The sequence below is a fragment of the Pseudoflavonifractor sp. HCP28S3_F10 genome (genome assembly GCF_052065415.1).
Classification (GTDB): Bacteria; Bacillota; Clostridia; order Oscillospirales; family Oscillospiraceae; genus Pseudoflavonifractor_A.
In genome coordinates this window covers 1-113,111 of record NZ_JBQHUB010000005.1, presented here as the reverse complement: position 1 = coordinate 113,111, position 113,111 = coordinate 1, and the positions used below count along the sequence as shown (strand labels likewise).

The 113,111-nt window shown below is 62.2% G+C and carries 102 protein-coding genes, 6 tRNA genes, 1 pseudogene and 2 riboswitches (1 of these 111 running past the window's edge); of the genes and pseudogenes, 56 read left to right on the top strand and 53 right to left on the bottom strand.

Annotated features, from left to right (window positions below; all coding sequences use genetic code 11):
- From ACTNBZ_RS04155 to ACTNBZ_RS04140, 4 genes are all read left to right on the top strand, one after another.
- Positions 1–3,255, top strand: the 3' portion of a protein-coding gene (locus ACTNBZ_RS04155; RefSeq protein WP_441208433.1) for a PD-(D/E)XK nuclease family protein. It extends 111 nt beyond the left edge of the window; the window shows 3,255 of its 3,366 coding nt (coding positions 112–3,366); its start codon lies off the left edge, out of view; its stop codon occupies positions 3,253–3,255.
- A gap of 90 nt (positions 3,256–3,345) precedes the next feature.
- Complete coding sequence (locus tag ACTNBZ_RS04150) at positions 3,346–4,044, top strand: ClpP family protease (protein WP_441208432.1); 699 nt, start codon at positions 3,346–3,348, stop codon at positions 4,042–4,044.
- 180 nt (positions 4,045–4,224) lie between these two features.
- The gene (locus ACTNBZ_RS04145) at positions 4,225–5,079 is read left to right on the top strand and encodes an undecaprenyl-diphosphate phosphatase (RefSeq protein ID WP_441208431.1); all 855 of its coding nucleotides are present in this window, start codon (positions 4,225–4,227) and stop codon (positions 5,077–5,079) included.
- Between the two features lie 80 nt (positions 5,080–5,159).
- On the top strand, positions 5,160–8,003 hold the full coding sequence (locus ACTNBZ_RS04140) for a DNA translocase FtsK 4TM domain-containing protein (protein ID WP_441208430.1): 2,844 nt from the start codon (positions 5,160–5,162) through the stop codon (positions 8,001–8,003).
- A gap of 105 nt (positions 8,004–8,108) precedes the next feature.
- Here the strand turns inward: ACTNBZ_RS04140 and ACTNBZ_RS04135 are convergent, their stop codons facing one another.
- From ACTNBZ_RS04135 to gcvT, 10 genes are all read right to left on the bottom strand, one after another.
- Positions 8,109–9,818: a recombinase family protein gene (locus ACTNBZ_RS04135; protein WP_441208429.1), complete on the bottom strand. Its 1,710-nt coding sequence runs from the start codon at positions 9,816–9,818 to the stop codon at positions 8,109–8,111.
- Between the two features lie 2 nt (positions 9,819–9,820).
- On the bottom strand, positions 9,821–10,021 hold the full coding sequence (locus ACTNBZ_RS04130) for a hypothetical protein (protein ID WP_441167262.1): 201 nt from the start codon (positions 10,019–10,021) through the stop codon (positions 9,821–9,823).
- Positions 10,022–10,582: 561 nt separating this feature from the next.
- Positions 10,583–11,371, bottom strand: coding sequence for a hypothetical protein (locus ACTNBZ_RS04125; protein WP_441167263.1), 789 nt, complete (start codon positions 11,369–11,371; stop codon positions 10,583–10,585).
- Positions 11,368–12,522, bottom strand: coding sequence for a hypothetical protein (locus tag ACTNBZ_RS04120; RefSeq protein WP_441208428.1), 1,155 nt, complete (start codon positions 12,520–12,522; stop codon positions 11,368–11,370). Before ACTNBZ_RS04120 ends, ACTNBZ_RS04125 begins: the two co-directional genes overlap by 4 nt.
- A 709-nt stretch (positions 12,523–13,231) precedes the next feature.
- The gene (locus ACTNBZ_RS04115; RefSeq protein ID WP_441208427.1) at positions 13,232–13,792 is read right to left on the bottom strand and encodes a nitroreductase family protein; all 561 of its coding nucleotides are present in this window, start codon (positions 13,790–13,792) and stop codon (positions 13,232–13,234) included.
- Between the two features lie 136 nt (positions 13,793–13,928).
- A complete protein-coding gene (gene lpdA, locus ACTNBZ_RS04110; protein WP_441208426.1) occupies positions 13,929–15,311 on the bottom strand; it encodes a dihydrolipoyl dehydrogenase in 1,383 nt (460 codons plus the stop codon).
- Between the two features lie 99 nt (positions 15,312–15,410).
- Positions 15,411–16,856, bottom strand: a complete 1,446-nt coding sequence (gene gcvPB, locus ACTNBZ_RS04105) for an aminomethyl-transferring glycine dehydrogenase subunit GcvPB (RefSeq protein ID WP_441208425.1) — start codon at positions 16,854–16,856, stop codon at positions 15,411–15,413.
- Positions 16,853–18,169: an aminomethyl-transferring glycine dehydrogenase subunit GcvPA gene (gene gcvPA / locus ACTNBZ_RS04100; protein WP_441208424.1), complete on the bottom strand. Its 1,317-nt coding sequence runs from the start codon at positions 18,167–18,169 to the stop codon at positions 16,853–16,855. Before gcvPA ends, gcvPB begins: the two co-directional genes overlap by 4 nt.
- 5 nt (positions 18,170–18,174) lie before the next feature.
- Positions 18,175–18,555 (bottom strand): glycine cleavage system protein GcvH, encoded by a 381-nt coding sequence (gene gcvH, locus ACTNBZ_RS04095; RefSeq protein WP_441208423.1) that lies wholly within the window; start codon positions 18,553–18,555, stop codon positions 18,175–18,177.
- A 117-nt stretch (positions 18,556–18,672) separates the two neighbouring features.
- Entirely contained in the window at positions 18,673–19,752 is a 1,080-nt protein-coding gene (gcvT, locus tag ACTNBZ_RS04090; RefSeq protein ID WP_441208422.1) for a glycine cleavage system aminomethyltransferase GcvT, read from the bottom strand.
- Positions 19,753–19,936: 184 nt separating this feature from the next.
- A riboswitch (glycine riboswitch) is annotated at positions 19,937–20,020 on the bottom strand.
- A 277-nt stretch (positions 20,021–20,297) separates the two neighbouring features.
- On the opposite strand from gcvT, the gene ACTNBZ_RS04085 reads away from it, so the two are divergent.
- Together ACTNBZ_RS04085 and ACTNBZ_RS04080 are read left to right on the top strand one after the other, a co-directional pair.
- Complete coding sequence (locus ACTNBZ_RS04085; RefSeq protein ID WP_441208421.1) at positions 20,298–22,124, top strand: FtsW/RodA/SpoVE family cell cycle protein; 1,827 nt, start codon at positions 20,298–20,300, stop codon at positions 22,122–22,124.
- Positions 22,121–23,494: a penicillin-binding transpeptidase domain-containing protein gene (locus ACTNBZ_RS04080; protein WP_441208420.1), complete on the top strand. Its 1,374-nt coding sequence runs from the start codon at positions 22,121–22,123 to the stop codon at positions 23,492–23,494. The genes ACTNBZ_RS04085 and ACTNBZ_RS04080 overlap by 4 nt, the downstream gene beginning before the upstream one ends.
- A 73-nt stretch (positions 23,495–23,567) precedes the next feature.
- Here ACTNBZ_RS04080 and ACTNBZ_RS04075 read toward each other — a convergent pair whose 3' ends face one another.
- Positions 23,568–25,310 carry a CvpA family protein gene (locus ACTNBZ_RS04075; protein ID WP_441208419.1) on the bottom strand — a complete coding sequence of 581 codons (1,743 nt, stop codon included), beginning with the start codon at positions 25,308–25,310 and terminating at the stop codon, positions 23,568–23,570.
- A gap of 195 nt (positions 25,311–25,505) precedes the next feature.
- Positions 25,506–26,087, bottom strand: coding sequence for a hydrolase (locus ACTNBZ_RS04070; protein WP_441208418.1), 582 nt, complete (start codon positions 26,085–26,087; stop codon positions 25,506–25,508).
- Between the two features lie 220 nt (positions 26,088–26,307).
- On the opposite strand from ACTNBZ_RS04070, the gene ACTNBZ_RS04065 reads away from it, so the two are divergent.
- From ACTNBZ_RS04065 to ACTNBZ_RS04030, 8 genes are all read left to right on the top strand, one after another.
- Positions 26,308–27,423 (top strand): SLC13 family permease, encoded by a 1,116-nt coding sequence (locus ACTNBZ_RS04065; RefSeq protein WP_441208417.1) that lies wholly within the window; start codon positions 26,308–26,310, stop codon positions 27,421–27,423.
- Positions 27,424–27,525: 102 nt separating this feature from the next.
- Positions 27,526–29,367, top strand: coding sequence for a TIGR03960 family B12-binding radical SAM protein (locus ACTNBZ_RS04060; protein WP_441208416.1), 1,842 nt, complete (start codon positions 27,526–27,528; stop codon positions 29,365–29,367).
- 44 nt (positions 29,368–29,411) lie between these two features.
- Positions 29,412–30,083: a TIGR03936 family radical SAM-associated protein gene (locus ACTNBZ_RS04055; RefSeq protein ID WP_441208415.1), complete on the top strand. Its 672-nt coding sequence runs from the start codon at positions 29,412–29,414 to the stop codon at positions 30,081–30,083.
- Positions 30,084–30,274: 191 nt separating this feature from the next.
- Positions 30,275–32,353 (top strand): bifunctional diguanylate cyclase/phosphohydrolase, encoded by a 2,079-nt coding sequence (locus ACTNBZ_RS04050; protein WP_441208414.1) that lies wholly within the window; start codon positions 30,275–30,277, stop codon positions 32,351–32,353.
- 119 nt (positions 32,354–32,472) lie between these two features.
- Positions 32,473–32,549 (top strand) — tRNA-Pro (locus ACTNBZ_RS04045).
- A 327-nt stretch (positions 32,550–32,876) separates the two neighbouring features.
- Positions 32,877–34,229: a DUF4417 domain-containing protein gene (locus ACTNBZ_RS04040; protein ID WP_441208413.1), complete on the top strand. Its 1,353-nt coding sequence runs from the start codon at positions 32,877–32,879 to the stop codon at positions 34,227–34,229.
- A 376-nt stretch (positions 34,230–34,605) separates the two neighbouring features.
- A complete protein-coding gene (locus tag ACTNBZ_RS04035) occupies positions 34,606–34,914 on the top strand; it encodes a hypothetical protein (RefSeq protein WP_441208412.1) in 309 nt (102 codons plus the stop codon).
- A gap of 200 nt (positions 34,915–35,114) precedes the next feature.
- Positions 35,115–36,020, top strand: a complete 906-nt coding sequence (locus ACTNBZ_RS04030) for a DUF2935 domain-containing protein (RefSeq protein WP_441208411.1) — start codon at positions 35,115–35,117, stop codon at positions 36,018–36,020.
- 91 nt (positions 36,021–36,111) lie between these two features.
- On the opposite strand, the gene ACTNBZ_RS04025 is transcribed toward ACTNBZ_RS04030, so the two are convergent.
- Positions 36,112–36,507, bottom strand: coding sequence for a hypothetical protein (locus tag ACTNBZ_RS04025; protein WP_441208410.1), 396 nt, complete (start codon positions 36,505–36,507; stop codon positions 36,112–36,114).
- 95 nt (positions 36,508–36,602) lie between these two features.
- On the bottom strand, positions 36,603–37,223 hold the full coding sequence (locus ACTNBZ_RS04020) for a LexA family protein (protein WP_441208409.1): 621 nt from the start codon (positions 37,221–37,223) through the stop codon (positions 36,603–36,605).
- Positions 37,224–37,439: 216 nt separating this feature from the next.
- On the opposite strand from ACTNBZ_RS04020, the gene ACTNBZ_RS04015 reads away from it, so the two are divergent.
- Together ACTNBZ_RS04015 and ACTNBZ_RS04010 are read left to right on the top strand one after the other, a co-directional pair.
- Positions 37,440–37,673: a hypothetical protein gene (locus tag ACTNBZ_RS04015; RefSeq protein WP_441208408.1), complete on the top strand. Its 234-nt coding sequence runs from the start codon at positions 37,440–37,442 to the stop codon at positions 37,671–37,673.
- A 226-nt stretch (positions 37,674–37,899) separates the two neighbouring features.
- Entirely contained in the window at positions 37,900–38,805 is a 906-nt protein-coding gene (locus tag ACTNBZ_RS04010; protein WP_441208458.1) for a sigma factor-like helix-turn-helix DNA-binding protein, read from the top strand.
- A gap of 70 nt (positions 38,806–38,875) precedes the next feature.
- Here ACTNBZ_RS04010 and ACTNBZ_RS04005 read toward each other — a convergent pair whose 3' ends face one another.
- From ACTNBZ_RS04005 to ACTNBZ_RS03980, 6 genes are all read right to left on the bottom strand, one after another.
- Positions 38,876–40,939, bottom strand: coding sequence for an S-layer homology domain-containing protein (locus tag ACTNBZ_RS04005; RefSeq protein WP_441208407.1), 2,064 nt, complete (start codon positions 40,937–40,939; stop codon positions 38,876–38,878).
- A gap of 167 nt (positions 40,940–41,106) precedes the next feature.
- Positions 41,107–42,288 carry an ABC transporter permease gene (locus tag ACTNBZ_RS04000; RefSeq protein ID WP_441208406.1) on the bottom strand — a complete coding sequence of 394 codons (1,182 nt, stop codon included), beginning with the start codon at positions 42,286–42,288 and terminating at the stop codon, positions 41,107–41,109.
- A 3-nt stretch (positions 42,289–42,291) separates the two neighbouring features.
- Positions 42,292–43,008, bottom strand: a complete 717-nt coding sequence (locus ACTNBZ_RS03995; protein WP_441208405.1) for an ABC transporter ATP-binding protein — start codon at positions 43,006–43,008, stop codon at positions 42,292–42,294.
- A 10-nt stretch (positions 43,009–43,018) separates the two neighbouring features.
- A complete protein-coding gene (locus tag ACTNBZ_RS03990) occupies positions 43,019–44,836 on the bottom strand; it encodes an HlyD family efflux transporter periplasmic adaptor subunit (RefSeq protein WP_441208404.1) in 1,818 nt (605 codons plus the stop codon).
- Positions 44,837–44,999: 163 nt separating this feature from the next.
- Positions 45,000–45,275, bottom strand: coding sequence for a zinc-ribbon domain containing protein (locus tag ACTNBZ_RS03985; protein WP_441208403.1), 276 nt, complete (start codon positions 45,273–45,275; stop codon positions 45,000–45,002).
- A gap of 120 nt (positions 45,276–45,395) precedes the next feature.
- Positions 45,396–45,572: a hypothetical protein gene (locus ACTNBZ_RS03980; RefSeq protein WP_441208402.1), complete on the bottom strand. Its 177-nt coding sequence runs from the start codon at positions 45,570–45,572 to the stop codon at positions 45,396–45,398.
- A 379-nt stretch (positions 45,573–45,951) separates the two neighbouring features.
- Between ACTNBZ_RS03980 and ACTNBZ_RS03975 the strand changes: the two genes are divergently transcribed.
- The 11 genes from ACTNBZ_RS03975 (at position 45,952) to ACTNBZ_RS03925 (ending at position 58,338) form a co-directional block, all read left to right on the top strand.
- Positions 45,952–46,812, top strand: coding sequence for a sulfide/dihydroorotate dehydrogenase-like FAD/NAD-binding protein (locus ACTNBZ_RS03975; RefSeq protein WP_441208401.1), 861 nt, complete (start codon positions 45,952–45,954; stop codon positions 46,810–46,812).
- 15 nt (positions 46,813–46,827) lie between these two features.
- Positions 46,828–48,222 (top strand): NADPH-dependent glutamate synthase, encoded by a 1,395-nt coding sequence (gene gltA, locus ACTNBZ_RS03970; RefSeq protein WP_441208400.1) that lies wholly within the window; start codon positions 46,828–46,830, stop codon positions 48,220–48,222.
- Positions 48,223–48,430: 208 nt separating this feature from the next.
- On the top strand, positions 48,431–49,486 hold the full coding sequence (locus ACTNBZ_RS03965; RefSeq protein WP_441208399.1) for a D-alanine--D-alanine ligase family protein: 1,056 nt from the start codon (positions 48,431–48,433) through the stop codon (positions 49,484–49,486).
- A 30-nt stretch (positions 49,487–49,516) separates the two neighbouring features.
- A complete protein-coding gene (locus ACTNBZ_RS03960; protein WP_441208398.1) occupies positions 49,517–50,908 on the top strand; it encodes a UDP-N-acetylmuramoyl-tripeptide--D-alanyl-D-alanine ligase in 1,392 nt (463 codons plus the stop codon).
- Between the two features lie 108 nt (positions 50,909–51,016).
- Positions 51,017–51,286: a hypothetical protein gene (locus ACTNBZ_RS03955; protein WP_441208397.1), complete on the top strand. Its 270-nt coding sequence runs from the start codon at positions 51,017–51,019 to the stop codon at positions 51,284–51,286.
- Between the two features lie 34 nt (positions 51,287–51,320).
- Complete coding sequence (locus ACTNBZ_RS03950; RefSeq protein WP_441208396.1) at positions 51,321–52,358, top strand: L-threonylcarbamoyladenylate synthase; 1,038 nt, start codon at positions 51,321–51,323, stop codon at positions 52,356–52,358.
- Positions 52,359–52,371: 13 nt separating this feature from the next.
- Entirely contained in the window at positions 52,372–54,297 is a 1,926-nt protein-coding gene (locus tag ACTNBZ_RS03945; protein ID WP_441208395.1) for an ABC-F family ATP-binding cassette domain-containing protein, read from the top strand.
- Positions 54,294–55,073 carry a YdcF family protein gene (locus tag ACTNBZ_RS03940; RefSeq protein ID WP_441208394.1) on the top strand — a complete coding sequence of 260 codons (780 nt, stop codon included), beginning with the start codon at positions 54,294–54,296 and terminating at the stop codon, positions 55,071–55,073. Before ACTNBZ_RS03945 ends, ACTNBZ_RS03940 begins: the two co-directional genes overlap by 4 nt.
- Before the next feature lie 30 nt (positions 55,074–55,103).
- Positions 55,104–56,168: a peptide chain release factor 1 gene (gene prfA, locus ACTNBZ_RS03935; protein ID WP_441208393.1), complete on the top strand. Its 1,065-nt coding sequence runs from the start codon at positions 55,104–55,106 to the stop codon at positions 56,166–56,168.
- Between the two features lie 28 nt (positions 56,169–56,196).
- Complete coding sequence (gene coaE, locus ACTNBZ_RS03930; RefSeq protein ID WP_441208392.1) at positions 56,197–56,802, top strand: dephospho-CoA kinase; 606 nt, start codon at positions 56,197–56,199, stop codon at positions 56,800–56,802.
- Positions 56,803–56,928: 126 nt separating this feature from the next.
- On the top strand, positions 56,929–58,338 hold the full coding sequence (locus ACTNBZ_RS03925; RefSeq protein WP_441208391.1) for an aminopeptidase: 1,410 nt from the start codon (positions 56,929–56,931) through the stop codon (positions 58,336–58,338).
- Between the two features lie 59 nt (positions 58,339–58,397).
- Here the strand turns inward: ACTNBZ_RS03925 and dinB are convergent, their stop codons facing one another.
- The 6 genes and pseudogenes from dinB to ACTNBZ_RS03895 all read right to left on the bottom strand — a co-directional run bounded on the left by dinB (position 58,398) and on the right by ACTNBZ_RS03895 (position 65,813).
- The gene (dinB, locus tag ACTNBZ_RS03920; protein ID WP_441208390.1) at positions 58,398–59,633 is read right to left on the bottom strand and encodes a DNA polymerase IV; all 1,236 of its coding nucleotides are present in this window, start codon (positions 59,631–59,633) and stop codon (positions 58,398–58,400) included.
- 140 nt (positions 59,634–59,773) lie between these two features.
- Positions 59,774–60,253: pseudogene (locus ACTNBZ_RS03915) on the bottom strand (nitroreductase family protein); the annotation flags it as partial.
- Between the two features lie 161 nt (positions 60,254–60,414).
- Complete coding sequence (locus ACTNBZ_RS03910; protein ID WP_441208389.1) at positions 60,415–60,663, bottom strand: IreB family regulatory phosphoprotein; 249 nt, start codon at positions 60,661–60,663, stop codon at positions 60,415–60,417.
- 327 nt (positions 60,664–60,990) lie between these two features.
- Positions 60,991–63,678 carry a phenylalanine--tRNA ligase subunit beta gene (pheT, locus tag ACTNBZ_RS03905; protein WP_441208388.1) on the bottom strand — a complete coding sequence of 896 codons (2,688 nt, stop codon included), beginning with the start codon at positions 63,676–63,678 and terminating at the stop codon, positions 60,991–60,993.
- 105 nt (positions 63,679–63,783) lie between these two features.
- Positions 63,784–64,809 (bottom strand): phenylalanine--tRNA ligase subunit alpha, encoded by a 1,026-nt coding sequence (gene pheS, locus ACTNBZ_RS03900; RefSeq protein WP_441208387.1) that lies wholly within the window; start codon positions 64,807–64,809, stop codon positions 63,784–63,786.
- Positions 64,810–65,189: 380 nt separating this feature from the next.
- Positions 65,190–65,813, bottom strand: a complete 624-nt coding sequence (locus ACTNBZ_RS03895) for a superoxide dismutase (RefSeq protein WP_441208386.1) — start codon at positions 65,811–65,813, stop codon at positions 65,190–65,192.
- A 122-nt stretch (positions 65,814–65,935) separates the two neighbouring features.
- On the opposite strand from ACTNBZ_RS03895, the gene ACTNBZ_RS03890 reads away from it, so the two are divergent.
- The 3 genes from ACTNBZ_RS03890 to ACTNBZ_RS03880 are packed head-to-tail and all read left to right on the top strand — an operon-like array spanning position 65,936 to position 69,318.
- The gene (locus tag ACTNBZ_RS03890) at positions 65,936–67,165 is read left to right on the top strand and encodes a class I SAM-dependent rRNA methyltransferase (RefSeq protein WP_441208385.1); all 1,230 of its coding nucleotides are present in this window, start codon (positions 65,936–65,938) and stop codon (positions 67,163–67,165) included.
- Positions 67,166–67,191: 26 nt separating this feature from the next.
- Positions 67,192–67,590 (top strand): Mini-ribonuclease 3, encoded by a 399-nt coding sequence (locus tag ACTNBZ_RS03885; RefSeq protein ID WP_441208384.1) that lies wholly within the window; start codon positions 67,192–67,194, stop codon positions 67,588–67,590.
- A gap of 3 nt (positions 67,591–67,593) precedes the next feature.
- The gene (locus tag ACTNBZ_RS03880; RefSeq protein ID WP_441208383.1) at positions 67,594–69,318 is read left to right on the top strand and encodes an Rqc2 family fibronectin-binding protein; all 1,725 of its coding nucleotides are present in this window, start codon (positions 67,594–67,596) and stop codon (positions 69,316–69,318) included.
- Positions 69,319–69,410: 92 nt separating this feature from the next.
- Here ACTNBZ_RS03880 and ACTNBZ_RS03875 read toward each other — a convergent pair whose 3' ends face one another.
- Entirely contained in the window at positions 69,411–70,748 is a 1,338-nt protein-coding gene (locus ACTNBZ_RS03875; protein ID WP_441208382.1) for an Ig-like domain-containing protein, read from the bottom strand.
- 78 nt (positions 70,749–70,826) lie between these two features.
- Positions 70,827–71,990 (bottom strand): FtsW/RodA/SpoVE family cell cycle protein, encoded by a 1,164-nt coding sequence (locus tag ACTNBZ_RS03870; RefSeq protein WP_441208381.1) that lies wholly within the window; start codon positions 71,988–71,990, stop codon positions 70,827–70,829.
- Positions 71,991–72,257: 267 nt separating this feature from the next.
- On the opposite strand from ACTNBZ_RS03870, the gene tsaE reads away from it, so the two are divergent.
- From tsaE to ACTNBZ_RS03850, 4 genes are all read left to right on the top strand, one after another.
- Positions 72,258–72,692: a tRNA (adenosine(37)-N6)-threonylcarbamoyltransferase complex ATPase subunit type 1 TsaE gene (gene tsaE / locus ACTNBZ_RS03865; protein ID WP_441208380.1), complete on the top strand. Its 435-nt coding sequence runs from the start codon at positions 72,258–72,260 to the stop codon at positions 72,690–72,692.
- A 1-nt stretch (position 72,693) separates the two neighbouring features.
- The gene (tsaB, locus tag ACTNBZ_RS03860) at positions 72,694–73,425 is read left to right on the top strand and encodes a tRNA (adenosine(37)-N6)-threonylcarbamoyltransferase complex dimerization subunit type 1 TsaB (RefSeq protein ID WP_441208379.1); all 732 of its coding nucleotides are present in this window, start codon (positions 72,694–72,696) and stop codon (positions 73,423–73,425) included.
- Positions 73,426–73,444: 19 nt separating this feature from the next.
- Positions 73,445–74,074 (top strand): uracil phosphoribosyltransferase, encoded by a 630-nt coding sequence (gene upp / locus ACTNBZ_RS03855; protein WP_441208457.1) that lies wholly within the window; start codon positions 73,445–73,447, stop codon positions 74,072–74,074.
- 213 nt (positions 74,075–74,287) lie between these two features.
- On the top strand, positions 74,288–75,952 hold the full coding sequence (locus ACTNBZ_RS03850) for a formate--tetrahydrofolate ligase (RefSeq protein WP_441208378.1): 1,665 nt from the start codon (positions 74,288–74,290) through the stop codon (positions 75,950–75,952).
- A gap of 116 nt (positions 75,953–76,068) precedes the next feature.
- Here the strand turns inward: ACTNBZ_RS03850 and ACTNBZ_RS03845 are convergent, their stop codons facing one another.
- Entirely contained in the window at positions 76,069–76,692 is a 624-nt protein-coding gene (locus ACTNBZ_RS03845) for an ECF transporter S component (RefSeq protein ID WP_441208377.1), read from the bottom strand.
- A 103-nt stretch (positions 76,693–76,795) separates the two neighbouring features.
- A riboswitch (FMN riboswitch) is annotated at positions 76,796–76,935 on the bottom strand.
- 176 nt (positions 76,936–77,111) lie between these two features.
- Here ACTNBZ_RS03845 and ACTNBZ_RS03840 point away from each other — a divergent pair.
- The 3 genes from ACTNBZ_RS03840 (at position 77,112) to ACTNBZ_RS03830 (ending at position 79,852) form a co-directional block, all read left to right on the top strand.
- Positions 77,112–77,621: an SLOG family protein gene (locus ACTNBZ_RS03840; protein ID WP_441208376.1), complete on the top strand. Its 510-nt coding sequence runs from the start codon at positions 77,112–77,114 to the stop codon at positions 77,619–77,621.
- Between the two features lie 139 nt (positions 77,622–77,760).
- On the top strand, positions 77,761–78,144 hold the full coding sequence (locus tag ACTNBZ_RS03835) for a BlaI/MecI/CopY family transcriptional regulator (RefSeq protein WP_441208375.1): 384 nt from the start codon (positions 77,761–77,763) through the stop codon (positions 78,142–78,144).
- A 1-nt stretch (position 78,145) separates the two neighbouring features.
- On the top strand, positions 78,146–79,852 hold the full coding sequence (locus tag ACTNBZ_RS03830; protein ID WP_441208374.1) for a M56 family metallopeptidase: 1,707 nt from the start codon (positions 78,146–78,148) through the stop codon (positions 79,850–79,852).
- 155 nt (positions 79,853–80,007) lie between these two features.
- On the opposite strand, the gene ACTNBZ_RS03825 is transcribed toward ACTNBZ_RS03830, so the two are convergent.
- From ACTNBZ_RS03825 to ACTNBZ_RS03790, 8 genes are all read right to left on the bottom strand, one after another.
- Positions 80,008–80,541 carry a hypothetical protein gene (locus tag ACTNBZ_RS03825; protein ID WP_441208373.1) on the bottom strand — a complete coding sequence of 178 codons (534 nt, stop codon included), beginning with the start codon at positions 80,539–80,541 and terminating at the stop codon, positions 80,008–80,010.
- A gap of 24 nt (positions 80,542–80,565) precedes the next feature.
- Positions 80,566–81,150 carry an HdeD family acid-resistance protein gene (locus tag ACTNBZ_RS03820; protein ID WP_441208372.1) on the bottom strand — a complete coding sequence of 195 codons (585 nt, stop codon included), beginning with the start codon at positions 81,148–81,150 and terminating at the stop codon, positions 80,566–80,568.
- A 73-nt stretch (positions 81,151–81,223) separates the two neighbouring features.
- The gene (locus ACTNBZ_RS03815; RefSeq protein WP_441208456.1) at positions 81,224–81,700 is read right to left on the bottom strand and encodes a YbaK/EbsC family protein; all 477 of its coding nucleotides are present in this window, start codon (positions 81,698–81,700) and stop codon (positions 81,224–81,226) included.
- 3 nt (positions 81,701–81,703) lie between these two features.
- Positions 81,704–82,096: a thioesterase family protein gene (locus ACTNBZ_RS03810; RefSeq protein WP_441208371.1), complete on the bottom strand. Its 393-nt coding sequence runs from the start codon at positions 82,094–82,096 to the stop codon at positions 81,704–81,706.
- 131 nt (positions 82,097–82,227) lie between these two features.
- Entirely contained in the window at positions 82,228–83,328 is a 1,101-nt protein-coding gene (locus ACTNBZ_RS03805) for an ABC transporter substrate-binding protein (protein WP_441208370.1), read from the bottom strand.
- 55 nt (positions 83,329–83,383) lie between these two features.
- On the bottom strand, positions 83,384–84,247 hold the full coding sequence (locus ACTNBZ_RS03800) for an ABC transporter permease (RefSeq protein ID WP_441208369.1): 864 nt from the start codon (positions 84,245–84,247) through the stop codon (positions 83,384–83,386).
- Positions 84,244–85,101 (bottom strand): ABC transporter permease, encoded by an 858-nt coding sequence (locus ACTNBZ_RS03795; RefSeq protein ID WP_441208368.1) that lies wholly within the window; start codon positions 85,099–85,101, stop codon positions 84,244–84,246. Before ACTNBZ_RS03795 ends, ACTNBZ_RS03800 begins: the two co-directional genes overlap by 4 nt.
- Entirely contained in the window at positions 85,088–86,275 is a 1,188-nt protein-coding gene (locus tag ACTNBZ_RS03790; protein WP_441208367.1) for an ABC transporter ATP-binding protein, read from the bottom strand. The genes ACTNBZ_RS03795 and ACTNBZ_RS03790 overlap by 14 nt, the downstream gene beginning before the upstream one ends.
- 256 nt (positions 86,276–86,531) lie before the next feature.
- On the opposite strand from ACTNBZ_RS03790, the gene ACTNBZ_RS03785 reads away from it, so the two are divergent.
- Positions 86,532–87,227, top strand: a complete 696-nt coding sequence (locus tag ACTNBZ_RS03785; protein ID WP_441208366.1) for an alpha/beta hydrolase — start codon at positions 86,532–86,534, stop codon at positions 87,225–87,227.
- A gap of 16 nt (positions 87,228–87,243) precedes the next feature.
- On the opposite strand, the gene ACTNBZ_RS03780 is transcribed toward ACTNBZ_RS03785, so the two are convergent.
- Positions 87,244–88,209 (bottom strand): RluA family pseudouridine synthase, encoded by a 966-nt coding sequence (locus ACTNBZ_RS03780; RefSeq protein ID WP_441208365.1) that lies wholly within the window; start codon positions 88,207–88,209, stop codon positions 87,244–87,246.
- Between the two features lie 199 nt (positions 88,210–88,408).
- On the opposite strand from ACTNBZ_RS03780, the gene ACTNBZ_RS03775 reads away from it, so the two are divergent.
- The 6 genes from ACTNBZ_RS03775 to ACTNBZ_RS03750 all read left to right on the top strand — a co-directional run bounded on the left by ACTNBZ_RS03775 (position 88,409) and on the right by ACTNBZ_RS03750 (position 93,869).
- Complete coding sequence (locus ACTNBZ_RS03775; protein WP_441208364.1) at positions 88,409–88,912, top strand: YceD family protein; 504 nt, start codon at positions 88,409–88,411, stop codon at positions 88,910–88,912.
- A 51-nt stretch (positions 88,913–88,963) separates the two neighbouring features.
- A complete protein-coding gene (gene rpmF, locus ACTNBZ_RS03770; RefSeq protein ID WP_441208363.1) occupies positions 88,964–89,155 on the top strand; it encodes a 50S ribosomal protein L32 in 192 nt (63 codons plus the stop codon).
- A 194-nt stretch (positions 89,156–89,349) separates the two neighbouring features.
- The gene (locus tag ACTNBZ_RS03765) at positions 89,350–90,801 is read left to right on the top strand and encodes a DUF512 domain-containing protein (RefSeq protein ID WP_441208362.1); all 1,452 of its coding nucleotides are present in this window, start codon (positions 89,350–89,352) and stop codon (positions 90,799–90,801) included.
- Between the two features lie 14 nt (positions 90,802–90,815).
- On the top strand, positions 90,816–92,135 hold the full coding sequence (gene der, locus ACTNBZ_RS03760; protein ID WP_441208361.1) for a ribosome biogenesis GTPase Der: 1,320 nt from the start codon (positions 90,816–90,818) through the stop codon (positions 92,133–92,135).
- Between the two features lie 13 nt (positions 92,136–92,148).
- A complete protein-coding gene (locus tag ACTNBZ_RS03755; protein ID WP_441208360.1) occupies positions 92,149–92,850 on the top strand; it encodes a glycerol-3-phosphate acyltransferase in 702 nt (233 codons plus the stop codon).
- A 17-nt stretch (positions 92,851–92,867) separates the two neighbouring features.
- Positions 92,868–93,869, top strand: a complete 1,002-nt coding sequence (locus tag ACTNBZ_RS03750) for an NAD(P)H-dependent glycerol-3-phosphate dehydrogenase (RefSeq protein WP_441208359.1) — start codon at positions 92,868–92,870, stop codon at positions 93,867–93,869.
- A 118-nt stretch (positions 93,870–93,987) separates the two neighbouring features.
- On the opposite strand, the gene ACTNBZ_RS03745 is transcribed toward ACTNBZ_RS03750, so the two are convergent.
- A complete protein-coding gene (locus ACTNBZ_RS03745; protein ID WP_441208358.1) occupies positions 93,988–95,265 on the bottom strand; it encodes an adenylosuccinate synthase in 1,278 nt (425 codons plus the stop codon).
- 90 nt (positions 95,266–95,355) lie between these two features.
- On the bottom strand, positions 95,356–96,075 hold the full coding sequence (locus ACTNBZ_RS03740) for an RsiV family protein (RefSeq protein ID WP_441208357.1): 720 nt from the start codon (positions 96,073–96,075) through the stop codon (positions 95,356–95,358).
- 188 nt (positions 96,076–96,263) lie between these two features.
- Here ACTNBZ_RS03740 and ACTNBZ_RS03735 point away from each other — a divergent pair, with 188 nt between their 5' ends.
- The 10 genes from ACTNBZ_RS03735 to ACTNBZ_RS03690 all read left to right on the top strand — a co-directional run bounded on the left by ACTNBZ_RS03735 (position 96,264) and on the right by ACTNBZ_RS03690 (position 100,029).
- On the top strand, positions 96,264–96,575 hold the full coding sequence (locus tag ACTNBZ_RS03735) for a YerC/YecD family TrpR-related protein (RefSeq protein WP_441208356.1): 312 nt from the start codon (positions 96,264–96,266) through the stop codon (positions 96,573–96,575).
- Positions 96,562–97,311: a class I SAM-dependent DNA methyltransferase gene (locus tag ACTNBZ_RS03730; RefSeq protein ID WP_441208355.1), complete on the top strand. Its 750-nt coding sequence runs from the start codon at positions 96,562–96,564 to the stop codon at positions 97,309–97,311. The genes ACTNBZ_RS03735 and ACTNBZ_RS03730 overlap by 14 nt, the downstream gene beginning before the upstream one ends.
- A 3-nt stretch (positions 97,312–97,314) precedes the next feature.
- Positions 97,315–98,193 (top strand): Hsp33 family molecular chaperone HslO, encoded by an 879-nt coding sequence (hslO, locus tag ACTNBZ_RS03725; RefSeq protein WP_441208354.1) that lies wholly within the window; start codon positions 97,315–97,317, stop codon positions 98,191–98,193.
- A gap of 146 nt (positions 98,194–98,339) precedes the next feature.
- A tRNA-Val gene (locus ACTNBZ_RS03720) sits at positions 98,340–98,415 on the top strand.
- Positions 98,416–98,438: 23 nt separating this feature from the next.
- A tRNA-Asp gene (locus ACTNBZ_RS03715) sits at positions 98,439–98,515 on the top strand.
- Positions 98,516–98,518: 3 nt separating this feature from the next.
- A tRNA-Phe gene (locus ACTNBZ_RS03710) sits at positions 98,519–98,594 on the top strand.
- 58 nt (positions 98,595–98,652) lie between these two features.
- Positions 98,653–98,728, top strand: a tRNA-Gly gene (locus ACTNBZ_RS03705).
- Between the two features lie 30 nt (positions 98,729–98,758).
- Positions 98,759–98,832, top strand: a tRNA-Cys gene (locus tag ACTNBZ_RS03700).
- A gap of 67 nt (positions 98,833–98,899) precedes the next feature.
- On the top strand, positions 98,900–99,310 hold the full coding sequence (locus tag ACTNBZ_RS03695; RefSeq protein ID WP_441208353.1) for a peptide deformylase: 411 nt from the start codon (positions 98,900–98,902) through the stop codon (positions 99,308–99,310).
- Positions 99,307–100,029 carry a DNA alkylation repair protein gene (locus tag ACTNBZ_RS03690; protein WP_441208352.1) on the top strand — a complete coding sequence of 241 codons (723 nt, stop codon included), beginning with the start codon at positions 99,307–99,309 and terminating at the stop codon, positions 100,027–100,029. Before ACTNBZ_RS03695 ends, ACTNBZ_RS03690 begins: the two co-directional genes overlap by 4 nt.
- Before the next feature lie 54 nt (positions 100,030–100,083).
- Here ACTNBZ_RS03690 and ACTNBZ_RS03685 read toward each other — a convergent pair whose 3' ends face one another.
- From ACTNBZ_RS03685 to ACTNBZ_RS03635, 11 genes are all read right to left on the bottom strand, one after another.
- Positions 100,084–100,719, bottom strand: a complete 636-nt coding sequence (locus ACTNBZ_RS03685) for an RluA family pseudouridine synthase (RefSeq protein ID WP_441208351.1) — start codon at positions 100,717–100,719, stop codon at positions 100,084–100,086.
- A 60-nt stretch (positions 100,720–100,779) separates the two neighbouring features.
- Positions 100,780–103,317 carry an AAA family ATPase gene (locus tag ACTNBZ_RS03680; RefSeq protein ID WP_441208350.1) on the bottom strand — a complete coding sequence of 846 codons (2,538 nt, stop codon included), beginning with the start codon at positions 103,315–103,317 and terminating at the stop codon, positions 100,780–100,782.
- Between the two features lie 115 nt (positions 103,318–103,432).
- Positions 103,433–103,969, bottom strand: coding sequence for a CDP-alcohol phosphatidyltransferase family protein (locus ACTNBZ_RS03675; RefSeq protein WP_441208349.1), 537 nt, complete (start codon positions 103,967–103,969; stop codon positions 103,433–103,435).
- A 30-nt stretch (positions 103,970–103,999) separates the two neighbouring features.
- Positions 104,000–104,710 (bottom strand): CvpA family protein, encoded by a 711-nt coding sequence (locus ACTNBZ_RS03670; protein ID WP_441208348.1) that lies wholly within the window; start codon positions 104,708–104,710, stop codon positions 104,000–104,002.
- 37 nt (positions 104,711–104,747) lie between these two features.
- Complete coding sequence (locus ACTNBZ_RS03665) at positions 104,748–105,935, bottom strand: DUF5711 family protein (protein WP_441208347.1); 1,188 nt, start codon at positions 105,933–105,935, stop codon at positions 104,748–104,750.
- A 26-nt stretch (positions 105,936–105,961) separates the two neighbouring features.
- Positions 105,962–106,732 carry a tRNA pseudouridine(38-40) synthase TruA gene (gene truA / locus ACTNBZ_RS03660; protein ID WP_441208346.1) on the bottom strand — a complete coding sequence of 257 codons (771 nt, stop codon included), beginning with the start codon at positions 106,730–106,732 and terminating at the stop codon, positions 105,962–105,964.
- A gap of 42 nt (positions 106,733–106,774) precedes the next feature.
- The gene (locus ACTNBZ_RS03655) at positions 106,775–107,581 is read right to left on the bottom strand and encodes an energy-coupling factor transporter transmembrane component T family protein (protein ID WP_441208345.1); all 807 of its coding nucleotides are present in this window, start codon (positions 107,579–107,581) and stop codon (positions 106,775–106,777) included.
- A gap of 1 nt (position 107,582) precedes the next feature.
- Positions 107,583–108,449, bottom strand: coding sequence for an energy-coupling factor transporter ATPase (locus tag ACTNBZ_RS03650; protein WP_441208344.1), 867 nt, complete (start codon positions 108,447–108,449; stop codon positions 107,583–107,585).
- 108 nt (positions 108,450–108,557) lie between these two features.
- Positions 108,558–109,409 carry an energy-coupling factor transporter ATPase gene (locus tag ACTNBZ_RS03645; RefSeq protein ID WP_441208343.1) on the bottom strand — a complete coding sequence of 284 codons (852 nt, stop codon included), beginning with the start codon at positions 109,407–109,409 and terminating at the stop codon, positions 108,558–108,560.
- Between the two features lie 54 nt (positions 109,410–109,463).
- Positions 109,464–109,748, bottom strand: coding sequence for a hypothetical protein (locus tag ACTNBZ_RS03640; protein WP_441208342.1), 285 nt, complete (start codon positions 109,746–109,748; stop codon positions 109,464–109,466).
- Positions 109,749–109,778: 30 nt separating this feature from the next.
- Entirely contained in the window at positions 109,779–110,642 is an 864-nt protein-coding gene (locus ACTNBZ_RS03635) for a class I SAM-dependent methyltransferase (protein WP_441208341.1), read from the bottom strand.
- 231 nt (positions 110,643–110,873) lie between these two features.
- On the opposite strand from ACTNBZ_RS03635, the gene ACTNBZ_RS03630 reads away from it, so the two are divergent.
- Together ACTNBZ_RS03630 and ACTNBZ_RS03625 are read left to right on the top strand one after the other, a co-directional pair.
- The gene (locus ACTNBZ_RS03630; RefSeq protein ID WP_441208340.1) at positions 110,874–111,575 is read left to right on the top strand and encodes a hypothetical protein; all 702 of its coding nucleotides are present in this window, start codon (positions 110,874–110,876) and stop codon (positions 111,573–111,575) included.
- Between the two features lie 3 nt (positions 111,576–111,578).
- Complete coding sequence (locus tag ACTNBZ_RS03625) at positions 111,579–112,133, top strand: Fe-S-containing hydro-lyase (RefSeq protein WP_441208339.1); 555 nt, start codon at positions 111,579–111,581, stop codon at positions 112,131–112,133.
- 68 nt (positions 112,134–112,201) lie between these two features.
- On the opposite strand, the gene ACTNBZ_RS03620 is transcribed toward ACTNBZ_RS03625, so the two are convergent.
- Both ACTNBZ_RS03620 and ACTNBZ_RS03615 read right to left on the bottom strand, forming a co-directional pair.
- On the bottom strand, positions 112,202–112,864 hold the full coding sequence (locus tag ACTNBZ_RS03620; protein WP_441208338.1) for a helix-turn-helix domain-containing protein: 663 nt from the start codon (positions 112,862–112,864) through the stop codon (positions 112,202–112,204).
- Between the two features lie 49 nt (positions 112,865–112,913).
- The coding region (locus ACTNBZ_RS03615; RefSeq protein WP_441208337.1) for a DUF4368 domain-containing protein at positions 112,914–113,111 on the bottom strand (198 nt) is incomplete at its 5' end.

Sequence of the window (113,111 nt, the reverse complement as noted above, 5' to 3'; positions counted from 1 at the left end):
CACTCTCATGACAGCGAGCGGCGGCTGTGCGCCCTGGCGGGGAATCAGGTCTCCCGATATGCCGAGGTGCTCTCCTTCACCCGGCTGGCGGGGCGGGTGTTCTCCGTGTTCGGCGGGGTGGCCGCCCCCACGCTGGATGCCGGCGGCCGCCTGCTGCTGATGTACACCGCTCTCAGGCAGGTGTCCGACCAGCTCACTGTCTACCGCCGCCCCTCCCGGCGGCCGGCCTTTCTCTCCGGACTGCTGTCCACCGTGGACGAGCTGAAGAGCTGCCGGGTCACGCCGGCGCAGCTCTGGGACGCGGGGGAGGAGACCGGCGGGGGAGAAGGGGACAAGCTGCGGGACATCTCCCTGATCTTCGGCGCTTACGAGGCCCTGACCGCCCGGCAGGGGGCCGACCCCCGGGACCGGCTCACCCGGCTGGTCACCGCCCTGGAGGGCAGCGGCTGGGCCCGGGGCATGGACTTCTATCTGGACGGCTTTACTGATTTCACCCCCCAGGAGCGCTCGGTGATCCGGGCTCTGCTGAAGCAGGCCCGCTCGGTGACGGTGGCCCTGACCTGCGACCACCTGGAGGAGACCGAGGGAGGGAGCGGGATTTTTTCTCCCGCCCGCCGCACGGCCCGGCAGCTGCTGCGCCTGGCCGGGGAGGTGGGGATACCGGCGGAGACCGAGATCCGCACTGTCACCAGCCGGCACCGGCGGCCCGCCCTGGCGGCGGTGGAGCGGGAGCTGTTCGCGGCCGCGCCCCAAAGTGCGCAGGCTGATGGAGAGGGGATCTCCCTCTTCCGGGCGTCGTCCCCCTATTCCGAGGTGGAGTGGGCGGCGGCGGAGATCCTGCGTCTGGTGCGGGAGGAGGGACTGAGGTTCCGGGACATCGCCGTCTCGGCCCGGTCCATGGAGACCTACGGCCCCCTGATCGAGACTGTTTTCCCCCGGTACGGCGTGCCGGTCTTTCTGGGACAGATGAGCGATATCCTGCAAAAGCCGGTGCTCGCCCTCATCACCGCCGCCCTGGACACCGTGGCGGGAGGATACCGGTATGAGGATGTGTTCCGCTATCTCAAGACCGGCCTGACCGGCCTGACCGACGGGGAGCGGGACAAGCTGGAAAACTACGTCCTGAAATGGGACATCAAGGGGAGCAAGTGGACGGGCAAAGCGGACTGGACCATGCATCCCCAGGGCTATGGCCTTGCCTGGACCGAAGCGGACGAGGCTCTTCTGGAGGAGCTCAACACCCTGCGGCGCAAAGTGACCGGGCCGCTGGAGCGCCTGCGCGCCTGCGGGGACAGGACCGGCCGGGGCTATACGGCCGCCCTGTGGCAGTTCCTGGAGGATATCGGTCTGCCCCAGCGCCTGCGGGAGCGGGAGGAAGCCCTGCGGCAGCGGGGGGAGGATGTGCTGGCCGAGGAGTACCGCCAGCTCTGGGATATCCTGTGCGACGCCATGGAGCAGTGCGCCCGCACCCTGGACGGCATGCCCATGGAGGGGGAGGAGTTCGCCCGGCTGTTCACGCTGATGCTCTCCCAGTACAGCGTGGGGAGCATCCCGGTGTCCCTGGACCGGGTGAGCGCCGGGGAGATGCCCCGCCTGGCCCACAAGTCCTGCCGGGCGCTGTTTTTGCTGGGGGCGGACGACAGCGCCATCCCCCGGGCCGCCCCCGCCCCGGGCCTTCTGAACGATGACGACCGGAGCCTGCTGGCCTCCTATGGCCTGGAGCTGGCCCCCAGCCTGTCGGACAAGCTGTACCGGGAGATGACCATCGTCTACGAGACCCTGGCCCTGCCGTCGGAGCACCTGTCGGTGAGCTGGGCCGCCGCCGGGCCGGAAGGAGAGGAGCGCCGCCCCGCCTTTCTGGTGGGGAAGCTGCGCGCCCTCTTCCCGGCGCTGGGGGTGACGGGGGAGGAGGAGACCGGCGGGACTTTCCGCCTGGCCGCCCCACGTCCGGCCCTGGAGCGGGCGGGCCGCTTCCCTGAGGTGTGTTCCGCCCTGCGGGAGCTTCCGGAGTACGCACCACTGGTGGAACGGATGGAGCGCTCGGCCGCCCTGGAGCGGGGCAGCCTGTCCCCGGCTGCGGTGGAGGCCCTGTACGGCCGCCGGGTGCCCATGTCGGCCTCCCGGATGGACAAGTACAAGTCCTGCCACTTCTCCTACTTCATGCAGTACGGCCTGAAGGCCAAAGCCCGGGAGGCCGCGGGGTTCCACGCCCCCGAGTACGGCACCTTTGTCCACTATGTGCTGGAGCACGTGCTGCGGACGCTGACGGAGGAGGGGACTGTCCCCGTGCCCAGGGAGCTGGAGCGGGACAAGCTCCGCCGCCTGACCCGGGAAACGGTGGACCGCTACGTGAAGGAGGAGCTGGGAGGGCTGGAGCATGAGACGCCCCGGTTCCGCTATCTCTTCTCCCGGCTGCTCAGGTCGGTATACGCGGTGGTGGACAACGTGGTGAAGGAGCTGCAGAGCTCCGACTTCCAGCCCATCGCCTTTGAGCTGGGCTTCGGCAGCAACAAGGACCTGCCGCCGGTACAGCTTACCGTGGACGGCGTCACGGTGAGCATCTCGGGCTTCGTGGACCGGGTGGACGGCTGGGTGGAGGACGGAAAGCTCTACCTGCGGGTCATCGACTACAAGACCGGGCGGAAATCCTTTGACCTGACCGACGTGTGGAACGGCATGGGCTTGCAGATGCTGCTCTACCTTTTCACGTTGAAGGAGGAGGGGAAGGAGCGCTTCGGCGGGAAGGAGATCGTCCCCTCCGGCGTGCTCTACCTGCCGGCCCGGGACGCCATCGTGGTGGGCAGCCGGGGCATGACCGAGGCGGAGCGCCGCCGCTCGGTGGACAGCGAGCTCAAGCGGAAGGGGCTGGTGCTGGACGATCCCCAGGTGCTCGCCGCCATGGAGCATCCGGGGGAAGCGGGCATCCGCTTTTTGCCGGTGCGGGTGTCCAGCCGGACGGGGGCCGTCACCGGGGACGCCCTGGTCACGGCGGAGCGGCTGGGCAGGCTGGAGCGGCACATCGGCGCCGTCCTCCGGGAGATCGGCCAGGAGCTGGCCGCCGGCAACATCGCCGCCGACCCCTTCTGGCGGGGGCCGGACCACAACGCCTGCCAGTGGTGCGATTATGCCGCCGCCTGCCACTTTGAGGAGGGCCGCCCCGGCGACCGGCGGCGCTACCTCTCCACCGTGAAGGGGGAGGACTTCTGGCGGGGTTTGGAGAAACACGGCGGGCCGGAAGCGGAAGAGACCGTATAAGCCGGGCCGTTCCTTAGGATCCCGGCCCGGGGTATAAAACCCGGGAAAAGGGAAAAACTGCCCTCAATGCCGTTTGAGGGAGGAAAAGCCATGGAAAAAGACCGACAGGAGCTGCCCGAGGAGCAGCGCAGCGACATTCAGGAGCTGGGCTCAGCCCTGATCCGTACCCGGTGGGGCACCATCCACACCCTGACCATCGTGGGCCAGATCGAGGGCCATCAGGCGCTGGACGCCGCCGTCAAGACCACCAAGTACGAGCACGTCATCCCGCTGCTGGCGGCGGTGGAGGAGAGCGACGATGTGGACGGCCTGCTGGTGCTGCTCAACACCGTGGGGGGCGACATCGAGGCGGGCCTTGCCATCTCGGAGCTGATCTCGGGCATGAAGAAGCCCACCGTCTCCCTGGTGCTGGGGGGCGGGCACTCCATCGGTGTGCCCCTGGCGGTGTCGGCCAAGGTCTCCTTCATCGCGCCGTCGGCGGCCATGACCATCCACCCGGTGCGTCTGTCGGGGACGGTCATCGGCGTGTCCCAGACTTTCCACTATTTTACCCGCATTCAGGAGCGCATTTTACAGTTCGTCACCCGCAACAGCTCGGTGGAGCGGGAGACCTTTACCCGGCTGATGCTGCAGACCGGGGAGCTGGCCGCCGACGTGGGCAGCGTCATCTATGGGGAGGAGGCGGTGGCCATCGGGCTCATCGACCGGATCGGCGGCCTGTCCGACGCGCTGGAATGCCTGCACAGAATGATCGAGAAGCGCCGGGAGCAGCAGACGCAGCCGGGCTGATCAAAAGGGACGGGGGAGACCCCGTCCCTTTTTGTTGACATAATCGAAAGAAAAGCATGGAAATATTGTTTGAAGTGTGCTATCATATTTTATATATGTCTCAAAATAGAAATGGAATAATATTACAGAGAATCGGGCTTTGCAGGCGGACGGCCTTATTCATCGAACGGAGGGAATACATTGAGCTACATCCAATCCATCCTGATGGGCGTCATCCAGGGCGTCGCGGAATTTCTGCCCATCTCCAGCTCGGGCCATCTGGTCCTGTTCCAGACCTTCTTCGGCATAGAAAACGTGGAAGCCAACCACATGCTCTTCACGGTGCTGCTCCACCTGGGCACGCTGGTCTCGGTGTGCATCTACTACTGGAAAGACGTACTGGAGATGATCGTGGAGTTCTTCCGGTGGATCCGCTCCCTGGTAAAGCCGGGGGAGCGGGACAGGGGCACGCCGCCGCCCGCCCGGCGGCTGGTGATGCTCATCGTAGTGGCCACCCTGCCCCTGTTCCTCATCGTGCCCATCAACGACTGGATGGAGAAGGTCTTTTCCAGCAGCGTTTCGGTGTCCATCGCACTGCTGGCCACCGGCTGCCTGCTTTTCTTCTCCGACCGGATGGCCCGGGGCCGGAAGAACGCTAAAAATGCCACCGTAGTGGATGCGCTGGTGGTGGGCGCGGCTCAGGCCATCGGCACCATCCCGGGCATCTCCCGCTCAGGCATCACCATCTCCACCGGTATGCTGCGGGGCTTTGACCGGAAGTTTGCCGTCCGCTTCTCCTTCCTCATGTCCCTGCCCGCCGTTCTGGGCGCCAATATCCTGAAGGTGGGGGATGCCATTGCCGAGGGGGCCGACCCCGGCCAGATCCCCGTTTATCTGGTGGGCGTCGCAGTTTCCGCCGTGGTGGGCTACTTTGCCATCCGCCTGGTCAACACCCTGTCGGACAAGGGCAAATTCGGCATGTTCGCCTACTACTGCTGGGTGGTGGGCCTCGGCTCCCTGATCGCCGGGATCATCGTACCGCTGATCACCCGGTAAAAGAGCCTGTTCCAAAGCAATAACCGTTGAGCGAGGCATGGTTCGTCCATGCCTTGCTTGTTCAGAAAGGATGAGATCCCATGGCCACTGCACAAAAGAAGACCACAGGCGGGAAACGGACCGCCTCCTCCGGCTCCGGCGCCAAAAAGAGCGGCAGCGGCAGCCGGAGCAAGATCACCCAGGGCAGCCGTTCCGGCGGGAATGGGCGGAAGAAGGCCCCGCAGCCCAAGCCTGTCCGCCGGGGCGTGGGGGCGCTGGTCTGCCTGCTGCTGGCGGTATTTGCGGTGCTGGGCTGCGTCCAGAACAAGGGCTTTTTCAACGACTGGTTCTGCGGCCTGGCAAAGGGCCTGATGGGCTATGGCTTTTATCTGCTGCCGCCCATGCTGCTGGCTGCCGCCTTCATCCTGGCCTTCCACCGGGGCCGCCCGGTGGCGCTGCGGGTGTGCTGCGCCCTGCTTCTGCCGGTGCTGCTGGGCGGGATGCTCCACGTCCTGCTGGCCCGGGGAGAGTACGCCTGGACGGCGGAATTGATCAAACAGCTCTGGACTGAGGGACAGAGCGTGAAGAGCGGCGGCGTACTGGGCGGCGTGCTGGCCCTGGGCCTGTCGGCAGCCTTCAGTCCCATCGGCGCAGGGGTGATCTTCGTGCTGGCCATGGCGGTGCTGGCCATGGGGGCTGCCAATGTGACATTGGCCGACGTGGTGGACTTCATCCGCAGCCGTCCGGAGTACGAGGAGTATGAAGAACCGGAGGAGCCGGAGCGCGCTCCCCGCCGGGGCCGGGAGGCGCCGCAGGAGAGCGCTGGGGCCGCTGTTGCCGCCCGGGGCAAGAGCCGCCGGGCGGCCATCGACATCCCGGTGGACGAAGGACCGCTGGTGGGGCGGGAATCCGCTCCCAATCCCCTCTTCGGAAAGAAGAAGGAGAAGTTCTTTAACCGCAGGGCGGCGGTGCCCGCACCGGACGAGGTGCTCACCGGAGGCAGCGATGTGAAGCCGCCGGAGCCCAACGTACCGGTGATCACCAAGCCGGAACCCGCCCATCCGGAGGAGAGCGTCCCGGCGGCAGGGCCGGCCGTTCCGGCGGAGAATACCGCGGAGACAGAGAGCGTTTCCTCCAACGAGCCGGACAAGCCGCCCTTCGGGCAGTACCAGCGCCCGGGCGCGGCGGAGACGGCGGCGGCCGAGTCTGCACCGGCGGCCCGGGAGAACCTGCCGCCCATGCCTGAGATCCAGCGGGAGCCAGCCGTATCCAAAAAGGCCCGGGCGGAGGAGACGGCCCAGGCCGCCGCCGAGGTGGGCCGGGACATTGAAAAGAGTATGGAGGAGCCCGCCGGGCCTGTCTATCAGTATCCGCCCATTGACCTTTTGAAGCGCAGCGGCGGCGTGTCCGCCAGCGACATGGCCGGGGAGCTCCAGGCCAACCAGGCCCGCCTGGCTGACACCATCCGCTCCTTCGGTATCGACGCCGCCATCGTGGACGCGGTGCGGGGCCCCTCGGTGACCCGGTACGAGCTGGAGCTGGCCCAGGGCGTGCGGATGAACAAGCTGACCAACCTGACCGATGACATCGCCCTGGCCCTGGGCGCCACCGGCGTGCGCATCGCCCCCATCCCGGACAAGATCTCCATGGTGGGCATCGAGGTCCCCAACAAGCTGGTGGCCCCGGTGGGCATCCGGGACGTGATTGACTCCCGGGAGTTCCGGGACAACCCCTCCAAAGTCTCCTTCGCCGTGGGCAAGGACATCAGCAACCGCTGCGTGGTGTGCAACATCGGCAAGCTGCCCCATCTGCTCATCGCCGGCACCACCGGCTCGGGCAAATCGGTGTGCACCAACTCCCTCATCATTTCCCTGCTCTATAAGGCCACGCCGGAGGAGGTCCGCCTCATCATGGTGGATCCCAAGATGGTGGAGCTGGGCATCTACAACGGCATCCCCCACCTGCTCATCCCTGTGGTTACCGACCCCAAGAAGGCGGCCGGAGCCCTGCAGTGGGCAGTGACCGAGATGATGAAGCGCTACCGCGCCTTCTCCGAAGTAGGGGTCCGGGATCTGAAGGCCTACAACGCCCTGGCCGAGCGCACCGGGGAGATGAAGAAGATGCCCTCGGTGGTGGTGGTCATCGACGAGCTGGCCGACCTGATGCTGGTGGCCGCCAAGGAGGTGGAGGAGTCCATCTGTCGGGTGGCCCAGATGGGCCGCGCCGCCGGGATGCACCTGATCATCGCCACCCAGCGGCCCTCCGCCGACGTGATCACCGGCCTGATGAAGGCCAATATCCCCAGCCGCATCGCCTTCGCGGTGCAGTCCTCCCTGGATTCCCGCATCATCCTGGACACCACCGGCGCCGAGAAGCTGGTGGGCCGGGGCGACATGCTCTACTTCCCCCTAGGCTCGGGCAAGCCCCAGCGGGTGCAGGGCTGCTTCATCTCCGACGACGAGGTGAGCCGGGTGGTGGAGTTCGTCAAGCGCAGCGGCACCGCCGAGTATGACGAGGAAGTCCTCCACGAGATTGAGCAGCACGCCGCCGCCAAGGACAAGGGGAACAAGGGCAGCAGCGAGCCCGCCGAGAGCGACGCCGGCGATTACGACGAGCTGCTGCCCAACGCCATCGAGGTGGTGGTGGAGACCGGCATGGCCAGCGTCTCCATGCTCCAGCGGCGGCTGAAGCTGGGCTACTCCCGGGCCGCCCGTCTGGTGGACCAGATGGAGGAGAAGGGCGTGGTGGGCCCCTTCGAGGGCTCCAAGCCCCGACAGGTCCTGATCACCAAGGCCCAGTGGCAGGAGATGCAGTACCGCCAGTCCATGTCCGCCCTGCCGGACGATATGCCTATCTGTGACGAGGGCGTGCCCGAGGAGCTGGAGTTCGAGGGAGACGCCATTCCCCAGAGCCGGGACGTGCCGCCCTTTGATCTGGACAGTTGAATAAGCGGGAAAAACAAAGCTGCTTCCGGATAGAACAAAACGCCGCCCCAGGGTAGCAGCGCATAAGACAGGTTTATAAGGTTAGAGAGAACAGCGTGGCGGAAGTCACGCTGTTCTGCTTTTTGATGCGTGGGTGATCATTTCGGCAATGATGCTCTCCGGCAGGAAACCAATGCAGGCAAGGCTGATATGCACATCCTGCACTCGCTGCCCGCTGCTCTTATCCGGTGCGGAAACATAGACCCTGTTCACAAGATCATGCAGCACAGCGGGCGTCAGTTCCTGCAAGTTGGGATATTTCTTCGCCCGGAGGATGAACTGCTCAATGCTGTCGGCTTCTTCCTCCTGCTGGGCAATCTCCTGTTCCAAAAGCTGCATTTTCTCCGTCAGCTCTGTTTGCTCATTTTCATAGTCGGCGGACAGCTTTTCAAATCGGCTATCATTGATTTTGCCGGAGATATTGTCCTCATAGAGCCGTTTGAACAAACGGTCAAGTTCTTCCATCCTGCGCTGTGCCTGCGTGAGCTGTCTGCGCTTTGCGGCGAGTTCTTTCTTGAAGTCCTCCTTGCGCTTTGCACCCAGCTTATCGCGGAACAGATCCTCACAATCGGAGATATACCAAAGCAGGATTTGCAGAAATTTCAGCACGCCCTTTTCCAGAACAACCGCACGGATGAAGTGCGTTCCGCACACGTCTTTTCCCTTCTTGCGAGAGGTAGAGCAGACGAAATGATCCTGTCGTTCTTCAAAGTTCCGCGAGGTGCAGTAGTACATTTTTTCCCCGCAATCGGCACAGTAGGCAACGCCGGAAAAGAGGTTGCTCTTGCCCGTTCTTGCCGGTCTGCGTTTGTTGCGGCGCAGCTCCTGTACCCGCTGAAAGGTGTCCTCATCCACAATGGCTGCGTGGGTGTTGCGGAATATCTTCCATTGCTCCGGTGGATTCTCGATGGTCTTCTTGATTTTGTAGGACTGCCGGTGCGTTTTGAAGTTCACGGTATGCCCGCAATACTCCATCCGTTCCAGAATTGCGGCAACGGTGCTGCCGTTCCAGTTGTAAGGATTGTCAGGCAAAGCGCAGCGGACTTTTCGTTTTTGCCTGTCCTGATAAACGGTAGGCGTCAACACATGATCCTCTTTCAGCATCCGGGCAATCTGCGTCGGACCGTTCCCGTCCATGCAGAGGGAAAAGATGCGCTTGACCACCTGCGCCGCTTCCGGATCGACGAGCCAATGCTCTGAATTATCCGGGTCTTTGACGTAGCCATACGGCGGAATTGTCGTCAGGTGTTCGCCGGATTCTCCCTTGAGCCGGAGCGAGGTACGCACTTTCTTGCTGCCGTCCCGAACGTAGTATTCGTTGATAATATTGACGAACGGGACGAACTCATTGTCTTGCTGGTTAGCGCTGTCCACACCGCTGTTGATGGCAATGAACCGCACGTTATTCTGTGGGAATGTGATCTCGGTATACATCCCCACTTCCAGATAATTTCGACCGATGCGGCTCATGTCCTTCGTGATGACCGTGCCGATCTTCCCTTCTTCCACCAGCGCCATCATGCGCTGCCAATCCGGTCTTTGAAAGTTTGCGCCTGTGTAACCGTCATCCACAAAGAACTCCGTATTGCGGAAGCTGTGTTCCTTTGCATATCGGCTGAGATAGGCTTTTTGATTCACAATGCTGTTACTGTCGCCCTGTGATTCATCGTCACGGGACAGGCGGCAATACAGCGCGGTAATTTTGTCAGACTGCTTTATAGTAGATTCCTCCATCATCTGAGGACAGTCTGCCAAGACAAGGTTGCTGTTGGTCACGATCACACACTCCCTTCGGAGTCGATCAGCTTCACCGCCTTTTCAGGAAGGGCGTGCGTTCCGTCAAAACTGGCAGTAAAGCGGTAGATGGTGTTTCCTTCTTTCAGGCGTACCGTGATCTGCGGTAACTCCTGCCAGAGAGGAACGGGGGCACTGCGGCTGCCGTCCGATTTCACTTGGACGTTACGTTTCTTGTTATCCATTTGCACCTTCCTTTTCATTCAGATTTCCGAGCATTGCCGCATGAATCTCCCGGAGCAAAGTGCGTGATATGACCTATTGTTATTCAGTATATCACGACAATTTCCGGAATTCCACTGGGCAATGTACCGGGATTCACAGGAGAATTACAGGCAGTTCGCCGGGTCGCACAGCCGTCCGTGCCAGTCAAGGAATCGGCTTCGCCTCGCTGCGCGTCCTTGACAGGCTCGTTCGCCTGTGCAAGCCGGTAATCAAGGCGGCGATGCCGCCATTTGCCAATGAAAATCAACTGCGTTCCAAGACTTTTTTAATCTTTCAGCCTAATTATAACAAGAACAAACGTTCGAGTCAATGCGATTATGAGAGGAAGAGCAAGCACAGCAAGTGTAGCTACACTTGCGAAAAACGGCGTGGGTTGACCGGGATTTCCTTGCAGAGCAGCAAGCAAATCCGGTGAGTACCCACACCGAAAAAACAGAGCGTTCCGGCTGACCGCCGAAACGCCCTGTTTTCGTATTTTGGGATAGTCCCAAGCCCTTATATTCGTGAAAAATTACGAAAGCTCACCAGCTATACTCTGATAACTGGAATGTGTAGGATTCGCCGGGAGTAATGTCATAGATCACAACAGAGTCATCCTTGAATTTATCTCCGGCGCTCAGAGAAGATAGGTATATATTGCCGGAGTCTACCAGATAACCCGCACTGTCATACAGCTTATAACCAATCATATCATACCCGGAATCACTGCTCCCGCTCTTCTTTTCTCCGGTAATCGTAATGGTCAGCTGCGGAGAATAGTCTTTGTCAAACTTAAATTCGGCTCCTTGAATTTGGATCACGGATGCCGTACTCCCCATGAAGTCCTTCACCTTCAGATCGAGCGGAAATGAATCAAACGTCACTTGAACATCTTCAATAGGCAGGCAATACAGAGCATCGCAGTTTACTTCGTCAAACTGAACTGCGTTTTCCTTGTACACGGTGAAATAAACCTTCCCGCTTGCGGACGTTCCGGCTTTGATCTCAGCAGCAGGGATTCTCACATTGGCAAGATACTGCTCTCCGGCAGCTTGGCTGGTATAATAGCCAAAATCATCAGTAGAAACGAACTTTGTACCAGCATAGACCTCTTCATCCGCATCATTTACGATTCGAATATCCACATCGACATCGGCTGACAGGGGTTTATCATTTTTATCAGCCAAGCCAAAGAAAAGGCTGTAATCACTTGTCCCCTCGTTATACTGGAAAGACCAGCTTTTCAGTGTTTCAACGCGGGATGCCGACGATCCGCACCCACTCAGCGACAATGCAATTACAAGTCCCCACATAAGAAAGAATCGTTTCATTTCTGCGTCTCCTTATCTGTCTGTGCCTTTATTACACGGAACATTTCTTGTTTGAGCAAACGCTTTTTCTTTGGATCCATTGTGCAGTAATTGCGATTACACTGCTCGCTTAGAAAGCAAGTCTCGCAGATAAGCTGTTCAACTTCCTGCATAATCAGTTCATCATCACTGGGAAGTTCGTAGGCTTCGATCTTTTGGAGGCCTGTCGGGTTACGCAGTCCGTAGTCAATCAGTTTTCCATTTCCGGTTTTTACATAGCGGTAGACCTCGGCACCGAAAGAAACACTGTCACCAACGTTGTACTCTTCAAAGCCGGATTTGTCCATCCAGACGTGATCCTCTTTTCCGTCAAACATTGTCCCATCGGTGTACATTCCACTAATGAAGATCCGCTTGAAGCAAATATGTTTTGGCTTAACCTTCTCAATCTGCCCTTTGAAATGAGACATAACCGCATTGAAAAAGCAGTCAGCAAAGTACGGACGGTGTTTCTTACCCAACGACGCGAATTGAACGTCGAGATAATCATTGTAGGAAAATTTCTCCGCTCCAACAACATTACGCTGGGACGCTGGGTCAAAAAGAATGATCCCGCCTTCGTCTAATACGCAATCCTTTTCTCCATAGTAGATTGCCAAAAGCGATTCTTCATCTGGATACTTGGCAATCAGGGCAGCAGCTTTTTTGAGCCGTTCCTGCCGCTTTTTCCTTTCGCAGCGTTCGCGCTCCTGCTGCTCCGCAAGAATGCGATCCTCTATGTGTCTGCTTTCGCCTTTTGTCAGCAACGGCGATAAATGGTCAACGCAATCGTAATCCCCATTTTCCATGCGTGTTTTGAAGCGGACAAGAATCTCTTTCAGTTCCTGAGCAGACAGATACCTCGCCTTGTCAATAGAGCAGCTATGATAACAACCCGTGATTATGTTGCCATGCCCATCACCATACATAATGGCGGTATTCCATGGGCAAAAATAGTGCTCTTTCTGGACGAGCCTTCCTCGCTTCAAGCCCTCCTCAAATTCCGGAAAGACCGCCGGATTGCCACAGCCCTCGTGATCCTCCACCCAAAATCCGGAAGGCCCCTTGTCCGCGTGGCGGATCATCACATTGATTGCATCGACCGTAGCCTTTTTCGTTTGTTTGTTATTCATAACCCAAACCTCCGTTAATAAGTGCCGCCAGACAGCGACCTGACATGTTAACGTGGTCTTTTAGAGTATTTATAGGAATTATAGCATGTTTCTTTGTACTTGTCTATCCTACTTACTTGGCCGGACAAGCAAAAACAGCTTTCAAATATTCAGAGGTTTTTATCTCTGTAAATGATGTACTGCTTATGGAAAGGGATTCCACTGTTCATTGGATGGTGAACAACTAATTGTAACCATGCAATAGCGAACGGAACGGTGAGTGCAGTACACGGATTGCAGAAGCGCAGAATAATGGACGAAATTACCATTTCAGCAAACTTCTTTCCTATCCTCACAAGGATTGGTTTAAGTGAGGGATTTCTGACTACTTTTCTGAAAGATGACATCTCAGAAGTACCCTTATGAAACAGGTCGGAAATCGGCATTTAACTGACCTATGAGCTGTACTTGTGCAAGGGCATGGACGCATCGTTGCCCCTGTTTTTCACGTTGCTCACAGGGAAGCTAATTCCGGATTATCGGCCTTAAATCGTACAAAATCCATCCTATCCATCTACCATCAACAAAGGCAACTGCAAAAGCAAAGGGGCATGTGCCTTAATGACACATACCCCTTTTGTCAGCAACCCTTGTCCGGCAACTGCCATAGTATTTGTTTTTCAAAACCTGTTTTATGGACAGCTACCTCACGGGACGGCGTTTTGGTTATTTAGGGGTAAAAGATCAGCGGGGCCCTCCGGGAAGGGCCTTCTGTGGGGGCTTTGACCGGGTATCCCAGGGTCATGGGGCAGACCAGCTCAAACTCCTCCGGTACACCGTGGGCGGCCTTGAAAGCGGGGGAGTTGAAATAATACTCGCCGAAACCGATCCAGCAGCTCTCGATGCCCATGCTGCGGCCGGAGAGCATGATGTTGGCGGCGGCCAGGGTGCAGTCGTACACGTGGTAATGGGCCTGGGTATTGCCGTAGATGATGACCATATTGGAGGCGTGGTTGAGCACGCTGAAATTGGGATTCTCCAGTCCGGCGCGGTACTGCTGGAGGTGGGGGACCTCCTCTAGCCGGGGGAGCAGGTCGGCCTTGATAGCCCGGTTGTGGCCGTCGATCTCCTCCTTGCCCTGGAGGACCACAAAGCCCCAGGGCTGCTGATTGCTGCCCGTGGCGGCCATGGTGCCCAGACGCAGCAGTTGGTCTATGGTCTCACGGGGAATGAGCTGGTCGGTATAGGCTCGAACGCTCCGCCGGGCGGAAATGGCCTCAAGAATGTCCATTGAATCATCCTTTCTGGATCGTGGTATAGAATCATCCGGAGATCGGACGTTTTGTCCCATTATAGCACAGCTTTGGAATATCGTCGAGAAAAAGAGCCGCCCATCGGGCGGCCCTTTTGACGGTAAGGGGATGAAATCAGCGCTTCTTGACGGGAGCCGAGTGGATGCTCATGCCAAAGGCAGCCTCCACGGCCTCGCTGATGCCCTCCACAAAGGTGGGGTGGGGGCGGACGGGGCTCATGAGCTGCTCGGCGGTGAGGCCCAGGGTCACCGCGGTGTTGAGCTCGCTGATGATGTCGGTGGCCCGATAGCAGAAGAGCTGGGCGCCCAGAAGGACGTGGGTGTCGGCGTGGAATACCAGCTTCATGAAGCTGCGCCCGCCGCCCTCGATGACGGTGCGGCCGTTGCCGCCCATGACGTACTTGCCGGTGAGGACGGGGATGTCCTGAGCCTTGGCCTCGTCGGCGGTGATGCCGGTCTGGGCGATCTCGGGCGAGGTGTAGACGCAGGAGGGGATGGGAGCGTTCACCCGTCCGGGCTGGTGGCCGTAGAGCAGCTCCACGGCCCGGACGCCCTCGGCCTCGGCCTTGTGGGCCAGCTGGATGCCGCCGATGGCGTCGCCGATGGCCAGGATGGAGGGCACGGAGGTCTCATACTTCTCGTTGACCACCAGCATGCCCCGGTTCATCTCCACCTCCACGCCGTCGAAGAGACCGGCGGTGTTGGCCCGGCGGCCCATGGCGGCCAGCACGGTGTCGCCGGCGGCCGACTTCTCCTCACCCTTGTAGGTGAAGTGGACGGTGACCTGATCGCCGTCCCGGGTCAGCTTGGAGACCATGGCGGAGGTGTAGATCTCCACACCCTGCTTCTTGAGCTGCATGGTCATGGACTGGGAGATCTCCCGGTCCAGGTTGGCCAGGATGCGCTCCAGAGCTTCCACGATGATGATATGGGCGCCCATGGCCGACCAGACGGTGGCCAGCTCCACGCCGATGACGCCGCCGCCGATGATGACCATGGTGTTCCGGGGGGAGATATCGTCCAGCAGCTCGTCGCTGGTGACCACGCCGGGCAGGTCCAGCCCGGGGATGGGAGGACGGGAGGGGATGGAGCCGGCGGCCACCAGGATGTGCTCGCCCTCATAGACCTCATCGCCGGCCTTTACGGTGTGGGGGCCGGTGATTACGGCCCGGGCGTTGATGGAGTCGATCTTGTTGGACTTGAGCAGGGAAGCCATACCGCCCCGCAGGGTCTCCACCACCTCGTTCTTGCGGGCGGCCAGGGAGGCCCAGTCGGGTTCCACGCTGCCCAGGGCGATGCCGGGCACGCCCTCCTTCAGCTCCTGGAAGAGCTGGGAGGAGTGCATCAGGGCCTTGGTGGGGATGCAGCCCCGGTTGAGGCAGGTGCCGCCGGGCTCACGGGCCTCGAACACGGCCACCTTTTTGCCGAGCTGAGCGGCCTTCACCGCGGCGGCAAAGCCGCCGGGGCCGCCGCCGATGACGAGCAGATCATATTGCATGTTGTTTGACCTCCAGAGTGGTTGAAATGAGATATCCCCGGTGGGATATCCGGAAAAAAGCGGCGTCCGCAGGGAACGGACGCCGCTTTGCGGGCAGGATTACGCGAACTCGTAGCGGACCACGGGATGGCGGGCCGCCTTAGTCTCGTCAGGCCGGCCGATGACGGTGTTATGGGGCGCGGCGTGGCAGGCCTCTGCGTCCTCATAAGCGGTCTTGAGGATCTTGGCCATGACCTCGCAGGCTTCGTCCAGGGTCTCGCGGGACTCAGTCTCGGTGGGCTCGAACATAAGAGCCTCGTGGACGATGAGGGGGAAGTACATCGTGGGGGGATGGATGCCGTGGTCCAGCATGCTCTTGGCCACGTCCAGCGCGGAGACGCCGGTCTCCTTCTTCAGCTGGGCCAGGTCCAGCACGAATTCATGCATGCAGACGCCGGGATAGGCGGAGATATAGCCGGCCTCTTCCATCTTCTTCTTCATGTAGTTGGCATTGAGAACGGCGGTCTGGGCGGCCTCGCGCACGCCGGAGTTACCCAGGGTCATCAGGTAGACCAGGGCCCGCAGCACCACCAGGAAGTTGCCGTAGAACATCTTGACCTGGCCGATGGACTGCTCACCCACGGTCTCGCCCAGGGTGGAAGCGGGGAGGAAGGGCTTGAGGATATCCTTGCAGCCCACCGCGCCGGAGCCGGGGCCGCCGCCGCCGTGAGGCGTGGAGAAGGTCTTGTGCAGGTTCAGGTGGCACACGTCAAAGCCCATGTCGCCGGGACGGGCCACGCCCATGACGGCGTTCAGGTTGGCGCCGTCATAGTAGCACAGGCCGCCGGCGTCGTGGACGATCCTGGTGATCTCCAGAATGTTCTTATCGAACTTGCCCACGGTGTTGGGGTTGGTGAGCATAAGGCCGGCAGTGTCGGGACCCACCACGGAGCGCAGAGCGTCCAGGTCCACCATGCCATCGGGGGTGGAGGCAATGGAGCACACCTCAAAGCCGCACATGGCGGCGGTAGCGGGGTTGGTGCCGTGGGCGGAGTCGGGGACGATGATCTTCTTGCGGGCGGTATCGCCCCGGGACTGATGATAGGCCTTGATGAGCAGCACGCCGGTAAACTCGCCGTGAGCGCCGGCGGCGGGCTGGAAGGTCATGGCGTCCATGCCGGTGATGCCGCAGAGATACTTCTCAGCCAGGGCATACACCGTCTCGCAGCCGGCGGCGGTATGCTTGGGCTGCAGAGGATGGATGTCGGTGAATTTGAAGAAGCTGGCGATGACCTCGTTGATCTTGGGATTGTACTTCATGGTACAGGAGCCCAGAGGATAGAAGCCGTCGCACACGCCGAAGGAGCGGCGGGCCAGAGCGTTATAGTGCCGGGAGAGGTCGTTCTCACTGACCTCGGGCAGCCGGGGCGCGCTCTTGCGCCGGAACGCGGCGGGGATCTCCAGAACAGGTACGGAATCGGCCTCCGGGTCCAGGGTAGGGGAGACGTGAGGGACCAGGACCTTATTGCCGCGGCCGGGGCGGCTGAGCTCAAAAATCAGTTTCATTCTCCGTACGCCTCCTTGATGATGGCCACAGCCTCGTCCAGGTCGGCCTTGGTGCAGAACTCGGTGACACACCACAGCACGCCGTCCTTGACGGGCAGGCCGCCCAGGATGCCGTTGACCTCCAGCACGTTGAGGACGCGGCCGGCATCGGGCAGGGTGGTGACGAACTCGTGGAAGAACTCGCCCTTGTGGACCAGTTCAACGCCGTCGATCCTGCACAGCTCGCTGGCCAGATAGTGGGCCTTGTCGTAGCACTGCTGGCTCACCTCGGCCAGACCGGCGGGGCCCATCTCGGCCAGATAGACCGAAGCGGTCAGGGCGCAGAGGGCCTGGTTGGAGCAGATGTTGGAGCTGGCCTTCTCCCGGCGGATGTGCTGCTCACGGGCCTGCATGGTGAGAACAAAAGCCCGCTCGCCCTTGTCATCGGTGGTCTCGCCTACGATACGGCCGGGCAGCTTGCGCATCATGGCGCTGGTGCAGGCCATGAAGCCCAGGTAGGGGCCGCCCCAGGACAGGGGCATGCCGAGGGGCTGGGCCTCGCCAACGGCCACATCGGCGCCGTACTCCCGGGGGGTCTTGAGCAGGCCCAGGGTGGCGGGGTTGACACCCATAATGTACTTGGCGCCAGCGGCGTGAACGGCCTCGCCCAGGGCGTCGCCGTCCTCCAGCATGCCGTAGAAGTTGGGCTGCTGGACGTAGAAGCAGGCGGAGTCGTCCGCCAGCAGGGACTTCAGGGCGTCCAGATCGGTGACGCCGTCCTTGGCGGGAACCATGACCACCTCGGTGTTGGAGCCGTAGCAGTAGGTCTTGATAACGGCCACAGCGTCAGGATGGGCGGTCTCGGAGACCAGGACCTTGGTGCGCTTGCGGTCGCGGCACATGGCGGCGGCCTCGGCGGCGGCGGTGCCGCCGTCGTACACGGAGGCGTTGGACACGTCCATGCCGGTGAGCTCGCAGATCATGGTCTGATACTCAAAGATGGACTGGAGGATGCCCTGGCTCACCTCGGCCTGATAGGGGGTATAGGCCGTGACCAGGATCTCGTTGCTGGTGATGCGGGTGACGGCGGCGGGGATGTAGTGCCGCTCGGCGCCGGCGCCCCGCAGGATGGTGCGGAAGCGCACGTTCTGATCGGCCAGGGACTCCATGGTCCGGCGGATCTCCAGCTCGGACTTGGGATTGGGCAGGTCCAGGGGCCCCTGGATCATGACCTCCCGGGGAACGTCCGCGTAGAGGTCATCCATGGATTTCATACCCAGCTCGGAGAGCATCTCCTGACGCTCTTCGGGGGTAGAACACAGATAGCTCGACATGTATCTTACTCCTTCTCGGCAGCGCAGTGGGCCTCATAGGCGGCGGCGTCCAGCAGCTCCTCCTCCTCGGTCACGTTCTCCACCTTGACGAACCAGGCGCCGTAGGGGTCGGCATTGACCTTGGCGGGATCGTCCATCAGTTCCTCATTGACGGCCACCACGGTGCCGGAGACAGGGGAGAGCACGTCAGACACGGCCTTGACGGACTCCACGTCGGAAAAAGCCTCGCCCACGGAGACGGAGTCGCCCTCCTGGGGCAGGTTGACAAAGACGATATCGCCCAGCTCGTCCTGAGCGAAATCGGACAGGCCGATGACATAGGTGTCGCCGTCCTTGCGGACCCACTCGTGGGACTTGGCGTACAGCAGATCAGAGGGGAAGTTCATAATAATGTCTCCTTTTATGTATTGTTTTGGATATTGGGATAGTTTGGATGGTTGGATCATTTGGATAATTGGATGATCTGGTCCGGTCAGAAAGGTATCATGCTCAGAGAAAAGGGATCACTGGGCGCGCTTGTAGAAGGGAGTCTTGATGACCTCACACTCCACCTTGCGGCCGCGCACGTCCACCAGCAGCTTGGTGCCGGGCTCCTTGTACTCCACGGGGACCATGGCCATGGCGACGGCCTGGCCCAGGTAGGGGCAGTGGGTGCCGGAGGAGACAAAGCCAACCTTCTCATCGCCGGCGTACACGTCGCAGTGCTCGCGGATGATGCCCCGGCCGGTGACCTTCAGGCCCACCTTGCGGCGGGAGACGGGACGGGCCTTCTCCAGCGCGGCCTTGCCGATGAAGTCGGGCTTATCCATCTTGACGAAGATGCCGAGAACGGCCTCGTAGGGGTTGATCTCGGCGGAGAGCTCGTGGCCGTAGAGGGGCATGCCGGCTTCCAGGCGCAGGGTATCGCGGGCGCCCAGACCGCAGGGGATGAGGCCCTCGTCCTTGCCGGCCTCCAGCAGCTTGTTCCACAGGGCGGGGGCGTCGGCGCTGGCGCAGTAAATCTCAAAGCCGTCCTCGCCGGTGTAGCCGGTGCGGGAGACAATGGCCTTGATGCCGTCCACATTGCCCTCGGCGATGAAGGTGTAGTTGCCGGAGGGAATGGTGCCAGAGAGCTTGGAGAGAACGGCCTCGGCCTTGGGACCCTGGAGGGCCACCTGGGCGACGGAATCGGAGATGTTTTCCATGGTGCAGTCGCCGGACAGGTGCTCGGAGATCCAGTTGGCGTCCTTCTCGCAATTGGCGGCGTTGACCACGATGAGGTAAGCCTCGTCGGAGCACTTGTAGACGATGAGGTCATCCACCACGCCGCCGGTCTCGTAGCACATCAGGCTGTACCGGGCATAGCCGGACTGGAGGTCGGTATAGTCGTTGGTCAGCAGGTTGTTCAGGTTCTTCAGGGCGTCCTTGCCGCGCAGGACCAGCTCGCCCATGTGGGAGACGTCAAACAGACCGCAGGCGGTGCGCACCGCCATATGCTCGGCCACCACGCCGCTGTACTGCACGGGCAGCAGCCAGCCGGCAAAGGGGACGATCTTTCCGCCGGCGGCTACATGGCAGTCATAAAGGGGGGTCTTCTTCTCCATGATACATACCTCCTAAAATAAACTCACAAAGCCAAAAAATATACCCGCAGTCATCAAAAACCATGAAAAAAGCGCATAGCGGAAATGCTATACGCCTCTGTCCATTACCTGAAAGTTTCCCCTGAATAAAATTCAGAGTTGCATCGTCGGCGCGGGCGGAAAGACCGTCCGCTTTCCAGAGCTCCGTCGGCAGCCGATCCTTTTGCCTGAGAGATTTTCTCGCTTTCCCCTTCGGCGGTGAAGTATCACACTCTCTCGACTGTGTCATCCGGGCAATATTGATTTTTTCTATGAATTGCAGGGTGTACTTGCGAGTTTTTCTTTATACCCATGAGTATAATACATTTTTCCAAAAAGTCAACTTGTTTTTTTGAATAATACGGAACGCCAAATATCAGAAAAGTTTAACAGGTGTTCCAGTCATACCCGACAACCTGCGCTTGCGCCATTTTGAAACTGTGTTATACTTGAACTGCAAAATGCGGGAATGGGACGGAAGGCCCTATCCGCGCAGCGGGATGAAATTGTAATAAGGAGGAGATGCCATGCAGGCGCTTCTGACTCAGCCCGGGGCTTTTCTGCACCGGCTCCTGGCACTGCCGGCGGAGTACCCGGTGGCAGCCGCCTGGTATACGTCCATCGTCCGATTTCTCTTTCCCATATTGGCGCTGATGATCCTGACGGGGGCCATCCGGTCCCTGCTGAAGGTGCCTCATATGCCGGAGGTCTGGGCCTATCTGACATTACCCAACGGCGCCAGCGAGCCTCTGACCCACTGGGAGAACATTCTGGGCCGGGGCAGGGCGGCCGACGTGGTGCTCAATTATCCGGTGGTCTCCCGGCAGCACGCCGCCCTCATCCGGGGCGAGGATGACCGCTGGACTGTGTACGATCTGGACTCCAAGGGGGGCGTGACGGTGAACGGCACGCCGGTGGACGGGAGCGCCCCGGTGGCCTTCGGCGATGTGCTGGGTCTGGCCGGGGTGGAGACCGTGCTGCTGCCGGTGTCCCTGGAGGAGCGGGAGGACTGGCGGCGCCGCCGCCGGGCGGTGGAGCGGCCCGCGTCGCCCTGGGGAGCGCTGGTCCTGCTCACGGTGTTCCAGGTCCTGACTGCGATGCAGCTCATCGCGGCGGCGGGGGAGGAGGCCGGTGCGCCGCTGCTTCTTTCCTTTCTGTGTCTCACCGGGGTGATGTGGACCCACTTTCTTGCCCTGCGGGCGTTGCGCCGGGTAGGCTTTGAGATGGAGGTCATCGCCTTCTTTCTGTGCACCCTCTCTCTGGCAGTGACTGCCTCGTCGGCTCCCCACGCGCTCTTCAAGCAGCTGGCCGCCATGGTGCTGGGACTGATCCTCTTCCTGGTGCTGGGGGTCTTTCTGCGGGATCTGGACCGGGTCAAGAAAATCCGCTGGCTCATGGCGGCGGGGGCCATCTGCCTGCTGGGGCTCTCCCTGGTGGCCGGACAGGTGAAGTACGGCGCGGCCAACTGGATCAGCATCGGCGGGATCTCCTTCCAGCCCTCCGAGGTGGCCAAGATCTGCTATATTTTCGCCGGCGCCGCCACTCTGGAGCGGCTCTTCCGCAAGCGGAACCTGGGGCTCTTCATCCTACTCACCGGCGTGTGCATGGGCTGCCTGGCCCTGATGAGCGACTTCGGCACGGCGGCCATCTTCTTTATCACCTTTCTGGTCATCGCCTACCTCCGCTCCGGCGACTTTGCCACCCTGGCCCTCATCTGCGGCGCGGCGGTGTTCGGCGTGCTGGTCATCCTGTCGGTCAAGCCCTATATCCTGCGGCGCTTCGCCACCTGGGGCCACGCCTGGCAGTATGCCAGCGACGGGGGCTTTCAGCAGACCCGCACCATGTCGGCGGCCGCCTCCGGCGGCCTGGTGGGCGTGGGCGCGGGGCGGGGCTGGCTTCACCGGGTGCCCGCCGCCGACACCGACCTGGTGTTCGGCATGCTCTGTGAGGAGTGGGGGCTCATCATCGCCGTGCTGGCGGTGTGCTGCATCCTGACCCTGGCGGTCTTTGCGGTGCGGTGCTGCCGGGCGGGGCGGTCCAGCTTCTATACCATCGCCGCCTGCGCCGCCACCTCCATGATGGTGTTCCAGACCTGCCTCAACGTGCTGGGTGCGGTGGACATCCTGCCCCTTACCGGCGTGACCTTCCCCTTTGTGTCCAACGGCGGGTCCTCCATGCTGTCCTCCTGGGGGCTGCTGGCCTTCCTGAAGGCCACGGATACCCGCCAGAACGCCAGCTTTGCCATCCGGCTGCCCAACCGGCGGAAGGAGCGGGCGGACGAAGAGCGGCTGGCCCGCCGTCCGGCGGAGAAGCCCGGATTTGACTTTGATACGGGCCGGGAGGAGGAGCCATGAAAAAGATCGAAAAACGGGCGGTGGTCTGCCTGCTGCTGGCCCTGGCGCTGCTGCTGGGGCTGGGACTGTTCTGCGTCCGCTTCGTGGTCAGCGGCGGACGGTGGGCGGGCTTCGCGGCCAACCGCCACCTCTACAACAGCAAGGGCCAGCTCTCGGTGGGCCGGGTGCTGGACCGGGACGGAGATGTGCTCTCCTGGGCCGATGAGAATGGGGAGCGCCGCTATTACGACGGGGCCACTGTCCGCAAGGCCACCCTCCACGCGGTGGGGGACCCGGCGGGCAATATCGGTACCGGGGCACTGGTGGCCTTTGCCGACAAGCTCTCGGGCTACAATCTGCTCACCGGAGCTTACAGCCCCATGGGGGAGGGCAACGACCTCTATCTGACCCTGGACGCCCGCTATAACTACATCGCCTACGAGGCTTTGGGAGGCCGGAAGGGGGCGGTTGGGGTCTACAATTACAAGACCGGCGAGGTGCTGTGCATGGTGTCCACCCCCACCTTCGATCCGCTGGACCCGCCGGATATTCAGGAGGGGGACGAGCGGTATGAGGGCGTCTACCTCAACCGTTTCCTGTCCGGGAGCTTCGTGCCCGGCTCCACCTTCAAGACGGTGACCCTCACCGCCGCCATCGAGAACCTGCCCGACCTTTTTGAGCGGCACTTCACCTGCACCGGCTCCACCCAGGTGGGGGACGGCACGGTGACCTGCCCCCGTGCCCACGGAGAGATGGACATCTGCGGCGCGCTGGCCAATTCCTGCAACGGCGTGTTCGCCCAGCTGGCGGCAGAGCTGGGGGCTGATACCATGGAGAAATACGCCGATCAGGCGGGGCTCACCGGGCGCTATACGGTCAGCGGCATCCCCACGGCGGCGGGCCGCTTCGACCTGAGCGGCGCCAGTGTCAACCAGCAGGGCTGGGCCGGGGTGGGCCAGTACAGCGACGCGGTGAATCCCTGCGCCATGATGGTGTGGATGGGAGCCATCGCCAACGGCGGAAAGGCGGCGGTGCCTCAGCTGGTGCTCAAGACTGTCACGCCCCTGGGCCTGCCCGGCTCGGTGTACCTGAAGCATCAGACCGGCCGGCTCATCGACAGTGATACGGCGGAGACTCTGGCCGATATGATGGCACGCAATGTCACCGAGACCTACGGCGCCCACCGCTTCCCCAACATGGATCTGTGCGCCAAGTCGGGCACCGGCGAGGTGGGCGGCGGCAAGGCCCCCAACGCCTGGTTCACCGGGTTTCTGCGGAATGAGGACGCGCCCTACGCCTTTGTGGTCCTGGTGGAGGAGGGCGGCAGCGGCGCCGACGCAGCCGGAAACGTGGCCGCCAGGGTGCTGGACGCCCTGGTCAACGGATACTGATCCACAACGTGAAGATCCCCGGTCCGCCAAACGGCGGACCGGGGATCCTTGTATTTTGAGGGATGCCGGGCCGTCAGGCCGCGGGCAGGGTGGAGACGGCGGGAGTGGGCGCAGGGGCCGGAGCGGCCTTCCGGTCCAGGGTGACGGTGGTGCCCGACAGGATGGAGACCGGCTCGTCGGGGGCTACCTCGTGGGAGATGGTGACCCGGTCGCCCACGTTCAGGGTGACGGCGATGGGGTTTTCCCTGGCGGACACCGAGTAAAACACGTCCTCGCCGGTAAGGCGGAGGAAGTAGTAGGTGTTGCCGTCCATCACGGCGGAGCGGATCTCGGCGATGACGCCGCCGGCCTCGGTCTGGGGCAGGGCCTCCTGGGTGGTGATGCCCTTCTGGGCCAGCATCTGAATATACTTCTGCTCACACTCGGAAACGGTGGCCCCGGTGGCCACCACCTGGTACTGGGCCACGTTGACCATGGCGTAGGTCTTGACCAGGTTGGTGGCGTCCTTCAGGGGGATGAAGTAGGTGGGCTCGTCGGCGATGTTCAGCAGCAGGGGGAAGGTGGCCACATAGCCCAGGTCCTGGACCACGCCCTGGGCCGACTTCTTGGCGGCCTCCTCGGTGGCGCCGGGGGCGGTGTAGAATTTGGTCTCCTTGGTGCGCTGGTTGCTGAGCAGAAAGCCCAGATTGGACTGGTCGGAGTTGATGGAGGTCACGCCGGTGTACATATACACGTCATCGTTGAGGGCGATGTAGTTATAGCCCTCAGTGACCACCGTCACATCCCGCTGGCCGAAGATGGAGTTGATAAAGCCGTTGACCAGGGTGCCGTGGTAATTGTACTGCTGCATGATGAGGTAGGGGGTGTACAGATTGTCCACCCAGGTGGGGACCTCCTCATAATACTGGCACTCGCCGGTGACGGCGTCCACCAGGACGGCGCCCCTGATGTCCACGCCGCCGAACAGGCCGATGGTCTTGACGATACGGGGGGCGATCCAGTAGGGATGACCATCCTCGTCGATCTCAAACTGGGGGGTCTCAAACATGTAGGTGGGGTAGTGGAAGCGGAGGTGGCGGAGGATGTTGCGGTTGAGAGGCTCGGAGAAGGAGTACTTCATCCCTTCGTCCAGACGGACCACCTTGGCCTCCTGCGTGACCATGTCCACCACCACGTAAGCGGGCAGGCCCTGGGAACGGTTGGTGAACCACTTGATGAGGTCGGCGTAGTCGATGGGGGCCACCCGGACGGGCCGGCCCTGGTAGTTGATCTGGGTGGAGTCATTGGAGAACTCAAACTGGCTCACCATGTCGCTGAGGGTGCCCATCTGGCGGTCGCCCAGATACTCGGCGGAATCCCGGTCCAGGGTGGGGATCTCGTTGAAGGAGATCTCGGAGATGTCGGTAGAGAAGGTGCCGTTCTCCACGGTGAGCAGGTCCCGGTAGGACGCCGCCCGGAAGATGGGCAGCGAGATCACCTGGCCGATGACGGCCACCACGATGAGCAGCAGGAAAAGCAGGCCCACCGGCAGGCACTGGCTCTTGATAAAGCGGAAGTACTCCTTCAGATGGTCCTTGTGGGTAGCGGAGGCGTCCAGGTCCAGGTTGAAGCCCGAGGTAATGAGGGCGCACACCACATAGACGATACACAGCAGGGCGATGAAGCTGTAGAAATCGCCGGACTGGAGGTTGAGCGCGGGAAGGGATACATAGAAATAGGCGCAGCCCACCAGAAGCGTGATGGCCAAATTCAGCAGGACCTTCCCCAGCTTGCTCTGGGGCATGCGGCGTTTTTTGCCGTTTGCAGAATGGCTCAAAGTGCATTCTCCTTTACAGATATCCGTCCCGGTGTATTGTCCGGAGACTGTCTCTAGTATAGCCTTATTTCGGGTAAAAAGCAACGGAAAGGAGGGTGAGGACGTATTAAACTTTCATTAAAAAGACGAGCGGGGACATTGCGGCAGACAGAAAAGGCCCGGCCGCGCGCAGGCGCGGCCGGGCCTCGCGGCGGCTCAGAGACCGGCGCAGAGGGCCTCGATATGGGCCTCCCTGGCCTTCATGGCCTGAAGGGTGCGGTCCAGCAGGGTATCCAGCTCCCAGCCCAGCAGTTCGGCGCCCTGGCGGATCACGTCCCGGGAGCAGCCGGCGGCGAACTTCTTGTCCTTGAACTTCTTCTTCAGGCTGGAGAGCTCCATGTCCTGCACGCTCCTGGAGGGGCGCATGAGGGCGGCGGCCCCAATGAGGCCGGTGAGCTCGTCGCTGGCGAAGAGGACCTTTTCCATCTCGTGCTCAGGGGCCGCGTCGGCGCCGGTGAGGCCCCAGCCGTGGCACACCACCGCCCGCACCAGGGCGGGCTCAGCGCCGGCAGCCTCCAGCAGCTCACGGGCCTTGACGCAGTGCTCCTCGGGCCAGCGCTCAAAGTCGATGTCGTGGAGCAGGCCCACGTTGCTCCAGAAAAGGGCCTCATCCCCGTAGCCCAGTTCATGGGCGTACCAGTCCATCACGGCCTCCACAGTGAAGGCGTGGCGGAGGTGAAAGGGCTCCTGATTGTATTCCTTCAGCAGGGCGACGGCCTGCTCGCGGGTGAATTCCATTGTGATACACTCCTTTTGTGGGAATCATTCCGGTTGTTTTTTTATCATAGCACAGCGGAAGAAAAAAGGAAAGAGCCCGGGAGCCGGGCAGGGACAAGTTCCTTCTTGACCGCCGGGCCGGGATGGGATAGACTGAGCAGTAGAAAAAAGCAGTACCGGAACGCCGCTCGGTGGGGCGGCGTTCCGCCTGCCCGTCAGGGGCGGGGAGGAGGGAAGAGCTGTGGAACGGATACGGAAGGCGCTGCAGGCCGAGCCGGTGCTCTGCGTGTCGGCGATGTGCGCGCTGGCCTCCATGGCGCTGACGCCGCCGTCGGCGGCCTATCTGGGATATGTGGACCTGCGGGTGCTCATCCTGCTCTTCAGCCTGATGGCGGTGGTGGCGGGGGCGCGGGACTGCGGCGTGTTCGAGGTACTGGCCCAGCGGCTGCTGTCCGGCCGGCACCGGCTGCGTACCCTGACCCTGCTGCTGGTGCTGCTGCCCTTCTTCGCCTCCATGCTGGTGACCAACGATGTGGCCCTCATCGCCTTTGTGCCCTTCGCCATCCTGGTGCTGGAGCGGGTGGGACGGACGGACCGGCTCATCCCGGTGGTGGTGCTCCAGACCCTGGCGGCCAACCTGGGCAGCATGGCCACGCCGGTGGGCAACCCCCAGAACCTCTACCTCTACCACCGCTTTTCCCTGACGCCGGGGGAGTTCTTCGCGGTCATCCTGCCGCTGTCCCTGGTGAGCCTGGCGCTGCTGTGCGCCGCCTGCCTGCTGGGCCGGGACGTGACGCTGTCGGTGACCTTCCCGGAGCGGGCCGCGGTACGCCGGAAAGGACGGCTGGGACTGATGGCGGCCCTCTTCGGGCTGTGCCTGCTGTGCGTGTTCCATGTGATAAACGAGTGGGTACTGCTGGCGGCGGTGCTGCTGGCCCTGCTGGCTGCCGGACGGGACCTGCTGCCCCGGGTGGACTACGGCCTGCTGGCCACCTTTGTGTGCTTCTTTGTTTTCGCGGGCAACGTGGGGGCCCACCCGGGGCTCAACGCCCTGCTCACCGGGGCGCTGGAGGGCCACACCGCCCTCACCGCCGCCCTGGTGAGCCAGGTCATCAGCAATGTGCCCGCCGCCGTGCTCCTCTCCGGTTTCACAGAGGACTGGCGGGGCCTGCTGCTGGGCGCCGATCTGGGCGGCCTGGGTACCCCGGTGGCCTCGCTGGCCAGCCTGATCTCCCTGAGACTCTATCTTCGGGGCGGGCGGGGGAGCGCGGGACGCTATCTGGCCGTATTTACCGGGGCCAATCTGGCTTTCCTGGCGGTGCTGGCCGGTGCGGCGGTTCTTTTTGGCGGTTTTTGAGGGAACAGGGTTGCAATATGACACAGAAACAGGTAAAATAAAATACTGCCTTTCTGTGATGTCAAGGCCATGATCTGGTGAGAGAAAGCGACGGTAGCTGGAATGAATCGTACTTTGGAACATATCCTGCCCCGGGTGCAGAAGCCTGCGCGCTATACCGGCGGCGAATATAATGCGGTGGTCAAGGACCGGGCTCAGGTGGATATCCGTGTGGCCCTGTGCTTCCCCGATACCTATGAGATCGGCATGTCCAACCTGGGCGTGCGCATCCTCTACGGAGTGATGAACGAGATGGACGGGGTCTGGTGCGAGCGGGTGTTCGCCCCCTGGGGAGACATGGAGGAGGAGATGCGCCGGGAGAGCATCCCGCTCTACGGTCTGGAGAGCGGCGATTCCATCGCGGACTTTGATATCATCGGCTTCTCCCTGGGCTATGAGATGGCCTATACCAATGTGCTCAACATGCTGGACCTGGCGGGGCTGGCCCTGCGCAGCGAGGACCGGGATGAGCTGGCTCCCCTGGTCATCGCCGGCGGCACCTGTGCCTTCAACGCCGAGCCCCTGGCCCCCTTTATCGATATCTTTTCCCTGGGCGAGGGGGAGGACGTGACGGTGGAGCTCATCGAGCTCTACCGCCGGGCCAAGGAGGAGTGCTGGAGCAAGGAAGAGCTGCTGGTGGCCGCCGCCCAGATCCCCGGACTCTACGTTCCCTCCCTTTACGATGTGGCGTACAACGACGACGGGACGGTCAAGTCCATTGCCCCCACCCACGGCGCCCCTGCCGTGGTGACCAAGCGCATCGTACAGGACCTGAACCGGTCCTACTTCCCGGTGAAGAACATCGTGCCTTCCACCGAGATCGTCCACGACCGGGTGATGCTGGAGGTGTTCCGGGGCTGCATCCGGGGCTGCCGGTTCTGTCAGGCGGGATACGCCTACCGGCCCGTCCGCTCCAAGGACCCGGCGCTGCTGGTCCGCCAGGGCATCGAGGCCTGCAAGAACTCCGGTTATCAGGAGATGACCCTTTCGTCCCTGTCCACCAGCGACTACCGCCGCCTGCTGGACCTGTGCGACGGGCTGCAGGAGTGGTGCGACCCCAACGGCGTGAACCTGTCCCTGCCCTCCCTCCGGGCGGACAATTTCTCCTGGAGCCTGATGGAACGGCTGCAGCACGGACGCAAGAGCGGCCTGACCTTCGCACCCGAGGCGGGCACCCAGCGCCTGCGGGACGTGATCAATAAAAACGTCACCGAGGAGGATATCCTCAATTTCTGCCGCACCGCCTTTGCCGGCGGCTGGTCTACGGTGAAGCTCTACTTCATGCTGGGCCTGCCCACCGAGACCGATGAGGACGTGCTGGGCATCGCCGACCTGGCCGAAAAGGTCTACCGCACCTGGCGGGAGGTGACCCCCAACCGCAGCCGGGGGGTGAAGATCACGGTGTCCACCGCCTTCTTCGTGCCCAAGCCCCACACCGCCTTCCAGTGGGAGCCCCAGATCAGCCGGGAGGAGTATGAGCGCCGGGTGAAGCTGCTGCGGGACAATATGCGGGGCCGGTCCATCGCCTACCACTGGCACGACCCGGAGACCAGCGTGCTGGAGGCCGTGTTCGCCCGGGGCGACCGCCGCCTGGCCGACGTGCTGGAGACCGCCTGGCGCAAGGGCGCCAAGTTCGACACCTGGGATGAGTATTTCGACTACGGCCGCTGGATGGAGGCCTTTGCCGAGTGCGGCATCGATCCGGCGTTTTATGCCAACCGCGCCCGGGACCGGGAGGAGGTCCTGCCCTGGAGCACCACCTCCGTGGGGGTCAGCACCCGGTTTTTGTGGCGTGAGCGGGAGCAGGCCTACAAGGGGGTCATCACCCCCGACTGCCGGAAGCAGTGCATGGGCTGCGGCGCAGACAAGCTGTATCCCGGCGGCGTGTGCGACGCGGAGATCTGAGCCCCGCCGTCCGCCAATCAACCAACCAAGGAGGCGTTGCGCCTGTGATCACCCATAGACTGGCCTTTTCCAAGAGCGATACTGCCAAATTTATCTCCCATCTGGACCTGATGCGGACCTTCCAGCGGGCCTTCCTCCGGGCGGGCATCCCCATCAAGCACACAGAGGGCTTCAATCCCCATGCCTTCGTTTCCATTCCGCTGCCGCTGTCGGTGGGATATTCCAGCGCCTGCGAAGTGCTGGAGTGTCAGATCCTGGGGGAGGACCCGGCTCTGGAGCAGGTGCCTGAGCGGATGAACGCGGTACTCCCCGCCGGTATCACGGTGAGCCGCTGCTATGAGGCGGTGCGGCCGGTAAAGGACCTGGCCTACGTCAATTATATCGTGACCCTGGAGTATGAGGCGGGCGCTCCCTTCGGGGCGGATACTGCCATCCAGGAGCTGCTGAACCGGGAGAGCCTGGTGATGCGCAAAAAGTCCAAAAAGGCCAAAAGCGGCTTTACCGAAGTGGATCTCATCCCCCTCATCGCCAGCGCCACCGTGGAGGAGCGGCGGGACAGCGTCACGCTGGACCTGGTCCTGAAGGCCCAGAATCCGGGCCTGAACCCGGAGCTCATCGTGGCGGCCATCCGGCAGGAGTGTCCTGACGCGGCCCCCGATTTTGTCTCCTTCCACCGCCGGGCAGTGCTGGACGAGGAACGGAATCATTGGATATAGGAACCGGGCGTCCCCTTTTGCAAAAGGGGACGCCTTTTGCATCACGGGTGATCGATGAAGCAATTTGACTTGCAAATTTTGGCTGAATCAGGTAAAATAATGATAACTAACCTCTGTTGCGGCGCCATATATACGAGAGAGAACGGAGCGCAAATCCGGGAAACAGCGGATACAGGAAGGGAGTGAATGTTTTGCAGGACAGACAGACGGTTTTGGTGGTGGACGACCAGGCCCATCACCGGTCCACGCTGCGTGGACTGCTCGGCTCCGCCTATCAGGTGATTGAGGCGGCCGACGGCAACGAGGCCCTTCAGCTGATCGAGGGCTGTTTCTCCCGGCTGGCACTGATCCTGCTGGACATTGATATGCCCGGGATCGGGGGTCTTGAGGTGCTGCGCACCATGGGGGACAGGGGATGGCTGAAGAGCATCCCGGTCTTCCTGATCATTGAGGAGGGGAAGACGGAGAACCTGGCGATGGCCTATGAGCTGGGCGTCATGGACGTGGTCGAGAAGCCCTTCCGGCCGGAGGTGGTCCGCCGCAGGGTGGACAGTGTGGTAGAGCTCTACGCCCACCGCTTCGAATTGGAGCGGGTGGTCCGGGAGCAGACCGCCCACATCCGGGAGCGGGAGCATCAGCTCCGGCAGACCAACAAGTCTATCGTGGAGACGCTGAGCGCCGCTATCGAGTTCCGGGACTGCTCCTCCGAGGTCCATGTGCGCCGGGTGCGGGAGGTGACCCGCCTGCTGCTGGAGGACGTGATGGAGTTCTGGCCGGAATACGGGCTGGATCAGGAGCAGGTGAAGCAGATCTCCGACCTGTCCGTCATGCATGATATCGGCAAGGCCGCGGTACCTGACGCGCTTCTGAATAAGAACGGGCGGCTCACCGGTGAGGAATTCGAGCAGATCAAAGCGCACACGGTCTATGGCGGAGAACTGGTGACCCATATCAGCTTTACCCAGGGCGACCATGTCCACAGCTATTGCTACGACATCTGCCGCCACCACCATGAGCGGTGGGACGGCCGTGGTTATCCGGACGGCCTGAAGGGAGAGGAGATCCCTATCTGGGTCCAGGCGGTGGCCATTGCCGACGTGTATGAGGCGCTGATCAGCAACCGGGTCTATAAGCCGGCCTATGAGGCAGAGGAAGCGATCCGCATGATCCTGGACGGCGAGTGCGGCGCTTTCAATCCCAAGATCCTTACCTCTCTGCGGAGAGTGGCGCCACGCCTGCTGATGGAGCTGAAAGGGGAGGCAGAGCAGGACGGCGGCGGTGCGGGCGGAAAGGAGCCGGGCCTTGTGCGGCCGGCCCGCCGGGAGGAGGCCAGCACTGACGCCCAGACGCTCTTCGAGCTGGAGCAGGAGAAATACCGGGTCATGGCCGAGCTCTCAGAGGACATGATCTTTACTTACAACGCCCTCTTCGACTCCATGGAATTCAGTGAAAAATTCTGCAAGGTATTCCAGATCCCCGCCTATATGCAGGATTATGAGAGGTATCATTCCTCTCCCCGCATGCTTTTCCCGGAGGAATATGAACAGCTGGAGGAGAAGCGGCAGAGCCTGAGCTGGGCCGTTCCTGAACTGGAGATGGATCTGCGTCTGCCGCTGCCGGATGGGAGCCGGTCCTGGTTCCATCTGACCCTCCATCTCCTGCTGGACCGGAGAGACCGGACCCGGGAACTGGGATATGTGGGCAGGCTGACCAACATCAACCGGATCAAAAGCGAGGCCACCGAGTGGCAGAAACGGGCTAATACCGACGCTCTGACCCAGCTGTGCAACCGGGCGGGGGCCCACGTCCTCTTTGAAGAACTGCTGCGGGAGGGGCGGGATGGAGCGGTGCCGCTCACGGTGGCCTTTATGGATATCGACCACTTCAAGGACCTCAACGATACCTTAGGACATGAGGCCGGCGACCAGATCCTGATCCGGTTTGGACGAAATGTGCGCGGCCTGTTCCGCCCGGATGACATCGTCTCCCGGTTCGGCGGGGATGAGTTCCTGGTGGTCATGAAGAACATGGGGGACCCGGTCTTTACCCAAAGCAAGCTGGGGCAGCTGTGCAGTCAGAGCATCCGCATCGACCAGTGTGATCAGCCCCTGGAGGTCAGCGGAAGTATCGGTGTGGCCTTTTATCCCAGGGACGGTGTGGAGTTCGACGATCTGCTGCGCAAAGCGGATCAGGCGCTCTATCACTCCAAACGCAGCGGGCGGGGCAGGGTGAGCTTCTATGCGGATCTGACTTCGGAGCAAACCAACTGATACAGCAGGTCCGCCCACGTCAGTATAGATGTGGGCGGACCTGTTACAGGAATTGCCAATAACATGCGAAAGCGCTTGACAAGCGAAGTAATTGCGAGTATACTTTACAAGTACGTTTCCGGGGTGTGGCGAAGCTTGGTATCGCGCTTGGTTCGGGTCCAAGAGGCCGCGGGTTCGAATCCCGCCACTCCGACCAACTCGTCGCAAGCGTCATATCGCTTGCGACGAGTTTTTTTGCTTCGCATTAAAAACTCATCGTGCGCTCATTCTGCTGCTCCCCGCTTCCGAACCGCGATTCGCTCCGCTGGATTCGCGGTCGGTTTTTGACCTGGGACGAAACGAAAATATCCGGATTGAAGTCACCTGACACAGGAGAGTTCTACAAAGAACTCTCTTGTTTTTTTGTTTATATTGCTGATTTTCAAAATTTTTTTGGTTTTGTTGCACGGAAACGTGCAATTTTCTCTGTTTTGGAGCCGATATATAGGAGGACTTGTTCCTTACTATGCATAGGAGGTTCCATATGACCGAAGAGAACTACAACTACCGCACCAGCCAGTCCCTGCTCCGCAATCAATTTCCCGGCAAGGGGAAACTACAAATTCCCATCATTCCAAAGTTTCAGGAAAAACCAGGTGACTTCGATGATCTCCTTCTAATTGGGTTTGATAAAACCCATCTGGAGGATCAAAACCACCTCGACCGCATGGTGCATTTCTTCCTGTACGACTACCGTTTCGAGCGGGTTTGGAAGAACCCCGACAATGACATCGAGAAGCTTTCCCGTTATCGGGCGGCACTTTCCCCTGATTTCAGTATGTATCTGGAAATGGCGCCCGTTATGCAGCTTTACAACGTGTTCCGCAACCGCTGGTGCGGCGCCTACTGGGCGTCCAAAGGAATCCGTGTCATCCCCACGGTAAACTGGGGCGATGAATCCACCTTTGATTTCTGTTTTGAGGGAATCGAAAAAGGCAGCATCGTTGCCGTTTCCACTTATATGGCATCTGAGCATGATAACCGCCGCGACCAGAAAGAATGGTTCATGGCCGGCTACAATGAAATGCTGCGGCGTATTGAGCCGGAGAAGATCATCTGCTACAATACGCCTTTCCCTGAAATGCAGGGAGACATCGTGTACGTGGATTACGAGCGCAGTTCGTGGAAATACATGAGCTATGAGCGGAGATTTCAGAAAGAAGACTTAGAATCTTTCAAAATTGGCGGTGCTTACCCAAAACCTTGTGATATAATGGAGCCGTACCTGATCGGTAAAGGAGGCGGCAGCGCATACGGCGGAGAGTGGAAACCATCCAAGCCCGAGGACTACCGTTTGATTGGAAAACCCGGAGAAATCAAAGTCACCTATGCCAAGGATGGGTCAAAGGTTGAGACGAAAATTGGAAATGATGGTAGAGCAGTTGCGGAAAGGCACCATACTACAAACCCCAATCCCAAATTTCACTCCAACCCACACGACCATAAAATCAATTGGGAATCTCCCAGAAAAGGTGTCCCTAATTTTGAAAAGCCACATACGAATTACTGGCGCGATGAATATCCCGATGGCGCACCAGAGTTTAAGGCTTTTAGAGGTGCTGTCATGAAATATACTTTTAATTCCGATGAAGAGAATCACTTCAAAACCATATCAAATTTCAAAGAATGTATTATTCGCGGTGGAGAGCCTGTCTTTGTCTGGAAGGGTCTGCAATATGGCGTCTGTTTTTACGGAGATAAGTACTGCATTGCTCTTACAAATGGAGAACAGGAGAAAATTTGTGATACACCCGATGATGTTCTGAACTATCAGGTGGGGGAAGATCGTTTGCGGGATGTTATTACCCAAGTAACAGTTCTGCACCGGAATATTTGAGATAAAACCTCTTGCTTGCTGCCTGCGAACCATTGATTTTACTGGATTTCTTCAGATCCTTTAATGACACTTGGACCAACGGTGAGTCCTTAAAGGACTCACCGTTTTTTAATCTTCTGTGTTAAGTTTGGTGTACGAAAGCGTACAACTTTGGGCCTATTTCTCCCTGCTTGTAGAAGAACCTCTGTTCTTACTACTGGAAGAGGAGACGAAATGAATGTGCTATAAACGCAGTACAGGAGCGATTCTTGTACGAAAGTCATCATAATTGAAATTCCCAGGAAAGATACGAACGAGATCGCTACTTTTATTAGCGGATGGATGGTTGAGCCAAACGGAAAATTAAAATTGAATACGCCTTATGGAGGTAAATAATATGAAAGAAATGGACTGCGTTGAAGTTATCATCGAAAAAGAAAAATATGCCAAAGAAGGAGTACACGAAGGGATGCAGGGGTGGATCTGTAATCCGCTTACGATTGACGGAACATGGCTTGTTAATTTCCCACAATGCGGAGAAAAGCGTGATATTGCAACACTTGATATAAAAGAAGAAGATCTGGAGCTGATCCCGGTTATGCACGCCATCTTAGACGAACAGATCAAGGCTCGGTTCGAGAAAGCGGAAAAAACTGCGAAGTCATTCGATGATACGTCGGAGGGTCTGTCTGATTATATGGTCTGATAGGATAAAAGACCTTGCTTGCTGCCTGAAACCCATTGATATGACCGGGTTTTCCAGATCCTATAATCACATTTCGACCAAGGGGGAGTCCTTAAGGACTCCCCCCTTTTTATGGACCGGCGGCATACGCTGCTGCACACAGGCTGATTCCTGCACATATACTGGCTTGTCACGTATTACGGCAGAGAGGAGTATTTGCTATGGACAGCGCTCAGGATTATATTGTCAATTCATTGGAGCTGCATCTGTTTTTTGCGCGTATCATGAAAGAACACGCGTTCTTCTTAAAGGTGGGGTTTTTACCGCCAAATGCGGATCTTGCCAATGAGGGCGAGCGTTTCATACGTCGGTTTGAGGCGCTGCTCTCCCGTGCGATCGCGCTGAGCGACCGTGTGGTGCGTGGGTGCGTGCTGAATTCGGGAGAGGTCTTTACGGAGTTTACCGACTGCGCTGAGCTTCAGACACAGCGGTTCACCGGGACCTTCCTCAACCGCAGATTGACAGCCCGGGAGATGCGGCTGAGCGGCCGGAGCTGCAACGAAGATCTGTGTGTCTCCAATGCCCTTGTACGCCAGGTACGGCAGCTGAACCGGGACGGGCTGGCACTGGTGGAACGCCTGATCAACTATAAGGAACGGATCCTGAAAGGAGCCCGTTCCTGCGAGCTATTTACCGTAAACTACCCGCTGCTTATCGAACACATCCTGCGCGAAGCCCGCCTGTACCGGGCCTATCTGATGCAGGCAGAGGGGATGGACGGCTGCGGCTGCCAGGAACTCAGAGACCAGGAACTGTTCTGGAACCGTATCATGATGGAGCACGCTCTGTTCATCCGCGGCCTGCTGGACCCGACCGAGGAGGAGCTCATTAAGACCTCTGACCATTTTGCCGCAGACTACAGGCGGCTGCTGGAGACCTCCGCGGCGGCGGGCGACAGGACCATGCGCGGCGGAAACGCCCTGGTCCTGACACAGGAATTCCGTGATTTTAAGTGTGCAGGTGTCAAGGGGATCGAGGCGTGCCAGATCAAGTCGCTCATCCTCCCGCTGCTTGCTGACCATGTCCTGCGGGAGGCAAACCACTATCTTCGCCTGCTGGAGTCCTAGCCAGCAGAGCACTGAAGAGATGTGCGATGCACTGGGGACGGACGATATACGGAAAAAGGGCGGAGCCGGATCTACCGGCACCGCCCTTGCGTTATTTTACTCTGGGAAGCGGGAACTTGATCACATTCCCGCACTCCTCTGCCCATTCCAGCAAAGAATTTACCCCGCAGCGGGTCTCTTCATGGGCCTCTTTCAATTCGGACAGGTCCTCTTTGACACCGGCCAGGTCCTCTTTGACACCGGCCAGGTCTTCTTTGACACCGGCCAGGTCCTCTTTGACACCGGCCAGGTCTTCTTTGACACCGGCCAGGTCTTCTTTGACACCGGCCAGGTCTTCTTTGACGCCGGCCAGGTCCTCTTTGACACCGGCCAGGTCCTCTTTGACGTCGGCCAGGTCCTCTTTGACGTCGGCCAGGTCCTCTTTGACGCCGGCCAGATCTTTCTGCATCGCAGAAAGCAGTTCCAGAATCTTCTCTTCATTGCTCATCGGCCACACCCCTTATTGCTATTATACGGTCCGGATATCCCGCTGTCAAGGCGCGCAAAAGGAGCGCACGGCAGTTTGACCTGAGCCGGGGCCTGCTACAGGGTGAACTCCACCTTGACTACCTTGCCCAGTACTTTGATACGTGTCTTTTTCAAATCGTATATCTGGGGCTGGTGGACAGGGTTGGTGGATTGGGGCATGAGGGTGACAGTACTGTCGGTGGCGTAAAAACGCTTGACAGTAGCGTCATCGTCGTCCACCAGTACCACGGCCACCTCGCCGTTTTCCACCTCGTCCTGCCGGCGGACCACAATGAGGTATCCGTCGTTGATGCCGATGGCGTTCATACTGTCGCCGCTGACCCGGAGGGCGAAATACTCTGCGCCGCCGTTCAGGTCGGTGAAGGTATATCCCTCGATGTTCTGTTCGGCATAGATGGGAAGGCCCGCCGAGATGCGCCCCAGAATGGGGATACGGTGGGGCTGATAAGGGAGAACACCGCCGGGCAGAGGGGATTCATCCAGCCCCAGAAGATAGGCGGGCGTCGTGTCCAGCGCGGCGGCCAGCCGGTCCACCGTGGACTTTTTCAGGTTGACCACCCGCCCACTCTCATACTTGTGGATGGCGGCCTTTTGTACGCCGACCCGGGCGCCCAATTCCTCCTGAGAGAGCTTGGCGGCCAGACGAAGCTGTTTGATCCGTTCTCCGGTAGTCACAGGCAAACATCCTTTCCCATTAAAGTGTCTTGATTATACTATAAATGGTCCGGAATAGCAAGAAAAATATCTTGACAAGACACGAATAAACTGTTATACTCGTAGTATCTCAAAAAGATACCAAAAGAATAAAACAACTAAGCCCGCAGTATGAAAACATTTGTGGGCAATTAATAGCCTTAAATATATCTTAAAAAGATACAAAAGGAGAATGAAATGGCGACCTTGCAAGAACTGGCTGACAGCTACACGGAAACAGCGGCCCGGCTCCGTCTGGCGATCCGGGCGCTGGAGGAGGAGAAGTGCAATATGGATCCTCACCGGCGGAATGCGGCGGAGCACGATCTGCGTCTGCTGCGGCAGATGCTGCGGGAGACCCGGGAGGTGGGGGAGGTGGTACGGCATTACTATGACCGGACTTACTGGCACAACCGGAGGTACACCTTCTGATCTTGCAGCAGAGTATCAGGCCACGCTGGAGCGGCTGCGAAAAAAAGAGCAGATGCTTTTGGCGGCGCTGGGGGAGAAAATCCCTCAGCCTCCTGAAGCGGCGGTTTCCCTCTCAGGGGATATGAAGTCCGCGAAGACGGGGGAGAGACGCCCCGAAGGGACAGAGGGCATTTTTCACAAGCCTCCGCCGCACCAACTGCGTTATGAGCTGAGTCTGGTGCGTGAGATGATCCGGGACATCCGGGCCGCTCTGCGGCAGCTGCAGCCCCGGCACCGTCCGCCGGGGCGCCGGTGGAGCAGCCTGGATGGGCAGCGCTGGCAGTGGATGGAGAAGCAGAGCTGGGACCGGCTGGAGTCCTGGGACCGGGACAACCGGGAGCAGCGGAGCTGGATGCAGGCGGTGTTGGACGACGGTACCGCCGAGATGACATCCCGGCAGCGGCAAGTATTTTCCATGCTCTACCGGGAAGGGAAACGGCCCCTGGCGGCGGCAGAGGAGCTGGGAGTGGATCCCTCCACGATCTACCGCACTGCCCGGCGGGCCATCGAGAAACTGCGGCGGTATGCTGAGGCCAGGGAGCTGGTGCGTACCTGCGCCCGGGAGGACGGCTCCATCGACTTGAGGCGGGTGGTGGCTGAGACCGCCTTCCTTACCGCTCGGCAGCGGCAGGTGCTCCTGCTCACTCTGGAGGGACTCAACCAGACCCGGATCGCGGCAGAGCTGGGAGTGGACCCATCCACTGTGGGACGCACTCTGCGGAGGGGAGAGACACGGCTGAAAAAACTGACCCATTATCTGAGCAGCCGGGAGCTGCGGGAACTGCGGGACCACAGGATCCGCCGGGAGGGGTTGGACTGGCGGCGGAGTTGTAAGGAGCTCTCTGCCGAATATGGGGTGAGCCTGTGGGTGATCTACCGGCTCACCGCGGGCACACGGCGGTGGGAGGGACTCACTGCCCTGCAGTACGACGTCTGGACCAGGACGCGGGCGGGAGAGTCCCCCGCCGCCATCGCCGCTGCCCTGGGGATGGATGTGAGGAACGTGTATCAGGTCCTCAGCCGGATACGCAGGAGACAAAAAGAAGCCCCGCTGATCGGAAAGGGATCGTCCGGCGCGCTATCCGCGTTCTGAGACTGCCCTGCGGCAGGAAAGGGACGCCCCGTTCGGGGCGTCCCTTTCACATTTATCCGGAGAGAAACGGTCAGCCGGTAAAGATGACCCGCACCTTGGCGTCATTGCCCAGGGTCCCGCTGTAGTAGACGGTGAAGGTTCCGGTATAGGCCCGGGCGGCCGGGAGAGTGGTCCACTGGCCGGAGTCGGCGTTATAGACCTGTACCTCATCGCTGATGGGTACCCGGACGCCGTTCAGGACCACCGCATCCTCGCCGTCAAAGGCGGAGCCGCTGACAGCCGTCACCTTCTCCAGCGTGATCACCCCGGCGGTTTTCCCATCGCTGGTGACCGCCAGGCCGCCCACAGTTTTGTTGCCCACCGAACTGCCGGTGATATAGGCTTGGGAGGTGCCGCTGCTGTTCTCTACCGAGAGGGTGGCGTTGGTCACCTGCATGTTGCCGGCCCCTTCGGTCCTGGTGCCGGTATGGAGGATACCGTAGGTATAGGCGTCGCCGGTCACGTCATTGAGGACGAGCACATTGACCCGGCCGTCGCTGTCGGTGCCTGCGTAGGCGATCCCGGAGGCGGGTACGGTGCCGGAGAGGATGTCTTTCAGTTCCACCTGTACAGCGGCGCCCTTGCCCACGCGGTCATAGACCGTTACGTCATCGGACAGGACCACGCTGCCCAGGGTGCGGGCGGCGACATTGAGGACTCCGGATACCGAGCCGCTGCCGATGGAGGAGAGGGAGATGGTGCCGATACCGGAGGAGGAGACCCGGACCAGATCGCCCGCTGAGACCGACAATCCGCTGCGCTTGCCGGAGACGGTCAGCCCGCTGAAGAGCTCCACCCGGCAGGTGTCCCCGGCGGCGGTGACCAGGCCCACCATCTGGGCGGTGCGCTCACTGGGGGAGCAGGCGTAAGCTACCTCCCCGGCGCCATTGAGGACTACGGTGATCCGCTGGCCCACTTTGAATGAGCTGAGACTGCTCACAGCGCTCTCATCCACCTCCAGCGTCAGGCCCAGCAGGGTGATGGAGTCGGGGCTGGCAGTGTTGGGGCTGGCGCTCTCGTAATAGCCGGTGAGGACCGTGCCGCTGTACCGCTCCGACTCTGAGGCAGTCACCAGGTCGATGGAGCCGGAGGAGGAGTAGAACAATGTGACGGTGCTCCGGCCCTCCAGCTCATACCAGCTGCTGCCGTAGGTGGCAGCCGTATCGTCCAGCACCAGGGCCGCGCCGTTGGGAATGGTCCAGGTCCGGCCGCTGGTGTCGGTCAGGCTGCCCGCCTGGGCGGAGGAGAGGGAGAGGGTCCTGACCGTGCTGTCATCGGGCAGGAAGCCGGTGACCTTTCCGCTGCTGTCCAGCAGAAGGGTGCCCCGCCGGTTCACCAGAGCGTCGGGGATGGCGGAGGACTGCTCATACCAGGTCAGGCCGGACTTCCCGGCGTAGACCTGGGCGGTGTGGAGGGCGCCGTCCCCGGCCTCGGCGTCATTGGAGAGGACCACCGCGTCCTCCACCGTGCCGGCGGCCAGAGCGGAGATGTAGTCCCTGCCGTCCCTGGTGGTCCCGCGGAGCATCCGGTAGAGGAGAAGAGCGGCCTCGCCCCGGTCAATGGCCTGGCTGCCGGTCCTGGAGATGCCGTCGGTCAGGCCCAGGGCGGCGGCTTTCTCCATGTAGTCCTGGGGCCAGAAGGGGCCCACGTTATCGGTGGAATAGCCCATCAGGCGCAGGACAATGGTGACAGCCTGGCCCATGGTGACCGGGTCGTCAGGGCCGAAGGTGCCGTTGCCGTAGCCGCTGACCAGCCCCTCGCTCTGGGCCAGGTTCACATAGGGAGCGGCCCAGTGGGAGGCGGGCAGATCGGAGAAGAGCGTGCGGTAGGCACTGCCCCGGACCTGATCGCCGTGGCCCTCGGCCAGCACGGCCAGCACACAGAACTGGGCCCGGGTCAGGGCGGCGGAGGGGTGGAAGCTTCCATCGGAATAGCCGGACACGATGCCCAGCCCGGAGAGAACGGCCACCGCCTCGGCGGTGTCGGGGTCGCTGACGTCGGAGAAGGTTTGGGCGCCTGCCGCCGTCCCCGCCGCGCCCACGATGCCCAGGCAGAGCAGCAGGGCCAGCAGCCCGGCCAGAATACGATTTTTCATGGGACACACCTCTTTCATTATACTAAAACCTAATAAAAAACTTGAAAAGCTTTTTATAGCGCGAAGCGCGTCAGGTTTTTATGAGACGCGGTATCATGCGGCACGCATGATACCAGTGCGCATGGCGCACGGAATTTCAAATGAAAGCATTTAATTTGAAATTAGTATTAGTCGGCCCGCAGGGCGTCCACGGGCTGGAGGTTGGACGCCTTTACGGCGGGATAGATGCCAAACAGGATGCCGATGACCACCGAGAAGGTGAAGGAGCCAAGGGTCACCAGAGCGTTGGGCAGCAATATCAGGTCATACATGGCTTTCCCCAGAATAAGGGACAGGGCAAAGCCCAGCGCAATGCCGATGAGACCGCCCATGCCGCTGAGAATGGCGGCTTCCACCAGGAACTGGGAAATGATCTCGCTGCGGGGCGCACCGATGGATTTTTTGATGCCGATCTCCCGGGTGCGCTCGGTGACGGTGACCAGCATGATGTTCATAATGCCGATGCCGCCCACCAGCAGGGCGATGGAGGCGATGCCTCCCAGCACCACGCTCATGGAAATCATTTCCTCATTGCTCTCACTCATGGCAGAGTTGCCGTTCTCCAGGGTGTATTCGCCCACGCTGGAGCTGACCAGACCGGACAGATAGACCTCCAGCCGGGACAGGACGGTCTCCACATGGGCAGAGGTGTCCACCTTCACGGTGATCTCGGTCACATCGGCAGTCTGGAGGAGCTCACGGTCCAGGCTGTAGGGGACAGAGAGCATGTCGTCCATGGAGTCCTCCTGTCCGCCGTCCTTCTGGTAGTAGGTACCCACCACAGTAAAAGGGATGCCCCCCAGGGTAACGGTCTGGCCGATGGGGTCGGTGTAGGGGAAGAGGGAGTCGGCCACATAGGAGCCCAGGACGCAGACCTTGCTGCGCCGCTGGATATCAAATTCGCTGATGTCCCTGCCCGACTCCAGCACATAATTGCCGCAGACCGCGAACTGGTCGCTGCCCAGATAGACAGTGCTGCTTTCCAGTGTGGCGGAACGGTATTTCACCGGCAGGGAAGTGGAAGCAGAGGGGGAGACCCCCTCCACCATGTCTCCCAGAGTAGTGTTGCCATACTCGTACAGGGCGGAGTATACGTCCACCGCCCGGGTACGGTCGTACCAGGTGACGCTGACATTGACTTTGTTGATGCCCAGCTTCTCATAGTAGGCGGTGATGTCCGCGTTATAGCCGGACACCAGGGCGACCAGCACCAGCACGGCGGCCACGCCGATGATGATGCCCAGCATGGTAAGGAAGGAGCGGGCCTTTTTCTCCCGGATGGAGTCCAGAGCCATTAAAACAGCATTCATGGATCACGCGCCCTCCAGACCGCCCAGAAGTTTCCCATCCCACCGGCTGTCGTGGATGATACGCCCGTCCATCACCCGGACGGTGCGGCGGGCCTGGGCGGCGATGCCGTTGTCGTGGGTGATGAGGATGACGGTGGTGCCGCCGGCGTTGAGCTCCCGCATGAGGGAGAGGACCTGGGCGCCGGTTTTGGAGTCCAGTGCGCCGGTGGGCTCGTCGGCCATGAGAATGGGGGAGCGGGTGGCGATGGCCCGGGCAATGGCCACCCGCTGCTGTTGGCCGCCGGAGAGCTCGGAGGGACGGTTTTCGGCCTTGGAAAGGATCTCCACCCGCTCCAGTGCTTCCATGGCCCGCTCCCGCCGCTGAGAGAGCGGGACCTTCTGGTAGAGCATGGGCAGCGCCACATTCTGCCAGACGTTAAGGGAGGGGATCAGGTTGTAGCCCTGGAAAATGAAGCTGATCTGACGGGAGCGGATGATCTCCAGGTCACGGCGGCTCTTTTCGCGGATGGGCACGCCGTCCAGAAAATAGTCCCCATAGGTGGGCACATCCAGGCAGCCCAATATGTTCATCATGGTAGATTTGCCGGAACCGGAGGTGCCGATGATGGCCACGAACTCCCCCTGGTCGATCTCCAGAGAGACGCCGTCCAGGGCGTTGACCTGATTCTCCCGGCCCTCGCTGTAGATCTTATAGACCTGATCGAGCTGGATGAGACTCATGCCGCACCTCCTAACCCATGGGGCCGCCGCTCATGCCGCCCATATTGCCGCGGCCCATGCCGCCCATATTACCGCCGCCCATGCTGCCGCCGGGCATGCCGCCGCCGAAGTCGGGAATCTGGCCGTTGGGGAACTCCTGCTGTGACTCATCCCCCTGGCTGGTACTGTCGCCGCCGGAGGGGGCAGACTGCTGGTAGCGGGTAAAGACCACATCGCCCTCCTCCGCGCCGGAGAGGATGCGGGCGTACCGGCTGTTGGACTCGCCCACTTCCACGGCAACGGCGTAGAAGCCGTCGGGCAGATCCTCCACGTCCAGGGCGTTTTCCGGCCGGGCGTCCGACTGGATGTACAGGCAGGTCTGGCCGTCCTCCGTCCGCTTCAGGGCGGAAATGGGAGCCAGCAGCCCCTCGGAGGTGTCACCCACCTGGATGGAATAGGATACATTGACGCCGGCGGAGAGGGTACCGTCGCTGGGGATCTCGATGGTGATGGGAAAGTAGGCCACACCGTTGGTGTTGGTGGCCTCATAGCTCACTGCCGTGACCGTGCCGGTGAAGGACTGGTCGCGCTGGCTGCTGGAGCCCGAGCGGGAAATGGCCACCTCCATGCCGGTCTGTATGTGCTCGATGTCCAGCTCGTCAATGTTCACCATGATCTGCATGGTATCCATATTATAAAGGACCACGGCGGTCTGACCGGCCTGACGGGGCTTTTCCCCCTCGGTGATGCCTACCTGGATGACCTTGCCTGAGATCTCGGCGGTCACGGCGTAATCGGCCCGCTTCTCCTCGGTCTCTGCGATCTGCTCCTGGTAGTCGGCGATGCGCTCCTGGGTCTGGGTGATCTTGTTTTGGGCGCTGGTGAGCTGGTCTCGGTAATCGCTGCCGTCCAGTACAAAGAGGGTCTGCCCGCTGGTGACGGTGCCATAGGCCACCGGGACCACCTGGGTCAGTTCTCCGGAAGCCTGGGCAGTGAGGGTCTTGCTGGCGTTATACTCCAGAGCGCCGGAAATGGCGGAGCACAGCTCTTCGCCGGTGGGGGAGAGGACATAGGACGCGCAGGTCATCCCCTCGGTGAGGGCGCCGGGATTGTCCACGGTGATGGTGACGGCGAAGCACCTGGTGCCCTCGGTGGTGTAGCGGGAGACCTTCTGCACGTCGGTAACGGTACCGTCCAGGTTGAGCATCAGGCTGGCCACGGACACCTTGGCCGCGGAGCCTACGCGGATCTCGTCCTCATAGGCGTAGCTGTAGTACTCGGTGAGCTTCATCTTACTGTCGTCCACCAGAACGGCCAGCCGGGTCCCCCTTTGGACCTCGTCGCCGGTCTCCACGTCCACCTGGGTGACGGTGCCCGAGAAGGGGGCGGTGACCGTCAGGTTGGACAGGGTCTTCTGCAGGTCGGAGAGCTGGCTTTGGGCGCTCTCCAGGTCATCCTGCAGGTCGGAGATCTGGTCCTTGTAATCGCTGATCTGGTCGTCCAGCTCCGAGTCATCCTGCTCGTAGAGCAGGTCGCCGGCCTCCACGGTGTCGCCCGCCGAGACGTAGACCTTGGTGATCTGCGCGGTGGAGGCCACCGTGACGCTCTGGCTGTCAGCCGGCAGGGTGACGCCGGTGCCCTCGATGGCGGTGGCCAGACTGCCGGAGGTCAGGGTCTCGGTAAGGACGACGGCCTCCTCGCCGCGGAAGAAGAGCCAATAGATCCCAAACGCCCCGGCGGCCAGGACGGCCAGGACAAGGAAAAGGATCACGATACGCTTGATGGGCAGAGAGCGGCGGGGCCTGGGCGCCGCCGGGACATCGGAAGTCCCTTTTGCTGTGAGGTGCATGACATCAGCCTCCTGTGCCAGATATTTCATGGCACAGTATAAAAGGGAAAGCTGAAATTGCCCTGAAAAAGATGCGGCCAATTGTGAACGGGATGTAAATTCCTCCGGGGCATGAAAAAGAGGCGCGCCGTCAGGCGCGCCTCTTCATCAGAAAGCGGATCTATTATCTTCTGTTGGCAAAGCAGTCGCTGCAGTACACAGGACGGTCCTCGCGGGGCTGGAATGGAACCTTGCAGGGCTTGCCGCACTCGGAGCAGACGGCGTCAAACATCTGGCGCTCGCTGGAGCCGCCGCGGGCGGCCTTGCGGGCGTCACGGCAGGCCTTGCAGCGCTGAGGCTCATTCTGGAAGCCGCGCTCGGCGTAGAACTCCTGCTCACCGGCGGTGAAGACGAACTCCTGACCGCAGTCCTTGCAAACGATAGTCTTGTCAGTATACATGTTGTACCTCTTTTCAAAAGATATGCCCAGTCCGGACAGTATTTTAAGTATAATCCACCGGGAACGGACTGTCAATGAGAACTTGAAAAGAAATTGGGATAAAACACGGCCGGAAAGCACTCAGGACAGCGGGCCGCCCACCAGAGAGCGCATCTCCTCCCTGAAGGAGACGGCACGGGTGCGCGCGATGAGCTCCTGCTGCCGCTCCGGCGGCAGCGCGCGGAAGGCGCGGAAGGCGGCCCGGTTCTGCATCAGGGCCATGCCGAAGCCCAGGGGAAGGTCACGGGTCGGATCCATGGTTTTATCACCTCAGTTACAGTATGGCAAAAAAGAGTGGAACTATGTGGAGGAGAAGCAAGATTTTTCACCCAGATAGCGGGATAAAAGAAGAGGAAAGGAAACGCCTCCAAAAAGATTGTGAAAAAAACTACAAAAAACTGCGCTCTCTTTCTTGACAATACGGAAGGAAACTGTTATCTTTTTGTGTGGCAAGATGTGCGTGGCGGGAGAAATTGGGGATATTTTGGCCATTTTCCAAACCAACGGGTCTTGCTTTTGGTATGTGGAGACAGGCGGCGGGCCGTCCGCCGCGGAAAAGAGACGAAGGGACCATATGCCGCCCGGCAGCATCGGAGAGGCATGGAGTCCCAACGTCGGAGGAAAGGAACGATTCGGTATGGCTAAAATCGTGAGAAAGAAGGTCCTCAATCCCAGCGTGACCCTGCTGGAGGTGGAGGCCCCCCTGATCGCCAAAAAGGCGCAGGCCGGCCAGTTCATCATCCTGCGTCTGGATGAGGAGGGCGAGCGCATTCCCCTGACCATCGGTGACTTTGACCGGGAAAAGGGGACTATCACTATTATGTTCCAGAAGGTGGGCCTGACCACCGAGCTGCTGGGCGACCTGAACGAGGGCGACAGCATCCGCGACTTCGTGGGCCCCCTGGGCCAGCCCACCCGTCCCGAGCTGGGCGACGTGAAGCGGGTGTGCGTGGTCGGCGGCGGCGTGGGCTGCGCCATCGCCTATCCCCAGGCCAAGCACCTCCATGCCGAGGGCATCGAGGTGGACGTCATTGCCGGCTTCCGTTCCAAGGATATCGTCATCCTGGAGGACGAGTTCAAGGCAGCCTGCGACAACTTCTACCTGACCACCGACGATGGTACTTACGGCGAGAAGGGCTTCGTCACCGACAAGCTGAAGGCCCTCATCGAGTCCGGCAAGCAGTACGACGCTGTCATCGCCATCGGCCCCGTGCCCATGATGAAGTTCGTGTGCAAGACCACCGAGCCCTTCGGCATCCGCACCCTGGTCAGCCTGAACCCCATCATGATCGACGGCACCGGCATGTGCGGCTGCTGCCGCGTCACCGTGGACGGCAAGATGCGCTTTGCCTGTGTGGACGGCCCCGACTTCGACGGCCACAAGGTGGACTTTGACGAGCTGATGAACCGTAACTCCGTGTACCGTGAGCGCGAGGCCCAGGAGAAGGAGCGCCACGACTGCCGCATGGAGAAGCTCGCCAAGAACATGATCCGCTAAGGGAGGTAGACGAAAATGCCTAACATGAGTATGACCAAGAACCCGATGCCGGAGCAGGCCCCCGACGTCCGTAACCATAACTTTAAAGAGGTGGCCATGGGCTACACCGCCGAGATGGCCATTGACGAGGCCAAGCGCTGCCTCAACTGCAAGAACAAGCCCTGCGTCAGCGGCTGCCCCGTGAACATCCGCATCCCCGAGTTCATCGCCAAGGTGGCCGAGGGCGACTTCCAGGGCGCCTATGACGTGATCACCAGCACCAACGCCCTGCCCTCCATCAGCGGCCGCGTGTGCCCCCAGGAGACCCAGTGCGAGTGCCACTGTGTCCGGGGCATCAAGGGCGAGCCTGTGGCCATCGGCCGTCTGGAGCGCTTTGTGGCCGACTGGTACCGCGAGAATGTCAACGCCATGCCCAAGAAGCCCGAGTCCAACGGCATCAAGGTGGCCGTGGTGGGCTCCGGCCCCGCCGGCCTGACCTGCGCCAGCGACCTGGCCAAGAAGGGCTATCAGGTCTCCATCTTCGAGGCCTTCCACACCGCCGGCGGCGTGCTGGTCTACGGCATCCCCGAGTTCCGTCTGCCCAAGGCCATCGTGCAGAACGAGGTGGACAAGCTGGTGGCTCTGGGCGCCGATCTGGAGACCAACGTGGTCGTGGGCCGCACCTATACCATCGATGAGATGTTCGAGGACGGCTATCAGGCCGTGTTCGTGGGCTCCGGCGCCGGCCTGCCCATGTTCATGGGCATCCCCGGCGAGGCTCTGGCCGGTGTGTACTCCGCCAACGAGTACCTGACCCGCGTCAACCTGATGAAGGCCTACCGCGAGGGCTATGACACCCCCATCAAGAAGAGCCAGGCCGTGGCCGTTGTGGGCGGCGGCAACGTGGCCATGGACGCCGCCCGCTGCGCCAAGCGTCTGGGCGCCAAGGTCTACGTGGTCTACCGCCGCGACGAGGCCGCCATGCCCGCCCGTAAAGAGGAGATCCATCATGCCAAGGAAGAGGGCATCGAGTTCCTGTTCCTCAATAACCCCGTCAAAATCCTGGATGACGGCCACGGCAAGGTCCGCGCCATGGAGTGCGTGAAGATGGAACTGGGCGAGCCCGACGCTTCCGGCCGCCGCCGTCCCGTGGAGATCCCCGGCTCCAACTTCGAGCTGGAAGTGGACACCGTCATCATGTCCCTGGGCACCAGCCCCAACCCCCTGATCCGTTCCACCACCCCCGGCCTGGACGCCAACAAGAAGGGCTGCCTGGTGGCCGATGAGGAGACTATGGCCACCAGCCGCGAGGGCGTGTACGCCGGCGGCGATGCCGTCACCGGCGCGGCCACCGTCATCCTGGCCATGGGCGCCGGCAAGAAGGCCGCCGAGGCCATGGACAAGTACCTGCAGGAGAAGTGCGGGAAGTAAGCGCTCCTTTCACTCATATAACAGACGGACACGCCGCAGACAGAGGTCTGCGGCGTGTTTTTGCAGGGAGGAACAGCAGCGATCTTCCAATTTAACAGGAAAACCGGCGGGTTTTGCATTGAGTATCCCGGCGCGATATGCTATAATCACCCATGTATGCATATACTGAAGTCAGAATGAGCCAGACCTTATGATATAGAGGTGTGTTATGAACGTATTGGTTTTGGCCGGAGGACTGAGCATGGAGCGAAACGTCTCCTTCTCCTCCGGCGCGATGGTATGCGAGGCGCTGCGGAGAAAGGGCCACAACGTGGCATTGGTGGACCTGTATCTGGGACTGGAGGGCTATGAGCATCCCATTTCGGAGCTTTTCCGCCTGCCGCCGCCGCTGCCTGACAAGAATATCAAGGAGGAGGCGCCTGATCTGGACGCCGTCCGTGCCGCCCGCCGGCTCAAGAGCGACAGCCTCTTCGGAGAGGGCGTGCTGGCCGCCTGCCAGATGGCCGACGTGGTGTTCAACGGCCTGCACGGCGAGTGCGGCGAGGACGGCCGGATCCAGGCCGCCTTCGACATGATGGGCATCCCCTACACCGGCTCGGGCTACCTGGGCAGCGCCATCGCCATGGATAAGAACTATACCAAGAGCCTGGCTGCCGCCGAGGGCATCCTGACGCCCCATTGGAGAACGGTCCGCCTCACCGAGCGGGACATCGCCCAGGTGGAGGAGAGCGAGCCTCTGCCCTGCGTGGTGAAGATCCCCAACGGCGGCTCCTCAGTGGGCGTGTTCATCTGTCATACCGGAGAAGAGCTCCATGCCGCCCTGCGGGAGAGCTGCCGCTACGCCGACCGGGTGCTGGTGGAGCAGTACATCGAGGGCCGGGACTTTTTCTGCGGCGTGCTGGAGGGGGAGAGCCTGCCCCCCATCGAGGTCATCCCCAAGAGCGGTTTTTACGACTATAAAAACAAGTATGTGGCCGGCGCCTCGCTGGAGGTCTGCCCCGCCCAGGTGGATGGCAAGGCCGAGGCCCAGATGCGCTCGGCGGCCCGCCGCATCCACGAGCTGCTGGGCCTGACGGCTTATTCCCGCAGCGACTTTGTGCTGGACAAGGAGGATCGCCCCTGGTTCCTGGAGGTCAACACCCTGCCCGGTATGACGGACACCAGCCTGCTGCCCCAGGAGGCGGCGGCCGCCGGCGTGGACTACGACACCCTGTGCCAGAAGATCATCGACGCCTCCCTGGAGGCCCGGAGAGAGAAAAAATAAGAGGACCGAGGGTCCATGGAGGAAGATTCGATGGAAGCCATCACCGTACGCGAGATCATGGAGGTCGTGGGCGGCCATATGCTGGGCGATTATACCGACCTGGACCGGGAGATTACCCGGGTGGAGACCGACAGCCGCACCATCCATGACGGCTCGCTTTTCGTGCCTCTGTCCGGCGAGCGGTTCGACGGACACGCCTATATCAATTCCGCACTGGAAGGGGGCGCCGCCGGCTGCTTTACCCAGCGGGAGCGGGAGAGCTACCTGCCCGGCAAATTCTACATTAAGGTGGCCAATACCAGCCGGGCCCTGCGGGACCTGGCCAAGCACTATAAGCAGAAGTTCAATATCCCCTTTGTGGCGCTGACCGGCTCGGTGGGCAAGACCACCACCAAGGACATGGTGGCCGCCGTACTGGGGGAGAAGTTCAACGTCCTCAAGACCGAGGGCAACCTGAACAACGATATCGGCGTGCCCATGACCCTGCTGCGGCTCACGCGGGAGCATGAGATCGCCGTGCTGGAGCTGGGCATGAACCACGCCGGGGAGATCGATTACCTCTCTGACATCGTGGAGCCCGATGTGGCCCTCATTACCAACGTGGGCGATTCCCACATCGAGTTTTTCGGCTCCCGGGAGAACATCCTCAAGGCCAAGAGCGAGATCTTCCACCACGCCAAAAAGGACTGCTTCGTGGTCCTCAACGGCGACGACCCGCTGCTGCGCTCCCTGGCCCCCGCGCTGCCCTATGAGACGGTGTGGTGCGGTTCCGGCGAGGGTCTGGACTACCGGGCCGGCGATGTGGTCAGCGACGGAAGCAGCCACATGACCTGCCGGGTGACTACCCCCCGTATGGACTGCCGGGTGGAGATCCCCGCCCTGGGCGAGCATATGATCTATCCCACCCTGATGGCCATGGCGGTGGGCGAGCACTTTGGCCTGAGCCAGAAGGAGATTGTGGACGGCGTGCTCCACTTTGCCCCCACCAAGATGCGGATGGACATCATCCACCGGGCCGAGGGGATCACCATCCTCAATGATACCTACAACGCCAATCCCCAGTCCATGCGGGCGGCGGTAGGGGTGCTGTCCAATGCCAAGGCTGAGTACAAGGTGGCAGTGCTGGGCGACATGTTCGAGCTGGGTCCCCTGGCTCCCGCCCTTCACGCCGGCGTGGGCGAGTACCTGAGCAAGGTGGGCGTGGACTGCCTGGTGGCCGTGGGCGAGCTGGCAAAGCACATCTACGACGCGGCCCGGGCCGGCGGCGTGGCCGAGGCCTACTACTGCCCCGACAAGGAGAGCGCCCACCAGGTGCTGGACGCCGTGGTGCGGCCGGGCGCCACCGTTCTGGTGAAAGCCTCCCGCGGGATGGCCTTTGAGGACCTGGTGGAATATCTCAAGAGCATTACCAAAGAGGCGTAAGAGAAGGAAAAGCAGGCCGCGGACGCCCTCAGAAGGAGTCCGCGGCCTTTTGAGACTGCGCCGCGCCCCATCCGGGACGCCGGCGCACGGCAGAAGGAGAACACGAGCATGGAACTTTGCATCCATTTTACCGCCCTGCCCGAGGGCATGGACCTGGAGCGCATGAAAAAAGAGGTGGCCTTTGTCCTGGAGGAGGACGGCTGGCTCACCGGCTCAGGCAGCGACGGCGACCGGAGCTGGCTGGAGCTGGAGCTGGAGGACGAGCGGGCCAATCCCAAGTACGGCATCATGGCGGTGCGCAGCTATCTGGAAAAGGCCCATTTTCCCGCCGATACCACCATTGAGCTGGCGGGGATGGAATCCCCCATCTACGGGTAAGGGCCGCCGTACCCGGGAAATCAGGTGACAGGATTTGATCACACAACGTTTGAGTGCGGAGGAGATCGCCTCCGCCGCCGCCATCATAAAGCGGGGAGGCCTGCTGGGCATCCCCACCGAGACGGTATACGGGCTGGGGGCCAACGGCCTGGACCCGGAGGCGGTGGCCCATATCTTTGAGGCCAAGGGCCGCCCCCAGGATAACCCCCTCATCCTCCACATCCCCTCCGCCGACTGGCTGGAGCGGTACTGCCAGGCCGTGCCCGAGAGCGCCTACCGCCTGGCGGAGCGCTTCTGGCCCGGCCCCATGACCATGGTGCTGCGGCGCAAGGCCGTGGTGCCCGACGTGGTCACCGCCGGACTGGACACGGTGGGCATGCGCTGTCCGGCCCATCCGGTGTGCCGGGCCATCCTGGCGGCCGCGGACGTGCCGGTGGCCGCCCCGTCCGGCAATACCTCGGGCCGGCCCAGCCCCACCAACATGGCCGACATGCTGGAGGATATGGACGGGAAGATCGACGGCATCGTGGACGGGGGGAGCTGCACCGTGGGCGTGGAGTCCACCATCATCGACCTGACCGTAACCCCGCCCCGGCTGCTGCGGCCCGGCGGGATCACCCTGGAGCAGCTCCGGAGCGTGCTGGGGGAGGTGGCGGTGGACGACGCCGTCCTCCGCCCCATGGGGAAGGACGAGCATCCCCGGGCCCCGGGCATGAAGTACCGCCACTACGCGCCCAAGGCGCCGGTGACCGTGGTGCGGGGAGAAGCGGCCGAGGCCGCCCGCACCATCCGCCGCCGCATCGGGGACAGGGACGGGGTCATCTGCTTTAACGAGTTCCGTCCGCTGTTCGAGGGCCATCCTACCCAGTGCATCGGCCCGGCGTCCGACCCGGAGGAGCAGGCCCGGCGGGTGTTCGACGCCCTGCGGGCCTTCGACCATACCGATGTAGCCGCCATCTGGGCCATGTGTCCCGACGGGAGCGGCATCGGGTTGGCGGTCTGCAACCGGCTCAACAAGGCGGCCGGCTTCCATATCATAGAAGCGGACGGAGGAACCGCCGAACAGGACTGATGAGGAGACAGACATGATCGATATATCGGTATCCGGCCTGGTAAAGGAATTCGAGGTCGGCACGAAAATTTTAGACGGCCTCACCTTCCAGATCGACCAGGGGGAGCGGGTGGGCCTGCTGGGCCGCAACGGCGCGGGCAAGACCACCCTTTTCAAGATCCTCACCGGAGAGCTGGACTACGACGAGGGAGAGGTGGCCATCGCCCCGGGCAAGGGGATCGGCCTGATCTCCCAGATCCCGGTGTATCCGCCGGAGTACACGGTGTACGACGTGCTCCAGACCGCCTTTGAGCGGCTCCACGCCATGGAGCGGGAGATGGCGGAGCTGACTGAGCGGATGGCCCATGACAGCGACAGCGCCATCCTGCGCCGGTACGATAAACTCTCCGCCGCCTTTGAGGCGGCAGGCGGCTACGACACCGACACCGAGCTCAATAAGGTCTGCAACGGCCTGCTCATCTCCCAGGACATGCGCGGCCAGCTCTTTTCCTCCCTGTCTGGCGGAGAAAAGACCCGGGTGAACCTGGCACGGCTCATTCTGGAAGACACCGACATCCTCCTGCTGGACGAGCCCACCAACCACCTGGACCTGCGGGCCACCGAGTGGCTGGAGGAGTACCTGGACAGGTACAAGGGCACCGTTCTGGCCATCTCCCACGACCGCTGGTTCCTGGACCGGGTGGTGAAGCGGGTCATCGAGATCCAGGACGGAAAGGCCGAGTTCTACCCCGGCAACTACAGCTTCTACGCCGTGGAGAAGGAGCGGCGGTACGAGGAGAAGCTCAAGCAGTACGAGAAGGAGCAGGCCAAGATCGAGCAGCTCCAGACTGCGGCGGATAAGCTCCACCTGTGGGCCTTCATGGGCAACGACAAGCTACACAAGCGGGCCTTCTCCATGGAAAAGCGCATCGAGCGTCTGCGAAAGACCGACAAGCCCAAAAAGGAGCGGCGGCTGGATATCCGCTTCGGCGAGCGGGACTTCCAGGGCGACGAGGTTTTGTTCATCAAGGGACTGGAGAAGGGCTTTGACGGCCGCACCCTGTTCCGGGACGTGAACCTGCTGGTGGAGGGGGGCGAGCGCATCGCCCTGCTGGGGGACAACGGCACCGGCAAATCCACCTTCATCAAGATGATCATGGAGGAGGAGCTGCCCGACAGCGGCAAGATCCGCCGGGGCCCTACGGTGAAGATCGGCTATCTGCCCCAGATCATCCACTTTGACCGGCCGGAGCGCAACCTGGTGGACACCATGCTCTACGCCCAGGACTGCACCACCCAGACCGCCCGGAACCGGCTGGCCTCCTTCAACTTCCGGGGGGAGGACGTGTTCAAGCCGGTGTCCGCCCTGTCCGGCGGCGAGCAGAGCCGCCTGCGGCTGTGCATGCTGATGGACGACAAGATCAACCTGCTCATTCTGGACGAGCCTACGAACCATCTGGACATCGCCTCCCGGGAGTGGATCGAGGAGGCGGTCACCGACTACGAGGGGACGCTGCTCTTCGTCTCCCACGACCGCTATTTCATCAAACAGTTTGCCACCCGGATCTGGATGATCCAGGACGGGCATATCATCGACTTCCGGGGTACCTTTGAGGAATTCCGGGAATTCCAGGAGCGGCAGAAGCAGCTGGAGCTCGCAGCTAGGGCCGCGCCCGCCCGTCCGGCGGCGGGGAAGAAGGAGCCTGCACCGGAGCCACCTGCCAAAAAGCGCACCGGCGGCACCAAGATGCTGGAAAAGCAGGTGAGCGCCGCCGAGCGGGAGGTGGCCAAAGCGGAGGAGCAGCTGGAGACCCTGAGCGCCCAGATGGAGGAGGCCGCCACCGACTACGTGCGCCTGCAGGAGCTGTGTGAGCAGAAGGAGGCGCTGGAGGGGGAGCTCTCCGCCCTCTACGAGAAGTGGGAGGAGCTCTCTGCCGCCCTGGAGGAGGCTCAGTCGTGAGCGGGGGTGCGCGGAAGGCGAGCCCGTTCGTCTTTCTGCCCGCGGCGCTGCTGGCCGCGGCTGCGGTGCTGACGTATCTTTTCGCCTCGGGGGCTTTCCGGTTCATCGGGTTGGTGCTGGGGGCCTTCGCCGTTCTGGCGGCGGTATGGGGCCTCTCCTGCTGCTGCCCGCCCAGGGCGCGGCGTGCTCTGCGCGCCGCTGTCGCAGCCGCGATTTTGCTGGCCTGTATGGCCTTCGGCGTGCTGGAGGGGCTGGTGCTCTCAGGGGACCGCAGCGAGATCAGGGGTTCTCCGCAGATCATGGTGATCCTGGGGGCCCAGGTCAAGCCCTGGGGCCCGTCAGTGCTGCTCCAGGACCGGCTGGACACCGCCCTGGACTATCTGGAGGACCACCCGGAGATGACCGTGGTGGTTTCCGGCGGGCAGGGCCGGGACGAGCATATCTCCGAGGCCCGGTGCATGTATGACTACCTCACCGCCCACGGTGTGGACGGCGGCCGGATTTTGATGGAAGAGCAGTCCCACAACACCTGGGAGAACCTGAACAACACCTTCGCGCTTTTAAAGCAGGGGGAGCACCGGGAAGAGATGGGGCAGATACTGGTGGTGTCCAACGGATTCCATCTGGCCCGGGTGCGGATGCTCTTTGGCCGGGTATGGGAGGGGACGTATCAGCTCTCCACCCTGGCAGCCCCGTCCAGCCATCTGCCCTCCCGGGTGAACAGCTACGTGCGGGAGGCCCCGGCCCTGCTCAAGTCCTGGCTGCTGGACCGGTGAGCCATTGAAACGACCACAGGAGGAGAGGCTATGAACGACAAGCTGGAGGCGCTGGACCTGCGCTATCAGGCGCTGGAGGCCCAGCTGAACGCCCCCGAGACCTATAACGACCCGGCCCTGGTGACCCGGCTCAACCGGGAACAGAAGGAGCTGGAGCCGGTGGTCTCCGCCTACCGGCGGCTGAACCAAAGGCGGCAGGACATGGCTGACGCCCAGGAGCTGATGGGCGACCCTGAGATGGCCGAGATGGCCAGGGAGGAGTTCGCCCAGGCCAAGGCGGACATCGAGGAGCTGGGGCAGGACCTCAAGATTCTGCTGCTGCCCAAAGACCCCAATGACGGAAAGAACGTCATCATGGAGATCCGGGCCGGCGTGGGCGGCGAGGAGGCCGCCCTCTTCGCCCACTCCCTTCACCGCATGTACTCCATGTACGCCGAGGCCCGGGGCTGGAAGGTGGAGCTGGCCAACCTGAACGAGACCGAGCTGGGCGGCGTGAAGGAGCTGTCCATGGTCATCGAGGGGGAGGGGGCCTACTCCCGGCTGAAATTCGAGAGCGGCGTCCACCGGGTGCAGCGGGTGCCCGAGACCGAGAGCGGCGGGCGCATCCACACCTCCACCGCCACCGTGGCGGTGCTGCCCGAGATGGAGGAGGTGGACGTGCAGCTCAACCCCGCCGACATCGAGATGCAGGTATTCCGTTCCTCCGGCGCCGGCGGACAGCACGTGAACAAGACCTCCTCCGCGGTGCGTCTCATCCACAAGCCCACCGGTACGGTGGTGGAGTGCCAGCAGGAGCGCAGCCAGTTCCAGAACCGGGACAAGGCCATGCGTATCCTGGCCTCCATGCTCTACGAGGCCGAGCAGGAGCGGGTGAACAGCGAATTTGAGAGCCAGCGCCGCAGCCAGGTGGGCTCGGGCATGCGCAACGAGCGCATCCGCACCTACAATTTCCCCCAGGGCCGGGTCACCGACCACCGCATCGGCCTGACCCTCTACAAGATCGACGCCGTGATGGACGGCGACCTGGACGAGCTCATCGACGCGCTGGTCACCGCCGACCAGGCCGAGCGGCTCAAGGCCGGGGAGCAGGGGTAAGGCCCCGCCCGCAGCGAGGAGGCATCCTATGAAGATCATCGGCATCACCGGCCCCACCGGGGCGGGCAAGACCACGGCTTTGCGGGCACTGGAACAGCTGAATGTCTGCATTCTGGATGCAGACGCGGTGTACCATGAGCTGCTTGCCTCCAGCGCCCCGCTGCGGGAGGCACTGACAAGCCGCTTTGGGGCGGAGATCCTGAACGGGGACGGTCAGGTGGACCGGAAAAAGCTGGGGACCATCGTCTTTGCCGACCCGGCGGCCCTGGCCGATCTGAACGGCATCACCCACCGCTTTGTGCTGGAGGAGCTGAAGCGCCGGACAGCGCAGGCGGAGCGGGATGGAAAGGCCGCTGTGGCCATCGACGCCATCTCCCTCATCGAGAGCGGGTTGGGGAACTGGTGCGATGCGGTGGTAGGCGTTCTGGCCCCCAAGGAGCTGCGCATCCGCCGGATCATGGCCCGGGAGGGCATTTCGGAGGAGTACGCCCGGAAGCGGGCCGACGCCCAGAAGGGGGACGACTTTTTCCGGGCCAACTGTGACTTCCTTTTGGAGAACGGGCCGGAGGACAGCCCGGAGCAGTTTGCCGCCCGGGCACTGGCCCTGATGCGTGAGATATTGACCGAAGCATAGAAGGCGCGGACATTTTCGGTAAATCACTGGAAATGTCCGCGTTTTTATGGTACGATAATACGCGATGTCTCCGCGGTGCCTACGGTGTGTATGTACCGCTTACTATGAAATAAGGAGGAACTGCCTGTGGAAGACAAGAAAAAGACTGTGGGCGAGCTGCGGCGGGAAGCCCTGTGCTACGCGCCCAAGAACGGATATGACCGCATCTCCGCCGACGAGGAGGCCGCGGTGCGGACCTACTGCGAGGCGTATAAGAAGTTTCTGGATGCCGGCAAGACCGAGCGGGAGTGCGTGGACGAGGCCATCCGACAGGCCGAAGCCCAGGGTTTCCGGCCCTTTGTGCGGGGCATGGAGCTCAAGGCCGGCGACAAGGTGTACCGCTCCAACCGGGGCAAGGGCCTGATGCTGGCTGTCATCGGCCGCAAGTCTCTGAGCGAGGGCGTCAACATCGGCGCGGCCCATATCGACTCCCCCCGCCTGGACCTGAAGCCCAACCCCCTCTATGAGGACAGCGAGCTGGCCTTCTTCAAGACCCACTACTACGGCGGCATCCGCAAGTATCAGTGGGTGACCATCCCCCTGGAGCTCCACGGCGTCATCGCACTGAAGAACGGCTCGGTGCTCAAGGTGGCTATCGGTGCCGGCGCCGGCGACCCGGTGTTCACGGTGGACGATCTGCTGCCCCACCTGGGCGCGGAGCAGTCCAAGCGCCCCCTGGGCGAGGCCATCCCCGCCGAGAATCTGAATATCCTGGTGGGCAGCCGCCCCTTCAAGGATGACGAGGGAGCCGACCGTGTGAAGCTGGCCGTGCTGGACATCCTGAACCAGAAGTACGGCATCGTGGAGGAGGACTTCATCTCCGCCGAGCTGGAGGTCGTTCCTGCCTTCCGGGCCAGCGACGTGGGCTTTGACCGCTCCCTCATCGGCGCCTACGGCCACGATGACCGGGTGTGCGCCTACGCCGAGTTTGCCGCCATCCTGGAGGTCCGGGAGCCTGAGCGTACCGCCGTGTGCATCCTGGCTGACAAGGAGGAGATCGGCTCCGAGGGCGTGTCCGGCATGCAGTCTGCCGCCTTTGACACCTTCATGTCCGACCTGTGCGACACCCAGAAGGTGCCCCTGAAGGCCTGCTATGAGAAGTCCTTCTGCCTCTCCGCCGACGTGACTGCCGCCTATGACCCCAACTTTGCCGACGTGTATGAAAAGCGCAACAGCGCCCGGGTGAACTACGGCATGGGCCTTGCCAAGTATACCGGCGCCCGGGGCAAGTCCGGCTCCTCTGACGCCGCGGCTGAAGTGGTGGCCTATGTGCGCCGTACCCTGGATGACGCAGGCGTCCTCTGGCAGATGGCCGAGCTGGGCAAGGTGGACGCCGGCGGCGGCGGCACCGTGGCCTGCTACATGGCCAACCGGGACATCGACACCATCGACGCCGGTGTGCCTGTGCTCTCCATGCACGCCCCCTTCGAGACTGTCTCCAAGCTGGACTGCTACATGACTTACAAGGGCATGAAGGCCATCTACGAGGCCAAATAAGACATAAAACATAAGCGCCCCGCCGGGGACGGATTGTTCCGTCTTCAGGCGGGGCATTTTTATGTGGGGGGCTTGTCCGGGTCCTGCTCCCGGGGAAGGGAGTTCCCTGTGACGGAGGAGGCCAGGGAGAGAGCGCTCCGGCCATATTTCTTCCGCACTCCGTCCACGGCCTTCTCCAGCCGCTCCAGCTTGTCCCGGCGGGGGGCGGCGCCGGCAGAGAAGAGGTCCAGCTGCTCGGCGGCCTCCCCCTCGGGGATCAGGTTCTGGGCGGTGACGGTGAGGGCCCGCACCGGGGCGCTGGGGCGCCAGGCCGACTGGATGAGCCCAAAGGCCGCGTCCAGGATGTCACGGGTGACGAAGGTGGGGGCGGAGAGCCGGATCTGGCGGCAGATGTCCCGGAAATCCGGGTCCCGGATGGTGACCTGGACGGTGGTGCATTTCATGCCTACGTCCCGCAGGCGGCCGGCCACGCTGTCGGAGAGGGCGGCCGCGCCCGAGCGCAGCTCTTCCCACCCCACCAGATTGTGGGGGAAGGTAAAGCCGTTGCCCACCGACTTGGGGGGCGGCATGTCCCGCAGTGGGATGACGGGACTATGCTCTGCCCCGGTGGCATAGTCGTGAAGGGTGGCCCCCTGGCGGCCCAGGATACGGACCAGGGCCTCCTTGTCAAAGCGGGCCAGGTCGCCGATGGTGCGCACACCGTAGCCCTCCAGCGTGCGCGCGGCGGCCCTTCCCACGAAGATCAGGTCGGTCACAGGCAGGGGCCAGAGAAGCTCCCGGTAGTTTTCCCGGGAAATGACGGTGGTGGCGTCCGGCTTTTTGTAGTCGCTGCCCATTTTGGCAAAGACCTTGTTGAAGGAGACCCCGGCGGACAGGGTGAGGCCGGTCTCCCGCCGGACGGCGGCACGGATGTCGTCGGCCACCGCTTTTCCATCCCCGCCGAAGAGGTGGAGAGAGCCGGTCATGTCCAGCCAGCTTTCGTCGATGCTGAAGGGCTCCACCAGGTCGGTGTACCGGTCATAGACGGCGTTGACCGCCCGGGAGAACTGACGGTATTTCTCGTGGTGGGAGGGGAGGAGGATCAGATCGGGACATTTGCGCCGGGCCTGCCAGATGGTTTCGGCGGTCTTGACCTGGTACTTCTTTGCCGGTTCGTTCTTGGCCAGAATGACGCCATGGCGGCTGTCCGGATCGCCGCAGACCGCCACCGGACGGTCCCGCAGCTCGGGGTGGTCCAGCAGCTCCACCGACGCGAAAAAGCTGTTGAGATCACAGTGCAGAATGACGCGGTCCATGCCGCTGCCCCCTCTCCATGGTTGGTTCCATCCCCAGTATACTGCAAGCGGGGATGATTGTCAAACATATGTTCTATCCATAAAACAGCAGAAACAGGCCGGAGAGACGGTACATGTCTCTCCGGCCTGTGCCAGCGATCTCAGAAGCGGTTGTAGGAGGCCCGCTCCTCAAAGGACTTGCGGGGCTTGGGAGCAGAAGTCTCGGCCGGGACGCCCAGAGGGAGAATGGTGCGGACCGTCTTGCCCTCGGGCACGTTGAGCAGCTTGGCGATGGCGGCGTTGGCCACGGGGGCCTTGGTCATGCCGTCCATCCACACGGTGGCGTAGCCCAGGGCGGTGGCGGCCAGGAGCATGTTCTCCACGGCGGCGGCGTAATCCTCCACCTCAAAGGACATGCCGCAGGGGGCGACCACATGCTCGGAGAGGACCACCAGGATCACCGGAGCGGTCTGGGTGGCGGGGGTGGAGAGCAGCTCGGAGATGCCCTTGCGCAGCTCCGGGTCGGTGACCACCACGAAGGAGGTGGTCTGGCAGTTCTGGCCGGAGGGAGCCTGAATGCCGGCCTCTACGATTTTATGCACATCGGCGTCGGGCACGGGCTGATCCAGAAACGCGGTACGGTGGCTGTAGCGCTAGGAAACAACATCAAAAAATTCCATGATCGTTCACCTCATAACAATGACGGCTTCACCGCCGGATTCTAACAAGATGATACTACTTTTTTCCGGAAACTGCAAGGGAAACGCCCGGATCGCTGTGCGATCCGGGCGTTGGAGCGTATTCAGCTGTTGAGATAATGCCGGACCAGCTCCTGGAGCAGTTCGTCACGGTCCAGCTTGCGGATCAGCGCACGGGCGTTGTTGTAGTTGGTGATATAGGTCGGGTCCTCAGAGAGAATATAGCCTACGATCTGATTGATGGGATTATATCCTTTTTCCCGCAGCGAATTATAGACAGAGGTCAGGATGTCCTTGATCTCTTGATCCTTCTCATAACTGAGGCTGAATCTGCGTGTGTAATCATTTGCCATGACATCATACCTCCCTTCGTTCATAACCTTTATCATTTTACCCGAAAAACACCCGAGTGTAAAGAGGAAAATGCCAAAATTTATGAAACGTTAAGGAATTTGGAACTCAGCGCAGGACAGCGCCGCACTCCTTTTCCAGGGTTTCCAGGATACTCTTCACATCCTCATCGGCCATTCCCATTTGATGGGGCATCAAATGGGGCCCGGGGATATTTTACATGCTCGGCGGAAGTGAATTCCGCCTGCGCCAAGGTTTTGCTGCGCAAAACGCTTGTACACGCTGGCGCGCGCCCCGCTTTGCGGGGCCCCGAAGAGGCCGGGTGAGGCTCAGCGCAGGACAGCGCCGCAGTCCTTTTCCAGAGTCTCCAGGATACTCTTCACATCCTCATCGGCCTCTTCGGCAGTGAGGCTGCGGTCGTCAGAGCGGAGGATCAGGTTGAAGGCTACGCTCTTCTTGCCCTCGTCCACGCCCTTGCCCCGGTAGATATCGAACAGGGCGCAGTCCTTCAGCAGGCCCCTGGCCCCCTTCCTGATGGCGGCTTCCAGAGTGCCGACGGTGACAGACTCGTCACACACCACGGCAATATCACGGGTGACCGAGGGGAACTTGGGCAGGGGCACATACTCGGGGTCGGCGCCCTTGGCGCACAGCAGCTGCTCGAAGGAGAGCTCGGCGCAATAGAGCTCGGCGTCCACGCCGTAGTTCCGGGCGGTCAGGGGATGGATCTGGCCGAACACGCCGATGCGGCGGTCGCCCGCGTACACCTCGGCACACCGGCCGGGATGGTAGGAGGGATTGGTCTTGCAGGGGATGAAGGATACGTCCCCGGCACGAATCTCCCGGAGGATAGCCTCCACCACGCCCTTGAGAACGAAGAAGTCCATGTCCTCGCCGTAAGCACCCAGGGAGAGCACCCTGTTCTCCACGGCCAAGCCGTCGTCGCCGCCGGGCAGGTAGACACGGCCGATCTCATAGAGCTTGGCGGACTTGTTGCGGAAGTTATAGTTCCGGGTCAGGATCTCCAGCATGGAAGGGAGCACAGTGGTGCGCATGATGGAGGTGTCCTCGCCCAGAGGGTTAAGGATCTTGAAGGACTTGCGCCGGGCGTCATCGCCGGGCCAGCGGATCTTGTCATAGGCGGTGGGGGAGATAAAGGAGTAGGTGATGATCTCGTCATATCCGCAGGTACGGCACACGGCGCCCAGGCTCCGCTCCAGCTGCTGGGCCGCGGAGTAGCCGCCCAGAGTGGTCTGGCCCCGCATCAGGGTGGTGGGGATGTTGTTATAGCCGTGGAACCGGGCAACCTCCTCGGCCAGGTCGGCCATCTCCTTCACATCGCCCCGCCAGGAGGGCACGGTGACCTGATCACCCTCTACGGTGAAGTCCAGCCTGCGCAGGATGGCCGCCATCTCGTCGGCGGACACGTCGGTGCCCAGCAGGGCGTTGATCTTTTCGGGCTCCAGCTTCAGGACGGTGGGCTGGGGGACGTAGTTGAGGATGTCGATGACGCCGTCCACCACCTCGCCGGCGCCCAGCAGCTCCACCAGCTCGCAGGCGCGGTTGACGGCGGGCAGGGTGTTGAGGATGTCCAGGCCCTTCTCGAACTTGGCGCTGGCCTCGGTGCGCATGCCCAGGGCCAGAGCGCCCTTGCGGATGCAGGTGCCGTTGAAGTTGGCCGACTCGAACACCACGTCCACGGTGTCGGAGACAATCTCGCTGTTCTCGCCGCCCATGATGCCGGCCAGGCCCACGGCCCGGGTGTCGTCGGCGATGACCAGGTGGTTTGCATTGAGCTTGCGGACATTGCCGTCCAGCGTGGTCAGCTCCTCGCCCTCCTCGGCCCGGCGGACCACGATCCTGCCGCCCTTCACGTAGCGGTAGTCAAAGGCGTGCATGGGCTGGCCGTACTCCAGCATGACATAGTTGGTGATGTCCACGATATTGTTGATGGGACGCACGCCCATGGAGCGCAGCCGCTCCCGCATCCACTTGGGGGAGGGGGCGATCTTCACATTGCGCACCATACGGGCGGTGTACCGGGGGCACAGGTCGGCGGCGGGAGTCTCCACGTCCAGCAGCTCGCAGAGGCTGCCCTCAGCGCCGCCCTTCACCACCGGCTCATGGAGGCGCAGGGGTTGGCCGAAGGTGGCGGCCGCCTCCCGAGCAAGGCCGATGATGCTCAGGCAGTCGGGCCGGTTGGGAGTGATCTCGAACTCCACCACGTGGTCGTCGGCGTTGATGACGGGCTTGATGTCATCGCCGGGCTTGCAGTCCTCGTTCAGGATGAAGATGCCGTCGGTGATGCAGTGGGGGAACTCGGCCTGCTCCGCGTGGAGGTCGGCCAGAGTGCAGATGGTCCCGCTCTTGGTGTTGTAGGCGACCATGTCCCCCTCATGCAGGTTCATGCAGGGGCTGTCCACCGCGGCGGTGGAGCCGTTCAGGTCCAGCACCACATGATACAGGCCGTAGGAGACGGTGGTACACTCCAGCACCCGGGCGGCCGCCACGGGGCCGTAGATCTTGTGGCCGGGCTGCACGTCGGCGGGAACAGAGGGCTTCTCCGGGTCCAGGGGCTTGTAGTCGTTGAGGAGGGCGGCGGCGGTGATGACGGCGTAGGGGAAGTCCCGCTCGTCCAGGTTCAGCTCCTTCAAAGAGCAGAGCATGCCGTTGGAGAGCACGCCCCGCAGCTTGCCCTTTTCGATCTTCTTGCCGCCGGGCAGGGTGGACTTGTGCAGGGCGGCGGGCACCAGGTCGCCCACGTGGACGTTCCACGCGCCGGTGCAGATCTGGACGGGCTCGTCCTTTCCCACGTCGATCTGGCAGATCCACATGTGGTCGGAATTGGGGTGGCGCTCCATGGACTGGACGCGGCCCACCACCACGTTGGAGATCTCGGCCCCCAGGTCCTCGGTGGTCTCCACCTTGGAACCGGAGAGGGTCATGGCCTCGGCAAATTCTTTATCATCGGCGTCAACGGTGACGAACTCATTGAGCCACTTTCGAGACAGATTCATATATAAAACTCCCTTGTTTTCGTTGTTTGAGCGGCCCCTGCGTGGGACGGCGAAGGGACGGCCCCGCGGGGCCCTGCAAAATGCGCTGAGTCAGTCCGGATGGGATCAGAACTGCTCCAGGAAGCGGACGTCGTTCTCAAAGATGAGGCGCAGGTCGGCGATCTTGAAGCGGCGCATGGCCATGCGCTCCAGGCCCATGCCGAAGGCCCAGCCGGAGTAGACCTCCGGGTCGATACCGGCCATCCGCAGCACGTTGGGGTGGATCATGCCGGCGCCCAGCACCTCGATCCAGCCCTCGCCCTTACAGGTGGGGCAGCCCTTGCCGCCGCACTTGTGGCACTGCACGTCCATCTCGCAGGAGGGCTCGGTAAAGGGGAAGTGGTGGGGACGGAAGCGGGTGACGGTGCCCTCACCGTAGAGCTTTTCCATCACGGTGTTCAAAGTGCCCTTCAGGTCGGCCATGGTGACGCCCTTGTCGATGACCATGCCCTCCACCTGGTGGAACATGGGGGAGTGGGTGGCGTCCACCTCGTCCTTGCGGTAGACGCGGCCGGGGGCGATGATGCGGATGGGCAGCTCCATGGTCTCCATGGCCCGCACCTGCATGGGGGAGGTCTGGGAGCGGAGCATCACCCGGCTGTCGGCGTCGAAATAGAAGGTGTCGGACCAGTCACGGGAGGGGTGGCCCTCCTCGGCGTTGAGCTTGTCAAAGTTATAGGTGGCCAGCTCGATCTCAGGGCCGTCCAGCACCGTGAAGCCCATGCCCACGAAGATGTCCTTGATCTCGTCCAGGGCAATGTACATGGGGTGCTTGTGGCCCGCCCTGACCTCCTTGCCGGGGATGGTCACATCCAGGGCCTCGGACTCCAGCTGCTGCTCCAGGGCGGCCTGGGCCAGGGCCTTCTGGCTGGCCTCCAGGGCGGAGGAGAGGGCCTCACGCACGTCGTTGGCCAGCTGGCCGATGACGGGGCGCTCCTCGGCGGAGAGCTTGCCCATCATCTTCAGAACGGCGGTGAGCTCGCCCTTCTTGCCCAGATACTTGACCCGCAGGGCGTCCAGCTCCTGGGCGGTGCGGCTCTCCGCGAAGGCGGAGAGCGCTTCGGCGCGGATCTGTTCCAGTTTCTCTTTCATATCGTACGCTCCTTTAAGCATTTGTAAATGAATTCTCCGGGACAAAAGAAAAAGCCCCCCGTCCCGTGTCTGGGACGAAAGGCAAGCCTTCCGCGGTACCACCCGCATTCCCGCGCGCGGCGCGGGCACTTTTGCCCCGGTAACGTGGGGCCATCCGTCCCTGTCTCCAGGGCCGCTCCGGGGCGAACCAAGCGGCAGGACGCCTACGCCCGCTTTCAGCCGGTGACGGACGATCTCTGACGGGTCGAAAACCGCTATTTTCCCCTTCTTTGCATGTAAATTTATTTATAACACAGTTTGAGACGGAATGCAAGTAAAAATCCCGCCGGGAGCGGGAAACTGTCATCTCAGCGGGGAAATCTTGCTCCCGGCGGCGCAGGTCAGCGGGAGAGCTCGTACCGCCGCTCCACAAAGGGCCAGTTGATCACGTTGAACCAATTGTCCACGTATTCGGCCCGGCGGTTGCGGACGTCCAGATAATAGGCGTGCTCCCACACGTCAACGCAGAGCAGGGGGTAAAGTCCCTGGGTCAGCGGGCAGTCCTGATTGGCGGTCTGGACCACGGTGAGCTTCCGGCCGGGGGCGACGGCCAGCCAGGCATAGCCCGAGCCGAACACGCCCAGGGCGGCGTTCTTCATGTCGGCGCGCCACTGTTCAAAGGAGCCGAAGGCCCGCTCCAGGGCAAGGCCCAGACCGCCCTCCGGCCGGCCGCCGCCCTGGGGGGAGAGGCAGTTGAAATAGAGGATGTGGTTGTATACCCCGCCACCGTTGTTGCGTATGGGGGTGCGCTTGTGCTCGGGCAGGGCGTCCAGATCCCTCAGCAGTTCTTCCAGCGTTTTGGCCTGACAGCTCTCGCAGTCCTGAAGGGCTTTATTCAGGTTGTCCACGTAGGTCTGAAGGTGCTTGTCGTGGTGGAAGTGGAGAGTCTCCTCCCCGATATAGGGGACGAGGCTGTCATACCCGTAGGGCAGCGGGGGAAGGGTGTAGGGATAGCGCAATTCCATAGCAGTCATCCTTTCCGGTTGTGTTTCAGCGGATTTTGCGGTATACTTAACTGTTCTTACAGGTGTATTATGAGCGGTACGCAGCCGCTTCATACCGATTCGGCGTGACAGGAGAGAGATATATGAAACAGGAACGGGCATTTGCGCGCTTCACCGTGACGCCCAAGGGCGAGCGGGCCATCGTGGGGGGACATCCCTGGGTCTATGATGGCGAGATCGTATCCATAGAGGGGGCCTATGAAAACGGCGGTCTGGTGGACGTGGTCAGTGGGAAGGGCCGCTACCTGGGCACCGGCTTTGTCAGCGAGCAGTCCAGGATCCGGGTGCGGCTCATCTCCCGCAACGCCAACGATAAATTTGACGAGGCCTTCTGGGAGCGGCGGATCCGCTACGCCTGGGAGTACCGCAAAACGGTGATGGGGGAGGATGCGGACTGCTGCCGCATCATTTTCGGCGAGGCCGACACCTTCCCGGGGCTGACGGTGGACCGCTTCCACGACCTGCTGGTGACCCAGACCCTGTCCCTGGGCATGGAAAAGCGCAAGCCCATGCTCTTCCCCCTGCTCTGCAAGGTACTGCGGGAGGACGGAGCGGTCATCCGGGGCATCTATGAGCGCAACGACGTGGCCATCCGGGCCCATGAGGGCCTCAGCGAGGGGAAGGGCTGGTTCCCGCTGGAGGGACTGCCCACCCCGGACAGCCCCCTTACCACCATCGTGGAGAACGGCGTCTCCTATGCGGTGGACGTGGAGAACGGCCAAAAGACCGGTTTCTTCCTGGACCAGAAGTACAACCGCCGGGCGGTGGCCGCCATCGCCCGGGGCAAGCGGGTGCTGGATTGCTTCACCCACACCGGGTCCTTCGCCCTCAACGCAGCCATGGGAGGCGCGGAGCACGTCACCGCCGTGGACGTGTCCCAGGCGGCGGTGGACATGGCGAGGGAGAACGCCCGGCGCAACGGCCTGGAGGAGCGGATGAGCTTCCTGGCCGCCGACGTGTTCGACCTGCTGCCCGAGCTGGAGCGGAAGGGAGGGCATCCCTACGACCTCATCATCCTGGACCCACCGGCCTTCACCAAGAGCCGCAGGACCATCGAGGCCGCGGCCCGGGGGTACAAGGAGATCAACTACCGGGCCATGAAGCTGCTGCCCCGGGGCGGATATCTGGCCACCTGCTCCTGCTCCCATTTTATGAGTGAGGAGCGCTTTGTGCGGATGCTCCGTTCGGCGGCGGCCGACGCGGGGGTGGGCCTGCGGCAGATCGAGGCCCGCCAGCAGGCCCCGGACCACCCCATCCTCTGGAACGTGCCCGAGACCAGCTATCTGAAATTCTACCTGTTCCAGGTAGTTTGACCCCAAGCTTACAAGGAGAAACGACTATGGACTATTTTCACCTGAACGCCGGCCCGGATCAGATCGCCGGCATCAGCAATCTGGGACTGGCCCACCTGGGGGACGCCGTCTTTGAGGTCATGGTGCGCGCCTGGCTCTGCCTCCACGGCAAGGCCAGCGCCCGGGGCCTGCACAAGGCCACCGTCCGCTATGTGGCCGCCCCTGCCCAGGCCAGGGCCGCCGAGCGCATCCTGCCCCTGCTGACGGAGGAGGAGAGCGGCGTGTTCCGCCGGGGCCGCAACACCAGCCCCCATTCGGTGCCCCAGAATGCCAGCCGGGCGGAGTACCAGACCGCCACGGCGGTGGAGTGCCTGTTCGGCTGGCTCTACCTGCGGGGGGAGACCGGCCGGCTCAACCAGCTCTTTGAACAGATGATGGAGGAATAAGCCATGCCTCTGGACGCGATCTGCCTCTCCGCTCTGGTGGAGGAGCTGCGCGCCGCCCTGCTGGGCGGCAAAATCGACAAGATCTATCAGCCCGGGCGGGACGATGTGGTGCTCCATGTCCGCGGCGCCGCGGGCAACGTGAAGCTGCTGCTCTCGGCCAGCCCCAGCCAGCCCCGGGCCCAGCTCACTGAACTCTCCCGGGAGAATCCGGGCACGCCTCCCATGTTCTGTATGCTGCTGCGCAAGCACCTGATTGGCGGGCGCATTCTGGACATCACCCAGCCTCCCATGGAGCGGCTGGTGGACTTCCGGCTGGAGACCATCGACGAGCTGGGGGACCGGGTGGAGCGCCGCCTGGTGCTGGAGTGCATGGGCCGCCGGGCCAACCTGATCCTGCTGGACGCCGACGGGCGCATCGTGGACTGCCTGCGCCGGGTGGACGGAGACATGTCGTCCCGGCGGCAGGTGCTGCCCGGCATGTTCTACCGGCTGCCTCCTGCACCCGACAAGCTTAATCCCTTTACATGTACGCAGGAGGAGCGGGCTGCCGTTCTGGCCAATCCCATGGGAAAATCCCTGGAAAAAGTGCTGCTGGACGGCTTTACCGGCCTGTCTCCCCTGATCGCCCGGGAGCTGGTGTTCCGTTCGGAGGAGCAGAGCGGCCGCCTGGCGGAAGAGCTGGACAAGCTCCGAAATAATGTAAAGGAAAAACGCTTTGCACCGTATCTGCTGCTCCGGGAGGACAAGCCGGTGGATTTCACCTTCCTGCCCATCCTCCAGTACGGCCCGGAGACCGAGTGCCGCCGGTGCGAGTCCTTCTCTGAGCTGCTGGACGGCTTCTATGAGGTCCGGGACCAGGCCGAGCGTACCCGTCAGCGGGGGCAGGACCTGATCCGCTCGGTGACCAACGCCCGGGACCGGGTGGCACGGAAGCTGGCCAATCAGGAGCGGGAGCTGGAGGCCACCTTTGACCGGGAGCGGCTGCGGGAGCTGGGGGACATCCTGACCTCCAACCTCCATGTGATGGAGCGGGGGATGGAGGTGCTGCGGGCGGTGGACTTCTACGACCCGGAGTGCCGGGAGATCGAGATCAAGCTGGACCCGCTGCTCTATCCTCAGCAGAACGCGGCCAAGTATTATAAGAACTACAACCGGGCCAAGACGGCGGAGAAGATGCTCACCATTCAGATCGAAAAGGGCGAAAAGGAGCTGGAGTACCTCAACAGCGTGCTGGAGAGCATCGCTTTGGCCGAGGGGGAGCGGGACCTGCAGGAGATCCGCCAGGAGCTCACCGACACGGGCTACCTCCGCCGGCAAAAGACCGCCGCCAAGCGGGAAAAGCGGCTGAGCGGAAAGCCCATGGAGTTCCGGTCCTCCTCCGGGCTGCGTATCTCGGTGGGCAAGAACAACAGCCAGAATGACCAGCTCACCACCCGGATGGCCTCCCGGGGGGACATCTGGTTCCATACCCAGAAGATCCATGGTTCCCATGTCATCCTCTGGACCGGGGGCGAGGACCCCGACGCCCGGAGCCTTCAGGAGGCGGCGGCGCTGGCGGCTTACTACTCCCAGGCCAGAGAGAGCAAAAAGGTGCCGGTGGACTACACGCCGGTGAAGTACGTGAAAAAGCCTGCCGGGGCCCGGCCGGGCATGGTGATCTACACCACGTATCAGACCGCCTACGTGGACCCGGACGGGGAGCTGGCCCGGCGGTTGCGGGTAAAGTAGCGCCGCCGGCGCTTGTATGCAGCGCGGGAGCTTTCCTTTTTGACAGAGAGAAGGGCGCGTCCGTTTTATGGATGCGCCCTTCTGTTATGAGGTCACCAGGGGAACCAGCTGCCGCTCTCCCGGCTCTCCAGCACGTCCAGCGCACCGGAGAGGAGCTCGGCGGCCTCGGCCCGGGTGAGGGTGCTGGACAGGCCCAGGGAGCCGTTCCCGTCCGCCTGGAGCACGCCGCAGCTCTCCAGATTGGCGGCGGGCTGCACAGCCCAGTCGGGGACGCCGCTCAGGTCCACGCCGAAGGTGGGTTGGGCCACGTCGGTGACCCGGAGCACCCGGTTGAGGAGCACGCTGGCCTCGGCCCGGGTGATGATGCTGGCCGGCTGAAAGACCACCTGGCCATCGGAGGCCAGAGTACCCTGGACCAGCCCGTTTTTCAGGGCGGAGGCCACGTAGGGCCTGGCCCAGCCGGGGATGGAGGTATCATCGGCAAAGCCGGTGGTGGTCACGTCCTCCAGGGTCTCCATACCGGCGGTGTCCATCAGCATGGCCACGAACTGGGCCCGGGTCACCGGCAGGTCGGGCTGGAAGAAATACTGGCCGCCCATACACTCGCCCACAAAAATGTTCTTCTCGGCCAGGCGGATGGCGGCGTTGGCGGCGGGCACGCCGTCCAGGTCAGCGTAGGTGACCTTGGTGGAGGGCTTTTCGATCCGGATCTTGACGGTGGCCGGGGCGGAGGTGTTGCCTACCGCGTCCACCGCCACATAGGTGAAGGAGTCCTTCCCGGTCTTGTTTTCATAGGGGGTATAGACAAAGGTGTCCTGCCCGTCGCCGGGCATGGTGACGGCGCCCCGGGCAGGCTTGCTGACCAGCTGATAGGTGAGCAGGTCGCCCTCCGGGTCGGTGGCGGCGAAGCGGGCGGTGAGAGCGGTGTTCTTATAGGTGCTCAGCTCCAGATTTTCCGCCACCGGCGCGCTGTTGGCCTCTGAGAGCAGGTAGAGCCCCACCGTCACCTCCCGGCCGGAGACGCCGTTGGAGAACACGGGGGCGAAGGAGAAGCTGGAGGAGGGCGCCGCGGGGGACTGAGCCGCCCGAAACCGCAGGCCGGAGAGGGCACTGCGGGCCACGGAATCTCCCACGTTCAGCGGCTGATCGCCCAGGGTGAGAATGCCGGCGGCCGGGTCGGGGAGGGCGGAGAGGACCACCGAGTCCAGCGTCACGTCCCCGCCGGACTCCACCCGGAAGTCCTCCTGGGAGAAGGTGATGGTCTCGCCGGGCAGGCCGTTCTTGGCGAAGGCGGCCACAGTGGCCTCGCCGGCGGCCTCTGCCTTCTGCGTACCGAACAGAAGGGCGGAGGCGGGCAGCGAGCCGGCCAGAGTCAGGGCGAGCAGGGCCGTCAAAGCCAGAAGACGGCGGGGAGAAGGGTTTCGTTTCAAAGAAAAGACCTCCTTGTCTGGTAAAAATGGGAGTACCCATAGTCTGTACCAAAGCAAGGAGGTTATTCGGACGTTTTGCTATAATTTGCTGCGGTCCCGCAGCCAGCTGGGCAGGGAGCGCATCTTGACGCTGGAGACCATGCCCATGGCGGCATACATGGTGATGATGGAGGAGCCGCCGTAGCTGATGAAGGGCAGCGTCAGGCCCACCACCGGGAAGATATACAGGCACATGGCCACATTGACCCCCACCTGGGCCAGCAGCATCCCGGCGTAGCCCATCACCAGATAGGCCGACTGGGGACTGCAGGCCCGCCGGGCCACCCAGACGCACCGCAGGATGATGGCCCCCAGCAGCAGGAGGAGAAGCACACAGCCGATGAGACCGAATTCCTCACCGCAGACGGCGAAGATCTCATCGGTGGAGCGGGCGTTCAGCGCCCAGTTGGAGGAGCTCTGGGTCTGGATCCCCTGCAGATAGCCGTGGCCGGTGAGCTGGCCGCTGCCGATGGCCAGGATGCTGCGGCTCTGCTGCATGCCCTTGCCCAGAGTCTGCTCCTGGATGGTGTCCGGATTGCCCAGCAGATGGTCGATCACAACGGTGAAGCGGAGAAGAATGTAGCTGAAGCGGTCATGGAACTGCTGCGAGTGGGTGAAGAGCCAGGCTACCAGACCCACGCCGCCCGCCGCGCCGCCCAGTCCCAGCAGGAACCAGCGCTTCTTCACCCCGGCTACCCAGAGGATGAACACGAAGATGAGCAGATAAGTCAGGAGCATACCGAAATCCCCTGATGCCACCGCGATGGCCCCGCACATGAGCAGCAGGTGGCCCCCCAATTGCAGGACGGAGGGGATGCTGCTGATGTTCTTCCCCCGCTCCTGCAGGCGGGCGCATTGCCAGGAGAGCAGCAGGATAAAGGTGAGCTTGACGATCTCAGCGGGCTGGATGTCCACCGGGAAGCCGGGGATATGGATCCAGCTCAGGTTGCCGCCCCGGCTGACCCCCAGGCCGGGGACCCGGGTGGAGAGGACGAAGAGCAGGTTGAAGGCCAGCAGCAGCTTCCAGGAGCGGTCCACGAAGAGCTCAATGTCCACCGAGGACATGGCGATATAGACCAGCACGCCCAGAAAGATGGCGACGGTCTGAATGATGACGCTGCGGTTGCTGTCCAGATAGCGGGTGGCGCTGTAGATCAGCACCAGCCCGAAACCGCTGGCGGCCAGGCACAGGGAGAGCAGCACCAGGTCGCCCTTGCGGAGAAACTCTTTGAAGGAATCGGTGAACCAGGACAGGGGAAAAGCCTCCTTTCCGGAAACGGGAGCGGATGGATGACCGGCGGGAGGGCCGGAAACACCCTATATCATACCACCTTTTCGCGGGAGCGTAAACCGTTTTGCGCTTTCTTAAAACATATGTTATAATGATGAAAAAGCGCCGCCCGGCGTGGGCGGTCCGTCCCGGCGCCATGCCGCGGATGCGGGGCGGAAGGACCTGGAAGGGGAGAGAGCATGGAATACTGTTCCAACAGCGTGGCCGAGACCGAGGCGTTGGGCGAGGAACTGGCGCGGCGTCTGGAGCCGGGGGCGGTGGTGGCCTTCTCCGGGGACCTGGGCGCCGGCAAGACCGCCTTTGTGCGGGGCATGGCCCGGGGCCTGGGCATCGGCGAGCGGGTGACCAGCCCCACCTTTACCATTGTCAACGAGTACGAGGGCGGCCGGCTGCCCCTGTTCCACTTTGATATGTACCGCCTGGGCTCGGCGGATGAGCTCTACGACATCGGCTGGGAGGACTACCTGGTCCGGGGAGGCGTATGCGCCGTGGAGTGGAGCGAGAACATCCGCGAGGCGCTGGAGGAGGGCTGCATCCTGGTGGACATCCGCCGGGGTGAGAATGACGGCCAGCGGATCATCCGGATCGGCAGAGAGGGATCGGTGAATCAGTGAGATGAAGATATTAGCCATAGAATCCTCGGCCACGGCCTGCTCCGTGGCCCTGTGTGAGGACGAGCGCCTGGTGGCCCAGTCCTTTCAGAACAACGGCCTGACCCACAGCCGCACCCTGATGCCCATGCTGGAGCATATGCTGGACAGCTGCGGCGCGGCGTTGGAGGAGATGGATCTGATCGCGGTGGCGGCGGGGCCCGGCTCCTTCACCGGGCTGCGCATCGGCGTGGCGGCAGCCAAGGGCCTGGCCTGGCCGGGAGAGAAGCCCTGCGCCGGGGTCTCCACCCTGGAGGCCATGGCCTGGACGGCGGCCCACATGGGTATGGAGATCTGCCCGGTGATGGACGCCCGGCGCCATCAGGTCTACAACGCCCGCTTCCGGGGCGATGGGGAAAAGCTGGAGCGGCTGGCTCCCGACCGGGCCATCAGCCTGGGGGAACTGGGAGAGGAATTAAAAAGAGACGGGAAACCGCAAATTCTTATTGGAGATGGCGCGGTTTTATGTTATACTACCCTCAAGGAACTGGGGCTGGACGTCCGCCTGGCGCCGCCCCATCTGCGTTTCCAGAGTGCCTGGGGAGTTGCCCGGGCCGCCCTGGAGCAGGCCCGGGCCGGCGCCCTCACCGACGCGCGGGGGCTGGCCCCCGTCTACCACCGCCTGTCCCAGGCGGAGCGGGAGCGCCTTGCCCGGCTGAACTGCGGCGGTCCGTCCGCCGATCAAATCGTTAGTTAAAGGGGAAGATACCATGGAAATGGAAAAGGTACACATTCTGGACCATCCGCTGCTGCAGCATAAGCTCTCCATCCTGAGAGACGAAAAGACCGGCTCCAAGGAGTTCCGCGAGGTTGTCTCCGAGATCGCCACCCTCATGTGCTACGAGGCTACCCGGGACCTGCCCGTGGAGGAGGTCGAGATCCAGACCCCCGTGGCCGCCGGCAAGTTCAAGACCCTGGCGGGCAAGAAGCTGGCCATTGTCCCCGTGCTGCGGGCCGGACTGGGCATGGTGGACGGTATCCTGAGCCTGCTGCCTGCCGTCAAGGTCGGCCATATCGGCCTGTACCGTGATCCCGACACCCTGGAGCCCGTGGAGTACTACTGCAAGATGCCCAACGACATCGCCGAGCGGGACATCATCATCCTGGATCCCATGCTGGCCACCGGCGGCTCCGCCTCCGCGGCCATCCAGTTTATCAAGAACTACGACGTCAAGCACATCAAGCTCATGAACATCATCGCCGCGCCCGAGGGCATCGCGCGGGTCCACAAGGATCATCCCGACGTGGAGATCTATGTGGCCGCTGTGGATGAGAAGCTCAACGACCACGGCTACATCGTCCCCGGCCTGGGCGACGCCGGCGACCGCATTTTTGGTACCAAGTAAGATCTGCCGCCATCAGATACACAGAGCGGGGGCCGGAGAGATTCCTCCGGCCCCCTTGCTGTTTTCAGAGCGTTTTATGTTGAAGATTACAAAAAGTAAACTGATGAGTCTTGACATGAGGCTCCACTTCGTGCTAGGATAAACGCGGATATTTGGATAGAACGGGTCAGCGTCAGGCAACGATAAAAACATGGAACAAGGAGGCCAATCCCCATGAAAACAGATATTGAGATCGCCCAGAGCGCAAATATGCTGCCCATCGGCGAGATCGCGGCCCGGCTGGGCGTCAGCGAAGAGGCGCTGGAGCCCTATGGCCGTACCAAGGCCAAGCTGGACATCCACTCCCTGCGGGATATGCCCCGCAAGGCAAAGCTGGTCCTGGTGACCGCCATCAACCCCACCCCCGCCGGCGAGGGCAAGACCACCACCAGCGTGGGCCTGGCCGACGCTCTGAGCCAGCTGGGCAAGAAAGTGGTCCTGGCCCTGCGCGAGCCTTCTCTGGGCCCCGTGTTCGGCGTGAAGGGCGGCGCGGCCGGCGGCGGCTATGCTCAGGTGGTCCCCATGGAGGAGATCAATCTCCACTTCACCGGCGACTTCCACGCCATTGGCGCGGCCAACAATCTGCTTGCCGCCATGCTGGACAACCACATTCAGCAGGGCAACGCCCTGAACATCGACGTGCGCCGCATCACCTGGAAGCGGGCTGTGGATATGAACGACCGCCAGCTGCGCAACATTGTCTGCGGCCTGGGCGGCAAGGCCAACGGCGTGCCCCGTGAGGACGGATTCGACATCACCGTGGCCTCCGAGATCATGGCCGTGCTGTGCCTGGCCACCAGCCTTACCGACCTGAAGGAGCGCCTGGCCCGGATGGTGGTGGCCTACACCCGGGATGACAAGCCCGTCACCGCCCATGACCTGAAGGCCGAGGGCGCCATGGCCGCCCTGCTCAAGGACGCCATCAAGCCCAACCTGGTCCAGACCCTGGAGCATACCCCTGCCCTCATCCACGGCGGTCCCTTTGCCAACATCGCCCACGGCTGCAACTCCGTCATGGCCACCGACACCGGCATGAAGCTGGGCGACTATGTGGTGACCGAGGCCGGCTTCGGCGCCGACCTGGGCGCGGAGAAGTTCCTGGACATCAAGTGCCGTGCCGCCGGATTTGCTCCCAGCGCCGTGGTCATCGTGGCCACCGTCCGCGCCCTGAAGCACCACGGCGGTGTGGCCAAGGCTGACCTGAACAACGAGAACCTGGAGGCCCTGGAGAAGGGCCTGCCCAACCTGCTGCAGCACGTGGAGAACGTGACCAAGGTCTTTGGCCTGCCCTGCGTGGTGGCCATCAACGCATTCCCCACCGACACCGCCGCCGAGCTCAAGCTGGTGGAGGACAAGTGCAGGGAGCTGGGCGTCAACGTGGCCCTGTCCGAGGTGTGGGCCAAGGGCGGCGAGGGCGGCAAGGCCCTGGCCGAGGAGGTCATCCGCCTGTGCGAGCAGCCCAACGACTTCCGGTTCTGCTATGATGTGGACGACTCCATCGAGGCCAAGCTCAATGCCATCGCCACCAAGATCTACCGGGCCGACGGCGTGGACCTGACCCCCGGCGCCAGAAAGCAGCTCAAGCAGCTCACCGACCTGGGCTACGGCAATCTGCCCATCTGCATGGCCAAGACCCAGTACTCCTTCTCCGATAACCAGGCTCTGCTGGGCGCCCCCAGCGGCTTCCGCATCACCGTCCGGAACCTGAAGGTCTCCGCCGGAGCCGGCTTCATCGTCGCCCTCACCGGCGATATCATGACCATGCCCGGCCTGCCCAAGGTACCCTCCGCCGAGAAGATCGATATCGATGAGAACGGCGTAATCTCCGGCCTGTTCTGATACTGACGCACGATAAAAACAGGAAAGGACCTCCACCCATGGGATGGAGGTCCTTTTTGTGTGCGGAAACAACAAACTCCCGCCGTCCACAGAGGAACGGCGGGAGGAAAAATGCCTTACAGCCCCTTGTGCAGCAGGGGGGAGAGAGGCTTGTAGATGAGGAAGCAGAGCACCGCATCCAGCAGACCCTTGACCAGAGTGAAGGGGGCGTTGAAGGTAATCAGGCACTCCAGCAGGCCGTTGGCCGAGGGGCGGATGGCCCGGTACATCTCCAGAATGGCGTCGATGGGCATAAAATTGGCATAGACGGGGTAGGAGATATAGTAGTTGAGGGGCACCGACAGCACGGCCATGATGACCGCACCCAGCAGTACGCCGATGAGGGCGCCCCTGCGGGACTTCATCTTCTGGTAGATCATTCCGGCGGGTACCACAAAGGTGGCGCCCAGCAGGAAATTGCACAGCTCACCGGCGCCGCCGGTGTTGGAGATCATCAGATGGATCAGGTTCTTCACCAGACAGACCACCAGGCCGTAGACCGGGCCCAGGGCGAAGGATGCCAGCAGGGCGGGAAGCTCGGAGACGTCCATCTTGATAAAGGGGGGCATCAGGGGCACCGAAAACTCCAGAAACATGAGGACGAAGGCGATGGCGGAGAGCATGGCGCTGATGGTGAGGGCGCGCACCCGAAGGCGGGTGTGGGCGTGGCCGGACTGGACGGCGGCATTGGGCTTGGACATAAAAAACACTCCTTTTTGCAAGTAACACCTGAAAGCCCATGTCTTTCAGGTGTCAAACACAAATCGGAGGTGCGTGCATGGAGCGGAAAAACGCTCCCGGTTGACACATCTTCTTTCATCCAGACTTCGCGCACATGTATCACGCGTCACTGTCGGTCCCGGAGTTCCACCGGGTCGGCCGCCCAAAAGCAGCTCGCGGACTTTACCGCCGATCGGGATTTTCACCCTGCCCTGAAGACATTTCATTCAGTTGTTCTGAACCTATTATAGCAGGCTTTCGGAAAAATGCAACCCTTAATATGACTTCTTGAAAAAACAAATGTTCGATATATTGTTGACTTATGCGCCGGGATATACTACAATAAGGACGGCCGCATCGGCCGCACAAAAAACGGGAACGCGAAAGGGGGGCGAGGCCCTTGAACCGGGACAATACCTGCTGCTTTACCGGTCACCGGCCGGAGAAGCTGCCCTGGCGGGACAACGAGGAGGATCCCCGCTGCCTGGCGCTGAAAGTCCGGATCGGCCGGGAGCTGGAGGAGGCCTACCGGGCGGGCTACCGCCACTTTATCTGCGGTATGGCCCAGGGAGCGGACTTTTATTTCTGTGAGGCCGCCCTGTCCCTTCGGGACCGGCGGAGCGGTGTCACAGTGGAGGCCGCCATCCCCTGTGAGGAGCAGGCCGCCCGCTGGCGGGAGCGGGACCGGGCGCGTTATTTCGATCTGGTGGGCCACTGTGATTTTGAGACTATGGTACAGCGGAGCTATGACCGGGGCTGCATGCTCCGGCGCAACCGCTATATGGTGGACCGGTCCTCACGGCTCATCGCCGTGTACGACGGGATGCTGGGAGGCACCATGTATACCCTGGCCTACGCTATGAAACAGGGATTGGACATCATTACCCTGGACCCGGCAGAGTTCAAATAGTGAGAGACCGCAAAGAGGCGGCCTCTTTTTTATATTCTTTTTCTGCATTTGCAGAAAAATGATTGACAGATGCTCTGAGAGAACGTAAAATAGGGATGAAAAGAAGTTCTGCAAATGCAGACATAAAGGGGGAAAGAGTATGAAGGGAGACGCGCGACTGCCCGACTCGGAGCTGGACATCATGCTGGCGGTTTGGGCGCTGGGGGAGGAGGCCACTGCGCCGGCCATCCTGGAACGGATGGAGCGTCCGCTCTCGGCCAGCGCCCTCCACAGCTACCTCAAGCGTCTGGAGGAGAAGGGCTATCTCAAGTGCGAAAAGGCGGGCAAGGTCAACCGGTATACGCCGCTGGTCAGCCGGGCCCGGTACGAGAGCCAGGAAGGAAAGCAGCTCCTGCGCAGGCTCTATGACGGATCGCTGCGCCGCTTTGCTGCCGCCCTCTATGACGGAGACGGACTGAACCGGCGGGAGGTGGAAGAGCTGCGGGCCTATCTGGACGAGCTGGAGCGGAGAGGGGAGGAGTGACATGGAGGGGCTGTTTCTGCGGGTTGTGGGGCTGTCGCTGGCCTGTTCCGCACTGCTGCTGCCGCTGCTGCTCTGCGCGGGGCGGCTCCAGAGCCGCTATACCGCCCGCACCCTCTATTTTGTGTGGCTGCTGCTGGCACTGAGGCTGGTCCTGCCCATCCAGCTGCCGGCTGCCCGTCCCGCTGTGATGTTGGAAGCGCCGGCCTATCAGGTGGAGCTGCCCCGGGCCCAAGGACAGGAAGAGCAGCTGCAGACGGAGCCGGTGAAGGAGCCCGCTACCCCGGCGGCGCGGGAGCCGTCCGCCACAACCCTACGGCTGACCTCTGTAACAGCCATACTGGCCTGGGCCTGGGCGTGTATGGCGGCCTGCCTGGCGCTGGCCCAGGGGACGGTCTATCTCCTGGCCAGAGCCTCACTGCTTCGGCGGGCGGTCCCGGCGGACGGGGCGTGGGAGGAGACGCTGGAACAGGTGCGCAGGGAGCTGGGGGTAAAACGGTCCCTGCCTGTCCGGGTCACCGGGGAGGTCCGCAGCCCCATGGTCCTGGGCCTGTTTCGTCCGGTGCTGCTGCTGCCGGCGCGGCCCTTCGCTGCCGGGGAGCGGGTGGTCATGCTGCGCCATGAGCTGTACCATCTGAAGCGGCACGACGTGGCCTATAAACTGCTGCTGCTGGCCGCCGCAGACCTGCACTGGTTCAACCCCCTGGTCTGGTGGATGTACCGGGCTGCCGGGCAGAATCTGGAGCTGTGCTGTGATGAGCAGGTGGTGGCGGGGCGCTCTCCTGCCTACCGCCGGGCCTATGGGGAGGTACTGCTTCGGACCACGGAGCGGCGGATGGGCCCCGCCGCGGCTACCCGGTTTGGAAGCAGCCGGCGGCAGATGGCAGACCGGCTGAAAAATCTCTTCGCCCGGAAGAAAAAATGTGTCCCCCTGGTGGCTGTGGTCCTGCTGGCGGCGATGCTGGCGGGAGGGCTGGTGGCCTGCCGGAGCGGACGGGCCCGGGTAACGGAGGAGGAGGCCATGGACCGCCTCGCCTCCAGCATTACCTGGGACCGGGAGCGGGGGAGCATTTCCTTTGTGATCCCGGACGTGGAGACCCCCTCGCAGCCCTGGCGCCTCCATATCGCCGGGCGCAGCGAGAGGGAAGGGCTGGGAGGGGTCAGCACCCACTATATGGATACCACCGACTGGCAGCCGGGCGAGGCGTATGATTTCACGCTGGAGGACCCGGTGGAGGACATCACGGAGCTGAGCATGGAGATCACTCTGGGGAAGAAGGGCCGGACAGTGGACCTGCTGTCTTTCCTCCTGGGCGATACCCTCTATGTCAGCGAAACTTACGGCTTTACCCTCCGCCTACCGGAGAGCTGGGCGGGAGCGTATGAGGCAGAAGAAAACGGATACATAGTTGATATTTATCAAAAAGCCGCCAGGCAGGCGGACGACCCGACGGCGGGATACCTGATGTCGGTATGCGTCACCACCCGGGCCGACTTTGACGAAGTGTACGGCGATAAGGACCTGGACGGGATGTATGCCGCCACCGGGCTGCGCATCACGGTGCTGGGCATGGCGGGAGAGCGGCTGGTCTATCTCCACATCGATCCGCTGCCGGAGGACCTCTCCGGACTGGACGAAGCGTATGTCCGGATGCACCGGGAAGCGGAGGCCATCACCGCCGGTGCGTTTGCCGCCCGGGATGCCGCCTGAGCGCAGATCAGCGCCCGACCCATGAGGGCCGGGCGCTGGTTTTTGTGCCTTGTGTTATTCTGAATTTCACAAGAACAGATAAACTCAGCTATTTTTGTGAAATTATGCGGCTCTTGCCGGGTAAATAAACCGCTTTGCGGCTTATTCAGCAGACATTATTGTACGGATTCCAACTCCCTGACCAGGGCGCCGGCCTCTTCACTGCCCCAATCGGCGGCTTTCCGGGCCCACTCCAGGGCGCCGGGGCGGTCGCCCCCTTCCCGGCAGGAAAGGGCCTTGGCCAGGGCCACCTCGGAGCGGGAGACCAGGATGGGGGGCTCGGTTTCCCAATCGGCCGGGTCCTCGTTCAGATCCAGCACGGGGCCGTCCTCCTCATCCTCCTCCGGCTCCAGGCCCGCTTCCTTCCGCAGGGATTTGACGGCGGCGTTGAAGGAGGCGGTCAGGGCGCGGGCCCGCTTGGCGTTCTGATGGGAGGCCGCTTCCAGCAGGGAGGAGGCCCGGTCCAGGTCGGCGGGCACGCCGTCTCCCTGAAAAAGCATCCGGGCAGCTCCGATACGGGCCATATCGTGTCCCTGCTCCGCCGCCGCCAGGAAGCGGTCCAGAGCCAGAGCCTTATCCATGGGGGCGCCGATGCCCAGCAGGGAGCGGAGCGCCAGATCGAACTGTGCGTCCGGATCAAAAGGCGTCATAGCCATCCTTCTTTCTGCAGAAGATCAGTCGATGTCGATGGGATCCACGTCAATGGGGGCGCGCTTGCGCAGTTCCCGGGTCAGGCGGGAGACCTTATAGAGGGACCAGAGATCGGAGCAGCCCAGGTAGAGGAATACCCCGCCGATGAGCATGAACACGGCCTCCACCGCCGAGAAGGGACGGGTGAGGAGCAGCACGCCCAGGGCCACGCCCACCAGGGACAGGAGCAGGGAGATCCACCAGCGGGGGTATTCCAGACGGTGAAGCTCCACAGCCCGCTGCAGGGCCACCAGGCTGTCCACCACCACGTAGATGCCCATGATGACAGGGAGAATGGAGAGCACCGCCATGGGCCAGATGAGGAAAAAGGCGCCCACCGCGGCGGCCACGATGCCGAAGAGCAGCTCCAGCCGGAAGGCGCCGGACCGGTCCCGGATCAGGAAGCCCAGAATGGTGAACAGGCCGTAGAGCAGCAGGGTGCCGCCCAACAGGCGGCAGAGCAGGATGCCGCTGGCTCCCGGCCGGATGAGCAGGACCAGACCCAGGAGCACGTAGAGCACTGAGGCCAGGATAAAGTTCAGCTTCAGGTTTTTCAGAGTCTCCACCATGACGAAAACACGTCCTTTCTGTAATGCAGGATACCCGTCCGAAGCATAAAAAACAGCACCTGTCCGGACAGAGTCAGTTCCAGTTTTTACATACGTCAATCCAGCCGGCGCTGTGGGCGTACTCCGAGAGTTCATCACAGGTGAGCCGGATGGCCGAGTTGGAGCTGCCGGCGGCGGGATAGACCGCCTCGAACCGGCGGAGGGAGACATCCAGATAGGTGGTCACCCGTTCCGGATGCTCCAGAGCGAAGGGACACACACCGCCCACCGCGTGGCCGGTAAACTCCAGCACCTGGTCGGGGGTGAGCATCCTGGCCTTGGTGTGGAACCGGGCCTTGAACTTGCTGTTGTCGATCTTGGCATCCCCTGCGGCCACGATGAGGACGCAGGCATCCTCCACCAGGAAGGAGAGGGTCTTGGCGATACGGGCGGGCTCGACACCCACGGCCTGGGCGGCCAGCTCCACCGTGGCGCTGGACACATCGAACTCCAGTATGTTGTCCTCCCGGCCCAGAGAGCGGAAATAGGCACGGCATTTCTCAATAGACAGGGGTCACACCTCCCCGCGCTTGCGCGCCTTGGCCAGAAAACGGTCATTGGTGATGATAAAGCGCTCATGGACGCCGCCGCCGATGGGGCCGGCCTGGTCGAAGGCGCGGACGGCGAAGATGAGCTTCCGGCCGTCCACGGCGGTGAGCTCGGCCTCGGCGTACACCGCCATGCCCACGGGGGTGGCGGCGTCATGACTCACGTCCATATGGGTGCCCACCGTGCCCTGGCCCTCCTCCAGCGCGGACTGGACGGCGTTGACGGCGGCGTTCTCCATCAGAGCGATCATGGACGGGGTGGCGAACACGGGCAGCAGACCGCTGCCCACGGCGGAGGCGGTATCAGCGGGGGAGACCGTGGCGTCGGCCCGGCCCTTCATACCCACTTGAATAGACATGGGGGATCACACTCCAATACGAAATACTTAAAACCAGTGTACACGCTTTTTCGACGCTTTGCAAGAAAAAGAAGGGGCGCTGCCCGGGGGACAGAAAACGGGGGGCCCGGTGGGGCCGCCCGTCTGGGGGATCAGATGCTCAGCTGGGTCCAGAGGTCATTATAAAGGGTGCGGGTCTCCGCAGGGCGGACCAGGTAGGCCTCGCACTTGTCCAGCACGGACTGGGGGGCCGCCATGATCTCGTAGAGCTCCTCGTCCAGAGGCTCACCATAGGTCTCCTCATAGTAGGCGGGGTACTGCTCCAGAGCCTCACGGTTGGGGGAGGCGTACCAGATATAGTCCATGTTCTTCAGGGAGGCGTCGGTGGAGGAGATGAAGTTGATCCACTCCTCTGCCTCATCCTTGTTCTCAGCGTCCTTGAGCACGCACATGGCGTCCACAAACCAGTTGGAGCCCTCCTCGGGCACCGCGTAGGCCAGATCGGGGTTGTTCTCCCGCATGGAGAGGTAGTCGCCGGCGTAGTAAGCGGCGATGGCAGCCTCGCCGGACTCCATCTTGTCAAAGACCTCATCCATGACAAAGGCCTGATACACGCCGTCGGCCTTGGCGGCGGCAAGACGGTCAAAGGCGGCCTGGAGCTCGTCGGCGCTGTCGGTGTTCACGGAATAGCCCAGGTCCATCAGGACGATGCCCAGCGCGTCCCGGGAGTTGTTGATCATCAGCACCTGGTCGGCGTACCCGGTGTCGAACATGGCGTCCCAGCTGGTGATGGGGCCGTCCACCATGGTGGTGTTATAGATGATGCCCAGGGTGCCCCAGGCGTAGGGAACGGTATATTTGTTCTCAGGATCGTAGGACAGGTTCTTGAACCGGTCGTCGATGAGGGAGAAATTAGGGATGTTGTCGTAATTCAGCTCGGCCAGCATGCCCTCCTCAATGAGCTGGGAGATCATATAGTCGGAGGGGACGACGACGTCGTAGTTGGCGCCGCCCATGCTGAGGATGGAGTAGAGCTCCTCATTGCTGGGCACGGTCTGATAGTTGACCTTGATCCCGGTCTGCTCCTCAAATTCCTGGATGAGAGACTCGTCGATATATTCCCCCCAGCTGCACACGTTGACGACGCGTTTTTCCGAGCTTCCGGAGCCGGGCTCGGAAGAGGTGCCGGAACAGCCGGCCAGCAGGCCGGCGGACAGGGCGAGAGCCACTGTTAGGGAAAGCGCTTTTTTCAATTGATCATTCCTCCAATTATGAAAGACTTTATTTTCACCCCCTGAGGGGTAAAAATCACTGGGCGTGCTGCCGCTGGGCCTTTTCCTGCCGGGCTTCCCGCACGTTGATGACGATCAGCAGGGTGAGCACTGTCACGAAGAGCAGGGTGGACACCGCGTTGACCTTGGGACTGATGCGTTTTTTGGTCATGGCGTAAATGCGCATGGCCAGGTTGGCGGTGGAGGAGCCGGCAGTGAAGTAGCTGATAGCAAAATCATCCACCGACATGGTGAAGGCGATGAGCAGGCCGTTGACGATGCCCGGCTTGATTTCGGGTACCACCACTTTCCAGAAGGCCTGCATCCAGGTGCAGCCCAGGTCCTGGGCCGCATCCACCAGGTTCTTGTCCATCTGCCGGAGCTTGGGCATGATGGAGAGGATCACATAGGGGATATTGAAGGTGATGTGGGCGATGAGCATGGTGCCGAAGCCCAGATACAGCTTTTCCGGCAGATGGGTGCCCAGACTGGAGTTGATCCAGGCGGCAGCCTGCCCCCAGAGGGAGAAGGCGGCCACAAAGAACAGGCACAGGGACACACCGGTGACGATGTCCGCGTTCATCATGGGAATGTTGTTGATGGTCATCAGGGGGGTGCTCCAGCGGCGGCGCATGTTGTAAAACCCGATGGCGGCGAAGGTGCCGGCCACGGTGGCGATGACGGCCGCCAGCACCGAGACCGCCAGGGTGGTGTAGAGCGCGTCGATGATTTGCTGATCCCGGAAGAGCTGCACATACCAGTTCAGGGTAAAGCCCGACCAGATGGAGCGGCTGCTGGAATCATTGAAGGAAAAGACGATGAGCACGAAGATGGGGGCGTACAGGAACACAAAGATGAGCCCCATGAATACCCGGCTCAGGGCGGAAGGCTTTTTGGTCATAGCATCACCGCCTGTTCCTCGCCCTCACCGAAGCGATTCATCACGGCCATGCAGATGACCACTACTACCATCATGACCAGGGCCATGGCCGAGCCCAGCTGGGGATTATAGGCCGAGCCCTTGAACTGCATCTCGATCAGGTTGCCCAGAAGGAGCTGCTTGCCGCCGCCCAGCAGCTGGGAGATGGCGAAGGTGGACACGGCGGGCACGAACACCATGGTGATGCCCGAGAGCACGCCGGGCAGGGAGAGAGGCAAAGTCACCCGGCGGAACACGATGGCGGAGTCGGCCCCCAGGTCATAGGCGGCCTCCACCAGCTTGGGGTCCAGCTTGACGATGACCGAGTAGATAGGCAGGATCATGAAGGGCAGGAAGTTATAGACCATGCCCAGCACCACCGCTCCGGAGGTGTTGATCATCTTAAAATACTCGATCTGAGTGCCAAAGACGGCGTTGATGACCTTGAATACGCCCATAGCGCTGAAAAGCCGGTTCAGGAGGCCGGTGTTCTCCAGAATGGACATCCAGGCGTAGGTGCGCAGCAGGAAGTTCATCCACATGGGAAGCATGATGAGCATCATGGCCACCCGCTGGAACTGAGCGCCCTCCCGGGCCAGAAAGCAGGAGATGGGATAGCCGATGAGCAGGCAGATCAGCGTGGCGATGAGGGCCAGAAGGAAGGAGCGGGCAAACACCGGGAGATATTCCCCGATGCGGGCGAAGTTGTCCAGGGTAAAACCGCCGCCGGCATCCCGAAAAGCGTAGACCAGGATCATCAGGATGGGGAGGACCACGAACAGAGCCATCCACACCACGTAGGGCGCGGCGAAAAAGGAGAGGTTAGACTTCTTCATCGTCCGCCTCCTGATCCTCCGCCTCAGGATCATAGTCGGCGTCGCCGATCTCCTCATACTCCTCGGAATAGGAGGAGTAGTCGCCAAACATACCGGAGTACTGGCTCTTTTTCATCACGTGGATGCCGTCGGGGTCGATCTTGATGCCGATGTGGCTGCCTACGGGACAGAGATCGGTGGTCTGGATGAGCCACTTGAAGCCGTAGAAATCCACGATGATGTCGTACTGCATGCCCTTGAAGGTCACCGAGGTGACGGTGCCCTTGAGCTGGCCCACCGTCTCGTCCACAATGTCCACGTCCTCGGGACGGATGACCACGTCCACCGGCTCGTCCTTGGCAAAGCCCTTATCCAGGCACTGGAACTTCCGGTTGAAGATCTCTACTACGCCGTCGGCGCGCATGATGCCGTCGATGATATTGGACTCGCCGATGAAATCGGCCACGAAGGCGTTCTTGGGCTCGTTGTAGATGTCCTCCGGCGTGCCGATCTGCTGGATCTTGCCGCCGTCCATGACCACCACGGTGTCGGACATGGCCAGGGCCTCCTCCTGATCGTGGGTGACATAGATAAAGGTGATGCCCATCTGCTGCTGGATGCGCTTGAGCTCGTTCTGCATGTCCTTGCGCAGCCGCAGATCCAAAGCGCCCAGAGGCTCGTCCAGCAGGAGGACCTTGGGCTGGTTCACCAGCGCCCGGGCGATGGACACCCGCTGCTGCTGGCCGCCGGACAGGGAGGCGATGGAGCGTTTCTCAAAGCCCTTGAGATTGACCACCTCCAGCATCTCGGTGACGCGGCGCTCTATTTCTTCCTCCGGCAGCTTCACTTTTTTGCGTCCCTTCCCCTCGGTGACCACCTTGGGGACGCGCAGGCCGAAGGCGACGTTTTCAAATACGTTCAGGTGCGGGAAGAGGGCGTACTTCTGGAAGACCGTGTTCACCGCGCGTTTGTGGGGGGGAACGTCGTTCACCCGGGCGCCGTCAAAAAGCACCTCGCCGGAGGTCGGTTTCAAAAACCCTCCAATGAGGCGCAGGGTGGTGGTCTTTCCGCAGCCGCTGGGGCCCAGAAGCGTCAAAAACTCCTGATCGTTGATGTAGAGATTGATATGATCCAAGATGATGTCGTCGTCGAACTGGACGAAGCAGTCGGACAGACGGATCAGCTCCTTAGCCATGTATCCTCCCCCATTTCGGTAGAATTTAAGGCGTACCCAACCTGGCGGATGGGTACGCCTTTTTCGACGAGACAACTATAACTTTTTCCGTACAAAATGTCAATACGAATCGAAACATTTTTACTGCCGATTTACGGGGAAAGGGGAGGAAAAGGGGGTGCGCCGGACGGCGGCCGTCGGCACCGCTTGCGGAGAACAAGCGGATATGATAAATTAAAGGAAAGAGCTGAGAGAAGATCAGAGAGGAGGAAACGCTATGACAGAGCGCCAATGGCGGCTGAACGGCATACCGGCGCTCCTGCTGGGAGAGCCGTCCCGGCGGGTGTTTCTGTTCCTTCACGGGGCGGGAGGCAATAAGGAAGAGGCCAGGGCTTTCGCCCAGGTGGTCTGTCCCAAGGGATACCAGGTTCTGGGCATCGACCTGCCCGGCCACGGAGCGCGGAAGGGAAGCGAGCCAGGGCTCTATCCCTGGACGGCGGTCCCGGAACTGAAGGGGGTCATGGCCTGGCTGAAGGAGGATGACCGGCAAATCTCCATTCGGGCCAACAGCATCGGGGCGTGGCTGGCCATGATGGCCTTTTCCGGAGAACCGGCGGAGAGCCTGTTCGTCTCTCCCGTGCTGGATATGGAGCGGCTGATCCGGACCATGATGACCTGGGCCGGCGTTACCGAAGAGCGGCTGAAAGCGGAAGGGGAGATCCCCACAGAGTTTGGTGAGACACTGTCGTGGCGGTACTACACCTATGTGAAGGAGCATCCGATCCTGAATTGGAGGGCTGCGACCCACATCCTGTACGCAGGCGGGGACCACCTGACGGCCCGGGCGGACGTGGAGCGTTTTGCAGCTGCCCATGAGGGGAGCCTGACGGTCATGAAGGACGGGGAGCACTGGTTCCATACCGGGGAGCAGCTTGCCTTCCTCCGGAACTGGGAGGACCGGATGACCGGATAGACGGGCAAGTGCCCGGTCACTTGCCTTTGGAGAAGTACTCGTCCACGAAGTCTACGTGCTCCACCTGGAAGGACCTGCCGTTCAGGTACTCCAGCAGGCCGCCGTCAGTGGTGAAGTTGAAGGAGAGCTTATAGGAATAGAGCGCCTGGAAAGAGCGGCCGTATTTCCGGTTGTCCCGTTCCCGGCCGTATTTTCCGTCCCCCAGCAGGGGGTGGCCGGCGGCGGCGAACTGGGCCCGGATCTGGTGGGTCCGGCCGGTGAGCAGGTCGCACTCCACCAGGGAGAGCCCGTCCTTTACCTTTAAGGTACGGTAATCCGTGGCGGCGGTCTTGCCGCCGGGGACGGGATGGTCGTACACCGTCACCTGCTTTTTTGCCTCATCCTTTAATAAAAATCCCTCCAGGCAGCCCTGAGGGGGCGTCATTTTCCCGTGGACGATGGCCAGATAGTACTTGGACAGCTCCCGGTCCCTGATCTTCTGGTTCATGATGCGCAGCGTCTCGGCGTTTTTGGCGGCGATGACGATGCCGCCGGTGTTGCGGTCGATGCGGTTGCACAGGGCGGGCGCAAAGGAGTTCTCCCAATAGGGGCTCCACTCCTTTTTTTGATAAAGGTAGGCCTGGATGTGGGTGATCAGGGTATTGACCCGCTCATTTTCATCGGGGTGGACCACCAGGCCGGGCCGTTTGTTGACCAGCAGCAGGTTCTCGTCCTCGTACACGATGTCCAGCCGGGGCTGGAACACGGAAAGGAAAGCGTTTTCCGGCGTGGGGGTATCAAAAAACTCGTCGTTGATATATAATTGAAGGAGATCGCCCGCCTGGAGGCGCACGTCCCGCTTGGAGCCCTTGCCATTGACCTTGACCCGCTTGAGCCGGATATACTTCTGGGCCAGGGGGGCGGGCAGAAGGGGGAGTGTTTTGGCCAGCCAGCGGTCCAGCCGCTGCCCGGCGTCGTTCTTTCCAATGGTGAATTCCTTCATGTCCATCCCTCGCAGTTGCCTGTTTTCCGCCGCGGCGCGGCTGTGGCTATGATACCATAAAAAGTGCGGATGGGGAAGGGGGACCCGGCGGTACCGGCGGGTCAGGGCACAAAAAATGTACAGGGTGTAAAGAAAAAACCATTGACATTCAGAATCGGTTTTTGTATAATATCTGCTGTGACATTGTGAGAGGTGTATCATGCGACTGAATCTCCGCGATATTATCCATACGCCGGGCGCCAGCCGGTCCTTTTCCTTTGACATGGACCTGTCGGACCTGGACTTTTTCGGCGAGCGCCCCATCTGCCGTCCGGTGGAGGTCACCGGCGCTGTCCGCAACATGGCTGGTGCGCTGACGCTGGAGGGCGAGGCCGCCACGGTGCTGGACCTGCGGTGCGACCGCTGCCTCAAGCCCTTCTCCCGGGAGATGCGGGTGCCGGTGAACAGCCTGATGGCCGAGACGCTGGAGGATGAGGAGAACGACGACATCATCCTGCTGGAAAACGGCGAGGTGGACCTGGAAGAGGTCTTTACCACCGCTTTCGTGCTCGCGATGGAACCCAAGCATGTCTGTTCGGAGGACTGCAAGGGGCTGTGCCCCCACTGCGGCGCCGACCTGAACGAAGGCCCCTGCCAGTGCAGGCCCGAAGTCGATCCACGTTTAGCTGTCCTCGCGCAGCTTCTGGATAAAGAGTCGAATTGACTTGAGAGAATCATTGCCCTGCCAGGGCTTTGACCTAAGGAGGTGTCATAAATGGCAGTCCCTAAGAGTAAAGTGTCCAAGCAGCGCCGCAACAAGCGCCGCAGCTCCGTTTGGAAGCTGGAGACCCCCGGCGTCACCACCTGCCCCAAGTGCGGTGCTTTCCGGCTCCCGCACCGGATGTGCAAGTCCTGCTTCAGCTACAACGGCCATGAGTTCGGCCAGGCCGAGGCTCAGGCGAAGTAAATAGCCCGAAAAGAGGAGAGGGGAGTTTGTCCCCTCTTTCTTTTTGCCTGGAAAGACCCGCTTCCGGGCAAAATAGAGGGATGACAGGACTTGCGGCTTTGCCCGGTCCGTATTAAAATAGAACGAAAGAACAGAATGGGCGGTTCAGCGGGACCGCCCGGAAGGACCGCCCTCCGGCGGAACAGGGGAGCGCTATGAGCCTGACAAAGATCCGAACGGTAGACGAGGACAGTCCCGCCCTGCGGGCAGGACTGCGGCCCGGCGAGACCGTGACCCATGTGAACGGCCATCCCATCGTGGATGTGCTGGACTACAAATACTATACCTACGATCCCTGCCTGGAGCTGACGCTGACAGAGGAGGACGGGAACACCCGCCTGGTCCGCGTGGAGAAGGAGGAGGGGGAGGACCTGGGGCTCAATTTTGAGACCTATCTGATGGACCGGGCCCGCTCCTGCGCCAACAACTGCATCTTCTGCTTCGTGGACCAGATGCCGCCCGGCATGCGCAAGACCCTCTATTTCAAGGATGACGACGCCCGCCTCTCGTTTCTGATGGGCAACTATATCACGTTGACCAACCTATCGGAGCGGGAGCTGCAGCGGATCATCGACCTGCGTATCAGCCCCATCAACGTGTCGGTCCACGCCACCGACCCGGAGCTGCGGGTGAAGATGCTCAAAAACCGGCGGGCGGGGGAGTGCATGGACCACATGCGCCGCTTTGCCGCCGCGGGCATCACCATGAACTGCCAGGTGGTGGCCTGCCCGGGCATCAACGACGGAGAGGCTCTTGCCCGCACCATGGAGGACCTGGCCGGGCTCTATCCCGGCGTGAACAGCGTGTCGGTGGTGCCGGTGGGCCTGACCAGATTCCGGGAGGGGCTCTATCCGCTGGAGCCCTACACCCCGGAGCGGGCGGCGGCCACGCTGGATCAGGTGGAGTCCTTTGCCGAAGTGTGCCGGAAGAAGCTGGGCACCCGGCTGATCTGGTGCTCCGACGAGTTTTATCTCAAGGCGGGGCGGGAGCTGCCTCCCGAGTCCTATTATGAGAACTTCACCCAGCTGGAGAACGGCGTGGGCATGCTGCGCCTGCTGGAGAGCGAGTTCATGGCGGCCCTGGAGGCCGTGGAGGGGGACGAGGAGCCGGAGCCCTTCACCATCGCCACCGGCGCGGCGGCGGCCCCCTATCTCAAGCAGCTGGTGGAGGAAGCGAAGAAAAAATGCCCTGCCCTCCGGGGCCGGGTGGTCCCCATCCTCAACCGCTTCTTCGGCGAGAGCATCACCGTGGCCGGGCTCATCACCGGCCGGGACCTGATCGGCGGGCTGCGGGAGGACTCCCTGGGCACCCGGCTGCTCATTCCCCAAAACATGCTCCGCCACGAGGAGAACGTCTTTTTGGACGACGTGACGGTGGATGAGGTGGAGGACGCGCTGAAGGTGCGGGTGGTCCCGGTGGAACAGGACGGCGGCGCCCTGGTGGACGCCATCTTCGAGGGCTGCTGGGATGACGGAGAGGACGGCGTGGAATGGGTCCTCTGCGATGAGGACGACGACGGGGACGACTGGGAGGAAGAGGAGCCCTCTGCGTCCGCCGGCGAGGAGTATTACCGCTATAATCCGCCGCGGGAACGGCGTTCCGAATAAAGGAGAGTGACCAGATGAAACCCTTAGTAGCCATCGTGGGCCGGCCCAACGTGGGCAAGTCCATGCTGTTCAACAAGCTCTGCGGGCAGCGTCTGTCCATCGTGGAGGACACCCCCGGTGTCACCCGGGACCGCCTGTACGCCGAGTGCGAGTGGAGGGACCGGACCTTCGACATCGTGGACACCGGCGGCATCGAGCCGGGCACCGACAGCGAGATCCTGTCCTTCATGCGCCAACAGGCCGAGATCGCCATCCAGAACGCCACCGTCATCATCTTTGTCTGCGATATCAAGACCGGTCTCACCGCCTCTGACCACGAGGTGGCCAAGATGCTGCTCAAGTCGGGCAAGCCGGTGGTGCTGGCGGTGAACAAAATGGACCAGGTGGGCCGGACCAATCCGGACATCTATGAGTTCTACAACCTGGGCCTGGGCGACCCCATCCCCGTGTCCGCCGTCCACGGCCACGGCACCGGCGACCTGCTGGACGCCTGCTTCGACTACTTCCCCGAGGAAGAGGAGGAAGAGCCCGAGAGCGATGTGATCAAGGTGGCCATCATCGGCAAGCCCAACGTGGGCAAGTCCAGCCTGGTCAACCGCATCCTGGGGGAGGAGCGGGTCATCGTCTCCAACATGGCGGGCACCACCCGGGACGCGGTGGACAGCTATTTTGAGAACGAGAAGGGCAAATACCTCCTCATCGACACCGCCGGCATGCGCAAGAAGTCCAAGGTGGATGACCCCATCGAGAAATTCTCCGTCCTGCGGGCCACCATGGCCATCGAGCGCAGCGACGTGTGTCTCATTCTCATCGACGCCAACGAGGGCGTCACCGAGCAGGATACCAAGGTGGCCGGCTTGGCCCATGAGGCGGGCAAGGCCTGCATCATCGTGGTCAACAAGTGGGACGCGGTGGAGAAGGACGACAAGACCATGGACCGCATGCGGGAGGATATCCGCCGGGACCTGAGCTATATGCCCTACGCCCCCATCCTCTTCATCTCGGCCCTTACCGGCCAGCGGGTGCCCCGGCTTTTCGAGCTGATCAACTACGTCAACGACCAGGCCTCCATGCGGGTGACCACGGGCATGCTCAACACCCTGCTGGCCGACGCCACCGCCCGGGTGCAGCCCCCCAGCGACAAGGGCCGGCGGCTGAAGGTATTCTATATGACCCAGGTGGGCGTGAAGCCCCCCCACTTCGTCTGCTTCTGCAACGACGCCAAGCTCTTCCACTTCTCCTATCAGCGCTATATCGAAAACCAGATCCGCAACACCTTCGGCCTGGAGGGGACGCCTGTGCGGCTGACCATCCGGCAGAAGGGCGACAGCTGAGGAGGGGTGGACCATGCTGGAATCCTTTCGCGCGCTGGTCAACGGCCGGCCGGACTGGGCGGTGATGTGCGCCCTGCCCAATCCGCTGCTGCTGGCGGGGCTGGCGGTGGTGGTGGCGGTGGCGGCCTATTTTCTGGGCTGCTCCAACGGCGCCATCATCGTCTCCAAATACATCCTGCATAATGACATCCGCAGCCACGGCAGCGGCAATGCCGGACTGACCAATTTCCACCGGGTGTTCGGCGGAAAGCTGACTCTGGTGGTCATTCTCTCTGACGTGGTGAAGGCTATCCTGGCCGTGGGGTTTGGCCTGCTGGCAGTGTGGCTGGTGGGCTGGCCGGGCCTGTCCAACGAAATCAGGTACTGGGCCGGCCTGTGGTGTCTGCTGGGGCATATGTTCCCCTGTATGTTCGACTTCAAGGGAGGCAAGGGCATTCTGTCCGGCGGCACCATCGCCCTCATGCTGGACTGGCGGGTGGCGCTGGTGGTGTGGGGCGGCTTCCTCATCCTGGCCGTCCTGACCCGGTATGTGTCCCTGGGCTCCTGCTGGGCCGGGGCCAGCTTCCCCTTTGCCACCTGGTTTGTCTACCATGACTGGCTGCTCACCGGGATGGCCGTTCTCATCGGCGGGCTGATCCTCTGGAAGCACCGGGGAAACATCGGCCGCCTGCTCCGGGGCGAAGAGTCCAAATTTACCCTGCATAAGAAATCATGAGGAATGGAGGATTTGCCGTGAAAACTGCAGTTCTGGGCAGCGGCGGCTGGGGTACGGCCCTGGCCATGGTGCTGCTGGAAAACGGGAACGACGTAACGCTCTGGTCCTATTTTGAGGAGGAGTCCAGGGTCCTGCGGGAGACGGGAGAGAATCCCATGCTCAAGGGCGTGCCCCTGCCGAAGGAGCTCCATCTCACCAGCGATCTGAGCTGCGTCAAAGGCTGTGAAGTGGTGGTCCTTGCCACACCGTCCTTCGCGGTGCGGGGCACGGCCCGGAATCTGGCCCCCCTGCTGGACCCGGGGACCATCGTGGTCTCGGTGTCAAAGGGCATCGAGAAGGAGACCTCCATGACCCTCACCGACGCCATTGGGGAGGAGCTGGGGCCCCGGTTCCCGGTGGTGGCCCTGTGCGGGCCCTCTCACGCCGAGGAGGTGGGCCGCCGGGTGCCCACCGCGGTGGTGTCGGCCTCCAGGGATCAGGAGGCCGCCGAGAAGGTCCAGGACCTCTTTATGAACGGGCGCTTCCGGGTTTACACCTCTCCGGACATCGTGGGCGTGGAGCTGGGCGCGGCCCTGAAGAACATCATCGCCCTGTGCGCCGGCGTGTGCGACGGCATGGGCTTTGGCGACAACACCAAGGCCGCCCTGATGACCCGGGGCCTCACCGAGATCGCCCGGCTGGGTGTGGCCATGGGCGGGCGGAAGGAGACCTTCGCCGGACTCACCGGCGTGGGCGACCTGATCGTTACCTGTACCTCCATGCACTCCCGCAACCGCCGCTGCGGCATCCTCATCGGTCAGGGTGTGCCGGTAGAGGAGGCCATCAAGCAGATCGGCGCGGTGGTGGAGGGGTACTATGCCACTGCCAACGGCAAGGCCCTGGCCGATAAAATGGGCGTGGAGATGCCCATCACCGAGGCGGCTTACTCGGTGCTCTATGAGGGCAAGGACCCCCGTCAGGTGCTCACGGAGCTGATGACCCGGGCCAAAAAGCATGAGATCGAGGACAGCTGGGTCTGATCTTCAAGACACTGCGACATGAGAAAGAGACCGGACGGGCCCCTGAATGGAGCCGCGTCCGGCCTTTGTTACGTGAGGAAAACATGCCCGGGCCGCCTGAGCGGTCCGGGCATAAAAATTATTTGCGGAGAGAGATCTCGTGGCGCTTGGGGCCGGTGGAGACGATGGTGATGGGGTAGCCGATATGCTCCTCCAGGAAGTCCACATAGTCCCGGGCCGCCTGGGGCAGCTTGCTGTAGTCGGTGATGCCGCGGATGTCGCACTTCCAGCCGGGAAGGGTCTCATAGACCGGCTTTGCATGCTCCAGCAGGGCGGGAACGGGGAAGTCGGCGGTGACCTTGCCGTCGATCTCGTAGCCGGTACAGACCTTGATCTCGTCCAGGTAGCCCAGGCAGTCGATGGCGGTCAGCACCACCTGAGTGGCGCCCTGGACCATACAGCCGTACTTGGTGGCCACGGCGTCGAACCAGCCCACACGGCGGGGCCGTCCGGTGGTGGCGCCGTACTCGCCGGCGTCGCCGCCGTTGCGGCGGAGGGTCTCGGCCTCATCCCCGAAGAGCTCGCTGACGAAAGCGCCGGCGCCCACGGAGGAGGAGTAGGCCTTGGTGACCACCACTACGTCCTTAATGGCGGTGGGGGGCACTGCGCCGCCCACGGTGCCGAAACCGGCCAGGGTGTGGGAGGAGGTGGTCATGGGGCAGATGCCCAGGTTGGGATCCTTCATGGAGCCCAGCTGGCCCTCCAGCAGGATCTCCTTGCCCTCGGCCAGAGCCTTGTGCACGAAGGTGACGGCGTCTCCCACATAGGGGGACAGGGCGTCCCGGTAGCCCATCAGCTCCTCGAAGAGAGCCTTGGGATCCAGCAGGGGCTTATGGTAGAGATGCTCCATCAGTACATTCTTCAGCTCGCAGACGTGCTCCAACCGCTCCATCAGCCGCGCCTCGTCGTAGAGGTCGGCTACCTGGATGCCGATCTTGGCATACTTGTCGGAGTAGAAGGGGGCAATGCCCGACTTGGTGGAGCCGAAGGCCTTTCCGGCCAGACGCTCCTCCTCATAGGTGTCCAGCAGGATGTGATAGGACATGAGGAGCTGGGTGCGCTGATCCACAATGATATGGGGGGCAGGTACGCCGCCATCCTCCAGAGTCTTGAGCTCCTTCAGAAAAGCGGGAACATTGAGCGCCACACCATTTCCGATGATGTTGGTGGTGTGGGGGTAGAACACGCCGGAGGGAAGCTGATGCAGAGCGAACTTGCCGTAGTCACAGATGATGGTGTGGCCGGCATTCGCGCCGCCCTGAAAGCGGATGACCACATCGGACTTTTCGGCGAAAAGATCGGTGATCTTGCCCTTGCCCTCGTCGCCCCAGTTTGCGCCAACGATTGCTTTTACCATAATGTTCCTCCTGCCGCGGGGATTCGCACATTGGCCTTTTCCCGCGTGCGAACATGACCGTATCCCGGCTGTCCCGGAACGGCGGGGTTATTATATCGCTTTTTCCGGCTGATTACAAGGTGCATTGGGCAAAAAAGTTCCCTCATTGCCCGCCAGCGCTGAGAGGGAAAAAGTGGGCGTACCCTCAAAGCGGGGGGCAATGGAGCAGACGGGATAGAAGAGGACAGGACCCTCCTCCGTAATGTAGAATTGCTCGGGGGAGAAACGGGTCCGGATGAGCCGGGGCCAGTCCTGGTGATACTGTTCCTCGCCGGCGGACGTCCGCTCCCGGATCTGCCGGGCCACCTCGGCCAGTACAGCGGAACGCCGCCGGCTGGAAGGCGGCAGCAGGGCGCGCAGGGAGAGGGGAGCGCCCCAGGGCAGCTGCCAGGTATCCCCGTGCCGCCGGGGAAGACCGGCGGCGTCCAGCTCCTCCCGCACCTCCCAGAACAGGCTGAGCAGAGTGGGGGTCTGGAGGGTGAGCGTGTAGTCCACCTGCACCCGCCAGGGACGGAAGGGACGGGAGGCGTCCAGCGCTGCCCGCTCTGCCGCGCAGGCCCGCTGGTACAGGGGTCCGCACCAGCGGGCACGCCATCGGTCGCACAGGTGCTGATAATAGCGGTTGATCCGTTTTGCGCCCCTGTCCTCGCTTACCAGACGGGGCAGGGACAGGGAGAGCAGGAGAACGGGCCTGCCCTCCTGCTTGAGCTGCTGGACACAGCGGCTGGGCTGGATGGGGATGAGTCCGGGAGAGAGGGATGGGTGATCCATAGGGACGCCTCCTTGTCCTGGGGAAATTTGTTCATACCATCCTATGGCGGAGAGAGAAAAACGGTGTGCTGATGGAAAAATCACAAAACCTGTTTACTTTGTTGAAGTGATTTGATAAAATATAGAAAAGCTGGTTCCACCTATCACGGACATGTGGGCCGGCTCAAAAAAAGCGGGGGGTAACCGTTTTGCCTAAAAATGTGAAGAAAGAGCAGGGGGACCTGCTATACGAGACCATCCTGTCCCTCAAGGACCTGGACGAGTGCAAGAAGTTTTTCTCGGACCTGTGTACCATCGCCGAGCTGCGCTCCATGGAGCAGCGGTTCGAGGTGGCCCTTCTCCTCAGCGACGGGATGATCTACAACGATATCCTGGAGCGGACAGGCGCGTCCAGCGCCACCATCAGCCGGGTGAACCGCTCCCTGCAGTACGGAGCGGACGGCTACCAGACGGTGCTGCCCCGGGTGAAGGAGAAGCTGAAGGCCAATGGCCAGCTATGAGTTTTTGGCCGGGTGCTATGATGAGCTGACCACCGACGTGGGCTATGCCAAATGGGCCGATTATCTGGAAAAGCACTTTGCCCGCTGTGCCATCCCGGTGCATACCGTGCTGGACCTGGCCTGCGGCACCGGCAGCCTGACCCGGGAGCTGGCGGAGCGGGGCTATGAGATGATCGGTGTGGACCTGTCGGAGGACATGCTGGCTGAGGCCAATGAAAAGTGCCGGGACGTGGAGGGGGAGCGCCCCATCTTCCTCCACCAGTCCATGGACAGGCTGGATCTGTACGGCACCATTGACGCCTGCGTCTGCTGTCTGGACAGCGTCAACTACGTCACCCGGCCCGCCGTGCTGGAGCGGGCCTTCCAGCGGGTCCACCTGTTCCTGATGCCGGGTGGGATGTTCATCTTCGACGTGAACACCCCCGAAAAGCTCCGGAGCCTGGACGGGCAGGTCTTTCTGGACGAGACCGAGGATACCTACTGTGTCTGGCGGGCGGAGTACTCAGCCCGGCGGCGGATCTGCACCTACGCCATGGACCTCTTCCGGCTGACGGAGAGCGGCCTGTGGGAGCGGGGCGAGGAGCTGCATGAGGAATACGCCTATGAGCCGGATGAGTTGGAGGAAATGCTCCGCCGGGCCGGGTTCACCGGCATAAAGCGATATGGCGAGCGGAGGATGCGCGCCCCCCGGGAGGGGGAGCAGCGGGTCTTTTTTGTCGCACGAAAGGAAATGTAAAGCATGTCAGATCAGATCGTAAGAGTGCTGGCCAAGGATGCGCCCATCAAGGCCAGCGCCATCTCGGCCCGGGGGATCGTGGAGCGGGCCCGGCAGATCCACAAGACCCTGCCGGTGGCCACCGCCGCCCTGGGCCGTGCCCTCATGGGCTGCTCCATGATGGGCAACCAGCTCAAGGAGGAGGACGGCTCCGTCACCCTCCAGATCCGGGGCGGCGGCCCCCTGGGCACCATCACCACAGTGTCGGACAGCGCGGGCAACGTGCGGGGCTACGTCCAGAACGGCCAGGTGGAGCTGGTGGAGAAGGCGCCGGGCAAGATGGACGTGGGCGCTGCCGTGGGCGTGGACGGCACCATGACCGTCATCAAGGACATCGGCCTGAAGGAGCCCTACGTGGGCAGCATCGGCCTGCTCTCCGGCGAGATCGCCGACGATATCACCGCCTATTTTGCCGAGAGCGAGCAGATCCCCACCGCCTGCGCCCTGGGGGTGCTGGTGAATACCGACCAGAGCGTCCTGTGCGCCGGCGGCTATCTCATCCAGCTCCTGCCGGGGGCTACCGATGACATGATCACCCGCATCGAGCAGGGCGTGGCCCGGGTGGGCGCGGTGACAAATTCCCTGCGGGAGGGGATCATGCCCCTGGAGCTGCTGCGGCAGGTGCTGGACGGCTTTGAGCTGGAGGTGCTGGAGGAATCCCCGGTGGAGTACCGCTGCTACTGCAGCCGGGACCGGGTGACCCGGGCCCTCATCAGCATGGGCAGGGAGGAACTGGGCTCTCTCATCGAGGAGCAGGGGGAGGCCACGCTGACCTGCCAGTTCTGTGACAAGGTGTACCACTTCGACCGGGAGGAACTGGAGACCATCCGGAAAGAGATGTAAGCCATCGTCCCGCCGGGCTGGAAGAGAGCGGCCCGGCGGGACGGTGAAAAAAGGGAAAATTACAGTTGACATCCACCGGAGTTTTTGCTATAATAACTTTCGCCGCGTGAGTGACGGCGCTGCGGCAGATACAAGGTGTGAGACAGGGGAGCATAGCTCAGCTGGTAGAGCGCATGCCTTACAAGCATGATGTCACAGGTTCGAGCCCTGTTGTTCCCACCAAATTACATATCCTTAATCAATCTGGCGCGGTAGTTCAGTTGGTTAGAACGCCGGCCTGTCACGCCGGAGGTCGAGGGTTCAAGTCCCTTCCGCGTCGCCATTTGCCTCTGTAGCTCAGTTGGTAGAGCAGGGGACTGAAAATCCCCGTGTCGCTGGTTCGATTCCGGCCGGAGGCACCATCTCTCCCTGAGATACCTGATGTATCTCAGGGAGAGCTCCAAAGTTTTTCTGCGGTATGCAGGTGTAGCTCATCTGGTAGAGCGCCACCTTGCCAAGGTGGAGGTAGCGAGTTCGAGCCTCGTCACCTGCTCCAAATGAGAACAGGTCATCCTGTTCTCCATACGGCGCCATAGCCAAGCGGTAAGGCAGAGCTCTGCAAAAGCTTTATCCCCAGTTCGATTCTGGGTGGCGCCTCCAGAATGAAGGCCCCGGGGCGAAAGCCCCGGGGCTTTTTCATATTTTGAAACCAAAGAGGTGAAGAGAAATGATCCGGCCCATTATGAAGGACCCCATCTTTCTGGCCCAAAAGTCCGCCCCCGCCACGGTGGAGGACCTGCCGGTGGCCCAGGACCTGATAGACACGCTCCGTGCCCATCGGGAGGGCTGCGTGGGTATGGCGGCCAATATGATCGGCGTGCTCAAGCGGATCATTGTATTTTACGAGGGGGAGGAGTGCACGGTGCTCTTCAACCCGGAGATTGTAAAATGCTCCCAGCCCTACGGTGCGGAGGAGGGATGCCTCTCGCTGCCCGGGGTGCGGAAGGCGAAGCGCTACCGCTCCGTCAAGGTGCGCTACCAGAACGGGCAGTTCCAGACCCGGCTCAGGACCTTCACCGGCTGGACGGCCCAGATCATCCAGCATGAGATCGACCACTGCAACGGGGTGCTGATATGAGCGGCGTGGAAAGGGCGGTACAGGCCAGGCTGTTTGAGATGCAGGACCTTTCCTACCGGGAGTTCCACCGTAAGCTGATGCCCACGGTGCCGCCGGATAAAGTCATCGGTGTGCGCACGCCTCAGCTGCGGGCGTTTGCCAAAGAGTTCGCCAAAACGCCGGAGGCGGCGGAATTCCTGTCCATCCTGCCCCACCGCTACTACGAGGAAAACAATCTCCACGGCTTCCTCATTGAGTCCATCCGGGACTATGACGCGGCGGTGGCGGCGCTGGACGCCTTTCTGCCCTACGTGGACAACTGGGCCACCTGCGACCTGATGCGGCCCAGGGTGTTCAAAAAGCATCTTGCCGAGCTGCTGGGGGAGATCAGGCGCTGGATGGCCTCTGACGCGCCTTACACCGTCCGCTTCGGCATCGAGATGCTGATGACCTTCTATCTGGACGAGGCATTCCGCCCCGAGTACCTGGATTGGGTGGCCCATGTGCGGGGCGGGGAGTACTACGTGGACATGATGATCGCCTGGTTTTTCGCCACGGCCCTGGCCAAGCAGTACGACGCGGCCCTGCCCTACATCCGGGAGGGGCGGCTGGAGCCCTGGACCCACAACAAGGCGATCCAGAAAGCGCTTGAGAGTTACCGCGTTACGGATGAGCACAAGTCCTGCCTGCGGCAGCTCAGGCGCAGGCTCCCCAAGGGCGGAACAACGGAAGAACAATAAGACATCCTATAAAGCGAGAGCCGGTCATCCGAGGATGACCGGCTCTTTTTGCGTTCAGGGCACCTGGGTCCAGGGGTAGATGGCAGGCGGCTCCTGTACAAAGCGAAGGGGCTCCCCGGTGACGGGGTGGCGGAAGGAGAGGCTGTGGGACCAGAGGGCGATGGGGCAGTCATCCTCCAGCAGGCTGTACTTCCGGTCCCCCACCAGGGGAAGGCCCCGGGAGGAGAACTGGGCCCGGATCTGATGGGTCCGGCCCGTGAGGAGCCGGATCTTCACCCGGCTCAGACCGCCGGCGCTGCCCAGCACCCGGTAGCGGAGGACGGCCTCCTGCACGCCCTTCTCCATGTGATGGACCACATAGGTCTTGCGCTCGGGCCTGGAGCGCAGGAGCAGGTCGGTGAAGGCGCCCTCCGGCTCCGGTGGGACGCCGTGGACCACCGCCAGGTACTCCTTCTGAAATACCTGGTCCCGGACCTGTTCTGAGAGCCGGGAGGCGGCGGAGGAGGAGCGGGCCAGCACCATCAGGCCGCTGACCACCCGGTCCAGCCGGTGGACGGTCTTGACGCAGGCGGAGGGGTCCCCCAGGGCCTGGCGGGCCAGCTCGGGCACGCCCCCCGGCTCGTCAGTGGAGAGGACGCCGGCGGGCTTGATGCAGACCAGGATGCTGTCGTCCGTGTAGATCAGTTCCATAGGGGCCTCCTTGTTAAAAAGGACGCCGCCGCCTCTCCGGGCGGCGGCGTCCCGCTGTGCTTACTGTGCGTTGAGGATAACCTGATCGCCGTCAGCGGTGACGGCAATGGCGCTGAGCGGGGTGAGATAGCTCTCAATGAGCTTGGTGGCGATGGCGTCCTCCAGATCCTTCTGGATCTGGCGGCGCAGGTTGCGGGCGCCGTAGGTCACCGAGTAGGACTTTTTTACCAGATAGTCCAGCAGTGCGTCATCCCAGGTGAAGGAGATGCCCTTCTCCTGAAGAGAGGCGCGCAGCTCGCCCAGCATGATACCGGCGATGGCCTTGAAGTTCTCCTCAGTGAGCTTGTTGAAATAGACGATCTCGTCCACCCGGTTGATGAACTCGGGGCGGAGGAAGGACTCCAGCGCCTTCATGGCCCGCTCCCGGCCCTGCTCGTTGGCGGTGCGGCCAAAGCCCACGCTGCCGGAGCCCCGAGTGTCGCTGCCCGCGTTGGAGGTCATGACGATGACCGTGTTCTCAAAGTTCACGGTGCGGCCCTGGGCGTCGGTGATGTGGCCGTCGTCCAGGATCTGGAGCAGGATATTGAGCACGTCGGGATGGGCCTTCTCGATCTCGTCAAAGAGAATGACACAGTAGGGCTTGCGGCGGACCTTCTCGGTGAGCTGGCCGGCCTCGTCATAGCCCACATAGCCCGGGGGAGAGCCGATGATGCGGGAGACCGAGAACTTCTCCATGAACTCGGACATGTCCAGCCGGATGAGAGACTCAGGGGAGTGGAACAGGTCCTGGGCCAGCCGCTTGACCAGCTCGGTCTTGCCCACGCCGGTGGAGCCCACGAAGATGAAGGACACGGGCTTGCGCTTGGACGCGATGCCCACCCGGCCCCGGCGTACAGCGGCGGACACCGCCCGGACGGCCTCGTCCTGGCCGATGAGGTGCTCCTTCAGCCGCTCCTCCAGCCTGGCCAGCCGCTCATACTCGGCCTCCTGAATGGAGCTTGCGGGGATCTTGGTCCACAGCTCGATGACCCGGGCCAGATGCTCCACCGTCAGGGGAGGGGCGCTCTGGGCCTCCAGCTTGTTCAGCTCCTCCTGGAGCTGGAGCTCCCGGCTCTTCATCTCGGCCAGGCGCTCGTACTGGTTGCCGTCGCTCTCGGTGGCCAGGGAGATATGCTCCTTGTTGAGAGTGGCCAGCTCCCGCTGCAGGCGGGCCTGCTCCCGCTCATTGTCCCGGATGCCCGCCTCCTGGCCGGAGGCGGCGGCCAGCGCGCTGCGCTCCTCCGCCAGCCTGCCCAGCTGGCGGCGCAGCTCGGCCTGCTTCTGCTCGTTGGCCTTCAGGTCATTCTGACGCTTGTACTCTTTTGCGTTGGCCTCGCTTACCATGCGCTCCCGGTCAGCGGAGAGGGTCTCCAGCTCCTTGCGGACCTGGGCCTCCCGGGCCAGATTGGCATTGTGGAGGTTCACGTCGGAGCAGGCCTCGTCGATGAGGTCGATGGCCTTGTCGGGGAGGAAGCGGTCGGTGATGTACCGCTCGCTCATGGTCACGGCCAGACGGCACATCTGGGGCGAGATGGAGACGAAGTGGTACTTCTCATAGTAGGGAGCAATACCCTGAATGATCTTCACCGCATCCTCCACCGAGGGCTCCTCCACAATGACGGGCTGGAACCGCCGCTCCAGGGCGGTGTCCTTCTCAATGTGCTTGCGGTACTCGGTGAGGGTGGTGGCGCCGATGACCTGGATCTCGCCCCGGGAGAGGGCGGGCTTGAGGATGTTGGCGGCGTTCATGCTGCCCTCGGCGTCGCCGGCGCCCACGATGTTGTGTACCTCGTCGATGACCAGGATGATGTTGCCCAGCTTTTTGATCTCCTCAATGAGGCCCTTCATGCGGCTCTCGAACTGGCCCCGGAACTGGGTGCCCGCCACCAGGGCGGTCAGGTCCAGCAGATAGACCTCCTTGTCCTGGAGCTTGTAGGGCACGTCCTTGTTGTAGATGCGCTGGGCCAGCCCCTCGGCGATGGCGGTCTTGCCCACGCCGGGTTCGCCGATGAGGCAGGGGTTGTTCTTCTGCCGGCGGTTGAGGATCTGGATGGTCCGCTGGATCTCCTCTTCCCGGCCCACGATGTTATCCAGCTTGCCCTCGGCGGCCTTCTGGGTCAGGGAGATGCAGTAGTTCTCCAGAAACTTGCGCTTGGGGGGGCGGTCGCCCTTGCCCTTTTCCTCCCGGTTGGAGCGGGGGGGCTCGCCGGAGGAGGCGGGAGGTTCCTGGTTCTGGGCCGAGCCGAAGAGCTTGTTGAGGAAGGGGAAGGTTGCGGTCTTGCCCTCCTCGTCCTCTTCGTCATCTTCCTCAGAGTCAGAGGGGATCAGGCCCTCCATCCCCTCGGGGGAGCCCATGGCGGTCATCATCTCATTGGAGAGGGTCTCCAGATCCTCGTCGGTGATGCCCATCTTCTGCATCATATCGTCCAGAGGCTTGATGCCCATCTCCTTGGCGCACTTGAGACAGAGCCCCTCGGTCTTGGAAACGCCGTTCTCCAGCTTCTGAATAAAGATAACGGCGACATTTTTATGACATCTGGAACAGAGTGTCGGCTGCATGCGATTTCAACTCCTTTGCGGCGCGGCTGCCGTCGGGCGGCGGGCCGCGGGGGAGGCTGGTCCTCCCGGTCGTATGATTCTAACGCGAAATTATGAACTGCGTATGAATGTCTTTTCACGATCTGCGTTTTCCCATCAGGGACAGATATTGCCAGAGGTAACGTACAAATGCGGCGATGGTCAGGGCCAGGGCCAGGGAGATGAGGACGGTGGCCCACTTCCGGGGGATGGCGGGGAAGAGGACCAGGGCGGCGCAGACCACGAAGAAGAAGCCGGTGGAGGCCTTGCCCAGCCAGTTGGCCGAGATGACGTCGTCCACTTTGTGGTAGAGGGACAGGGCGCCCACTCCCATGGCGGCCTCCTTCAGGAAAAAGACCACCACCGCCCAGATGGGGATGATGCCCGCCGCAGCGATGCAGATGATGACGGTGAAGGTCATCATCTTGTCCGCCAGAGGATCCAGGATGCGGCCCAGACGGGTGATCTGGTTAAAGCGGCGGGCAATATAGCCGTCTGCAATGTCGGTGGCGAAGGCCAGGGCATAGACGGCGGCGGCCCAGTAGCGGGCGGAGGGGTCCGGCAGGAAAAAGACCGCCGCAAATACCGGCACCATGGCCAGGCGGAGCAGGGAGAGCAGATTGGGAATATTCATAAGTGACCTCCAAAAACAGAGCGCCGCGGCTCAGGCCGGGAATGCGCCGGTACGGAGCAGCTCCATGGGACTGGTGTACAGGAAGAACTGGAGCAGATGGGTCTGCCGGACGGTCTCCTCCGGGATGATGACGCCCATAAGCTCCATGAGCCACGCGGCCAGGAAGAGGACCAGGATGGCCTTGACAAAGCCGATGGCGGCGCCGGCGGTCTTATTGAGAAAGTGGAGCCCCGGGAGCCGGGCCACCAGGTCCAGCGCGTGGCTGAGCGCACCCCACGCGGCCAGGATGAGCACGAAAGAGAGGGCAAAAATGATCCGGTAGGCGATGGCCTGGGCGATGGAGGCGGCCACCCGGGCGGCGGCGTCGGCGGCCACGGCGGCCATGCCGTTTTCCACGGCCCGGTCCACGGTATCCACCAGCTCCTCATAAAAGCCCATCTCCCGCAGGGCGTTCAGCACGTCCCCCATGGGGAGCTCCACCTCCGCGGCAGCTCCATCGGCGGTCTGGCCTGCCTGGTGGAGCTGTTCCTCCAGCTGCGCCTCTATGGCGCTGGCCAGCCGGGGCTCGATGGCGCGGGCCACGGCGGGGGAGAGGGTGTTGGCGGCAAAGCCGGCCCCGATAAAGGCTACCAGGATGGCAAGGAGGCCGCAGAAAGAGAGGATAAAGCCTTTGGCAGCCCCTCTCCATACGAAGAGGGCGATGACCAGCAGGACCAGAAGATCAAGAATGAGATAAGACATGGAAACCTCCGCGAAGAGACAAGGGTGGATGGAACGGTCAGTTGGGGACGTAGAGATGGGCGGTATCCGCGTTCATCAGCATGGTGCTGCCGTCGGCGCGCTGAATGACCCGGCGGGCGCCCTGGGTCGTCTCCAGGGTGCGGTAGACCTCCAGGTCCTGGGTGTAGATATCCAGTCGTCCGGCGGAGAGCAGGGCGATGTACCTGCCCGCGGCCGAGAGGGAAAAGACCTGCTCGCTGAGGGAGCGGGAGGCGGTGACCGTACCGGCGCCGTCCACCACCACCAGGTCGGCGGAGCTGCCCGCACGGTATTTGCCCAGCAGCAGCACGGCCCGCCCGTCGCCCCCCAGGGAGAAGCCCTTGAGGTAGCGGCCGGTGTACGAATACGTGCCGGAGACCGAGCCGTCGGGGGAGACCAGGGAAACCGCGCTTTCCCCCAGCACCCACACGCCGTCTGCCGTCCAGCGCAGGTCCAGACTGACGTTGTTGCCCAGAGAGGTCTGCACGTCGGGCTCCACGTCCTCCGCGGAGCGGGAGAGCCGGTAGAATTCCAGCCGGCTCTCAAACTGGCTGCCCTCCGCCCCCACTGTGAGGAGGGCCACTGATTTGCAGTCGGGGGAGACCACCGCGTCGGTGATGAAGCGGCTGGAGAGCTTGATGCGCAGTACTGGCTGGAAGGAGGCGTCATAGACCGTCACCGTGCCCTTGAAGCCGCTCTCCTGGGCGGTGACCGCCATCCAGCCCGCATCGTTGAGCCGGGCGGAGAGAAGGGTCTCCCCCTCGTCCAGGGTCTGGCGGAAGACCTGTTCTTTTCCGGAAAAGACGTACAGGTCCCGCCCGCCTGCGTCGTAGACTAGGGCGGAGGACTCGTTGCTGTCCACCACCGGCTGCTCCATGGAGACGGTCTCGTCGATGTACAGTGTGCCGCCGCCGGAGTAGAGCCGGATGTTGGAGGGAGAGCAGACCAGCAATCCGCCATCCAGGGTGGCGAAGCTGTTGGTACTGCCGCCGTCGTAGGAGAAGGACTCGGCCTGGCCGCTGTCGGTGCGCTCCAGACTGCGGTAGCTGAACCAGCGGCGCACGCCGTCCAGGTTCAGCTTATCCCGGTTGGCCACCAGCAGCACAGCCCCCAGCATCAGGGCCAGGGTGGTGAGAAAAGCCAGCAGGCGGAAGAGCAGATTCGGTTTTTTCTTGGGCGGGGTCGCCTTTGGCTCCATAAGTTCCATAGACATAAGCTCCTGTTTCTTAGGGGTCAGATGGTGGGGACCACCATACCGAGGGTGGCCTCGTCATACCAAAGACGGGTCATGTACAGCCCGCCGGGGGGCACGGTGGGGCCGGCGGCGGTGCGGTTGCGCGCCTCCAGCAGGCGGGGGATATCCTCGGGGGAGAGCTTTCCCTCCGAGGCATAGACACAGGTGCCCACCATGGCCCGCACCATGTTGTAGAGGAAGCCGTTGGCGCACACCTTGCAGGTGATGAGGTCGCCGGTACGTGTGATATCAAAGTAGTGGACGGTGCGGACAGTGGACTGGACCTCGGTGCCCACCGACTGGACGGCGGCAAAGTCGTGGGTGCCCACGAACTGGCTGGCCGCCCGCTGCATGACCTCCGCGTCCAGCGGCTTGGGATAGAACCAGGCCCGGTCCACGAAAAAGGCGTTGCGGATGCGGGAGTTATAGATGCGGTAGGTGTACTCTTTCCGCAGGCAGGAGCCGATGGCGTTGAATTCCTCCGGCACCTCCACCGCCCGTACCACCACGATATCCTCGGGCAGGCGGGTGTTCACCGCCAGGGGGATACGGTCACAGGGGATGGCGGAGGTGGTGCGGAAGTTGGCGATATAGGTCTCGGCGTGGACGCCTGCGTCGGTACGGCCGGCGCCGGTGCACTTCACCGGGTGGCACACCACGGTGGCCAGGGCCTTTTCCAGGGTCTCGGCCACCGTGACCACCGTCTTTTGGACCTGCCAGCCGTGGTAAGCCGTGCCCACATACATCAATTGTAGCGCAATGTTTCTCATAAATACTTAAAATCACCTTAAAAATGGTTGAAGGTCGGAGACTTACAGCCCAAACCGCCGCAGGACCAACACCAGGACCACCAGAGCGGCCCCGATGGCCAGGCCGATGAAGTCGAAGGACCGGAAGCGGAGCACCCGCATGCGGGTCCTACCCTCGCCGCCGTGATAGCAGCGGCACTCCATGGCCACGGCCAGCTCGTCGGCACGGCGGAAGGCGGAGATGAACAGGGGCACCAGCAGGGGGATCAGGGCCTGGGCCTTCTGGATCAGGTTGCCCGAGTCGAAGTCGGCGCCCCGGGCCTTCTGGGCCGACATGATCTTGTCGGTCTCCTCGATCAGGGTGGGGATGAAACGCAGGGCGATGGACATCATCATGGCCAGCTCATGGACGGGCACCTTCAGCTTTTTCAGGGGAGCCATCAGCTTCTCCAGTCCGTCGGTGAGGAGGATGGGAGAGGTGGTGTAGGTCAGCAGGAAGGTGCAGGTGATGAGCATGGCGATGCGCAATATCATGTAGATGGCGGTCCAGACGCCCTCCACCGTGATCTTGAGGAAGCCCCAACGCCAGATCTCCCGGCCGGGGGTGTAGAACAGGTTGAGCACGCCCGTGATGACGATGATGACCACGATGGGCTTCATGCCCCGGACCACGGCCTTGATCCCTACCTTGGAGACGGCCACCGCCGCCGCCAGCACGGCCATGAGGACCAGATAGGAGGGGAGGTGCTTGCAGAGGAAGAGAGCGGCGATGTAGAACACGGTGAGCAGGATCTTGGTGCGGGGATCCATCCGGTGGAGGACGGTGTTCCCGGGGAAATACTGCCCCAGGGTGATGTCTTTGAGCGCCATGTTACCGCCCCTCCTTCCGCGCCAGGCAGCTGAGGACGGCCTGCCTGGCCTGCTCGATGGTGTAGACCGAGGGATCGATGTCCACGCCCATGGCCCGCAGGCGGTGGAACACCCGGGTCATCCGGGGCACGCCCAGACCCATGGCCTCCAGTTCGGCCCCGTGCTGAAAGACCTCCCGGGGGGTTCCCTGGAAGGGGATGCGGCCGTCGTTGACCACCACCAGGCGGTCCACCGTCCGGGCCACCTCCTCCATGGAGTGGGAGACCAGAATGATGGTGGCGTTCTGCGCCGCGTGGTAGTCATGGATGTTCTGCAAAATCTGCTCAGTGCCCGCCGGGTCCAGGCCGGCGGTGGGCTCGTCCAGAATGAGGACCTTGGGCTCCATGGCGATGACGCCCGCGATGGCCACGCGGCGCTTCTGTCCGCCGGAGAGCTCAAAGGGGGACTGCTGCAGCATATCCTCCTCCAGGCCCACGAAGGCGGCGGCCTCCCGCACCCGGCGGTCGATCTCCGCCTCGTCCAGCCCCATATTTTTGGGGCCGAAGGCGATATCCTTATAGATGGTCTCCTCGAAGAGCTGGTACTCGGGGTACTGGAATACCAGCCCCACCTGGAAACGGGTCTGATGGGTGCGCTCCTTGCTCTCCCAAATATCCTTGCCTTCCAGCAGCACCCGGCCCGAGGTGGGCTTGAGAAGGCCGTTGAGGTGCTGGATCAGGGTGGATTTGCCCGAGCCGGTGTGGCCGATGACGCCCAGGTACTCGCCCTTGTAGGCGATAAAGTTCACGTCCGTCAGGGCGCCCCGCTCAAAGGGCGTGCCCGCTGAATAGACATGGGAGAGGTGTTCAGTTTGAATGATGGGTTCCAAATGACTTCAGTCCTTTGCGAAAGTGGTGCATCTCCCGGATGGGATGACGCCCGCAAGCCCATAGAAGGGGGTTTAGGATCTGTATTCTCAATCTACGAGTACAGGTTCTTAATGCTTCAAAAGCCGGAAGAGGGCCTGGGCACACTCCTCATCGCTGAGGGCGTCCAGCGGCAGGTCCAGCCCGTCCTGCCGAAGCTCCCAGAGCAGCTCAGTGGTCTCGGGTACGGTGAGGCCCACAGAGCGCAGCTCCTCCACGTGCTGAAAGACCTCCCTGGGCGCGCCGTCGGCCACCACTTTGCCGCCGGACATGACCACCAGCCGGTCGGCCTGGGCGGCCTCGTCCATGTGGTGGGTGATGAGGACCACAGTGACGCCCTTTTCCCGGTTGAGCTTCTTAATGGTGTCCAGTACCTCCCGGCGGCCCACCGGGTCCAGCATGGCGGTGGGCTCGTCCAGCACGATGCAGCGAGGCGCCATGGCGATGACGCCGGCGATGGCCACCCGCTGCTTCTGTCCGCCGGAGAGCAGATGGGGGGCGTGCTCCCGGAATTCGTACATGCCCACGGCCTTCAGCGCGTCGTCCACCCGGCGGCGGATCTCCTCCGGGGGCACGCCCAGGTTCTCGGGAGCGAAGGCCACATCCTCCTCCACCACGTTGGCCACGATCTGGTTGTCCGGGTTCTGGAACACCATGCCAACGGTACGGCGGATGTCCAGCAGGCGGCTGTCATCGGCGGTGTCCATGCCGTCCACATACACCGTTCCGCCGGAGGGCAGGAGAATGGCGTTCATATGCTTGGCCAGAGTGGATTTGCCCGAGCCGTTGTGGCCCAGAATGGCTACGAAGGAGCCCTCCTCAATGGCCAGATCCACGCCGCAGAGCACGCCGGAGGCGTCCTCCCCGGGCGCGGCGGCGTAAGAGAAGCGGAGGTCCTCGGTTTTGATGATCGGTTCACGCATGATATTCGCCTCATTTTCCGGCGGCAGAGCGGCTCAGGCGTCCCGCCAGCCAGCTTATGGTAAATAAAAGAGCAGGAATAAAACCGGAGCAAAAAGTGATGAGATCCCGGCGGAGCAGGCCGCCCGCCTTTGGCTCCAGGTAGTGGGCGTAGGAATAGTTGTCCAGCACCACACAGGCGGGCAGATTGAGCCGTCCCGGATCCGGTCCATCCAGGGCGCCTCGTTCATATGGGCCTCATGGATGAGAAAAAGACTCAGTCCGGTGAGAAGAAGGGCGATGGCGGCCAGGGAGTTGACTGAGAACAGGCACAGGGCGAAAGCGCACCAGAACCGTTTCATACAGGCCCCTTTCTTTGCCGGCAGCGCCTCTCAGTACGCCATCCAGCGGCCGGTGGCGCCGCAGGGGAGGGCCAGACCGGTCTCGGTGACGGGCAGGCCCAGCTCCTGGCTCTCGGTATGGCCGCCGTACTTCCGGGAGACGATGGTCTCCAGAATATAGGTCAGCACCGAGGGGGCCAGACCGGTGGTGTAGGAGTTGATAATGACGAAAAGAGGCTGGTCGGACAGCACGCCGGACACCAGCTCCACGAAGGGATAGAGGTTCTCCTCCAGCTTCCAGATCTCGCCGGAGGGTCCCCGGCCGTAGGAGGGCGGGTCCATGATGATGGCGTCGTACCGGCGGCCCCGGCGGATCTCCCGCTCCACGAACTTGCCGCAGTCGTCGATGATCCAGCGGATGGGGGCGTCCTCCAGGCCGGAGGACCTGGCATTCTCCCGGGCCCAGCTCACCATGCCCTTGGCCGCATCCACATGGCAGACGCTGGCCCCGGCGGCGGCGCAGGCCACGGTGGCGCCGCCGGTGTAGGCGAAGAGGTTGAGCACGCTGATGGGCCGGCCGGCCTTTTTGATCTGCTCCCGGGCAAAGTCCCAGTTGGCGGCCTGCTCGGGGAAGAGGCCGGTGTGCTTGAAGTTCATGGGCTTGATGTTGAAGGTGAGGTCCCGGTAGCCCACGGTCCAGCGGTCAGGGAGATGTTTGGTCTCCCAGGCGCCGCCGCCGGTGGAGGAGCGGGCGTAGCGGGCGTCGTGCTTCTTCCAGCCGGGATGGCGGCGGGGGGTGTTCCAAATGGCCTGCGGGTCGGGCCGGACCAGGGTGTGCTCTCCCCACCGCTCCAGCTTCTCCCCGCGGCCGCAGTCGATGAGTTCATAGTCCTTCCAGGTGTCTGAAATCCACATAATAGGCTCTCTCCATTTATCTGAAGTACAATCAGGTTATTATATCAACTATTTTTACCAGCGTCAAATGGAATAGGGGCCCTGAAACCTGTCCGGATAAAAATTTTGCGCCGGGTCTGCCGGCTTTCGGCCCCTTCCGACAGACTTGTGATTGTAATGCCGGGGAAACTGTGATAAAATAACTCGAATTAACAGACCCCGGGACAACAGGGAAAAGGAGCGTGTACGCAAGTGGAGACAGCGGAAATCCAATTCCGGACCGCCGCGCTGGGCGGTTTCGTCAAGCAGGACGTACTGGATTATATCGAAAGGGCCAACCGGGAGCACGGGGCCAAGCTGGAGCAGCTCCAGCGGGAGCTGGACCAGTGCCGGGAGGAGCGGGACAAGTACCGTGACCGGACGGAGAGCGCCGAGCGCCGCAGTGTGGAGCTCTCGGCCCAGGTACAGGGGCTCCGGGGCGAGCTGAGCGAGAGAGCGGAGGAGCTTGTGGAGTGCCGGAGCGAGAGCGCCCGGCAGGAGCAGGATGCCGCCGCCCTGCGGGAGCAGATGGGCCAGATGAAGGCCCGGCTGGAGAAGGCGGAGCAGTCGGCCAGGGCCTACGAGAGCATCAAGGACCGCACCGCCGGCATCGAGCTGGAGGCCCACTGCCGGGCCCAGAGCATCGAGGCCGCCGCCCAGGAAGAGGTGGAGAAGGCCCGGCAGGAGCTGGAGCAGTGGATCTATAAGGTCCAGGCCAGCTATGACCGGATGCGCAGCGACGTAAGCGCCACCATCACCCACACCTGCGGGGAGCTGGACCGGGTGCGCAAGAGCATGGAAGGACTGTCCGCCGAATTCGGCGAGCATGACGCCGAGCTCAAGCAGATGATCCAGACCTGTGAGGAGGCCATGGGCCCCAGGATGCCCGAGCCCCTTCCGCTGGAGGAGGCGTAAGGGATGGAGTACCGTCTGAACACCGGGGAACTGCGGGCCATGACCCCCCGGCTGCGGGCCGGGGACCGGGTCATCCTCAGCGGCACCATCTACACCGCCCGGGACGCGGCCCACAAGCGCTTTTTTGAGCTGCTGGACCAGGGAAAGGAGCTGCCGCTCCCCCTGAAGGACGCGGTGATCTACTACGCCGGTCCCACCCCCGGCCAGCAGGGCATGGTGGTGGGGGCCTGCGGCCCCACCACGGCCAGCCGGATGGACGCATTCGCCCCACGGCTGCTGGACTTGGGCCTGGGCGCCATGATCGGAAAGGGCGAACGGGGAAGCGCGGTGGTGGAGGCCATCGTCCGCAACGGCGCGTGTTACTTTGCCGCGGTGGGGGGCGCCGGGGCCTTGATCGCCAGGTGCATCAAGACCGTGGAGGTCATCGCCTTCGAGGATCTGGGCTGCGAGTCGGTAAAGCGGATGACAGTGGAGGATTTCCCCCTGACCGTGGCCATCGACAGCACCGGCGGCAATCTCTACGAGAGCGGCCGGGCGGCCTACCGGACCGAGTCCTGACCCGAATCATAAAAACGAACTCACAGAAAACGCCCGCCGCTTCTTCCGAAGCGGCGGGCGTTCCATATTCAGGGCAGGCGGACGTGGGCGGCCAGCGAGGTCAGCCACGGGGCCAGAAAGCCCAGCTCCCGGGGGAGGACCTGACGGATGGCGGCTTCGACGGCGGAAAGGGAAAGATTGCCGGCGGAGAAGGTAACTGCGCCCCGTACCTCCTCCCCGATGGCCAGGGGCGCGGCGGCCACCTTTCCGATGGCGATCTGAGTGCCGCTGGCCACTGCACCCGCCGCCCAGACGCCGTTGGCGACGCCGCCCAGAGCCAGTCCTCCCACCGCCACCCCGCCCAGGGCCAGCAGGCCGATGGCCACCCCTCCGGCGGCCAGGAGACCGATGGACAGCGCGCCCAGTGCCGCCAGTCCCAAAGCGAGTGCGCCGATGGAGAGAAGCCCCACGGAGATGCCGCCCACCGCCACCAGCCCCGTGGCGATGTTGCCTACGGCAAAGACACCCCTGGCCCAGCAATTGCGCCGGCCCAGGTTCACATGGACCAGCGGAAGGCCATGGAGCGTTCGGGAGCTGCGGTACTCATAGTGCCAGCCGCCGCAGCAATCATAATAATGGTTGACCACTGTGGTGCGGACGGCCTCCTCCGGAGCGGGGGCAGGCTCCTGCCCCTGAAGAAGGTAGTCCAGGGAGACGCCGAACAGATCGGCGAGGGAGATGAGATTGTCCATATCGGGGCGGGAGGTCCCGGTATCACATAGTTAAAGATATTGGTATCATTCAATCAATTTTGCCGATAAAGCGGTAGAAGATTTCTACCTCCTGTTCCCGGCTTCCGTCCTCACCTTTGACCGCTTCATGGACAACGATTTTTTCAATCAGCGTATTCAGAAGTTCAGCCGTCAATTCTGTGGGATTGACATACTGTTTCATCAGACCTATCCACTTTTCAGCGTCAACCGCTGTCTGGGCGGCGGT

Excerpts from the sequence above, each read along its gene's own strand:
- ACTNBZ_RS04150 (WP_441208432.1), top strand. The coding sequence starts at position 3,346 with ATGGAAAAAGACCGACAGGAGCTGCCCGAGGAGCAGCGCAGCGACATT.
- ACTNBZ_RS04140 (WP_441208430.1), top strand. The coding sequence starts at position 5,160 with ATGGCCACTGCACAAAAGAAGACCACAGGCGGGAAACGGACCGCCTCC.
- ACTNBZ_RS04130 (WP_441167262.1), bottom strand. The coding sequence starts at position 10,021 with ATGGATAACAAGAAACGTAACGTCCAAGTGAAATCGGACGGCAGCCGC.
- ACTNBZ_RS04125 (WP_441167263.1), bottom strand. The coding sequence starts at position 11,371 with ATGAAACGATTCTTTCTTATGTGGGGACTTGTAATTGCATTGTCGCTG.
- ACTNBZ_RS04120 (WP_441208428.1), bottom strand. The coding sequence starts at position 12,522 with ATGAATAACAAACAAACGAAAAAGGCTACGGTCGATGCAATCAATGTG.
- ACTNBZ_RS04115 (WP_441208427.1), bottom strand. The coding sequence starts at position 13,792 with ATGGACATTCTTGAGGCCATTTCCGCCCGGCGGAGCGTTCGAGCCTAT.
- lpdA (WP_441208426.1), bottom strand. The coding sequence starts at position 15,311 with ATGCAATATGATCTGCTCGTCATCGGCGGCGGCCCCGGCGGCTTTGCC.
- gcvPB (WP_441208425.1), bottom strand. The coding sequence starts at position 16,856 with ATGAAACTGATTTTTGAGCTCAGCCGCCCCGGCCGCGGCAATAAGGTC.
- gcvPA (WP_441208424.1), bottom strand. The coding sequence starts at position 18,169 with ATGTCGAGCTATCTGTGTTCTACCCCCGAAGAGCGTCAGGAGATGCTC.
- gcvH (WP_441208423.1), bottom strand. The coding sequence starts at position 18,555 with ATGAACTTCCCCTCTGATCTGCTGTACGCCAAGTCCCACGAGTGGGTC.
- gcvT (WP_441208422.1), bottom strand. The coding sequence starts at position 19,752 with ATGGAGAAGAAGACCCCCCTTTATGACTGCCATGTAGCCGCCGGCGGA.
- ACTNBZ_RS04085 (WP_441208421.1), top strand. The coding sequence starts at position 20,298 with ATGCAGGCGCTTCTGACTCAGCCCGGGGCTTTTCTGCACCGGCTCCTG.
- ACTNBZ_RS04080 (WP_441208420.1), top strand. The coding sequence starts at position 22,121 with ATGAAAAAGATCGAAAAACGGGCGGTGGTCTGCCTGCTGCTGGCCCTG.
- ACTNBZ_RS04070 (WP_441208418.1), bottom strand. The coding sequence starts at position 26,087 with ATGGAATTCACCCGCGAGCAGGCCGTCGCCCTGCTGAAGGAATACAAT.
- ACTNBZ_RS04060 (WP_441208416.1), top strand. The coding sequence starts at position 27,526 with ATGAATCGTACTTTGGAACATATCCTGCCCCGGGTGCAGAAGCCTGCG.
- ACTNBZ_RS04040 (WP_441208413.1), top strand. The coding sequence starts at position 32,877 with ATGACCGAAGAGAACTACAACTACCGCACCAGCCAGTCCCTGCTCCGC.
- ACTNBZ_RS04035 (WP_441208412.1), top strand. The coding sequence starts at position 34,606 with ATGAAAGAAATGGACTGCGTTGAAGTTATCATCGAAAAAGAAAAATAT.
- ACTNBZ_RS04030 (WP_441208411.1), top strand. The coding sequence starts at position 35,115 with ATGGACAGCGCTCAGGATTATATTGTCAATTCATTGGAGCTGCATCTG.
- ACTNBZ_RS04025 (WP_441208410.1), bottom strand. The coding sequence starts at position 36,507 with ATGAGCAATGAAGAGAAGATTCTGGAACTGCTTTCTGCGATGCAGAAA.
- ACTNBZ_RS04015 (WP_441208408.1), top strand. The coding sequence starts at position 37,440 with ATGGCGACCTTGCAAGAACTGGCTGACAGCTACACGGAAACAGCGGCC.
- ACTNBZ_RS04010 (WP_441208458.1), top strand. The coding sequence starts at position 37,900 with ATGATCCGGGACATCCGGGCCGCTCTGCGGCAGCTGCAGCCCCGGCAC.
- ACTNBZ_RS04005 (WP_441208407.1), bottom strand. The coding sequence starts at position 40,939 with ATGAAAAATCGTATTCTGGCCGGGCTGCTGGCCCTGCTGCTCTGCCTG.
- ACTNBZ_RS04000 (WP_441208406.1), bottom strand. The coding sequence starts at position 42,288 with ATGAATGCTGTTTTAATGGCTCTGGACTCCATCCGGGAGAAAAAGGCC.
- ACTNBZ_RS03995 (WP_441208405.1), bottom strand. The coding sequence starts at position 43,008 with ATGAGTCTCATCCAGCTCGATCAGGTCTATAAGATCTACAGCGAGGGC.
- ACTNBZ_RS03990 (WP_441208404.1), bottom strand. The coding sequence starts at position 44,836 with ATGCACCTCACAGCAAAAGGGACTTCCGATGTCCCGGCGGCGCCCAGG.
- ACTNBZ_RS03985 (WP_441208403.1), bottom strand. The coding sequence starts at position 45,275 with ATGTATACTGACAAGACTATCGTTTGCAAGGACTGCGGTCAGGAGTTC.
- ACTNBZ_RS03980 (WP_441208402.1), bottom strand. The coding sequence starts at position 45,572 with ATGGATCCGACCCGTGACCTTCCCCTGGGCTTCGGCATGGCCCTGATG.
- ACTNBZ_RS03975 (WP_441208401.1), top strand. The coding sequence starts at position 45,952 with ATGGCTAAAATCGTGAGAAAGAAGGTCCTCAATCCCAGCGTGACCCTG.
- gltA (WP_441208400.1), top strand. The coding sequence starts at position 46,828 with ATGCCTAACATGAGTATGACCAAGAACCCGATGCCGGAGCAGGCCCCC.
- ACTNBZ_RS03965 (WP_441208399.1), top strand. The coding sequence starts at position 48,431 with ATGAACGTATTGGTTTTGGCCGGAGGACTGAGCATGGAGCGAAACGTC.
- ACTNBZ_RS03960 (WP_441208398.1), top strand. The coding sequence starts at position 49,517 with ATGGAAGCCATCACCGTACGCGAGATCATGGAGGTCGTGGGCGGCCAT.
- ACTNBZ_RS03955 (WP_441208397.1), top strand. The coding sequence starts at position 51,017 with ATGGAACTTTGCATCCATTTTACCGCCCTGCCCGAGGGCATGGACCTG.
- ACTNBZ_RS03945 (WP_441208395.1), top strand. The coding sequence starts at position 52,372 with ATGATCGATATATCGGTATCCGGCCTGGTAAAGGAATTCGAGGTCGGC.
- prfA (WP_441208393.1), top strand. The coding sequence starts at position 55,104 with ATGAACGACAAGCTGGAGGCGCTGGACCTGCGCTATCAGGCGCTGGAG.
- coaE (WP_441208392.1), top strand. The coding sequence starts at position 56,197 with ATGAAGATCATCGGCATCACCGGCCCCACCGGGGCGGGCAAGACCACG.
- dinB (WP_441208390.1), bottom strand. The coding sequence starts at position 59,633 with ATGGACCGCGTCATTCTGCACTGTGATCTCAACAGCTTTTTCGCGTCG.
- ACTNBZ_RS03910 (WP_441208389.1), bottom strand. The coding sequence starts at position 60,663 with ATGGCAAATGATTACACACGCAGATTCAGCCTCAGTTATGAGAAGGAT.
- pheT (WP_441208388.1), bottom strand. The coding sequence starts at position 63,678 with ATGAATCTGTCTCGAAAGTGGCTCAATGAGTTCGTCACCGTTGACGCC.
- pheS (WP_441208387.1), bottom strand. The coding sequence starts at position 64,809 with ATGAAAGAGAAACTGGAACAGATCCGCGCCGAAGCGCTCTCCGCCTTC.
- ACTNBZ_RS03895 (WP_441208386.1), bottom strand. The coding sequence starts at position 65,813 with ATGGAATTGCGCTATCCCTACACCCTTCCCCCGCTGCCCTACGGGTAT.
- ACTNBZ_RS03890 (WP_441208385.1), top strand. The coding sequence starts at position 65,936 with ATGAAACAGGAACGGGCATTTGCGCGCTTCACCGTGACGCCCAAGGGC.
- ACTNBZ_RS03885 (WP_441208384.1), top strand. The coding sequence starts at position 67,192 with ATGGACTATTTTCACCTGAACGCCGGCCCGGATCAGATCGCCGGCATC.
- ACTNBZ_RS03880 (WP_441208383.1), top strand. The coding sequence starts at position 67,594 with ATGCCTCTGGACGCGATCTGCCTCTCCGCTCTGGTGGAGGAGCTGCGC.
- tsaE (WP_441208380.1), top strand. The coding sequence starts at position 72,258 with ATGGAATACTGTTCCAACAGCGTGGCCGAGACCGAGGCGTTGGGCGAG.
- tsaB (WP_441208379.1), top strand. The coding sequence starts at position 72,694 with ATGAAGATATTAGCCATAGAATCCTCGGCCACGGCCTGCTCCGTGGCC.
- upp (WP_441208457.1), top strand. The coding sequence starts at position 73,445 with ATGGAAAAGGTACACATTCTGGACCATCCGCTGCTGCAGCATAAGCTC.
- ACTNBZ_RS03850 (WP_441208378.1), top strand. The coding sequence starts at position 74,288 with ATGAAAACAGATATTGAGATCGCCCAGAGCGCAAATATGCTGCCCATC.
- ACTNBZ_RS03845 (WP_441208377.1), bottom strand. The coding sequence starts at position 76,692 with ATGTCCAAGCCCAATGCCGCCGTCCAGTCCGGCCACGCCCACACCCGC.
- ACTNBZ_RS03835 (WP_441208375.1), top strand. The coding sequence starts at position 77,761 with ATGAAGGGAGACGCGCGACTGCCCGACTCGGAGCTGGACATCATGCTG.
- ACTNBZ_RS03830 (WP_441208374.1), top strand. The coding sequence starts at position 78,146 with ATGGAGGGGCTGTTTCTGCGGGTTGTGGGGCTGTCGCTGGCCTGTTCC.
- ACTNBZ_RS03825 (WP_441208373.1), bottom strand. The coding sequence starts at position 80,541 with ATGACGCCTTTTGATCCGGACGCACAGTTCGATCTGGCGCTCCGCTCC.
- ACTNBZ_RS03820 (WP_441208372.1), bottom strand. The coding sequence starts at position 81,150 with ATGGTGGAGACTCTGAAAAACCTGAAGCTGAACTTTATCCTGGCCTCA.
- ACTNBZ_RS03810 (WP_441208371.1), bottom strand. The coding sequence starts at position 82,096 with ATGTCTATTCAAGTGGGTATGAAGGGCCGGGCCGACGCCACGGTCTCC.
- ACTNBZ_RS03800 (WP_441208369.1), bottom strand. The coding sequence starts at position 84,247 with ATGACCAAAAAGCCTTCCGCCCTGAGCCGGGTATTCATGGGGCTCATC.
- ACTNBZ_RS03795 (WP_441208368.1), bottom strand. The coding sequence starts at position 85,101 with ATGAAGAAGTCTAACCTCTCCTTTTTCGCCGCGCCCTACGTGGTGTGG.
- ACTNBZ_RS03790 (WP_441208367.1), bottom strand. The coding sequence starts at position 86,275 with ATGGCTAAGGAGCTGATCCGTCTGTCCGACTGCTTCGTCCAGTTCGAC.
- ACTNBZ_RS03785 (WP_441208366.1), top strand. The coding sequence starts at position 86,532 with ATGACAGAGCGCCAATGGCGGCTGAACGGCATACCGGCGCTCCTGCTG.
- ACTNBZ_RS03780 (WP_441208365.1), bottom strand. The coding sequence starts at position 88,209 with ATGAAGGAATTCACCATTGGAAAGAACGACGCCGGGCAGCGGCTGGAC.
- ACTNBZ_RS03775 (WP_441208364.1), top strand. The coding sequence starts at position 88,409 with ATGCGACTGAATCTCCGCGATATTATCCATACGCCGGGCGCCAGCCGG.
- rpmF (WP_441208363.1), top strand. The coding sequence starts at position 88,964 with ATGGCAGTCCCTAAGAGTAAAGTGTCCAAGCAGCGCCGCAACAAGCGC.
- ACTNBZ_RS03765 (WP_441208362.1), top strand. The coding sequence starts at position 89,350 with ATGAGCCTGACAAAGATCCGAACGGTAGACGAGGACAGTCCCGCCCTG.
- der (WP_441208361.1), top strand. The coding sequence starts at position 90,816 with ATGAAACCCTTAGTAGCCATCGTGGGCCGGCCCAACGTGGGCAAGTCC.
- ACTNBZ_RS03755 (WP_441208360.1), top strand. The coding sequence starts at position 92,149 with ATGCTGGAATCCTTTCGCGCGCTGGTCAACGGCCGGCCGGACTGGGCG.
- ACTNBZ_RS03745 (WP_441208358.1), bottom strand. The coding sequence starts at position 95,265 with ATGGTAAAAGCAATCGTTGGCGCAAACTGGGGCGACGAGGGCAAGGGC.
- ACTNBZ_RS03740 (WP_441208357.1), bottom strand. The coding sequence starts at position 96,075 with ATGGATCACCCATCCCTCTCTCCCGGACTCATCCCCATCCAGCCCAGC.
- ACTNBZ_RS03730 (WP_441208355.1), top strand. The coding sequence starts at position 96,562 with ATGGCCAGCTATGAGTTTTTGGCCGGGTGCTATGATGAGCTGACCACC.
- hslO (WP_441208354.1), top strand. The coding sequence starts at position 97,315 with ATGTCAGATCAGATCGTAAGAGTGCTGGCCAAGGATGCGCCCATCAAG.
- ACTNBZ_RS03695 (WP_441208353.1), top strand. The coding sequence starts at position 98,900 with ATGATCCGGCCCATTATGAAGGACCCCATCTTTCTGGCCCAAAAGTCC.
- ACTNBZ_RS03690 (WP_441208352.1), top strand. The coding sequence starts at position 99,307 with ATGAGCGGCGTGGAAAGGGCGGTACAGGCCAGGCTGTTTGAGATGCAG.
- ACTNBZ_RS03685 (WP_441208351.1), bottom strand. The coding sequence starts at position 100,719 with ATGGAACTGATCTACACGGACGACAGCATCCTGGTCTGCATCAAGCCC.
- ACTNBZ_RS03680 (WP_441208350.1), bottom strand. The coding sequence starts at position 103,317 with ATGCAGCCGACACTCTGTTCCAGATGTCATAAAAATGTCGCCGTTATC.
- ACTNBZ_RS03675 (WP_441208349.1), bottom strand. The coding sequence starts at position 103,969 with ATGAATATTCCCAATCTGCTCTCCCTGCTCCGCCTGGCCATGGTGCCG.
- ACTNBZ_RS03670 (WP_441208348.1), bottom strand. The coding sequence starts at position 104,710 with ATGTCTTATCTCATTCTTGATCTTCTGGTCCTGCTGGTCATCGCCCTC.
- ACTNBZ_RS03665 (WP_441208347.1), bottom strand. The coding sequence starts at position 105,935 with ATGGAACTTATGGAGCCAAAGGCGACCCCGCCCAAGAAAAAACCGAAT.
- truA (WP_441208346.1), bottom strand. The coding sequence starts at position 106,732 with ATGAGAAACATTGCGCTACAATTGATGTATGTGGGCACGGCTTACCAC.
- ACTNBZ_RS03655 (WP_441208345.1), bottom strand. The coding sequence starts at position 107,581 with ATGGCGCTCAAAGACATCACCCTGGGGCAGTATTTCCCCGGGAACACC.
- ACTNBZ_RS03645 (WP_441208343.1), bottom strand. The coding sequence starts at position 109,409 with ATGCGTGAACCGATCATCAAAACCGAGGACCTCCGCTTCTCTTACGCC.
- ACTNBZ_RS03640 (WP_441208342.1), bottom strand. The coding sequence starts at position 109,748 with ATGAAACGGTTCTGGTGCGCTTTCGCCCTGTGCCTGTTCTCAGTCAAC.
- ACTNBZ_RS03635 (WP_441208341.1), bottom strand. The coding sequence starts at position 110,642 with ATGTGGATTTCAGACACCTGGAAGGACTATGAACTCATCGACTGCGGC.
- ACTNBZ_RS03625 (WP_441208339.1), top strand. The coding sequence starts at position 111,579 with ATGGAGTACCGTCTGAACACCGGGGAACTGCGGGCCATGACCCCCCGG.
- ACTNBZ_RS03620 (WP_441208338.1), bottom strand. The coding sequence starts at position 112,864 with ATGGACAATCTCATCTCCCTCGCCGATCTGTTCGGCGTCTCCCTGGAC.